This window comes from Humibacter sp. RRB41 (genome assembly GCF_022761015.1).
In the GTDB taxonomy this organism is placed as follows: domain Bacteria; phylum Actinomycetota; class Actinomycetes; order Actinomycetales; family Microbacteriaceae; genus Humibacter.
In genome coordinates this window covers 625,668-741,010 of record NZ_JAKWJQ010000001.1, presented here as the reverse complement: position 1 = coordinate 741,010, position 115,343 = coordinate 625,668, and the positions used below count along the sequence as shown (strand labels likewise).

Here is a 115,343-nt window from a genome sequence, read left to right as displayed (position 1 = left end):
CACGAAGAAATTCCACACCGAGGTGTGGAACGAGAAGGTCAGGACCTACTTCTTCGTCGGAAACTTCGGCGACATCGTCAAAAGGAAGAACTTCTCGGTCTTGGGCGTCTACCGACCGCAGCGCGAATCTGACTATAGGGCCACGCTCTTCTAAGCAGCGACGAGCCGTGACCGCAGCTCCACGAGTACAAGCTCACGATGGCAATGGCTCTCGTCACGTTCGAAGCAGAGCAGCGCGACCGTGCCTGTTTCGGCAAGTTCGAGCACCCGGTCAAGCGCCTGATGCGCGGCCGGTGTGCGCAGGAGTTCGTTGAACTTCTGGCGTGCTTCTTGCGCCTCAACGCCCTCGACCTCGCTGAATCCGCCGCGGTTGTCGCGGGGGTTGCCAAGAGCGGGCAGATGTTCGTACTCGATCCCGTCACCCGCGAGCCGTTCTCTGAGTGCGGTCTTCGACAGACCCCGTTTGCGGGAGATGGGGTTCAAACGGACGTCGACGACGGTTGAGACGCCTCTCAGGCGCAGCCGGGAGACGAGTGCATCTAGATCGAGGCCCTCGTATCCGATGCCGATCACGTTCGCTTCCATGAACACCAAGTCTCGCATCCTGAAACGCGGCGGGGCGGCCCTGAACCGCTCCGCGGACCCGAGTGCGAACGGCGTGCGACGAGGTGCCATCACCCAGAGTCGGTCTGACCAGCCCAAACAGCGGCAACGCGAGCTCCCTGCTTCCCTGATCATGCGAGCGAACCCTTGACTGGGGTCACACGGACACGGCGCGACCAGGCACCCCGCGAATATTCTAAGGATGCGGTGCGGGTCCGTCCGCCTCGCGAGAAGCAAAGTCGACACGTGGATGCCACGGCTCGACAGGAACCGCCGCTCTGTCCGCCGGTATTCGTGCGGCGGGTGAGGTCCACATCGCGGGGTTAACCGCTCGTCCGCTTGGATTTTCCACTCCGGACGGCGCCATTAGCCATCTGTTTACGTGCGTGTAGACCTCGCCGATTCGGCAGAATCTCCGTATGCCGAGTGTGTTGACGGTGGTCACGGAGACGACCCGATCGGTCATTGACCTGTTTGAGGTGTCTTTGGACATCGACGCGCACGTGGGTTCGATGCGTCAAAGCAAGGAACGTGCCGTTGATGGAGTTAGGAGCGGGCAGATCGGGCTCGGTCAGACGGTAACGTGGCGGGCCCGGCATTTCGGGGTGTGGTTCACGATGACTTCGAAGATCACTGAGCTGGAACGACCTGCCCGGTTTGTGGATCAGCAGGTTGTCGGTCCGTTCAAGTCGTTCCGCCACGAGCACGTGTTCGAAGAGGTCGACGGGCTGGCCCGGATGACGGACACGATCACGCTCGCCTCACCAGTGTTTGGCCGGGTCGTCGAGTTGCTCGTCCTGGTCCCCTATCTGCGCAAGCTGATCCAGCAACGGAACCAGCACCTACTGGGACTGCTCGAGTCGACCCCCTGGTAGCGCGCAGCAGGACCAGCTTGCGGGTGGGCTGTACGGCGATGCTCGCGGCCGCTCCGGGCGAGGACGACCGGGCCGGGCAGGTCGGGGTGCTCACGACGAAGTTGACTAATGCCGGCCGCGGGCAGCAGCTCGCCGCGGAAGTAACGCGCTACATCACGGAGGCCGACACCGGGACGGACGCGCTGGACTTCTTACTCGCCTCCCTGAGTCCAGTGCCTGCGGACTAGCGAATCATCGACCCCAAATCGAGGACTGAGGCGCAGAGGGCAATTGCCTCGATCGCGCCGCCAATGATCACCAGGACCAGGCGAGCGTTCTTGTCGGCGACCCAACGCACGCCGCCAAACACGATCGTGACGAGCGCGACGATTGCGATCAGTGATATCCAGAACGGCTGGTGACGTGCGAACGTTGCGATGACCACGCCGAGTCCGAGGAATCCAGCAATAACTGTCCCCAAGATTCTCTTGGATCGTGTTCTGGCCCAGGAAAGGTCAGCGGTAAGCATGTCGATACGATCCGTCGCGTCGGCAGCTCGTTTGTCTGCCGCTTTCGCAGCCGCCGCTTGCTCTTCAGCTCGGGCACGAGCGGCATCAGCTTGTCTCTGGGCTTCCTCTTGCTTGGCGCGCGCCTCGGCCAGTCCTTCAGCCTGGATCAGGGTCGTCCGCTTTGCGCGCGCAGCCAGGACATCGCTGGCAAGCGACACAGCCGTTCGCGCGTTTCCGGCGCTGTCCAGCGAATTGTCGAGGGTTAGTTGCGCGTAACGGATGTCGAGTTCCGAACCGCCTGACTCCGGGCTCAGCTGACGGGCGAGCGACATCGCGACATCACTTGGGAAGCGCGACGGGAGCAGCCACATGGCCTCTTCTACAAGTTGCGTCGCCGCAGCCTCTGCGAGGTTGACAACGTCGGTCGGCGGAACGGTGACGGACAGTAGCGTGCCCCAGCGTGCCATCGAGAGCGTGAGCGGTACCTTGTCGCTTTTGTCAAGCGTTCTGTAGGCGGGAGCGATGTGCCGATCCGACGTGATGATCCAACCACCCGGCCATGTGTTTCCCTTCTGCCGGCGACGACGCCTCCAGATGTTCGCCATAGATTGCGCATCACGCTCTACGGCGAGCGTCGACCTGCCGGTTGAGCTCGTCTCCAGTTCGCGGTTCAACGCGGCGAGCGCTCGCTGAACGTGGGACTCGTCCGCGTCGTTGCCGTGGGGGCGCACGATGACGCCGATGTCGACGAGTTGAGTGGACAGTTCACGTGCCGCCGTCACCATGTCGTCGAGGGACTTATACGTCTTGTCACGGAGTACCTCCACGCAGTACGTGGTCAGCTGATCTTCCACCAGCGAGGCGTACCACTCCTCTTTGACTCCCCGCTCGTGCGCCTCCCTGAAACTCTGCTTCACCTTCGGGATCTCTCGCTCGACGAGGGTGGCGAGCTCATCGAGCGAGTGTTCGCACACGATGACTTCCCACCCTGCCGCGATCGCAGTCGACAGCAGGAAGCGCGCTCGGGCTCTGACTCGTGCAGGCCCGATCAGGTCAACCAGCACAGGTGTGTCAATCAAGGCTCGCTGGCCGGTCGGGTCTCCGAGTCGGCGCATCGTCTCGGCGGCATCGCGACCGGCAACATAGGAGTGCAGCACGCATCCTGTGGTGATCAAGCTGACGATTTCGTTCCCGAATGGATCGAGCGGGTCAAACGCCGCAAGTGCGGCCGTCTTGAGAAAGTCCACCGTGGCCGGATTGACCCGACTGTCCTCAAGCGCGGCGTACACCTTGTGCTGGTCGATGCCGCGAGGGATCAGCCGGTTGCCCACGACTTTCTCGACCTTGCCCATGTACGCGTCCTGCGCTGACTGAATCCCGAGGATAAGTGCGCGCAGTAGGCGCTCAAGCCAGAGATCGGCCGCTTCCTGGTCAATATTCACGCCCAGGCCGTCATGCGCACGTCCGATTAGCTGGTCGCGCGTGCGCGATCGAAGCTCAGCGACCCAGCTTGACTGACCATCTACATCGTCAACTCCGCGAGGAGTCAGCGACCAAAGCTGGCTGCTGTCCAGCCCGGCCTTCTTGACCACCAGCCCGAGTTCGATACCGAGCTGCAATGCGATGACGACGGAGTCTTGCTCAGTGTTGGCGCCGGGCCATATGCGGTTGACGACTGTGACTACCTCGGCGGTCGTCTTGTCACTTTCGCGAATCGCCTGGCAAGCGGCAGCGAGGATCAGGTCCGACTTAGTCGCTGAAGTTCGCGAGCTGACGAGCGAGTGGATTGCGCCGATGAAGGCGTAGTCGCCGTCGACTGACACGTCGTCGCTATCAGTCAGGTTGGAGCTGAGGCTCACGCTGCCAGCGTCGCTCACGTCGCCTCTTTCGGGTCTCGGGCGCGTTTGTTCGTAGATAGCAATGGCTATCACGAGCCACCGACGCGGACTTGACGACACGCGCGTGCCACTGACCTCGCCCGGACGCTCTGAGCGAACGACCTTGAGAGCGATCTAGCTAGCTAAAGATAGCCAGCGGAAGCACCCTCAGCGATTTACCACGCACACGAGAATCAAGCTTGAGGTCGAGAAACTCGTCTGCCTGCATTCCGGCGACCCCCTGCCCCTGAGCGAGCGTCGAACGCATCTCACCGACGAGGTGGTCGAAGGCATCTGCAGAGAAGTTCCGGAGAAGCTTGTTGCGCGCGAATGTCGGAACGTCGTCCTCCACTCCAGAGATCACCTTTCCGAAAACGGTGAAGATGCCATCAAGAAGACGATCAGGATCCGCCGTGATGAAATGCTCCCGCTCGCACACCGTGATCGCAGTTAGCGCCGGATTACCAGCGATCCTCCCGTAATACTCACGAGTCGTCCCCTGCCTGGCATCTGCTTGGACCGCGGTTGCAATCGCGCGCGCGAAGCTGCCCTTAGCCTCGACGTCGACGCGCATCTTCTCGGCATGCGCTCGCACTCCATCGAAGCTGGCACCATCGGGGTAAGAATCCGTCCACTTTTTGCGCGCCATCCACTGGGCGATGGCATCAACAAGCTCGGGCGTAACGACTTCAAGCGCGAGCGTCAACTCAACTGGGTCGAAGGAAGTCGTGTATTCCACGAAGGCGCCGGGTTGGATAGAGGTTGCATCCGCCGCCGAACTGACTTGGCTCAGCTGGCCAACTTCGCTTAGTTGCTTTCTGACCAGATGCAGGTAGTAAGCCTGTGAGTAGACGAACTGCTGCCGAGCGGCAGTGCCCGTGCTCGATGTCCAGCTGCCGGAGGCGCTTAGATCACCCGTCGCCTTCACCTTGAGAGCACCCACGAACGGGAACTTCGCTGCGCCGTCGGCTCCGGCGGAGGCGTCCGCGGCCAGCGACTGCTCGTCGCCAGTGGTCGAGGTGTTGTCACGCGACTCCTCCACAATGAGAGGCTGCCCAAACAGCTGCTGGAGGACACCAGCAACCTGGTCCGAGTTCTGATAGATCGTCGCGACTGGAACACCCGAGCCACTGTTTGGTGCATCGGTCGCAAGCTTCTTTCGAGGGGGCATGGGTGAATGCTCTCGCGCCCCCAGCTCAAAGAACAGGCGGACACTCCGGACCTTGGTTCAACCGCACATCCTCGCTTAGAGGTCGTGTTGAGTGCTGTGCCATGGGAGCGGTTCGCTCATCAGTCGTGCTGGCCTGACTGGAGCAGGATTTGGCGCGTGGTCCTTTGTCGGAAGCTTCTCGAAGAATGGGCGTTCTCGCTGATGACGTGCATGCTCTCGGTGGTTGACTTCACTGGTCTAGCGGACGACGATCCAAGCGTGGCGATGACTATTCCCTGTATGGCAGCGACTATTGAGCGCCGTCTTCTCGTGAACTACCGGGTTGATCCCGATGCAGGGGCAACTTTGCTTCCCGAAGGCTTGCGCCCGCAAGTCGTCGACGGTAGTGCGGTGGCCGGGGTGTGTCTGATCAGGCTCGGCCATTTTCGGCCAGCGTGGATGCCGGCGACGGTAGGTCATCGAAGTGAGAACGCGGCTCACCGTGTTGCTGTGGAGTGGGACGGGCCTGAAGGTCTGCGGACTGGTGTGTATATTCCGCGTCGGCACAGTGCCTCGGTGCTCGCACGGGTCGCTGGTGGCCGCGTGTTCCCCGGTGTGCATGAGCGGGCAACGGTCGAGTCCGTTGAGTCCGCGTCGAACTTGAGCGTCAAGTTCGACGCGGCCGACCTTCACCTTCGCGTCGATGTCGAGGTCGTGGCCCGGGGAATGTTTCGCAGCACGCTCTTCTCCGACCTCACTACGGCGTCGGAGTTTTTCCGGAAGGACGCCGTGGGCTGGTCTCCAACGCGTTCAGGGCGCCTCGAAGCTTTGCGGCTCGACACCAACGCGTGGCGAGTCGAGCCCGGTCACGTCTTGCGGGTGGAGTCGAGCTTCTTCGATGCGCTCCCGGCGGGCACCGCACAGTTCGACCACGTGCTCGTGATGCGGCAGGTTCCCGTCGTGTGGAGCAGCCCGATCGAGAACCCACCGGGAATGTTCTCGAGCACGGCCACCGCTGCCTGAACGGAAGCTACCGACTCACCCTGGGCCAGGGCCGGCCGCAGCAACGATTCCGAATTCGCCCACCCGGAAGAACCACAATCGAAGGCCGCAGGGATGGCGTGTGTCCGTAAGCCGATCCTGTTGCGGGGCGTGTGTCAGCGACTACTCCACAGGCGGCCGACAACTGCTTGTATGCGAAGCTGTCGTTCGTGGAAGTTCGAGAGTACTCGGTCGCTGAGGCCTTCATGGCCGCTCACGCGTTCACGTGGTTCTCGTCGGCACGAGATACGGCTGAACTTGCCTCCGAAGTCAATGACGCGAGCGCCATACAGCGTTGGCATGCTGCTTTGACCTACGTCAAAGCCTTCCGGCCGTCATTTCCAGTGGGTTTCCAAATAACCTCAGCGCCCCCCGAAGACCCGGCCATCCTGACAGTTGAGCAAGGTTATGACGCTCTTGCGGCCTTCATCGATGCGTACAACCGGCTAGGGGTGACCGAGGCGGATCTGTTCGCCAGTTACATCGATGCCGACCCCGCCTCCTGGCCCGAATGGCTCAGCTGCTTGGGCATTTCCGCCTAATCACATTGCCCGCAGCACCATCCCTCACCGTGGTTGTTGTGTGGCAGCGTCATACGCTGGGGTTATGGGCGTCGTTGCTGTGGATTGGCATTTCTTCTCCATCACCGACGCCGAGGATTCCTGGATGTCCCCAGCCGTGCCACCGGATGATGAGGACTGGTTCCTGGGGTCCCGTGAACGCGAGATCCAAGTATTCACAGGTATTGCAGCAGGCAAGCTCGAGGTCCCCGTCCACGTGCTTCAGGAGCCGCCAACACGGGAATCCGAAGGCGACTGGGACGACGTCGCCGAAGCGACGATGCGCGTCCCCAGCGGCAAAGGTCAGAGTCGCGGGACCAGAAGACTTCGGAACCATCCACGAGGTGGCTGCCAGCGGTTGGCTTCGCATCCGCGTGTGTACCGCACTCGCGATAACGACATCTGGGACCTCGTAGAGGACTTCCCACGCGGTGAGAGATACCTCATCGAAGTATGGCCGACGTCCACACCCCCTCGAGTGCGCGACGCTGACCGTGCGCCCGTCACGATGGGCGCGACCGCTACCAGCGGTGGCGTCGCTTCCACCCCAACAGACGACCGAGCCCGAGAAATGAACCTGCAACGCCAATCCAAACGCCAGAAAGACTGAGACCCCAACGCGCAAGCGGATCGTCTTCCGCGCCCGTGGCCGGGGGCGCTCCCGTTACAGATACGGCGTGAGGTTGGTCAATACCACTCGGTAGCCGTCGGGGTTGAGGTGGGCCCCGTCGAAGGTCAGCTCCTTCTTCAGGTTGCCGCGCTCGTCGGCCAGGCCCGCGCTTACGTCGATGAAGTGGAAGCCGAACTCGCCTGAGAGTGCCTCGATCTTGTCCGAGGCGGCCTGGAAAACGGGGTTTGAGCGGGTCGCGAAGAGCGTTTTCTCGTCCTCGTCGTTCTGGAAGTCGACCGTGTTGATCGGGTAGTACCTCAGCGCGTAGGTTTCGCAGCCGGGCAGGCGCTCAGTGATCTGGCGGAAGATCTCACGCTCGTTGGTCAAGAACTCCTCCTCCGGTATCTGGAACCCGATGTCGTTCGTGCCGATGTTGATGAAGATCTTCGACGGCTCTAGATCGAAGACCTGCGTGTCGATGTGCTTCAACAGGAACGCCGTGGTTGTGGCTCGCACGGCGCGGTTGTAGATGTACTTGTCGAAGGCGACTTCGCCCGCCTCCTCCCATTGCTCGATGGGGAAGATCTCCATCAGGCTGGAGCCGACGAAGACGATCTGGCCTCGCTTCGCTGTCTGATTCGCCGCAGCATACTTTGCGATGAGCGACGTCTGAAACTTCTCCAATTGCGGGTTCAGTGTCAGCGAGTTCGTTTCTTTCGACATTGTCTTTCCCTCTCCGGGTCCCATTGCGAACGGAGCGCCGTGAGTGTCGTGGAGATCCGGCCAGTTGACCCCGGTCATGGCCATGGACTCGATCTAAGCCTAGACATCGACGCAGTCCCCCCGTTCGGGACAGCGCTGCCATGGCCAGCTCGACTCGGGCTCACGCTCAGACCTGCTCCCCCATTCCTCGAAAGACGATCCCGTTGCGCGCTGATAGGGATCGCCGATTCGGGCAGAATCCTCGTATGCCGAGCGTGTTGGTCCTGGTCACGGAGACGCCTCGATCGATCGCTGCACTGTTCGAGGTTTCGTTGGACATTGACGCGCACGTGGGTTCGATGCGGCAAAGCGGGGAACGCGCCGTCGATGGAGTCATGAGGGGGCGAATTGGACTGGGACAGACAGTGACCTGGCGGGCACGGCATTTCGGGGTGTGGTTCACGATGACGTCAAAGATCACAGAGCTGGAAGGGCCGGACCGGTTTGTGGATGAGCAGGTGGCGGGCCCGTTCAAGTCGTTCCGCCACGAGCATCTATTCGAAGAGGCGGATGGTCTCACTCGCATGACGGACACGATCACGCTCGCGTCGCCGGTGTTCGGTCGGGTTGCCGAGTCTCTTGTGCTGGTTCCTTATCTGCGCAAGCTGATCCGGAAACGCAACCAGCACTTACTTGCGCTGCTCGAATCAAGCGCCGAGTAGCGCGCGCAGCCGGATCCATCTACGGCGTTACTGTGATGGCAGCTACGGTCGCCTTGTGCTCGACTACACATCAATTCCCGCGCTCGCATACGTCGTGCTCGAAGAGAGCTGGGTGCTCGGAATCTCCGCTCGCCCCGGCGTCGTTGAGTTCGAAATGGATCTCACCTTCGCTAAGGACCACCCCGAGCTGAAACCTCCGAGGGCAGGCGACATGTATTACGGCCGGACCGGGACGATCCAGTTCACGGGCGTCACATCGCTCACGTGGTCTGGTCAGGGCGCCCCTCCAGCTATCGACGCGAACGGCGCGCATGACTATGACGCCATTGACTCGTTCCAATGGCATGGGACGATCTACACCCTCGACGGCAGTTGGGGAGCAATGCGCATTGACGCGGCAGACGTCGAGGTGACCCTCACCGGTCCGGCATAGCCGCACTCATATTGCGCAGCAGGATCCTTGTCCGGGGGGCTAGCTTATGGGCATCGCGTGCCGGGCCTGCTGGGGCTTGTATCCCTGCTTACGCAGCCAGTGCTCGGTGTACACGATGCGATCTGGGGCGATGATCGTCAGCGGATCCGCTAGAGTGCGATGATCGCTGTTTTGGCGTGGTCGAGCCGTGTGGTGAGTCCGTCGGGTGTGTTCGGCGGGAGGTCGTGGAGTGGGAACCAGCGCACGTCTTCGCTTTCGTCGCTGACGGTGATGGTTGCGTGTGGGTCGGCGATTGCAACGAAGCCGACGTCCCAGTGAGTGGCGCAGGAGAAGCCGCTGTTCAGTTCGTGCCGATTCAGGTCCACGATCGATTCGGTCAGAAGTGTGAGGTCGTGGATGCCGGACTCTTCGCGTGCTTCCCGGACCGCGGCATCCGCGACGGTGTCGTCCTCTGGCTCGATGTGACCACCGAACTGCACCCAGAAGTTCCCTTTGCGGTGGAAGCACAGCAGGGTGCTCTCAAGGTCGGGCGAGAACACGAAGCACGATGCGGTGACATGTTCGGGGCCGCCGTCACGTCGAAGGCTCGCGTCGCCTCGGGATGACACGAATTCGATGTACGCGTCTCTTTGGCTCGATGGCGGCAGGACAGCGATCTGATCAAGCACGTCGTCGTGAGTCATCCCGCCATTGTGGCGCCTCACCGAACGAACCGCGGAAGGCCTTCAGGCCCGTCGCAATGCGCCGCTGGGGATCCTTCCGCGCGCATCTACGAATCCAGTTGCGCTGCGGTCAGGTGTCCCCTCATCCCGTGCCAGAAGAGCAAGAAATCGACGGAGTCAGAGTTGAGGTCGAGTCGTGGCCGCCAACGGTGGTTTCGAAGTCCTTCCGTGTCATGGCGGTCGAGTGCCAGGAATGCCTGGTGCCACTCGTGGCCACGTCCTCGTAGGATCGGCACGAGAGAGCCGAGCCGCGGTGACTCTGGCTTGCCGCCGAGCGCAGTCCACGCGTCTGACGCTGGCTCCTCATCGAGTGGGAGCTCGAATGGGACAGTGACATTGAACGATGTTGGTGCATCGCGGTCTCGCTTCCTCCAGCGAATGGAATCGCCTGCACGGGTAAGGACGATGACCCGCAACTCTGCAGCGCTACCGATGGTCAGCCGAACGCGCCACTCTGCATGCCAAACGTATTCGGGTGCGTCGGACGTGAACCGCCGCGCCACCCAATCGGCGCTGAGGGATACCCGTGATGCGTTGAAGTTGCGCACGGGCGCGCTCTCTCTCCCATTAGGCGGACCTTTGACGATAAGCCCAAACGAGCAGACGAGGCGCTCCATTACGGATCGCTCAGCGGACGACGGGAAGGGCGGAGTCTCCGACCGTGCCCGCAGCAACTGTGAGACCCCCGGACCCGGCCCGGCTCGAACGGGCAGCCACCCTCACCAACTGCGGGCTGGACGCACCCTTACCGGGTAGATGCGCCTTGGGCGGGTTCACAAAGGAGAGTCAGCCTAGGCACGCGAGGTCAGCTTCGCAAGCACGGCCGGTTGGCAATCGTTGTCTGATCGATCGTCTAACGGCCGAGGTCGTTGAACTCTCGCCGCAGATACTTCGGAGCCTGGACGCTCCACGCTTCCGACACGAGCTCGGCAAGATGATCTTCGCCGATGCCGGCCATTCGGAAGGCAACCTTCGGCTGACCCCAGGGGGTCGTGGTGCGCAGGAACACGTCGGGCGCCATTTCGATAAGAGCGAGCGCGTCCATTCGGTCAGCGACTTTCACCCCGACGACGAGCTCGGCCGCGACTATCTCGCGCATGTCAGCGGGGACGCTCGGCCAGGGATGGCACTCCCACGCATACAGCTTGCCGCGAACGAACCATGCAGCACCGCCCGTCGTCGCTCGCTCCTCGCTACCGGGCAACGCAGCGGCGCTCCGGCGCAGGTCGTTGAGAGTTGCCACCATTTGACCGTAATTCGCACCACCGACACGAAAGCACAAGGCATCAGTTGGCGACCGGCTATCGGATGTCGGCGCGGAGATCTGGGAGCGGGCTCGCCGTAGGGTCGACACATGACGGATGCAGGAGTGGACGCCAGCGAGCGACCCAAGATCGTGTGTCTTTGCGGTTCGCTGCGTTTTCAACACCTGTTCCAGTCAGAACGGCAACGTCTAACCGCCCAAGGCGTTATCGTGCTTGGCCCCGAAACGATCAGCGAAGAACTCACGCCATCAATACGTGCAGCCCTTGCGGAGTTGCATTTGAGGCGGATCGATCTGGCCGATGAGGTTCGGGTGGTGAGCGAAGGCGGCTACCTCGGATCAGCGACACAGGGTGAAATCGAGTACGCGCGGCGGAAGTGCAAGGCAATCAGTTCGGTCGAACTGAATCTCGACCTTTGAAGACGTGCCGAGCGACCATCAGCGTCCGATGAGAGACCGGCTTCCGGGCTGTCGCGGCCGGTCGCTAGTGTTTGCTCGTGATCAAGTTCTTCAGCGTCGCCGACCGGGAGAACATGCCCTCTGAAGCGGAGGTGCGTGAGCTTTACCGCGCCGCGTCGGTGGAGCCGCCGCTGAGCGAGCCTGAGTCCGTTGCCGACCTCTTCGCTCGTCTCTACGCGTTTGCATTGTCGAGCGAGGATCTGTCAGCGGTGACCGCGATGGAGCACGGACGTTTGGTTGCCTTTGCGTACGGCCATCCGTGGAGCTGGTCAGAGCAGCAAGACGCATGGTCCGCGCAACTGCGGGAGCGCCTCGGAGTGGTGTCCCAGACCCTTGAGGGAACGCACGTGCTCTCACTCCTTGCTCGGCACCCTGACGCCACTGGGACAAGGCTCGGCGCCCGAGTGCTCAATGCTTGGCTGGCGGGCATCGACAACAGTTGTGTGTGGTTGCAGACCAGCGACATGAAAACACCGGCGCTACGCCTCTACGAACAACTTGGATTTGTCGCCATCGGACATGGCCCCGACGCACCCAACGGCATGCCCGGACTCGTCCTATACCGGGAAGCGGCAGCTCGCCGAGCGATCGGTCTGCGTGCATCGATGTGTGACAATCTTGGCCGCGCAGCCGGTGTCACCATTCGAGATCGCGCTCGAGCACCCGGTCGGGCACAAAGAAAGCCCACGCGAGGTTGGATAGTTCGCCCGCCGCGAACGTCACGAAGCGGCCGCTAGACGCGGCCGCGCGAAACACCAAGAGAGTGTGCCGCTGCGAAGGGTAATCGGGATGGGCGATGACGATCCTCCTGTCCGTCGCCATCCAGGAGGAGGTCCACGGATCAAGTCCTCGAACCTGGATGGGATCACCGTCCCAAACCATCGCCACGAGATGCCATCCGGGCGTGATCTCCTCGACCGTGCTCATCGAGTTGGCCGGCCCTTTCTGTTGACCTCGGCGGACGCAGCTATCGGATCAAGCGACCCACCGCTGAGCGTCTGCATGAACTAGACGGTAGCAACGACAGTCCGCGCGACGCGATGTGGCCAGGTACGCCACAAGCGGGTCGGTCAGCGATGCAGGCGCGGCACCGTGCGATCAGTGGGCATCGCCACCGCGGTTGGGCTTCGGCATTTCGTCGATCGGCTGCCCGGCCCGTGACCACGTTGCAGCTATGCTCACGGGATGTTCCTCTCTGCTGCCGGGGAATATCGGCGAACCAGGGCAACTGCAACACTCGAGAATGGAGATGTGCGATGACGAAGTTCTTGGCGATCATCTCCTGGACTCTCGGTGTCCTGGGCGTCGCCATCATGGTCATGACCTATATCGACGCTGCCCGAATCGGGGTCTGGGTGGACAAACACCAATCAGCATCGTTTCCCGATTCCGTGCCCGAGTTCGTGATCGCATTCCTTGGGTTCATGATCGTCGTTCTTGCAGTGATCATCGGCGCAAGGACACTCCGCCTCCGCGAGGACGTACAGCGGCCAACCCGAGAGACAAACAGCGATCAACCGGACAGATAAACAGACGAATAGACCTCTGCGAGCCTGCCCACGCAATGCGCCCATTCGAGATGAACACGAGCGGATCGGCTTACGCGCAGAGGTTCTGGGTGAGTTGCTCAGTCCGGCTCAAAGCCTGGTTTTGAACCGTCTTAGGTTTGGTGCCGCTGTTATGCGGGTTGCGGCTCTCGGTTGAGGGTCGCGCAGTGGTCTGCCTCGAATTGCTTGGGGCTGAGCATGCCGAGGCTACCGTGGAGTCGGCGGGTGTTGTACCAGTCGACCCAGCCGGCGGTCGCGAACTCGACGTCCGCGGGGTCTTAAACGGGCCTTGATGGAAGACGGTGGTGCGGATGCATTCGGCCTTGTAGACGCCATTGATCGTCTCCATCAGGGCGTTGTCATATGCGTCGCCGACGGTTCCGATCGAGGGTGCGATCTCCTCCAACGCTAGATGGTCTGTGAGTCGGATCGACGTGTATTGGGATCCTGCGTCGGAGTGATGGATCAGCTGCACATTTCGATCATTGCAATGTACGCAACCAGAGGAACAGACCAGAAAGCCATGCGGCTCATGACGTCCGCAAGCGGAACGGACATCGGGAGGGGTTGCCTGGTCGTCTGGCAGCACCATTACCGCCGACCTGGACACATTGTGTAAACGCGATCGTCGAATTAGCCGGCCGATGTCAGGCCGGTTTCCCGTGCATTCGCGACGGCCTCGAGTCGGTTCGAGGCGTTGAGCTTGCGGTAGAGGCTGCGCTGCTGTGTGCGGACGGTGCTGTAGGTAATCTGGAGCGACATCGCGATCTGGCGAATTGATTGCCCTGCGATGATGCGGTCGAGTACTTGCTGCTCGCGAGGGGTGAGGTTGATCAGCGTGATGGAGTCCGGGTAGATCTCGCGGCTGGTTTCGAGCGACGACTCGATCAGTCTGCGCTGGGACGGGGTGAGGTGGGAGGCGAGCGTCAGGAGGTCGTGTTGCGGGACCGTGGTGAACGGGCGCACCATTCCGGTGTGTTGGGCGGTGCTGGCGGCGCGACCGAGGGATGTGGTGGCAAGTGAGTCGTCGCCCATTCGATAGGCGGCGACGGCTTTGATCACGAGCATCTCGAGCCGGTGCCGTCGGCTGGCCTGGTGTTCCCAACTAGTGTTCTTCGCGAGGCGTAGCGCCTCGCTCGGCTCGGCGGCGAGCAGCGCGAGGCGCGCGCGGGTGGTCTGCAGCAATGTATGACCACGGTAGAGGTCGTTTGCGATGCGGTGTGCCTGGTTCCCGTGGCCCAGTGCGAGGTGTGCGTCGGCGGCGATGTGGGCGGTTAGTGACGCGAAGGGCTGGGGGAGGGTAGCCGTACCGAGTGTCGCGTTGGCTCGGTCGATCGACTCCAGGACGCCTGCGGCGTTCCGGGTGCTGACTGCCAGGAGCGATCGGGCGTAGAGCTCGTAGGTCGAGAGTGTGTTGGGAAGGACGTTATCGAGCAGGGCTATTTCCGCGGCGGCGGCCTCGGCGAAGTCGAGCGTGTCCGTGGCAAGAAGCATTCGTGCCGTGTGGCCTGAGGTCTGCATGAACGGCGCGAGCCAGGTCGTCGGTGGTTTGGCGGCGGCGCTCCGCCTGTGGCGGCGAAGCCAAACCGTCGCTTCGGGGAGATTGCCGTGCAGCGCGTGTGTGAGTGCGAGTTTTGCGGCCGCGTCGGCTTCGACGTAGTCGAACGCGCCATCCGTGGAGCGGCGGAAGGCGCGCTCGAAGCGGGCGGCAGCGGTGAGCAGGTCGCCGGCGATGAGCGAGGTCTCGCCGGCGAAGAATTGCACGGATGCGTAGAGGTCGACGACCGTCCGTGGTCGAGCCGCGCGCGCTGCTTCGGCCACGGTCACGATGCGGTTGCTGAGCTCGATGGCCTCCACCCATCGGGCTGAGGTACGTAGAGCCAGGAGGCAGGCCAGCGCAGCGCCGATCGCCGAGGGAGCGCGCTGGCTTGCTCCCAGTTCGGCGAGGTCGGTGGCGAGGGCGGGAAGGATGTCGGCGCTTATGGTCGACTCGTCCTGCTGGAGGAAGATGCTACGGATGGCCCGGGACGGGGTTGCCTCGGGCGTCGCGAAGAACTCCTCTTTAGGGGTCGCGAGAATAGCGGTGTTGAGGTTATCGCGGTGATTGAGTATGAGGGTTCGCCAGTGTCGGTCGATGATGCTGACCACGAGGTGCCAGTCCTCGGCGGCGATCGCGTGTTGGAGCGCCGCCGCCGGCCGTCCCTGCTCTGCGTACCAGCGACCAAGTTGTGCGCTCAATGTCCGGAGGCGTCCGGGGTCGCGTCGCTCGAGTTCATCGCGTAGCACCTTGCGGGCTGTTGGTGCCCACCGATACTCAGACTCGGAGCCGGACGCGTCGGGGGTCAGTAGGCCGGTAGCGATGAGCCTTTCCAGGTATGCGCCGGACGACTCGTTGGCTGATACGAGTCCGGCCAAGTCTGGGGTGACGCTCTCGGGGACGGAGGATGTCAGTGCGAAATCAATGAGCGCGGTGCTTGGAATCCGCGGCAGGAGTTCGCGGAGCCACCCGGAGGCAACCCGCTCCATCAGTGCGGGAACGTCGTCGACCGTACCGTATGTCATCGCCTCGACGAGCGCGTGCACCATGGCCGGCCATCCGCCGATCCCCTCGTGGACGGTCGCAGCGAGATCACCGGCGGCTTCGAGCCCTGCCAGGTGGAACAGCTCTGTGATCTCTTCCTGCGTGAAGAGCAAGTCGCGCGCCGTGACCGTGACAGTCGGGATCCCTCGGACGGTGTGCGGAGCGAAGCTCTGGAAACTCCGCATGCCGACAATGAGTCGGAAGCCGGGGACATGAGTAGCCAGATCGATGAGTCCCTCAGCGGCTCCCTCGACCGTGACGTTTTCGAAGTTGTCAATCCATACCGTCAGCGGGTGGCCTGCGGTGGAGATCATTCTGGCCGCGAGTGATTGTGTGCTTCGACTGTTTGCCATCGCAGGCAGGGGGATGCCGGCATCGGTCAGCGCGTCGACCAATGAAATCCAGAATCCGTTTTGATCGCCCTCTCCTGAGCGCACCCGGAGCGTGGCGACGTCTCGCCCCTCACCGGCGGCGTCCGTCAACCACTGCCGCACAAGAACGCTCTTCCCGAAGCCGGTCGGAGCACGGAGCAGACACAACGGCACCTCGCGGTCGAGGCTTGCCAGGATTCGGGGCCGGGACAGGATTACGCCATTGGGCGAGTGGATCACTGTTTGGCCGCGCTTGAAGTGCTCCGAAGATTACTCATCCCCATGGAACGTTGGCCTCCCAAAATCTCGCCCTCGGAGTGGGGGTGCTGAACTTCTCCATCCCACTGGAATATGTATAGCCCACTCGTTGCGGTTACAGCCGTCGAACAGTCTCCCGCCGCCGGGCGGGAACACGATGAAGCCCCGATGAAGCATTCGCCGTGTTAAGCCGCCCGCTCCGCCTCGGGCCGGATACGCCCTCATTTACCCCGATGAAAGCCCGATGAAGTTTGCGGCCCGGTCCGTTCCAGAGACCCGCGCTCTAACAAACTGAAGTTCGGCCGGTGGCTCGAATACCAGATGGTGTGGGTGTGGGATCGCCGGTGCGCAGGATGCTCCACGGGGGACGTCCATTTCGGGGAATGGTGAGGGGGGTCCGATGGGCCTGGACAGTCGTGGATTCTTGTCCTCTGCGTGGTGGCACGGGCGGTGGCACCTGCTGGTTGCTTGTATCAGTGTGGTCACGGTCGCGATGGTGATCGTCCTGCTCGCGCAGCCCTCACCTGCGCTTGCGGCGACGACTGCGAAGCACGAAATCACGGCCGACTGGGCGGGGTCGCCGACGCCGACCAATGCGCCGTACGGCACAACGGTCACGGCAGAGTTTCACGTGAACACGAACGACGCCACCAACCCCGCGGCCAACGATCCCGTCAACAACGTGCGCGCGACGCTGACGGTCGCCAACGGCGTGTTCGTCAGCATCCCGCCGGTCTGTGCGACGACGGGAGTCACGCCGCCTTCGGCGATCACCGCGAACGGCACGCAACTGCTGTGCAACCTCGGCACGATCAAAGAGGGCACTGCGACGGTCATCCGGGCCCGGGTGAAGTCCACCGGCGCCGTCGGTTCGCGGCTGTCGGTGTCCGGCACCGCCACCTCGGATTCGGCGACCGCTCCGGCCGGGCCAGCTGTGACACCGCAGTTGTCGATCACCGGGTCGCACGGCATGGACCTCGTGATCAGCGCGCCGAACCAGAACTATCAGCAATCCACCGCCCCGAGCCGCAGCGGCGGCAACCGTCAGACGGTGATCGTCGACTACGGGCTGAGCATGTCTGCAGGCAGCATCCCCGGACCTTCGACGTACACCTTCACCCTCAACGTCTCTCCGACTGTCGCGGGGCAGCTCACCGGGCTGCAGTGGGAGGGCTGCGCACCAGTCGACGACAGTGCGCAGGCCACCGGCATCCCGTACTCCGACACGACGCACCCGAACCGAACCAACGACCCGAGCTGCACCATCAGCGGCAGCGGCACCACGTATACGGTGACGTTGACCGGGCTTGACTACTCGCTTCAGCACGTGCCCACGGCCGACAGTCTGGGCACCGCGATCCCGTCCGCCACGAACTTCGTCGCGTCCGGGAAGCTGATCTTCAGCTACCCGACGCCGATCACGGCGAGCACGGGTGTCGACTTCACCGCTACGCCGAGTACGTTCACCTTCACCGACGGCGTTACACAGCCCGAGACGAGCGCCGCCAACGACGCGTCGGACACCACGCTGGTTCTGCCCGGTGCGTTCGCCGACCAATGGGCGCCGACTGGACCCGGCGCAGGCCGCACCGCGTGGGATGCAGCGTACTTCGCGGCGCCGGGCGCCAGCGAGGGCGACACCTTCCCGATACCGGGCGCAGGTAGCTCCACCAGCCCCGGAACTCCGGTGCCGAACAACGAGCTCCCGGTGCTGAGCAACGCCGACAGCACGGCCTGGACCACGTACACCGGCCCGGGCGGCGCCGACCTCGCCGGCGAGTGCACGATGTTCGCGAACACCGCCGACTTCACCGCCACCAACGTCGACTTCTACGGAGTCGACGGTGCGGCGCTGTCGAACATCACCTCGGCCCACATCTGGTATCGCACAGATGCCATCGACACGAAGACCGAGACCTGTGGCGAGCCCGTCGGAGTCGCGGGGAGCCCGTGGACTGAGGCAACCATCTCGCCCGTCTGCGCAACGCGCACCAACTACATCTCGCCGGTGTACTCGGATGACAACTGCCTCGTGACGCTTCCTGCAGGCGTCACAGCCGTGAAGATGACCTGGAACCCTGCGGTCGACAAGCAAGCGCACCACACCCTGCGCGCATGGGGTTACGTGCCCACGACGGCAACCGTCGGATCCGACTCGTGGACCGTCGGCGCCTTCAACGCTTCCTATGACACGAGCACCGTCTTCCCCGGGGGTTGGCCTGCGCTGAACAACTACATCAACATCTCCGGGAACAACACCGTGTATGCGACGATCCCCGGCTGCACTTACGCCGCGCCGGCGTGCAACACTAACGGCCAACGCGACGCCATGCGCATCCAGGGCGCCAATGGCGTGATCACCAAAACCACTCCCGACACCTCTGCGCTGCCCGGCGTCCCGGTCACCTACCAGCTGACCGCCGAAGCCGACATCAGCGTCTCGACCCCGCCGGCGCAGACGTTCCCGGTGGTGGACACCTTGCCGACCGGTATGAGCTATGTCGCCGGTTCCGCCACTCCGGCCCCCGTGGTCACGACGAACGGGAGTGGTCAGCAGGTCCTCACCTGGACCTTCACCGGCGTTCCCGCGAACACGGCTCAGCACATCATCTATAAAGCGGAGACGGCACCGAACAGTGCGATCGCGCCGGGAACGGTGCTGACCAATACGGCCGAGATCGACGTGCCAGGTGACAACAGACCGGCCGCCGCGAGGCAGGCCAGCGCAAGCGTGATCGTACCGAACAGCGGTGCCACGACACTGGGCAAATCGGTGGAGGCTAACGTGCTGTCCTTTTACGGCGACTCGTCCGCGTGGGACCTCGTGGTCAACTCGCAAGATCCGGTGACGAACCCGTTCACCGACACGATCGACGTTCTTCCGGCCAAGGGTGACACCGATGGGACCAACATCAACGGCAGCTACACGATCACCGGGGTCGACGCACCATCCGGAGCGACCGTGTACTACACGACAGCCGCCCGGACCTCGCTGAGCGAGGACTCTCGCTCGGCATCGAACGGCGGAACGCCCGGTTCCATCAGCGACAACACGGTCGGATGGTCCACGACCGAACCGGCGCACCCGACGGGGATCCGGATCATCGGACCAGCACTCGCCCCGGGCGCCTCGCAGAACATTCGCATCGCCTTCAGCACCCCAGCCGGCACCGACTGCGCCAACCCGGCGTCGTCGGAAAACAAGCCGGGCCAGAAGATCGTGAACACGGCCGACTCCATCGCGGGGCACACCGGCCTGCCGATGCTCTCCTCGGCCACGACCACGATCGGCGACTGCTACGCACTGGATCTGAAGAAGTACGTGCTCGAAAAGGACGGAGACCCGGCAACCACTCCAGGATCACAGAACTCGGACTGGCAGGATGCCAACTCGCCTGCTGACTATCAGCAATACTCCGCCGGGGACACCATCCACTACGCCATCGTGGTAACCAACGTCGGCACCGGGACCCTGACGAATATTCCAGTGATGGATGACCACTACAGCGCATGCACCTTCACCATCGCGAGCCTGGCACCTGGTGCGACAGCGTCGCACCAGTGCATCGCGACCGCCACCGTCGGCACGACGGTGAACACTGCCTCGGCCTCTGTGACACCGCCCTGCGCGGGCAGCACCTGCCCACCGCAGATCACCGTGAACGACCCTGCGGGCGTGCTCGTCCCGCAGGCTCCACACGTGGTCAAGACCTCCAGCAGCGCCTCCGGCGCAGCGGTGTCGCCCAGACAGAAGATCCAGTACACAATCACCGTGACCGAGCCGGCAGACAGTGTGGCACCATACCTGTCGCCCTCTCTGACGGACTCCCTGGCAGGCGTGACCGATGACGCGACATACAACAACGACGCGGTGGCGACCACCGCGTCGGGCGCCGCCGGAACCGTCTCGGTCGACTCCGCCGCACACGTGCTGACCTGGACCGCGCCTCTGCTCACCCCGGGGCAGGTCGTGACCATCACCTACTCCGTCACCGTGAACTCCCCGCTCACCGGTGATGGCATCCTCACCAACACGGTGACCATGCCGCACACCAACTGTGACCCTGCATCGTCCGACCCGGCAGACTGCATCGTGACGCACGAAGTGCAGTCGTTCATCGTCACCAAGGTCGCCGACAAGACGACGGTGCAGCCCGGTGAGACGATCACGTATACGATCACCGCGCACAACAACGGCCAGGTCGCATACACCAGTGCCGCTCCCGCATCGTTCACCGACGACCTGAGCAAGGTGCTCGACGACGCAACCTACAACAACGATGCGAAGGCCTCCGACGGCAGCACCGTCGACTACAGCACTCCGACGCTGTCCTGGAGAGGGGCTCTCGCCGTCAGCGCCACGACGACGTTCACGTACACCGTCACCGTGAACACGCCGGACACCGGCGACAAGCAACTGCGTAACTCCGTCGTCGGCGGGAGCAATTGCGCCGCGGACTCAACCGACCCCGACTGCACCGTCGCCATCCCCGGGCCGGCACTGCAACTGAAGAAGACGGTCGACCTCAGCTACGCCGACTTCGGCCAGAAGGTCCACTACACGATCGTTGCGACCAACGTCGGAGCAGGCGACTACACGACGGCCGACCCGGCGGCGTTCACCGACGACCTGACCAAAGTCCTCGACGACGCGAGCTATGACCAGGATGCGAAGACGAGCAGCGGCACGCTCTCCTACGGCAAGCCCACCCTGTCGTGGCACGGAGCTCTCGCATCCAGAGCAAGCGTCACGATCACTTACACGGTGACGGTGCACAGCCCAGACGACGGGAACCTGTCGATGGACAATACGGTCACGACACCGACGGGAGTCTCGAGCAACTGCGGTACCGGCTCCACCGATCCTGCGTGCCGGACACACACGCCGATCGCGGCGTACCACGTGGCCAAGAGTGTCGACGCGTCGACGGTGAAGCTCGGCGATGTGCTGCACTACACGATCAAGGTCAGCAATGTCGGCGCTGTCGCGTACACATCGGCGCACCCAGCGTCACTGATCGACAACATGACGAAGGTGCTTGACGACGCCGACTACAACGGCGACGTCAAGGCCACGTCCGGCGCGCTGAATTACGCAGAGCCAGACCTGTCCTGGACGGGTGCGTTGCCCATCGGCACTACGGTGCGGATCACGTACACGATGACCGTACACAAGCACGACACTGGTGACGGCGCCCTGATCAACATCGTGACGACGCCGACCGACCCCGACGGGGCAAGCCAGGCGAACTGCCCGACCGGCTCAACGGATCCGGTCTGCGCCACCCGTACCACGCTCCCGGGCGCCGGACTGGCAAGCACAGGCAGCAACCTCACCCCGCCAATCGCCCTCGGCACACTTCTGCTTGGGCTCGGCGCCCTTCTCATGACCGCCCGTCTGCGCAAGCGCCGTCGGACCACCTGAGAACCAGGGTCGGCAGATCAGCCGCGGCAGGGGCGGAAGCCCCGTCGCGGCTGGTCGCCGCATTCATCCGCCGGCCCGCTTCGACCACAGGTCACAACGTGCTCGCGGGAACAGAGCCGCGCCCTACGAGCTGCCTACCTACACAGGACAACGAGCCCGTGGGCCGGACGATGGCGGCACGGATTTTGCGCCACCGCAGGAGTGGCCTTTAGTGAAGCATCCTGGGTTTGTTCCTATGTTTTCTGAAACGTCCTGCTCGTTCGTAGGATGCCCGGTTATCTCGCGGCATTTGTGATCGTTCTGGGCTGGAGGCGGATGTATCTAAGCCTTCTCCGTTGAGTCGTTTGATCGCCCTTGTGCTGCAGCGGCGCCAGGGGCGGTGGGTCGGAGCGTTACGTGTGCGGTGTCGAGAGTATGCGGTTGCAGTAATGGCCGGTCACCGCGGCTTGCGGAGTCTGAGCAGGTCGAGGTTAAGGGCTGGCATGGACGCGACGACCCCGGCGTAGAGAACTGCGTATGCGGTGCCGATCCAGCGTGGGAGAGGGGGTGGCAGAGGAAGTGCATGGCCTCGCAGACTCGGTCGTCGTATGGAGGATCGCGTTGAAGCCGGCGAGCCGGTTCTGAGGATCGGTCAGCGCGCAACCGAAGCCGGGCCGCTGCCGACACGAGGTTGCGGGCAGTGTTTATGTCGGGGAGGGCGCTAGGTGGAAGTGAACGACGTCCACGATGGAGTCATCGCGGATGCCCGGGTAATGGCCCCGTAGCCCGTTTCTGAGGTCATCGGCGACGTTGCCGTTTTCCAACTGAGCATCCGCATCCGTGATCTCATCGAATCGCTTGGTGTCGATGAGATCGACCACACCGCCCAGTCGCTTGTACTCATCGTCGAACTCGAAGACCAACCACGCCGGCCCCACCGCACACGGGTCGTCGAACCGGGTCGTCGCAGTCTTCCGCCCCGCGACGACGTCGTCGAAGTAGCGCGGGTTGAAGCGGATGAACCGTTCCGGGTTCGCATCCGGGAACCAGTACGTAAACGGCAGCAGGTGCCGGATCGAGACGAGATCCGGACCTTTCGAGGTCGGCACGATCACGTTGCAGCCCGGCTGCTGATCGAGGAGCACCTGACGGCAGCGCCCGCACGGCGCGATCACCCCTCGGCCACCATCGCCGACTGCGACCATCGTGGTCAACGGTGCCGCGCCACCGGACGCCGCAAGCCCGAGGACCACCAGCTCCGCGCACGGGCCACCGGTGAAGTGGTAGTCGTTCACCGCCGTGAAGATCCGACCCGTGAGATCCATCGCGGCAGCAGCAACTGTGTGATTGGGGTCGCCGGTCAGCGATTCAGCTTGGCGTAGCGCGGCGTCGAGCACGCGCTGCTCAGGTGGGTAAAGCACTCAGCCACTCTGCCAGAACCATCACGCGTGCAACTCCCGATCGCCGATCGGTACTCGGTCGTGTGTTGATTGCGGTCTAAAGTGCCGCTGTGGTGATGAAGTGGCTAACTCGCGATTGGGTTTCGGGTGACCTTGAAGACAATGAGTGGGAATCGATGAGTGCTCGCTATTACGAGCATCTCGCCGCGATCGTTCCCTCGCTCACTGGAGGGGCAAGAGTCTTAGCGACAGAGGTGAGCTTGTGTGACGCACAATTCGCAGGTTTCAGTTCGGGGACGATGACTCCCTTCAGGTGCGAGCACTGATCGGCGATCTCCAGGCTGGCTACGAGTTCGCGGATCTGACGTACCGGCACGTGGAGCTCGTGCTCGATTCTGGCGTCACAGTCGACTCACTCAATCTGTTCGCCCCGCGGACTGAGGTCATCTACGACGAACTCGACCTCCTCCCGGACGGCCGAGTCGCCCACCGCGTTCTTCTGTCGCAAGCTGGTGAATATGAGGTTCGATTCACGAGCCTCGCCGCTAGTCGTTCGCCGGCGCAACCGCGCGACCGCCGCAGACAGACCGATGCGCGACATGCCCATAAGTGGGTCCTCGAGCGTGCGTCGTCTAGCGCACGCTCGAGGATGGGTTGGTGTTTAGTCGCTGGTCGATGTTGTGGCGCGACGGCGACCTTCGCGGTAGATGGTGGCGCGGGAGACGCTGAACAGTTCAGCGAGTTCGGCCTGGGTGTACTGGCATCCGTCCATCAGCTCGTACAGATGAGCGCGTTGCGTTCGCGACAGTTTGGGCTGCTTTCCCTTCAGCTTTCCTTTCGCCTTGGCAACAGCCATTCCTTCTCTGGTCCGCATTCGGATCAGGTCGGCTTCGAACTCGGCCACCATGCCGAGGACATTGAAGAGCAACCTGCCTACCGGATCGGTGGAGTCGTACAGGCTCCCGCCCAGACTCAGGACAACCCCCTTGGCCGTCAACTCGTCGGCGATGTCCCGCGCGTCTCGCAACGATCTCGCCAAACGATCCAGCTTGGTGACGACGAATGTGTCGCCCGATCGAACCGATGCCAACGCCTCCCGCAACCCTGGGCGGGCACGATTGGTGCCCGTCAGACCGTGATCGACGAAGATCCGACTCTCATCCACTCCTAGCCGCACGAGCGCATCCCGCTGAGCAGTCAAATCCTGTTCAGCAGTCGACACCCTCGCGTAGCCGACCTGTATCTCATTCATCACCACACCGTCACGCAGAACCGAAACGTCCGCAGCTGGAGCCCGTCAGCGCGCGGGTCAGGCTCCGGTGACGAGGCGTATTCCGGTGCCGAGCTCGTTGAGGAGGTATGGCGGGAGGTGGCCAACGGCGAAGGGCTGCAGGTACTCGCGGCTGAGGGGACCGAGTTGGGTGACCAGGGCGACCGAGTCCTTGTTCAGCCCGGATGCAACGGCGGGGATCAGGACGTTGCCGGGGAAGGCTTCCTGCGCGAGGTTCGAGGTCAGCGGGATCACCAGCACCGTGTTGATCGAGGTCGCCAGCAACCAGTCGTCCTGGAACACGACCGTGGGCCGGATCTTCCCCGGTTCAGAGCCACGCGGGTCACCGAAGTCGGCCCAAACGATGTCGCCTCGGGCGATCACCACTCTGAGCTCGTGGAGATGATCCGTTGCGACTCCGTCAGGAATAGGCCGTCGTCTGATGGCTGACCCGCCTGGCTCAGAACCTCATTGGCGATCGTCGTCAGAGAGCTTGAGCCTTCCAACTCGTCGGCCAGTCTTGCGCCGGCACGACGGTAGAACTCGGAACGACTCATGCCGTTACGCTCCGCGACTCGCTCGAAGCGCTCGAAGTCCTTGTCAGGGACAGAGATCGCCGTTTTCATACACCAAAGTATAACCGGTATGAACATCGATGGCGCGTAACGGGATCGGCTACCGAACGCTGCCCGGCTGGTCTGGCGCCGGGTGAAGCTGCAGAAGAGAGGTCATCTAGCGCCAGCCGTCGAGCTTCCAGGATGTTCGTGGTCGCGTCGTCGTCAAGACCATCGAAGCTCACCCCTGTGAGATCCAAAGCGACGGCAAAGAACGTTTAGTCGAGGTAGTCGACACCGGCGTACGAATAGGGGTGCACGGCCTGGAAAATCGGCCGCACGAGATCGGCCGCTTCTGCGCGGATTTCGGTTTCCTCTGCCAGCTCTCGCGCAGCCGCTTCGTTGTTGGGGGAGGTGCAGCGTCTGGTTGAAGGGTCTTCGTGTCGTACAGGGTGTCTCCGTACGTCGGATCGGGTTCTGTGAGAACGAGCCATCGGCTCCGTGAGCGAGCGCGTCACATCGGCCAGCTGCCGGGAGCCAGGCTGCGAAGTAGGCAGAACTCGTTGCCCTCCGGATCAGCGAGGACCACCCATGACCGCCCGTCTCCCTGTCCGACGTCCACGCGGCGCGCCCCGGCGGCCAGGATGCGTTCCAGCTCTGCGTCCTGGTTCGTGTCCACAGGCGAGAGGTCCAGGTGCAGCCGGTTCTTGACGGACTTTTCCTCCGGCACGCGGAGGAAGCTGATGGTCGGAACGGCAGGAGCCGCCCGCAAGTCGGCGACCCGGTCATCCGCCGCGGGCTCGGGAGGTGGACCAATCTCCACGATCTCGGCGGCGTCCTCGGACTCGGGGTCGTAGACAACATATCCGAGCACCTCACACCAGAACCTCGCCTGTGCTCGGGGATCCGAGCAGTCCACGATGATCTCTTGCAGTCGGCTGGCCATGACTCCGACCATAATCGCTTCGAGGATCAGGCACTCCACCAACCGAACTCAACCTTCGACAAGCAGCCCAATCTCAACGGTCCGCTATGCGAAGCGACCTGCGACGCCAGTGCTCAGCCGCCTTCGACACGCGCACAGTCGGACGGCTCGTCGCCGGTATACCCCGGCGTACGCATGAGGATCGGCTTACTCGCAGAGGTTCTGGGTGAGTTGCTCAGCCCGGCTCACACCCTGGTTTCATCCTCCGCAGGGGTCCGAGGGGCGCAAAGCCTGCGAGTGTGATCCCGCCGACCAGAAGCCCCAACGCAACGATAGTTCCCAGCCAACTGCCGGAGTACGTCGTGATCGTGCCGGCGCCGTCAGCTCGGTCCCATTCGCAGGCGCGACCCAGCGGCCACATCGTGGGGTAGCCGGTTACAACACCGGCACGTTCGGAGACCTCGGCCAGTTCAGAGCTCGGCCCCTCGACCAAGCACTTGAAGGTTGACCCCTTATAGTTGCCAGCCGCCAGCTGGCCGACCGCGAGGAACACACCGAGAACCACCGCGATCAACCCGAACACGATGAATCCGTGCCGTCCACGTCGATGGCGGTCGCCGGCTTGGCTCATCCGGTCAGCCTACGTTCAACGATCGAACGGACCTTGGAGTCCCGCCCGCAACACGATGGGCTTGCGGACAATCCTCGTACCTCGGTTCAGGGATCGAGCGGGCGAAGGAGCTGTTTCAGATTCCGCGGTAGGTGGCCGAGTACTTCGAGCCTTCCCTTGTTCTACGAGCATTCCTAGCCGATCAGAAGGTTGATTGTTCGCCTCGCTCTGGGGTCTGAACGATCAGGGGGGCAGGCAGCATTTTGAGCCGGGACCCGCCCGGGTAGACGACCCGAGTGGCGGCACTCGGCCAGGAGTGAGCCGCTCGAAAGCGAACTGCGTTCAGGGAATGAGCACGATCTTTCCGTGCGGCGCGCGGCCAAGGCTGAGCTCCACAGCGGAGCGCCAGTCGTCGAGAGGGAAAGTGCGGCCGATGGGTAGGCGGAACTCACCCTTGGCCGCCTTCGCCGCGTACTGGACGGTCGGGTCGTAGGCTGGCCAGCCATTGATGCGAAGCATGTCCAGGTTCACTCGTGCGCCGAGTTGTCTCGCGTCGTCGTGGTTGCTGACTGTCACGACGTCGTTGGGGTCGCGCACGGTTTCGATCAGAGTCGGGATGATTCCGGTTACGGGCGGAGCAGCATCCAACACCAAATCCACCGGACCCGTCGCCAGCTCGCGCACCCGGTCGACCATTCCTTCGCCGTAGCGCGTGACGTGCGCGCCGAAACCGGTGAGGTCAGCTTCGAGGGCGGGCCCGGCCGTCGCGATCACATTCGCGCCGCGATCGAGGGCGACCTGCACGGCCGCATAGCCGACCATGGAGCCCGCGCCGTGGACGAGCAGAGTGGTGTCGGAGTCGACGCCCATCGCATCGATGGTCCATACGGCCGTCTGGACGACCATGGGCAGGGTTGCCGCGTTGACAGGGTCGAGACCGTCGGGGATCGGTGTCCAGGAGCGCAGGATCGCGACCTCAGCGGCGCCGGCGCTCGGTTGACCTGCATAGTCCGCGGAGCCGACGACCAGGTCGCCGATCGCGACATCGGTCACATTCTCGCCGACGGCATCCACTCGACCTGCGACATCGCAGCCAACACCGCGTGGCAGTGAGCCGGCCATGAACCCTCGGCAGATCTGCCAGTCAGCGGGGTTGAGGCCCGTCGCCTCGACTCGCACTCGGACCCGGTCGGCGGGCGGGTCTGCGACCTCGGCGACCTCGTACCGCAGAACGTCGAGCGGCTCCCCGTAGTCGTAAAAGCAGAGAACTCGGGAGGTGATGGTGGACATGGCGACTCCTGACTCATTTCGTGACGGCACCGTCCTCGTAGTGACAGTCACTGACAGTATCACGTTTCGACAGTGACTGACTCATCAGCGCTAAGATCCCTTCATGCCTCGAAGCGGCGCCGACGCGCGCAGACGACTGCGCGAAGCCGCGTTGGAGCTCTACCGAGAACGCGGCTTCAACACGACGACGACGGCGCAGATCGCTGCCCGGGCCGGAGTAACCGAGCGCACCTACTTCCGCCACTTCGCGGACAAGCGGGAGGTGCTCTTCGACGGCGAGATGGAGCTCCGCAACACCATCGTCAGTGCGATCGAGACCGCACCCTCAGAGGAGTCTCCGCTGAACGTGCTGACTCGCGCGTTCACCGCAAGCGTCCCCTTGTTCGTCGCCGGCAGAAGTGTCGCAGTATCGCGTCAGGCGATCATCGAGGTCACGCCTGCACTGCAAGAGCGCGCACACGCGAAGACGGCTGCGCTCATCGAGGCGATCGCCGCGGCACTGACCGCGCGAGGCATGCCGACGCCGTCCGCGGCCCTGGCAGCCCGAATCGGAATGGTAGCCTTCCGACGCGCCGTAGCCGACTGGGACGGAACATCCGACGACGAACTCGAGCAACTCATCCGGAACACCGTCGACGAAGTGCGAGCGCTGGACTGACCTGGGCGAGATGCCACGACGACCGAGGACCCGAGGATCACCGCAGACCGGCACGAATACCGCGCCGCCAGGCTGGCAGCGAATCCGATCGCGCCGAACGCCGGCGCCCCACGGGGATCTGCAAGGTGATCCGCCGGTCCTGTCTCTCACTCGGAATTTCGAGCACGAGATGGCAGCCTGGCGAAACTATCAGCGTGCATCGCGCAACGGAATTCCTCAACTTACCTGGCTGAGGCTGAGGCGCACGCTCGAGGATCGACTTGCGGGCGCTGTGGGGGCTGGTATGGTCAGCGAGCTTCGCGTGATTGAGAGGATGGGGTGTGCTCGACCTTCTCAAGCTCCCTGTCTCATTCGACACGGCAACCGCGAAGCTGCATCTGCGGCATGCGCGGCGCGATGACCTCCACGCGATCATGCGACTGCTGTCGGACGACCCGATCAGTTCCGGCCGCGGTGACGTTGCCAGCGACCAGGACGAGCCGGCGTACGACGCCGCACTCGATCGGATCATCCAGGATCCCGGCAACGACGTGCTCGTGGCCGTTGACGATGCCGGTTCGGTCGTGGGGACGTTCCAGCTGACTCTCATCCCTGGTATGGCGCGCCGCGGGAGCACCCGTCTGCTGGTTGAGGCGGTCCGAATCTCGAGCACGGAGCGTTCGTCGGGCATCGGGAGCGCGCTGATGCGGTGGGTTGTGGAGCGTGCGGCCATCGACGTGCGTGCATCGGTTGTGCAGCTCACGTCGGATGCCGCGAGGGTCGACGCACACCGTTTCTACCGGCGCCTCGGCTTCATCGACTCCCACATCGGGTTCAAGTACCACGTCACCGCGGCGAGCCCCACGAGTCAATAATGATCCGCCGGCGGTGCCGGGCGTTATGCGGTTCGAGCGATGGGACTGTATTTTGACGAACTAGGGTGATTCTCTGGCGAGCGGGATCGGTGATGGCACGACCTGAACCTCTTGGTAACAGGATGCGGTCCTACGCCCGCGCATACCTGGCAACGGCGATAGTGACGTGTTGCCTCTTCTTCATCGGACTGACCGGAGAGATCCTCAGCCGTGGCGCGCAACCACTGTTCACGGTCGCCCTGACGATCTCACTTGTACTTTTTGCGGCACTGGGAGCCGTCGCAAGGATCCGGCACGGCATTGCTTACGCTCAAAAACCCCGCAACAAGAGCTAGATCGATCTCGCATCCCGACACCGCTCAACGTCCGCCGGAGGATCGCGCATCGTTCAGTGCGTTCGGCTTCCCTAGCTGCGACGATCTGTCTCAGGCTGGAGCTGGAGAACCTGTGGTCTCGCGCATTGAAGTACAGATCGATCCCGCGTTCTTCGCAGTAGCTGCGGCCCGTGGAGTCGTGATCACGGTATTCGTCCCGGACGACCGCACATCGAGTTGGAATGAGCGCAGGATGTCTTGTAGGTCCTGCTCGGTGGAGTACGGGACGATCTCGTCAACGTATGTGCAGCCGCGCAATTGGATGTACCTCTCCACAACAGTGTGGGTTGGCGCATTCTTTTCGGGACGGTCGATCGTCGGGTCCATCTGCAGCCTGCAGATCAGGTAGTCACATTGTCGCTTCGCCTTGGCGAGCATCATTATGTGCCCCGCATGGAGGAGATCGAAGGTGGAGAACGTAATGCCTACTCAGGGTCCCGGGTTGTAGTCCCGCCGTATCACGCCGCCGCCAGAGGGCTTCACTGCTTCATCACTCATACTCCCCCCGCAACAGGATTGGCTGATGAGACTCGGTGTCGATGGTTAATATCGTCCCTCGTCCGGTGTCGGTGGCTCGACGTATTCGAGGTGTTCAGAGGCGGGACCGCCGGCAGGCGGGCCGGCAGGCGGGCCGGCAAAGGAGTCTTTACGGCGAGAGTGAGTCTTAGGTTGGGGTGATGGAGCTTTCGCATCTGGGTGTGCCGCTTGGACCGTTGACACGCATTCATGGTGGCTTCGCCAATCGGGTCTATCGGCTCGACACCGACCAGGGGTCATTCGCGGTGAAGGAGTTGAACCTCTTCGATCGCCGCTGGCCGTACCGCGTCGAAGATGTGTTCAGATTCGAGCGGGCGGCGTTTACTGCCGGTATCCCGATGCCAGAGCCGGTCTCGGCCAGCGAGGACACGCTTGTGCACCGGTGGGTCGAAGGGCAGAAGGTGCCCGAAGCGCCGGTGTCGGCGGGGTACGCGTTCGAGATCGGTGAGGTCCTCGCGCGCATCCACGCGCTCGATATCGAGTGGCCCCACGAGCCAGTGGAGGATCCGACGCCGCGGGACTGGCCCGAGCTCGCTCAGCGGGCGAGGTCAACAGGGCAACCGTGGGCCGACGAGCTCGCCTCCCAGGTCGACACGTTCCTGGAGATTGCCCAGTTCGTCGACACTTGCGAACGGCCAGGTCCGGTCGTGCTGACGCACAAAGACATTCAGCCGTGGAACCTGCTGGCTAGAAAGGGTCGGCCGGTCGTACTGGACTGGGAGCTCTCGGGGCTGTTGGACGTGTCGGGCGAGCTGGGTTCGACCGCGCTGAGTCTGGCGAAGGGGCCCGGCTTTGACGACATCGAGCCGGCGATCTTCCACTCGGTTCTCGAGGGCTACGTCGCCGGTGGTGGGGTGCTGCCGCCAGCAGGCCCGAGCTGGTTCGCGTTCATGCTCGGCGGCTGGTTGGGGCACACCAGGTGGAACATGCTGCGTTGCCTGGCCGGTGCTGAGGCAAGCACCGGCCCCGACCTCGCACTCTCGCACGAGTCCGTGCACAACGGTGTGACCGGCCTCCCCGAACTGTTCAGCCGAGTCCCAGACCTCGAAGCCCGCCTTCTGTGACACCCGATGCTCCCGTCGGGCGCATGCAGGACGGTTTCTTCGCGATGCGCCCCGTCGTGCCCACTGGCCGATCCGTCACGGTGCGCCCTCATTCGGCCCAGCTGCGGAGCCTCGCGTCTACGGCGACGAGGCACTCCAGATCGGTAGGAAACCGCGCGAGCGCGTATGCAGTCAGCCGAAGATGTCCTTCAAGGCACACCAGATCATCGGAGGTTGGTCCGGCCAAGATCAACGGCGGGAACGTCTCGCCACGCCTTACGGCGTCGGCAAGGCGCACGAACCGTGTGTTCGGGACATCGAACACCGTGACGCGCGCCTCGATGCGCTGGGCCGCGTCAAGCGGAAGGCGGCTGCCGCCCGAGATTTCGTTCCAGTAGGAGTACTCGATGTAGCGCACACGAGCCAACGCGTCCGGGCACAGACGCGCCCACACCCAAGGGACGTCTACGGGGAAGCGCGTGAACATCTCACGGTCCTGCCCCCAGCCGCGCGTGGCCGCAAGCAGTGCACGCCGCTGACGGTTGCCGGCATCGTCGGAGATGTCGGGCGCTGTCACCACCTCATCGCCCAGGCCGCGGTAAGCGAGTTCAGCACGAATCGCGTCGCCGAACCGTTCGCTCGCAATCTCCCCGCCCAGGTAGTAAGCAACCATCTCATCGGCGCCGCTGGACCGAATGACCTCCACCCGTCAAGTATCCCTGCCGCTCACCACCGCCCTGAAGCGGTGGGCGACCGGACGCGATCCGGCCCAAGATAGCCCGCCCAGGAGAGGATCCCATTGGGGCGTTATCGGGGACCGCGGAAGTTTTCATTGAGCGGAGCCGTGGAGGGAGGCACCCACTGGGCCACAACCGACCTGTATCGGATGTGCTCCACGGCGCGTCCCTGATGGTCCCATCGCACGACACCGGCCGAGTGCAGCCGGGTCCAGAGGTCGATCACCGTATCCAGTGACACTGGTACAGCCGTCAGACCACGACCCGGACTCAGGTGCCGGGCGTGATCAACGAGAATCAGTGGCGAACGCGGTAGCGGATGTGGGTGGCCTCTGGAGTGTCGATCACTCGCACGATCTCCAACTCGACCCTCGCGGGCAACATATCGAACAGCCGGCGTCCTTGCCCGAACAGCACCGGAATTTGGTGAATCTGCAACTCATCGAGCACGCCGGCCTCAAGCGCCGTTTGTGCCGTGTACGCACCATGGACCAGCACGTTGCGGTCGCCTGCGGCGGCCCTTGCCTGTGCCATCGCACTGGCAATTCCATCCGTCACATACGTGACTGATGGATACATCGCCACTGACGGTCCAGGCGGCCGGTGACTGGGAACGAAGATGGGGACGCCGTCGTGGTGGTCACCGCCCCAGTGGTCAACCTGTTCCACGGTGTTGCGACCGGCGAGGAGCGCACCGGTCATCCTGCCTTCGTCGAGAAAGTGTTTGCCCGTCTCCGACTCGGATTCGGTCGTCGGCCCGGCTTCCGAAGCGAATCCATACCACTCGTGCAGACGCATGAAGTCGTCGCCACCCGGGTTGCCTGGTCGATCGTTCGGACCAGCGATGTACCCATCAAGCGACATCGACATGTAGAGCACTGACGCTGACACTTCGACCTCCATCTGGTGTCGATCCGCCCTGACTTTATGTTTGCGGGGCGCTTCGCGAAGGACGCTGGGGACCCCACAAAAGGCATTATCCGACTGGCTGCAACGGCCGCGCGGTCGCTGCCGGCGGGCGCTCAGGCAGCCCTGTTGTGGGTGTATGTGAGGATCGCGACGCCGTTCGGCGATATCACCGACCCGGTCAGGGTGAAGTGGGCCGGGTAGCCGTCTTCTCCGAACATGCGCTTGCCGGCGCCGAGCACGACGGGGAAGATCAGGAGTCGGTACTCGTCGACCAGGTCGTTCTCGGCGAGCGCCCGAATCAGGGTTCCGGATCCGAATACAACCAGGTCGCCGTCGCTCTCCTCCTTAAGGCTTCTGACAGCCGGGGCTAGGTCGCCGTCGACCCGGTGAGAGTTCTGCCAGCCAAGACGATCAGTGCCAGAGGTGACGACGTATTTCGGCATTCGGTTCATTGCCGCGACTGCAGGCTGTGCATCATTCGCTTGCGACCAAGCGTCGGTGAAGATGTCGTAGGTCCGGCGACCCATCAGCATGCCAGCGGCACCCACCGTCGCATTTCGCATGAAGTCGTTGACGGTGTCGTCGCTGGATGACGACACCCAACCGCCACCTTCGAAGCCGCCGTCGCGATCCTCCTCCGGCGACAGCGGAGACTGGATCACTCCATCCAAGCTCACAAAGTTCACTACGGCTATCCGACCCATGGTGGTCCTCCCGAGCCCGTTGTCTCGACTCCAGCGTCCCACGTTTACAGCGGTCATGATCTGATCCCATCGTCGTCGGCGTGGGCCGCCCCTCGTGGGCGACCACTCACAACTACTACGAGGACCGTCGCCCTGATCCGACATGCTTCCACGACATTGTTAGACGGATCGGACGGCCCCGCAGGTGTTACGAGTTTCCGTCAAATACAAACTGACGGCTCGACAACGCCGTGGCGCCCAATCTGGCGCCGCGGGGACGGTATTCCGACTTCACCCACTGGCTGCTCATCCGACTCGTCGCCCGCAAGAACCTGCTCTTCACCCACATCAGCTACGGCAACCCGCGCACCACCTCCCGCCTCGAAGGCCTCAACGCGCAGATCCGCGACCTCCTACGCCGACACCGCGGCATGACCGAAGAACACCGCCGCCGCGCCGTCGAATGGTTCCTCACCACACGAGAACTCACCATCGACGAAGCGATCACCACCGCAGGCCCCATCCCGAAAACCACAGCCGACCCGCAGCCAGACGACCAACTCAGCCACATCGTCTACGACACAAGCCTCACCGCAGAAGAAGGCCTCTGGACCCGATCAGGACACATCCACTAAACGAACACGCCCGAAGCCATCCACTCTTTTTGGCCGATAAGCCGCGACTACCAACCCCGCACAAAGCAATAGCCCGAACCCACAAAACGTAGGTTCGGGCTATTCCGATGTCCTGAGACATCACATGGCGGTACCGGTGGGATTTGAACCCACGGTGGAGTCGCCCCCACACATGTTTTCGAGACATGCTCCTTCGGCCGCTCGGACACGGTACCGCCGTCTACTGTACTTGACGGGCTCGCGGCGAGCCAATCGGCGGCGCACTGCGGGCATCCATTATGCGGACCCGACGCAGGACGTACGGTGAGGTAATGCGCGCGCCTCGAGTGATTCTCCTCACCTTGCTCGGCTTCGGCGCGGCGACCGGTGTCTATCTCTGGGGGCGGCGGGTGTTCGCGGAGACGAGGCGGGCATCCGCTGTGCTCAACGAGACGTTGCCTGTGCACTCCGCATGGTGGCGCGCGCGGGCGAAGGAGCAGGGCGATCTGCTCTATGTCGCGCTCGGAGACAGCTCTGCGCAGGGCATCGGGGCGACGGCGCCGGACCACGGCTATGTCGGCATCCTGGCCCGTCGCATCGCCGCCCGCAGCGGGCGCAGCGTGCGCACCGTCAACCTGAGCGTCTCGGGCGCCACGGCTCAGGATGTCGTCGAGTACCAGCTGCCCCGCCTCGCGAAGCTGCGACCAGACGTCGTGACGCTTGCGATCGGTGTCAACGACATCGTCCGGTGGAACGAGCGCGGATTCACCTCGGCCGTGTCGACCATCCTGGACGCGCTGCCCGAGGGCGCGATCGTCGCGGAGCTCCCCTACTTCTACCTGCCACGCAGCGAGCACAGGGTGACCTTCGCTATTCAGGCGATCAGACGACTTGCGGATGCCCGCAAGCTGCGCGTCGCCCCGCTGCACGGCGTGACGAAGCGTGCGGGTGTGCAGGGCATCTTCACCCTCTTCTCCGGCGACCGCTTCCACCCGAACGACAGCGGGTACGAACTGTGGGCGTCCGCTTTCGCTCCACTCGTCGACGAACGTGTGGACGAACTGGCGACCGTGAACTGAACTGCTCCTCCCCAGACGCCGTCGTGCAGTGGTTTCCGACGACTGCGAGACGTCGCCCCTTGGCCGTCGGCGGTGTGCCGTAACGTCAGCGGCGGAGTCGGAGGAACGATGGCGAAAGCGCAGGGCGGGTACCGCTGCACGGTATGCGGGTGGACGACCGCGAAGTGGGTGGGCAAGTGCGGCGACTGTCAAGCCTGGGACACGATGGCAGAAGTGGCGCAGACATCCGGCCGCGTCGTCGCCTCGCGCATCGCCGATGACCGAGCGGCCACGCCCATCACCAAGGTGTCCACGGATTCCGTGTACCACTGGCCGAGTGGCATCGACGAGTTCGACCGCGTGCTCGGCGGCGGCATCGTTCCCGGTGCAGCCATCCTGCTGTCGGGCGAACCGGGCGTCGGCAAGTCGACGCTCCTGTTGGAGGTGGCATCGCGGGCCGCGGCCGCGAAATCGCGGGTGCTCTACGTTTCGGCGGAGGAATCAGCCGGGCAGGTGCGCCTGCGCGCAGAACGCACCGGCGCGCTGCACGAGAACCTGTTCCTCGCCGCCGAAACCGACCTCGCGGCCGTGATCGGTCAGATCGATGCGGTCGACCCCCAGCTCGTGATCGTCGATTCCGTGCAGACGGTGTCGAACGCTGCGCTCGACGGAATCGCCGGCGGACCGAGTCAGGTGCGCGAAGTGGCGACCACGCTCATCCGGGTGGCGAAGGAGCGCAATCTGCCGGTACTGCTGGTCGGGCACGTCACCAAGGACGGCCAGGTCGCCGGACCGCGCGTTCTCGAGCATCTGGTCGACGTGGTCTGCCAGTTCGAGGGCGACCGCCAGACGGCGCTGCGATTCGTTCGCGCGCTGAAGAACCGGTTCGGCCCTGTCGATGAGGTGGGCTGCTTCGAGATGACGGGGGACGGCATCGCGGAAGTCCCCGATCCGAGCGGGCTGTTCCTCAGCCGCAACGCCACGCAGGTCTCCGGCACGTGCGTCACGGTCGCGATGGAGGGCCGCCGGGCTCTGCCGGTCGAGATCCAGGCGCTCGTCATCGCCACGCAGGCTCCGAACCCTCGCCGCGTGACGAGCGGGGTGGATGCCGCACGCCTCGCCATGCTGCTGGCGGTGCTCGAGCGTCGAGCGAACATCCGCGTCTCCGATAAGGATGTCTACGTCTCGACAGTGGGCGGCGTGCGCCTCACCGAACCCGCCGCCGACCTCGCGATCGCGATAGCCGTCGCATCCGCTGTGCGCGACAAGCCGATCGGACAGGACACCGTCGCGTTCGGCGAGATCAGCCTCGCCGGCGAGGTGCGTACGGTAAATGCCGCACGCAACCGCGCGGCGGAGGCGTCACGCCTCGGCTTCCGCACCCACGTCGACGCGTCCTCGATCGGCATCACCCAAGCGCTGCGCGCGGCGTTCTCCTCGGGCCTCAGCCCGCGCGAGAGGGAACTCGACGCGGCGTTCTAGCGTCGCGGTCCGCGTGCAGCTGCGCATGCAGCCGCAGCTGCGCATGAGGGTGCCGCGCGATCCCGTGCCATCGCGATCACACCCTCCGCGAAGGCGTCGACGCGCGTCTCAGTACAGCAGGAACCGTATGCGGGCGATTGCCCACGATTGGCGATGATCGGTTACGTCCTCCGACCAGCCATTAGCCGTTGGGGATGATTGGACGGACTCGACCTCCGCTGGGACTTCTGCCGGCTCTGGGCGGACCGACCCAACTGGCTCAGGCAGCAGTGAGGTTAATACGTGCGAGTATCCCGACAAGCCGAGAACGCCTGAGCGTTGAGCCTCGTATTCCAAATACGCGTGCCCCGGGCTGGGCGAATCTCGTGACTCGAGTGCGGTGAGATCGCGTCAAACCAAGATGCAGTTTCGACCTTCGCTGAACCAAGGGCGATCGCCTCATCGAGGGCCGGCTCCAGATCCGTGTCCTGCGAGCTGAGAACTACCAGGTCAACATCCGGAGCGCCGGACTCGCGCACGAGGGCTAACGCGCAGAGAACATCGATGCCCTTCTCCTGCGGCTTCCCAACCACCATCCAATTGCCCCGCGAATCGGTAACTTTCCGTCCTGCCGCATCGCGTTGGTACTTGTACTTGAGCGGCCGATGCGTCACGGTCACGCGTGGGTCGAGTTCCCACTCTGCCTTCTGTGCAAGATTCCGAGCGTAGGCATCCGCGTCGACATCGACGGAAGGCAGACCTCGATACACGAGGACCTTGGTAAGCATCGCGTTTGAGTACCCTGGCCGCTGGCTTCGATTCCTACAGGCGAGAACTTGGTTGCTGTAATGCAGCGGGTGCACCAAGTGTTCGTGCACGGGCTGATACTGCTCGAACAGCCCCGCTCCCGTTAGATGCACATTTTGGTAGTCGATGACGACAGCGGCACGCAGGTCAGGCATCGGCGCCTCTCAGGACAGAAAAACCCCACCAGTCCCGGAGGACGGTGGGGAGCTAGGTCCCTATAGTCACACAATCATCGAGGAGTATCAATCTCAATGAGCATCGAACGTGGATATTTCGCTCTCGGCTGCATGCAGCGAGTCAACCGATGCGTGGAACGCCCCAAACAGGGACTTACTAGGCCCCTCGCCAGCGGATAAGCAGGACCCGTGAACACCAAGAAGTCAATCGGCATCGCAGCTCTCGCTGGCATCCTCGTGCTCGGCCTGTCCGCTTGCTCGACGACAGAGCACCCCACCGCGAAAGTCACTCACGCCGTTGCCAAGGCAACCCCGACTCCAACACCGACGCCCGACGGGACTTCCGCGCACCCGTACCCTCAAGGAACCGTCACCGTTACTGATCTCGGCAGCCAGTGGGATGTGACACTGACGAACCTCAACACCAACGCAACGGCGACCGTGCAGGCTCAGGACCAGTACGCGACTCTGACGGCCGGGTCTCAGTACTTGATGGGCACGCTGACGGTGCAGGTCAACAAAAATATCCAGACCAAGTACGTCGGTCAGACCACATCCGTCTACTTCTCAGTCGGACCGGTGTACGTCGGTGGCGACGGGAAAGTATATGACTCCTCGAGCGACGTCAACTCGTCTGCGGCACTCACCAGCAATTGGTACAGCCAGCCCGACATTGTCGACAACGTCGGCGTCAAGGTCGCAGGAGACTTCGCATTCGCCGTGCCGACAGCAGCGATCGTGGGCGGTCACTTCGGAGTCGAAAACTTGACGTCGAACAAGATCGTGTACTTCCAGTAGTTGGACCCACGCCGCTACGCGACGTCAACATAGATGACGCCTTTACCGATGTTGTCGATCGTGGAGCGGCTGACGCCGAAGACGGGTGCGAGGGACATGCGCGACTCACCGTTGTCGACGCGCGGGCGGATCTCACGGACCTGGTCTTCGGTGAGGGTGCAACGTGCTCACTGGTCGACGCGGAAGAGTACGGGCATATCTGGCCGGACAGTGATGACTCGTCAAAGCAGGCTGTTGCGGCTGCGTTCGCGGGCCGTCCGAGCGATTCTGCGGACCGAATACGGACTCAGGCCTGAACTTCCGCGGGATTCCGCGAGTTATCTCAGTACAACAGGAACTGCTTGGTCGTCTTCGACGTGACGCCGTCCACCTGCACCTTGAGGTGGTACGACGCGCCACCGGACGGCACGGCCGGACGGTTCTGGTCCTTGCACGTCGACGGGTCTGAGCGTGCACGGTCCCAGGCGATCGGAGTCGACGTCAGGGTCTTGCCCGGCTCGAGGAGCACGACGGTACTGACCGGATTCGTCTGACAGTCCGTCGACTTCCAGTACACCTCGGTACCGCTCGTGATCGTGAACACCTGCTTGGCGGTGCCCACGTCGAACGTGCACGACTTCGATCCCGTGTTCGTGATCGAGAACGACAGCTTCGGCTGGCCGGTCCCGCTGTAGCTGTTCGCGTCGGTGATCGCTTCGACGTCGACGGCGGACATGTGACACGCCTTGCCCGCCGCCGTTGCCTTGGTCGTCGGAACGGTGGTCGGATTCGTCGTCGGCTTCGTCGTGGTCGCCGCGACAGGGGTGTTCGACGAGACGGGTGCCGTTGCATCCGACTCGCCTCTCGGCGCGAACACGATGAGCAGCACGACCACGATGATCGCCAAGAGCGCCAGGCCCACTACGAGGCGTCGGCGCCGGTACACCCTGCCCGGCTGCGGGCCGACTGGATGCTTCAGGCTCGACATGCTGACAGGTTAAGCGGCAGCAGTGCAGCACCTGTGGCAACTCGCCGGGCGCGTGCAGCATCGATCTCCGGCCAGCATGGTAACGACCGGCTGCCATAGCGAACGAGGCATGAGCGCGGAAGACGGTTCAGCCCGGCGCGCGAGCAGCCGTCTCGAGTACGTGACACGCCCGCAGGTTCGACGGCTTCGCCGGTGAATCATCCCAGCCGCCCGCTCGGCCGACCGCGGCGCGCCAGGCAGGGACGGGCGCGCAAGAAAACTCAGAGCAGCTTGATCATGCGGGTGTTGCCGAGCGTGTTCGGCTTCACCCTCGCCAGGTCGAGAAACTCGGCAACGCCCTCGTCCTTACTGCGCACCAGCTCGTTGTAGACATCCGGATCGACTGTCGCGTCGCCCATATCGACGAACCCGTGCTGCGAGAAGAACCGCACCTCGAACGTGAGGCAGAACAGCCGGCTGAGGCCGAGGCCGGCAGCGTCGTGCTCGAGGCGTTCGAGCATCGCGTGGCCGACACCGCGACTTCGCCAGTCGTCGGCGACGGCGAGAGTGCGCACCTCGCCGAGGTCCTCCCAGAGCACGTGCAGGGCTCCGCAGCCGATCAGGTTGCCGTCCGGATCCACCGCGACCCGGAACTCCTGCAGCGCTTCGTACAGGGCCACACGCTCCTTGCCGAGCAGGATGCGGCTCTCCACCAGCGGCTGCACCAACTGCTGGATGCCCGGCACATCGCCGGTGCGCGCTCGTCGCACCCTGAACCCCTGCGACGAGATCGTCGAGATGGGCTCGGTGAGAAGGTCTGCCACGCTCTCAGTCTATGGATGGCCCGCGCATCCTCCGCGCGGGCCTCTCGCTGCGCTGGTGGCGGTGGTGGATCGGGACGCGACGGCGACGGACGCGGCCGCACGGGACGGCGAAAGGGGCCGACCCGACGGGTCAGCCCCTTTCGTGGAGCGGATGCCTACAGTCCGGCTGCGAGGTCCGGCGTCACCGAGCCGGTGCCGATCGGTCCCGCTGCGAGCGCGCCCACCGGGTCCTTGCGTGCCGCGGTCGTGAAGACGAGCTCGCCGTTCACGAAGTCGACGGTCACGTGGTCGCCGGCGTTGAGCTCGCCGTGCAGGATCTTCTCGCTGAGCTGATCCTCCACTTCGTGCTGCACTGCCCGACGAAGCGGTCGAGCACCGAGCGCGGGGTCGAAGCCGACCTCGATCAGGTGCTCCTTGGCGGGCGTCGTGAGCTCGATCGTCAGGTCGCGGTCGAGCATCCGGTCGCCGAGGCGCTTGATGAACAGGTCGACGATCTGCAGCAGCTCCTGCTTGTCGAGTTGCGGGAACACGATGACCTCGTCGACGCGGTTGAGGAACTCCGGCTTGAAGTTCTTCTTCAGCTCGTCCTTGACCTTGCCGCTCATGCGGTCGTAGCCGGTCTGAGAGTCGCCTTCGATGAGGAAGCCCACCGGGCCGCCCGTGATGTCCTTCGTGCCGAGGTTGGTCGTCATGATGATGACCGTGTTCTTGAAGTCGACGACGCGGCCCTGGCCATCCGTCAGACGTCCCTCCTCCAGAATCTGGAGCAGCGAGTTGAAGATGTCGGGGTGCGCCTTCTCGATCTCGTCGAACAGCACGACGCTGAACGGCTTGCGGCGTACCTTCTCGGTGAGCTGGCCGCCCTCTTCGAAGCCGACGAACCCGGGAGGGGCACCGAACAGACGGGAGACCGTGTGCTTCTCGCCGTACTCCGACATGTCGAGAGAGATCATCGCCGACTCGTCGTCGAACAGGAACTCTGCGAGCGCCTTGGCCAACTCGGTCTTTCCGACACCGGTCGGGCCGGCGAAGATGAACGAGCCACTCGGGCGGTGCGGGTCCTTCAGGCCTGCGCGCTGACGGCGGATCGTGCGGGAGAGCGCCGAGATGGCCTCTTCCTGACCGATGACGCGCTGGTGCAACGCCTTCTCCATGAAGACGAGTCGGCTGGACTCCTCCTCGGTGAGCTTGAACACCGGGATGCCCGTCGCCTGGGCCAGCACCTCGGCGATGAGTCCCTCATCGACCTCGGCAGTGGTCTTGACGTCGCCGCTCCTCCACTGCTTCTCGAGGCGCAGTCGCTCGCCGAGGAGGTTCTTCTCCTCGTCGCGCAGGCTCGCGGCCTTCTCGAAGTCCTGCTCCTCGATCGCCCCTTCCTTGCGCTCGCGCACCTTGGCGATCTTGTCGTCGAACTCGCGCAGCTCCGGCGGCGCCGACAGGATCGACAGACGCAGGCGAGCGCCGGCCTCGTCGATCAGGTCGATGGCCTTGTCCGGAAGGAAACGGTCACTGATGTAGCGGTCGGAGAGGTTCGCGGCCGCGACGATCGCGCCATCCGTGATCGACACCTTGTGGTGCGCCTCATACCGATCGCGCAGCCCCTTGAGGATGTTGATCGTGTGGGGCAACGACGGCTCCGCGACCTGGATGGGCTGGAAGCGGCGCTCGAGCGCGGCATCCTTCTCGAAGTGCTTGCGGTACTCGTCGAGCGTGGTCGCACCGATGGTCTGCAGTTCGCCGCGCGCCAGCAGCGGCTTCAGGATGCTCGCCGCGTCGATCGCGCCTTCTGCCGCGCCTGCACCGACGAGGGTGTGGATCTCGTCGATGAACGTGATGATGTCGCCGCGGGTGCGAATCTCCTTGGTCACCTTCTTGAGGCGCTCCTCGAAGTCACCGCGGTAGCGGGAACCGGCGATCAGCGAGCCGAGGTCGAGCGTGTAGAGCTGCTTGTCCTTCAGCGTCTCCGGCACGTCGCCGCGCACGATCGCCTGAGCAAGCCCCTCGACGACGGCGGTCTTGCCCACGCCGGGCTCACCGATCAGCACCGGGTTGTTCTTGGACCTGCGCGACAGGATCTGCATGACGCGCTCGATCTCTTTCTCGCGCCCGATCACCGGGTCGAGCTTGTTCTCGCGCGCGGCCTGCGTGAGGTTGCGGCCGAACTGGTCGAGAATCTGGCTGCCGCCCTGGGCACCTTGCTGCTCGTTCGCTCCCACCTGAACCTGCTCCTTGCCCTGGTAACCGGAGAGCAATTGGATGACCTGCTGGCGCACCCTGTTGAGATCCGCGCCGAGCTTGACGAGCACCTGAGCCGCCACGCCCTCGCCCTCGCGGATGAGACCGAGCAGAATGTGCTCGGTGCCGATGTAGTTGTGGCCGAGCTGCAGTGCCTCGCGCAGAGACAGTTCGAGCACCTTCTTGGCGCGCGGCGTGAACGGGATGTGCCCGGTCGGCTGCTGCTGGCCCTGCCCGATGATGTCTTGCACCTGCTCGCGCACGGCATCCAGCGAGATCCCCAGCGACTCCAGGGCCTTCGCCGCGACGCCCTCACCCTCATGGATCAGCCCGAGCAGAATGTGCTCGGTGCCGATGTAGTTGTGGTTGAGCATCTTGGCCTCTTCTTGGGCCAGGACGACGACACGACGGGCTCGGTCGGTGAATCTCTCAAACATGTGGTCACTCCTTGCGGCGCCGCTGGCGGAGTGCCGGCGGGAGGTCCCCGCGCTCAATCGCGGGACATCCGGATGCCTGCACGTCGGCTCCGATACTTCGAGGGTAATCAGCGGGAGCGCGTCGATGGGCCCTGTTCGCCGTCGGCGTGACGGTGGCGAGACGGGCGACCTCTACTTCGACGTCAGTGCGTTCAGCACCCAGGTCATGCTCTGGCCGGTGATCGAGACATCCGATTTGCGGTCGATCGTGTTCGGCGTCGAGAAGACGGTGGTGTGCGGCACGTAGTCCATGGTGCAGATCTTGCCCTTCGCGGCGGGGTCGGGCACCGTGAGCTCCATCTTGTTGTGCCCGGTGAGCGCGAAGCGCGTCACTCGCGGCGGGCAGGTCGAACTGCCGTAGAGCGTGACCGAGAACTGGTCGCCGCCCTTCAGCCAGACCGAGAACGGTGCCCCGCCGGCGCTGTTCGCCGGAGCGTCGACGCCCTTCGGCTCGCCCTTGTAATCGGTGATCGGCTTGGTCGAATTCTGCGCGCATCCCGCAAGGGCGACCACCGCGAGAACGGCGACGGCTGAGGCCATGACGGTGTGGGCGAAACGGCGGCGCGGCATGCCTACATCGTAGAGGGAGCAGGATGTCTCGATCCGCTCGAAACGGGCTGTCTGCTTCGTCCGTTGTGCTGAAAGGGCGGGCGATCGGAGCGCTCCGGTGCGGCCCCACCTAGGATGCCGCACATGAGCAACCTGGAGAGGCATCCCGCCGAACTCGTCGCCGAGTGCGAAGCGGCGGATGCCGGCGGCATCACGCTTCTCGAACCGCGCGATGTTCCGCTCGGCGGACCGCGCGCGATGCCCGTGCATCGCACGCTCCCCCAGCGCAAGAAATCGACCATCGGCGGCTGGTGCTTTCTCGACCACTACGGCCCGGACGACGTGTCGATCACCGGAGGGATGCGCGTGCCGCCGCATCCGCACACCGGACTCCAGACCGTGAGCTGGCTGTTCCAGGGCGAGATCGAGCACCGCGACAGCGTCGGGTCGCACGCGATGGTGCGCCCAGGCGAACTGAACCTGATGACGGCCGGACACGGGATCAGTCATTCCGAGGATTCGACCCCGGAGACGACAGTGCTGCATGGCGCGCAGCTCTGGCTCGCTCTTCCTGATGCCTGGCGCGACCAGCAGCCGTTCTTCGAGCGCACGGTGCCGACGCCCTCACGCATCGGGGATGCAGTCGCGCGCGTGTTCATCGGGGAGCTGGGCGGCGCATCCGGCCAGGCGACGGTGTTCAGCCCGCTGCTCGGCGCCCAGCTGGATCTGGATGCCGGCGGCTCCGTGGTGCTGGACGTGCGGTCGGGCTTCGAGCACGGCATCCTGCTCGACCTCGGCGACATCACGGTCGACGGTGTCGAGGTGCCGCATCGCCATCTCGCCTACGTGCCGCCGGGGCGCACGGACTTGCACCTGGCGTCCGTCGGCGGAGCCCGCGTGCTGCTGCTGGGTGGTGAGCCGCTCGGCGAGCAGATCGTGATGTGGTGGAACTTCATCGGCCGCACGCACGAGGACGTTGCGGAATCCCGCGAGCAGTGGCAGCACGAGGTGATCGACGGCACGGATGCCTCCGGGCGTTTCGGCACGGTCGCCGAGTATCCCGGGCGTCCGCTGCCGGCACCGGTGATGCCGACCGTGCGGCTCAAGCCGCGTGAGTGACGCCGCAGCGCGAGCACATGTGACGGTTCAGGGGGTCAGCTGTACAGCGGCCTGCCGTCGGGGCCCGCGGGCACGGGCGTGCCATCAGCGAAGTTCGGCCAGGCCAGCGCGTAGCCGGCGACAGCGGCGAAGTCCGGCTTTGCGTCGTTCCCGGCCGGAACGGGGCGGCCGTCGGACAGCCGTGGCCAGGCCAGCGGCGGGTGCGACGCGTGCGCGGTCGCAGCAACAGGACCGGGAGTCGGCTCGGGCGGTGTTGCGTCGACAGCGGCGGAAGTCTCCGGCGCGTCGGGAGCCAGTGGCGCCGATGCAGCGGCATCCGGAACTGCAGGGGCCGAGACGGTGTGCACCGGCGGAGCGGGCACCTGTGCAACGGGCGGGACGCTCGGTGCGGGTACCGGGGCCGGAGCGGATGCCGCCGGCTGCGCCTGTTGCGGATAGCCAGGCTGCGGGTAGGCCGGTCGCGGGTACCCGGGCTGCGCGTAGCCGGGCTGCGAATAGCCGGGGGCCGGCGCCTGCGGATACCCGCCGTACGGCGCACCGTACGCAGGGTACGCCGCCGTGGAAGTGCGCCGGACGCCGTGCGTGCGGTTGATCAGCAGACCCCAGAGCGGAATCAGCACGAGCGAGACGCCGCCGATCACGGCGAGCGAGGCCACGATGCGGCCGTAGATGTCGTAGTCCCAGAGTCCGTTGAACGGATACGGTGCCGGGATCGTGACGAGCACTGCCATGGCTCCGAACGCGGCTCCCGCGATGTAGGAGAGCACCCTGGTGACCGACGTGAACCAGATGCGGACCAGGAGCCTCACGAGGTCGACCAGCGCGAGCATGCCCCTGATGAAGATCAGACAGAGGAAACCGTGCCAGATCGCGGTCGGCAGGTTGAGCACGCCGTCGTTCGGGTCAGTCCAGATGACGAGGATCCAGAGCAACAGGATGTAGGCATCCGTCGCAAGCGATGAGAACTCGAACCACTCCGGCCGGTAGGTGCCGATCGTCGTGTCGAGCCAGACGAGCAGGGCGAAGAGGATGAGCGCCACGTCGGTGCTGATCACCCGGCTGAGCGTGCCTCCACCCGCGCCGAAGAGGATGAACACGACCGAGATGATCGCGCACACCCCCACGACGATGAGCACGATGCGTGCGCCCCACACTCCGAGCACGCTCGTGCGTTTGCTCGATGGCTTGCTCTGCGTACCGTAGATCGCCACAGCGGTCTCCTTGTCGTCGAGTCGCCAGGGTATCGGAGTCCGCGCCGAGGGTCGACGGTCATCCACAGGTGGGCGCGTCGGCATCCGCTCGCCGCCGGTTGTGATGGCGGAGTGTCTCAGCTCTTACTGCCCCTACTGCAGCGCCGACGTCAGCCGCGCCAGGTTGTCGAGCACGGTCGAACGCAAGGGCTGCTTCAGCCAGTCCTCGAGCAGCAGCTGCCTGCTGGCGTCGCGGTACCCCTGCTCCACCCGCCGCATGTCGGCGACGAACGACCTACCCCGCACCATGAGCGAGATCTCGGCGTTCAACTGGAACGACCGCATGTCCATATTGCTCGAGCCGATCACCGCGACCTCGTCGTCGATCGTGAAGTGCTTGGCGTGCAGGATGTACGGGGCCTTGTACATCCAGATCGTCACGCCCGCACGCAACAGCTGCTCGTAGTACGACCGCTGAGCGTGATAGACGAGACCCTGGTCACCGATCTCCGAAACGAAGAGCTCGACGTGGATGCCACGCTGCACCGCGGTGGTCAACGCGGTCAGCATGGCTTCGTCCGGCACGAAATACGGGGACGTGATGATGATGCGGTCCGTTGCGTAATAAAGCAGTGCGAGGAACAGCTTCAGGTTGTTCTCGCCCTCGAATCCAGGACCACTGGGCACGAGCTGGCAGTCGATCTCGTCGTCGGACCTCACAGGCTCGACCGGGTCTCGCTCGCGATCCAGCAGATCGTCTGTCTCGAGATACCAGTCGGTGATGAAGATCGCGTTGAGCCCGGCGACGATCGGCCCCTCGAGGCGAGTGACCAGTTCCTTCCACTTCAGGCCGCGCCTGAGGTTGGACTTCTTGTTGTAGCTGCGGTCGATGACGTTCTGGGAGCCCATGAAGCCGACGTGCCCGTCGACAACGAGCAGCTTGCGGTGGTTGCGCAGGTCGGGTCGCTGGTACTTGCCCTTGAACGGTTGCACCGGCAGCATCAACTGCCACTGCGCGCCCATGCTCGTGAGCCGCTTGATGGTGCGCTTGTAATCCCGTGTTCGCAGCGAGGCGATGTGATCGAGCAGAACGCGCACAACGACGCCGCGCTTCACCGCGGCCTCGAGTGCGTCGAAGAACGGCCCCGTCGTCTGGTCCCAGCTGAGGATGTAGAACTCGACGTGCACGTAGCGTGTCGCCTCGTTCACGGCGTCGGTCATGGCATCCAACGAGCCCTGATAGTCGCCGATGAGCAGCGACGTGTTGCCGCCGACAAGAGGCATCGCGCCGAGATTGCGGTTGAGCGTGACGACGGACCCCAGCCAGGGCGGCCACGGGGTGTCGCGTCGCACGCGCTCGATTCCCTCTGTGGACTCCAGGATGAACTCGTTGACCTGCTGCTGGCGAAGGCGGCGCTGTTTCGGCAGCTTGAAACTGCCGATCAAGAGGAAGAACAGCCATCCGATGTAGGGGATGAAGTAGATGGCGAGCAACCACGCGGTTGCCGACGTCGGTCGTCGGTTGCGCGGAATCACGATGATGGCGACGATGCGCAGTGCGAAGTCCACGACGAGCGCCAGCACGATGATGATCCACGTCAAGGTGCCACTGTCCATGCCACTCCCTCATGCAGCAACGGTCGCGTCGCACACCGCACGCGACGACGGATGCTCGGCCTGATGCACCACACGCATCCGCTGTCGCTTCCCCTGCGACGCTGCGGCTGACGCTAGCACTCAGCAGAGCGGGCGAGTGAACGCCGATCGGCAGATCACCCGTAGCGGCGGAGGATGCCAGCGCCTACGACTTGCCCGGCAGGCCGCGACGGGCCCGCTCCTGGGCTTCGACCTTGGCGTACGCCTTGCGCTCGCTGCGATCGGCGCGCACCACCGAGCTCATCACAACCCAGAACACGAGGCCCACCAGCACGGTTGGCGCGAGCGCCCAGATGATGCCTGCCCATACGCCGTTCATGATGACGTCAAGGATACGCGGTCGTGCTGGGGGTGATCTGCGCCCCGTCTGCCGGTGATGCAGGCGGCGCAGCGGTCGATCCCCGTGCGATGAACTCGGCCAGTGGCGCCGTCACGTCCTGCGCCTCCCCGCCGCCGATCACCGTCAGCAGTGCCGTCGCCGCGAGGGATCCGAGTTCCCGCACGTCGTGGCTCATCGCCGACAGGGGCGGCGACGCCAGACGGCACAGCGTCGAGTCGTCCCACGCGAGCACGGAGAGGTCGGACGGGACCGAGAGGCCTGCGCGCTGGGCGGCATCCAGTCCGGCGACCGCCATCATGTCGTTGTCGAAGAGAACGGCCGTCGGCGGTTCCTGTCGGGCGAGCAGGTCATGGATGCCCGCCACGCCGCTGACCGCCGAGTAGTCCCCGACCGTCGTGTGGCCGGCCGCCCCTGCACTGGCGATCGCGTCGGCGAAGGCGACGGACCTGGTCTGGGTGTGAAGGAGTTGCTCCGGCCCGGACACCCGACCGATCACGCGATGCCCGAGCGCAGCGAGCTGCTGCACCGCGCGCACCATCGTCGTGTAGTTGTCAACGCGCACCACAGAGCCGCCCGCGGCATCCTCCGGCTCGCCGAGTGTCACGTGGAGAACGCCAAGGGACGTGAGCAGCGCGGCTCTCGGGTCGTCGACCGTCAGGTCGCTGATCACGATGCCCGCAACGGCGCTCGTCTCCGCCCACCGCCGATAGACGACGGCCTCGTCGGCCACCGTCGGCACGGTCTGCATGAGCACGCGCATGCCGCGCGGGTGCAGCACGTCCTCCATACCGGCGATGACCTCGCTGTAGAACGGATCCACGCCGCCCGGCGAACGCACGAACGCCATCCCGATGGCGGCGGGCTCATGTCGAGGATCATTCATGAGACAAGTATCTCTTCGTCGGTTCGAGGAACAGCCGCGTGCAGGTCGTTCGCCGATCGCAGCACCAGCGCGGTGGTGAACGACTCGGGATCCACCGCCGCGTCGGAGCGCACCTCGAACGTCGCGGACTCGCCGGCCAGCAGAGTCACCAGACCCGCGTCGACGGTGGCACGAGGGTCCACCCTGTCTACAGCGACGAAGACGTCGCGCACGTAGCTGCGCGCCGTGACGACGACACGGTAGCCGCCGTCGACATGAGCGGCGGATGCCTCGAGCGCGTCCTGCCGCAGCTGCTGGTCGCGCACCTCGGCTCCGTCGAACAGCGCTCGGCCGAACCCGTCGACCGTGACCACGATCACCTCGGCCGACGCGTCGCCGAACGTCGCGACGTCTTCGGGAAGCGGGATCGTCGTCACGCCGCGGGCGCCCACGTTCGCCTCGATGCCCACCTCGGCGAGCACGGAACCGCCGAAGGCCACCCGACGCACGAGGGCAGTGCCGGTGAAGGCATCCGCCGCGTCGTTCACCAGCACGAGGGACAGCCCACCGTCTCGAGGCTGAATCGTCGCCAGGCGGGGTGCATAGGCATCGCGCATCGCGTGCCACAACGGTTTGCGGTGCTCGTCGAAGTCGACGGCCGCCCACGACACGACCGGCCAGTCGTCGTTGAGCTGCCAGAGGATCGTTCCCGTGTTGTGCGGGGTGAGCGAGCGGAAGTGCTCGACGCCGAAGCGGATGGCCTGCGCCTGGTTCAGCTGGGTCGCCCAGTGCCAGTCCTCGATCGTGCGCGGGGTCGGAAGGTGAGCAGCCATGCCCAGCTCGAGCTTCAGGTTGCCGCTCTCGGCCTTCTGGTGAACCAGCATCTGGGGACCGTACGGATCAAGCGGCTGGTCGTGCACGACCCGGGTCAGCGTCGACCATGCTGGCGGGCCCTGGAAACCGAACTCGCTGACGAACCTCGGCGCGTGGTCGCGGTACGCGGTGTAGTCGCGCTGGTTCCAGACATCCCAGATGTGCATGGTGCCGTTGCGCTCGTCGTTCGGGTGCGCGTAGTCGACGAAGGAGAACGGGCTGGCGGGCGAGTACGGCCGGGTCGGGTCGAGCTCGGCGAGCAGATCGGGCAGAAGCCGCCGGTAGTAGTTGTCGCCCCAGCCGCGGTCACCGAGACTCTGTCGCCATCCCCACTCCACATATGCCCAGATGTTCTCGTTGTTGCCGTTCCAGATCGCGAGCGACGGATGCGACGACAAGCGAGTGATCTGCTCGCGCGCCTCCGCCTCGACCTCGGCCGCCAGCCACTCCTCTTCGGAGTATGCGGCGCACGCGAACAGGAAGTCCTGCCAGACCAGCAGACCGGCCTCGTCCGCCAGCTCGTAGAAATCGTCGGACTCGTAGATTCCGCCGCCCCAGACCCTGATCAAGTTGACGTTGGCCTCGGTCGCATCCGCGAGACGGCGCGCGTACCGTGCACGATCCTGCTCCCCGCTGAAGGCGTGGTCGGGGATCCAGTTCACGCCGCGCACGAGCACGTCTTCGCCGTTCACACGCACGACGAACCGGTTGCCTGCCGCGTCGGGCGACGTGTCGACCTCGACAGTGCGGAACCCGACACGTCCGTTCCAGGCAGCGTGAGTTCCGCGCAACCCGACGGCGACGTCGTAAAGCGGCTGATCGCCATGACCGACAGGCCACCACAACCGGGCGGAAGGAACACGCACCACGACGGATGCCAGCACCTGGTCGGCGTCGACAGTCGCCTCAGCACTCCGCTCGCCGACCCGGGCCGTGACGGTGATCGGCCCGTCGTACCGCACCCCATCGCGCTCCAGTTCGACGTGGACGGTGGCGATGCCGTCTGCGCCCTCCACATCGACGAGCGGCCGCACCGAGGCGATGCGAGCACCCGTCCAGGAGTCGATCCCGATCGGCTGCCAGATGCCGCTGGTGGCGACGTCGATGCCCCAGTCCCATCCGAAGTTGGACGCCTGCTTGCGCAGCTGGTTGAACGGGTGATGGTTCACGTGCGGCCACGAGCCGTGCACGGCATCCCGGCGCTCGGCTTCGGCGACCGGTGCCGCGAACGTGACGCTGAGTTCGTTGCGGCCGACCAGCAGGTGCTCACGCACATCGAACCGGTACGACCGGTGCTGGTTCTGGGTGCGCGCCACCTCGACACCGTTGAGCTCGATCGTCGCGACCGTGTCGAGCCCGTACGCGACGAGGTCGTGCCGCGTGTTCCCGTCGTCCGTCCATTCGAACGCCGCGTCGTAGCGCCACACGGTGTCGCCGATCCACTGCTGGTGCGACTCGTTGTCGCCGTCGAACGGGTCGACGATCAGGCCGGCGCGCAGCAGGTCGGTGTGCACGCAGCCCGGCACGACGGCGGGGACGGCAGCGGCGTCGAATCCCGCCGGCAGCGGGCCGTCGAGGGCGGTCACCGTCCAGCCGGCGCTGATCGGGGTGAAGGTGGCGGAAACGAAGGGCATGGCGTTCTTTCTGTGTTCGTGATCTCTGGCGACGGGCGCGGTGGACCGCCGCACGTGGCCGGTGGTGGCGAGGATCGTGTGCTGGCGATTCTCGTGCGTGCGGCTGGCACCGCCGATGGGTCAGGCCCCGGAGAGCTGCTTGAGCCTCAACTCCGGATTCGGCGCCGCCGCGGCGAGCAGCTTGGTGTACTCGTGCTGCGGGTCGAGGATGACGTCGTCCGCCGGCCCTCGCTCGACGATCTGCCCCCGGTACATCACGAGGATCTCGTCGGAGAAGTGCCGTGCGGTCGCCAGGTCATGGGTGATGTAGAGAACGCCGAGGTTCTCCTCGCGCTGCAGGTCTGCCAGCAGGTTGAGCACTCCGAGCCGGATGGAGACATCCAACATCGAGACCGGCTCGTCCGCGATCAGCATGGTCGGCGCCGGCGCAAGAGCCCTGGCGATCGCGACGCGCTGGCGCTGGCCGCCGGAGAGTTCGTGCGGATGCTTCTGCGCGAACTCGTCCGTCGGAGTCAATCGCACGCGCTCGAGCAGCCGTGCGACGCCGGCTTCCAGCTCGGTCCTCGTGCTCGCACGCCCGTGCAGCTTCAGCGGACGAGCCAGGTGATGAGCAACCGAGTGGTACGGGTTGAGCGAGGCGAAGGGGTCCTGGAACACCATCTGCACCCGGTGTCTATAGTCGCGCAGGGCGTTCCCGTGCCTGCCGACCGGCTTGCCGTCGAGCAGGATCTGGCCGCTGGTCGGCCGTTCCAGCTGGAGCAGAAGCTTCGCGATGGTCGACTTGCCGCTGCCGGACTGACCGACCAGCGCGACAGTCTTGCCCGACTCGAGCGCGAAGCTCACGTCGTTGACCGCCAGCAGGTCGTGTGCACCCTTGCCGCGCACGCGGTAGCGCTTGAAGACGTTGCGGAATTCGAGAGTGCTCATCCGATCGCTCCTTCGTTCGTGGTTGCGGCAGGTTCGAGACGCTCGTCACGTACGCCCGTTCTGATGAAGTCGCCGCGCTCGCCCGTCAAGCTCGGGAAGGACGCCAGCAACTGCTTCGTGTACGGATGCTTCGGGTTCGTGTACAGGTCGTACGCGTCGTCGAGCTCGACGATCTCCCCCGCCTTCATGACGGCGATTCGATCGCTGATCTCCAGAAGGAGCGGCAGGTCGTGGGTGATGAAGATGACGGCGAATCCGAGCTCGGAACGCAACCGGGTGATCTCGTCGAGGATCTCGCGCTGCACCACGACATCGAGCGCCGTGGTCGGCTCGTCCATGATCATCACCTGCGGGTCGAGCGCCATCGCCATCGCGATCATCACGCGCTGCCGCATGCCACCGGAGAGCTCGTGTGCGAACGACTTCAGGCGGTCGCGATCGACGCCGACGCGCTCGAGCAGATCTCCGGCGGCTCGAATGCGCTCGGCCCTCTTCATCTCGGGTCGATGCGCCGTGAAGATGTCCTCGAGCTGCGCCTGAACGGAGATGACCGGGTTGAGCGAGTTCATCGCCCCCTGGAACACCATCGAGACCTTGTCCCAGCGAAACGCGCGAAGGTCGGCGCCTCCAAGGGTCGCGAGGTCGACGGTGAAGCCCTCGCGGGAATGGAACGTGGCCGATCCCGACGTGATGAGAGCCGGCGGCTTCAGCAGGCGCGTCACCCCGTAGGCGAGCGTCGACTTGCCGCATCCCGATTCGCCTGCGAGGCCGAGCACCTCGCCGCGACCCAGTGTGAGCGACACGTTCTTCACCGCGTGGGTGGTGTGCGCGCCGAGGTAGTCGACGCTGAAGTCCTCGATCGTCAGGACCGGGTCCACCTCTCGGCGAGCGGGCCGGATGCTCGTGGCCTCGCTCATTTGATGTCCTCCTTCTCGAGGCGCTTGATCTGATCGGCCGTGAGACCCCACGCCTTGCGTGCCGCACGGGTCTGGTTGCGCAGCTTGGGGTTGATGATCTCGTCGATCGAGAAGTTGATCAGCGACAACGCGCATCCGAACAGCGCGATCACCAGACCGGGCGGAACGAACCACCACCAGGCGCCCTGGGTGAGGGCGAGGTCGTTGTACGCCTGATACAGGATCGTGCCGAGCGTGAACGAGTTGTTCGCGCCGAGACCGAGGAACGACAGTCCGGCCTCGCCGAGGATGGCGAAGATGATGGCGAACACGAACTGCGACGCCATGACCGGAATGAGGTTGGGCAGGATCTCCACGCCGAGCACTCGCCACGTCTTCTCACCGGAGACCTTCGATGCTGCGACGTAGTCCCTGTTGCGGAGGGAGAGGGTGACTGACCTGAGCACGCGTGCCGATCCCGCCCAGCTCGTGATCGCCAACACGACCGCGATCAGGAACAGACCACGTTGGTTCTGCGGAACATAGTTGCCGATCACGATGACGAGCGGCAGGCCGGGAATGACGAGGATCACGTTCGTGAAGAGCGCGAAGCCCTCGTCGACGGCCCCGCCGATGTAGGCGCCGAGAATACCGAAGAACGCCGACAGCACGGTCGCGAGCACCCCGACGACGAAGCCGATCACGAGCGAGCCGCGGGTGCCGTATGCGATCTGCGTCCAGACATCCTGACCGGTCTGCGTCGTGCCGAGCCAATGCTCCGGCCCCGGTGGCGCGAACGCGTCGGTACTGATGGCGTTCGGGTCGCCGACGAGCAATGGTCCGACGATGCCCCAGAGGATGATGACGCCGGCGATGATCAGGCCGACGATGAGCTTCGGCGACCTCGAGGGCAGCAGCCGGGCGAAGCTGCGATTGCTGCTGGCGGCCGCCGGAGCAGCCGCGTCGTTGACGGTGAGAGTGGATGCCATGACAACGCCCTCCTAGGACCGCGCGCGGGTGCGTGGGTCGATGAGTCCGTACAGCACGTCGACGACGAGGTTCGCCGCGAGCACCGAGAGTGAGATCACGAGGAAGACACCCTGCATCAGGGCGTAGTCGTCGTTGGAGACGGCGGTGAAGAGCAGCTGTCCGATGCCCGGATAGCTGAAGACCTGCTCGGTCACGATCGACCCGGCCACCACGAAGCCGAGCGAGATGGCGAATCCGGAGAGCGACGGCAGCACGGCATTGCGCGCGGCGTACGTCATTCGGACCCGTCGGGGATTGATGCCCTTCGCCTCAGCGGTCACGATGTAGTCCTCGGAAAGCGTCGAGACCATCATGTTGCGCATGCCGAGCATCCAACCGCCGATCGACGAGACGACGATCGTGAGGGCGGGAAGGAAGCCGTAGTAGATGGCGCTGCCGATGAAATCGAGACTGAGCCCCGGTGTCGTCGTGGCCACGTTGTAGCCGCCGGCGTAAGGGAACAACGGAACGACGCGAGTGAGCACGAGCACCAGGATGAGCGCCAGCCAGAAGTACGGCACCGCCTGGAACATCGTGGTGACGGGAATGAGATTGTCGAGCCACGATCCGCGCTTCCAGCCGGCCAACATGCCGAGCCCGATGCCGAGGATGAACGAGATGATCGTTGCGAGGCCGACGAGCGCGATCGTCCAGGGCAGCGCCTGGCCGATAACGGTGGTGACCTTCTCGGGGAAGTTGGTGAGCGAGATCCCGAGGTTGCCGTGCAGGAGGTTGACGATGTAGTCGCCGTACTGCTGCAGGAGGCTCCCGCTGGACCCGCCGAGTTCGACCTCGAGGGCGTGCCGCGTGCCTGCCGTGACGGGCTGTCCGGCCGCTCCCATCTTGGCGATCATGATGTCGACGGGATTGCCGGGCATCAGCCTCGGGATCAAGAAGTTGAGTGTGACCGCCGCCCACAGGGCGACGACGTAGAACACGATTTTCTGCAGGTAGAACCGCATCGCTGTCTGCTTTCTGCGCGACCGGAGCCGAGCGGATGCTGGTGGGCATCCGCCCGGCTCCGATCCCTATCGCGTTGTGGTTACTTCACCGGGCGGATCGTCTTGAGCACGATTCCGACGCCCCAGTTGCCACCCCACGGAAGCGGGAAGGCGTACTGGTTGTCCTGGCTCGGCCAGCCGGTCGCGCGGGAGTTGTTGTACTCCGCCAGAGCCGAGTTCACGTAGATCGGCACGTACGGCATGTCCTTGACGATCTGGTCCTGGATCGTCTTGTACGCCGCCTGCTTCACCGAGTTGTCGTTCGTGGTGGCGAGCTGCTTCACGGCGGCATCGACACTGGTGTTCGAGTAACGCGACGTGTTCGTCGACGGCGCGGGGGTGCCGACCTTGGCAGTGGCCGCCGTCGAGAGGTACAGGCTGTACTGGTAGTACGGGTCGGATGAGACGCCCATGTTGATCGAGTTCATCGAGATCTCGAACTTGCCGGTCGACTCCGCCTGGCTCCAGGCGTTCTGCGCCATCTGATTGACAGCGAGTTTGATGCCCGCCGCCTTGAACTGGCCCTGCAGCAACTGGCAGATGGTGTCGTAGTCGGTCCAGCCGGAGACGACGTTGACCGACAGATCGAGCTCCTTGCCGTCCTTCGCGTAGTAGCCGTTCGAGCCGAGCTTCCAGCCGTCGGCCTCCAGGATGCTCTTCGCCTTGGAGATGTTCGCGGTCTGCGGCACCTCGAGGTACTTGGAGTTCGTGATCTGCGACTTGTTCACGGTGTTCAGCAGCAGCGACGAGGATGCCGGTGCGCTGAAGCCTGCGGCCGCCTGCTTGTCGAGCTGGGTACGGTCCATCGCGTAATACAGCGCCTGCCGGACCGCGGCATCCGTCTGCGGACCGGTGCAGCCCAGTGAGGCGTTCTCACAGGTGAACAACGCGGTGGTCGCCTGCGGGGAGTTGGAGTAGCTGAGGTTCTTGTGCTTGCTGATGATGCTCTTCAGCGTCGGCAGGAAGGAGCCCATGTAGTCGGTCTGGCCGGCCTCGAGCGCGGAGGTCGCGGCATCCGCGTTGGCCAGCGAGACGTACCGCACCTGGTCGACCTTCGGGGCGGCGTCGCCGGTGCCCCAGTAGTTCGGGTTCTTCACGAGCACGAAGCTCTGCGGCGTGAAGCTCTTCAGCATGTACGGGCCGGTGCCGACGGGCTTGGTGTTGGTCACCTTCGTCGGGTCGGAGATGCTCTTCCAGATGCTCTGGGGAACGATCGGCTCGTTGCCGAGAATCTGCGGCTCGAGCGTGAACGAGGTCGCCGGGAAGGTGATGACGACCGTGTCATCGGCCGTCTTTTTCGCCACCCACTTGGTGCCGGTGGTGTTCAGACCGGGGTTGTTGGAGATGAGGTTCAACGAGTACACGACGTCGTCGGTGGTCTCCGGCTTGCCGTTGGACCATTTGACGCCCTGACGTACTTTCACGGTCAACTGCGTGCCGTCGCTGTTCCAGCTGTACGACGTTCCGAGCACCGGAACGGGCTTCCCGGCTCGCGCCTTGTTGTAGTAGAAGAGCGCCTCGTAGAGCACGCCGTTGGTGGGCTGCAGGTAGGCGCCCGTGTTGTTGAGCGGATTGAAGTTCTCGGTGAAGTTGCCGACCTGCCCGCTGAAGAGCGTGACAGAGGTGGTGCCCGACGAGCTGCCGGAGCCGCCGTCGGAGGAACATCCGGAGAGTGCCAGCGTCGCTGCTGCTGCAGCCGCGACGATCGCGACGCCGAGGCGCCACTTGCTGCGTGGAGACATCCTTGTCCTTTCATTGACCGTGGAATTCGCGGTGCAAAGTGTTGACCGCTGCCGCATCGACGGTTTCGCGTCATTGCGATGGGTTCTTTCTTAGGCCACTTTATAAAGCGTGTCAAGTTAGTAGGCTGTGCGAGGATTCACCATGACTCGTGGTCCGGACCGCAGAAGGGAGCGCCGATGACGAAGCAACGCGTCTCCCTCTCCAGCGGCACGAGCAAAGGCGTCGTGTTCGACCTGATCAGGGCGCAGGGACCGATCAGCCGGGTCGCACTCGCCGAGACGACCGGCCTCACGCAGGCCACCATGTCGACGGTGGTCCGTCAGCTGATGACCGACGGTCTCGTGGTCGAGACGGGCCGAGGAGAGTCGACGGGCGGCAAACCACCCGTGATGCTCGACGTCAACCCAAGCTCGCGCTACGCGGTCGGCGTGCAGCTCGGGAGGGAGTCGATCACCTTCGTCGTGATCAACCTCTCCGGGGCGATCGTCGGGCGCACACGCACCCCGGGCACCGGCACAGCCGAACCCTCCGAGATGGTCGTGCGGCTGGCCGGCGAGATCGACAGAACGCTCGACGGGCTCGGCATCGAGAAGTCCTCCGTGGTCGGCGTGGGCGTCGTCGCGCCCGGTCCCTTGGACATCGCGCGCGGGGCCATCCTGCATTCGCCCCATCTCGGAGCGTGGCGCGACGTGCCCCTTCGGGAGATGTTGTCGGAGGCGGTGCACCTGCCGGTCATCCTCGACAACGACGCGACCGCAGCTGCCATCGGCGACTTCTGGAGCGGCAAGCTCGACGACGCGGTCGCGCACGCCACGGTCTACATGGGCACGGGTATCGGCGCAGGAGTGCTGATCGACGGCATCGTCTTCCGGGGCGCGAGCTCGAATGCCTGCGAACTCGGACAGATTGTCGTGACGGGCAGGGACGGCTCGCCGGCCTTTCTGGAGGAGATCGCCGATCCCGGCTCGGTCGTGCGCCGCGCCCGTGAACTCGGTGAAGAGGACCGCCTCGGCCTGCGCGGCGAGGACGAGTTCGAGGACTTCCGCGCCATCGCCATGGCAGCGGCACGCGGCGACGAGCAGGCCAGCGCGCTGGTCGAGGAATCCGCCGAACACCTCGCCTCCGGGGTGCTGACGATGGCGAACCTCTTCGACCTCGACTCCGTCTCGCTTGCGGGTCCGGCCTTCGCCGTGGCGGGCCCGACCTACGTGCGGGCAGTGTCACGCCGACTCGACGCCGACCTGTTCGTGCGCAACCAGCACTCGGTGCGCGTGCGCCTGTCCACCGACGTGACCGACGCCGCCGCCGTCGGCGGTGCTGCGCTCGTCATGCAGACCGAGCTCGCGCCTCGCACGATGGGGCTGAAGGCGGCCGTGTCGGCATGAGTGGAGCGGATGGCTCCGACTGGCGCCCACAGGCATCCGTACTGCGCGCGCTCCGACTGGCGCCCACAGGCATCCGGCGGATAATGACGTGACCGCCCTGCACTCGTTCCGGAGCCTGCCACGCCTGACGTACTGACCTTTCTCACAACGTTCTCGTTCAACCCGTTCGCGTTCGCCGCGATCGTCATCGCCGCCGCCGTGTACGGGGCAGGCCTGTATCTGGCGAAGCGCAACGGCGTGGAATGGAAGGCGTGGCCGACGATCGCGTTCTACGTGCTCGGGCTCGGCTCGTACGCGTGGATCGAGTTCGGGTTCCTCGGCACCTGGAGCGTCGATCTGCGCTGGGCGTTCACGACGCGGATCGCGTTCCTGCTGTTCGTCGTGCCTGGCCTTATCTCTCTCGGACGGCCGGTGAGCCTTGCTCGCGCCGCGCTGTCCGGAGCTCCCGGACGTGTGCTGGATCGCGTGCTGAAATCGTGGCCGGTACGCCTGATGGGCAACGCCATGTTCGCGCCGATCGTCGCCCTGATCGGGTTCTGCCTGTTTCTCACGCCGTTCGCCGCGGCGCTGCGGCTCGACCCGGGATGGGAGGCGGCGATCACGCTCGGCGTTCCACTCGTCGGCACCCTGATGGTGCTGCCGATCACCGACAGCGGACTGCTGCGCACGAGCCTCTTCATCACCGCGGAGTTCATGCTCGCGTTCATGGAGCTGGTGCTGGATGCCATTCCGGGCATCCTGCTGCGCCTCAACGAGTCGGTGCTCGACCACGCCCACGCGATCGTGGGCACGCTGCCCGCGTGGTTCCCCTCACAGCTGCACGACCAGCATCTGTCCGGCGATTTTCTGTGGTTCATCGCCGAGGTCGCGGACATTCCGGTGCTGATCATCCTGTTCGTGCGGTGGATGCACACCGACAAGCGCGAGGCCAAGAAGATGGACGAGCTCACCGACGAGCAGATGGATGCCCTCACAGAGGAGCACCTGCGGCGGTACCAGGAGCACTAGCGCTACCCCGAGCCCTCCCCGCATTCCGCTCAGCCAGCCCGCCCCCGCCCCCGCCCCCGCCTCGCCCGCCCTCGCCCCCGCCGCCCATCGCGAGAACAGGCAGGAAAGCGCATACCTCGCGGGGACAGGCACGATCTGCCTGTCCCCACTCGATTTGCCTGTGGTCGACCGGCGTCAGGAGCGACCAGGACGGCCAGCGGCCAGGATGTCCGCCACAACCTCGATGCATCCGTCGAGATCGTTCATGATCTGCTCGTACCCGAACCGATGGGATTTCATGCCCTTGCGAACGGCTGCCGCATCCCGAGAGCGATCCTTCGCTCGCTGCTGCCTGGACGAATGGAACTCGTCACCGTCGGTCTCAACGATCAGCCAGCCGTTGATGAGGTGATCGACCAGGCCGATGCCCGGAATGTCGACCTGCACCTGCACGTGCCAGCCCACCGCGATGGCTGCGAGCCGGAATATGGTCTCGATTCCGGATGCGCTGAGGGGCTCGACGAGCGCTCGCGCGAACCGCAGGCGCGCGGGCAGCCGTGCGAAGAGTTCGTCGAGTTGGCGGGCGGAAAGCACGCCCTTGTGCAGCGCGCTGTCGATCGAAGCGACGAGGTGCTGATAGCTCACTCTGCCGGCGAGCACCACGAGGGCATCCACAACACCCATTCGCCAGCGGATGCCTTCGGGCCAGACGAACGTGTGCGGATGCACCCGATACTCGCCAACCCGAAGCGGAGGGAGCCTGCTCGCAGTCCTGGGTGCAGCGACGCAGAGACCGGTGTTCTGCGAGACCCACACGCCCATGCTGCGGAGTGCGCTTTCACCGCCGAGAATGCCGCCCAGTTCTACAGCACGGACCGCCTCACGTCGGGCAGTGGGCGCCGCGAGCCAGGAGCGTCGCACCGTCTTGGCGAATCCTGCCGCGACATAATCACGGATCTCGTGGTCGGTGCATCCGTTCTGCCTCAGCTGGGCTCGCGTTGCGAGCCCTTGTAGGCGGACGAGTGTACTGGCGACGCGGGCCATGTGCTCATCGTGTCCGGGTGCGCGTGGCAGGCATCCTGATCAGTGCCAGATGGTGGAGGACTCTGTGCGATGCAGGCTGTGGACGCGGAGACACCACGACCGCGATGCAGGCAGTTCACGCGGAAACAGGCGGATCGTGCCTGTTCCCGCGTGGTATGCGCTTTCCTGCCTGTTTTCCGCCACGGTCCCACCTTGGGCCGGGCGGGACCGGGTGAGACCGGCGGGCGGTGGCGGGGCGGTGGCGGGGGCTGCGGGCTGGCTACTTCACCAGGGGGAAGAGGATCGTCTCGCGGATGCCGAGGCCCGTGAGCGCCATCAGCAGGCGGTCGATGCCCATGCCCATTCCGCCGGTGGGCGGCATGCCGAACTCGAGGGCGCGGAGGAACTCCTCGTCGAGCTGCATCGCCTCGTCATCACCCTGCGCGGCCAGCCTGGCCTGCTCGACGAAGCGCTCGCGCTGAACGACGGGGTCGACGAGTTCGGAGTATCCGGTCGCGAGTTCGAAGCCGCGGATGTACAGGTCCCACTTCTCCACGACGCCCGGCTTCGAGCGGTGCGCGCGCACCAGCGGCGAGGTGTCGAGCGGAAAGTCGCGCACGAACGTCGGACGCACGAGGGCGCCCTTGACGAAGTGCTCCCACAGCTCCTCGACGTACTTGCCGGCGATCGGGTGCGCGACCTCGATGTCGAGCAGCTCGGCGAGAGAGGCGAGTTCCTCGACGGGTGTCTCGGGAGTGATGTCGGTGCCGCCGGTCCACGGGACGGAGCCGGATGCGACGGCGCGCGTGAGGGCATCCGTCAGGCTCTCGTACATCGAGACGTGGTCCCACTCGCCGCCGAGGTCGTACTCGGTGCCGTCGGCCCACGTCACGACGTGGCCGCCGGTGGTGGCCCACGCGGCATCCTGAATGAGCGTCTGGGTCAGCTCGGCCATCGTGTTGTAGTCGCCGTAGGCCTGGTACGCCTCGAGCATGGCGAACTCCGGCGAGTGCGTGGAGTCAGCACCCTCGTTGCGGAAGTTGCGGTTGATCTCGAACACCCGGTCGATGCCGCCGACCACGGCGCGCTTGAGAAAAAGCTCCGGCGCGATGCGCAGGAACAGCTCGGTGTCGAACGCGTTCGAGTGCGTGACGAAGGGGCGAGCGGATGCCCCGCCGTGCATGGTCTGCAGCATCGGCGTCTCCACCTCGATGAAGCCGCGTGACGCGAAGGTGGCGCGCAGCGACGCGACCGCCTTGGAGCGGTTCACGACGTTCGTCCTCGCCTGCTCGCGCGCGATGAGGTCGAGGTACCTGCTGCGCATCCGCACCTCTTCGGAGAGCTCGTTGTGCAGGTTCGGCAGCGGCAGGATCGCCTTGGACGCGATCGCCCAGTCGTCCGCCATCACCGAGAGCTCGCCGCGACGTGACGAGATGACCTCGCCGTGCACGAACACGTGGTCGCCGAGGTCGACGAGCTCCTTCCAACGCAGGAGCGACTCCTCGCCCACCGACGCCAGCGACACCATGGCCTGGATGCGCGAGCCGTCGCCGGACTGCAGCACCGCGAAGCACAGCTTGCCGGTGTTGCGCAGGTGCACGATGCGTCCCGCGATGCCGACGAAGACGCCGGTGGACTCGTCGGCCTCCAGCGACCCGAAGCGCTCGCGCAGCTCGGGAATCGTGTCGGTGACGGGGAGGCCGACCGGGTAGGCGCCGCCTGCGGCATCCGACTCGGCGATCAGGCGCTCGCGCTTGGCGAGGCGCACGGCCTTCTGCTCACTGATCTCGTCAGCGCTCAGTTCGGTCTCGGGCGTCTCGTCGCTCGCCATGGTTCCTCTTCGTCATCCTGTTCGGGGCGGTTTCAAGACGCACGCCTGCGCGTGCTCCTCAACCTGCGGTGGTGCGGTTCTGCGGTATTGCGATCGTGCGGCCGCCTCACCCGATCACGACGCTCGCGTTGTCGATGAGTCGCGTCTCGCCCACCCGGGCCGCGATCAGCGCGATGGCGGGTCCGCGATACGCCTCTGCGACGGAACGGAAGGTCTGCGGGTCGACGATGGCCAGGTAATCAAGCTTAACGGTCGCCCCGGAGGCTCCAGACACGGCGTCGACGCGCTCCAGACCGGCGGCGAGTGCTGCCGAGGCGCCGTCGTGAGCCGCTGCTGCGGCATCCGCCAGCGCGACCGAGAGCACGACGGCCGCTTTGCGCGCCTGGCCGTCCAGGAACCCGTTGCGGCTCGACAGCGCCAGTCCGTCTCCCTCTCGTACGGTCTCAACCGCCTCGATCGACACCGGCAGGTTCAGGTCGGTGACCATCTGCCGCACCAGGAAGACCTGTTGGGCATCCTTCTGTCCGAACATCGCGAAGTGCGGCTGCACGATGTTCAGCAGCTTGGCCACCACCGTGAGCATGCCGTCGAAGTGCCCTGGCCGCGACGCACCGTCGAGGAGCTCTGCGACCTCGCCGCCGGTGACCCGGGTCTGCGTCGGCCCGCTCGGGTACATCTCGGCGGCAGACGGCGCGAACACGAGGTCCGCGAGGTCGTCCAGCGCCGTCAGATCGGCGTCGAGCGTGCGGGGATAACGTTCGAAGTCCTCGTTCGGCCCGAACTGCAGCGGGTTCACGAAGATGGAGACGACCACGACGTCGGCGAGTTCGCGCGCGCGGCGCACGAGCGCCAGGTGCCCGGCGTGCAAAGCGCCCATCGTCGGCACGAGGGCGACGCGCGCGCCACGGGCACGGGCATGCTGCACCTCGTCTCGTATGCCGGCGATCGTGTGCACCACACGCGGCTCGGTCATCTCTCCTCCGGTTCTTCGGGGTCGTCGGTATCGAAACGGTCCACGTCGAGATCGAGGCCGCGGATGTCTCCACCCGCGTCGAGCGAGCCCGTCCCGTCGCCCGGCCCGGTTCCGTCGAGCGGCCCGACCCCGCCGAGCAGCCCTGGCACGTCGAGCACGTCGAGCTCCGTCGGCGCCCCGGCCCTGCGCAGCGCCTCGTCGACGGATGAACGCACCAGCGAGGACAGGTATGCCCCGGGATTCTCGATTCCGAGTCCCGCGAGGATTCCGGATGCCTGCTCCACGATCGAGCGCGAGAACGTGGTCGCCGTCGAGACCGCCTCCGCGTACGCCGCGCGAGCTCTCTCGTCGACGATCACAGGTTCGCCGCCCATCTCGACGACGAGCGCCTGTCCGATCGGCAGCACGGGAGCGGGCGCTGTGACGGCGAAGTAGCTCTCGGCGAGCCTGGCGAGGTCGAGACTCGTGCCGCTGAACACCATCGCAGGATGCAGCGCGAGCGGAATGGCGCCCCGCTGCAGTGCCGGCGTGAGCACACCGACCCCGAACTCGGGCGCGGTGTGCACAACGAGCTGTCCGGGTTGCCACGCACCCGTGAGCGCGAGCCCGTTCACGAGGGTGGGCAGCTCAGAGCCCGGCACGGCCAGAAGCACCAACTCGGCGCGTTCGATCACGTCGGGCACCGACAGAACGGGAACACCGGGCAGCAGAGCCTCGGCACGCTCGCGGTTCTGCTGGCTCGACGTCGCGATGCCGACAAGGGCGTGCCCCGCTCCGGCGAGCGCCGCGCCGAGCACGGCGCCGACGCGGCCCGCGCCCACGATGCCGACCCCGAGGCGTCCCGATCTGGCGGCCATCAGGCATCCCTCCCTGTGTTCGACGGTGCGGGAGGCGTGCCGTGCTCTGCCTCGCTCTCGGCGAACGCGATCGCTCCTGCGCCCGCGAGCGCGAAGAGTTCTTCGGCGGACCGCACATCGACTACCGGCAGCCTCGCGTGGACCGGTCCGTCGATGAGGTGCACGTCGGCGGATGCCAGGTCGAGGATGCGCCGCACCGGCCCCTGCTCCACCTCGACACTCTGCATGCGCGCGAGCGGCACGAACACGACGCGTCGCCAGATCGCGCCGTGCCGCACGACGATCACGCCGTCCGCGATCGTGTAGCCGGTCTTGCGCCACGAGAACGGTCGCAGCCATGCGGCCCTCCCCGGTGCAGACGAGAATGCGGACTGGTCGGCGCGAGCCGTCATGCCCGCGTGCGCGATGGCATCCCGCACAACGTCGTCCATACCGGGGAGCAGCAGGGGAAGCACGCGCTGCACGTCGCGGCGGTTGCCGACCGGCAGCGTCGTGGTGCGGGACTCGCCCGCCGAGTTGCGTCCGCGGGTGTGCCCTGCAGTGTTCATGCGCACCTGCCACCATCCGAACGGACGCCAGGCGAGCGGCTGCAGTAGTTCGACCGCGTGGATGCGCCGGGGCGGCACGGTCTCGCTGCTGGTGGTGAGCAGTCCGAAGCCGATACGCACGCCCTGGTCGCTGCCCGCGATGTTGTAACGGACGGCCTTGCTGAAGCGGCGGATGTAGAGCCCGCCAAGGCTCAGCACCATCGGGAAGATCAGGATGATCAGCCACAAACGTCCGGTCGCCGCGCCCACGATGATCGCGATCACGATGAGCAGCATCACGATGCTTGGTCCACTCAACAGCAGCGAGCCGGCAAGCCGGCCGGGATGCATGCGCACCACGGATGCCGGTGGCGCGGCATCCGGATCGAGATCGGCCGGGCTGATGAACTCGTCGACGCGGTCGGCGACGACGTCGCGGGCCGACCCGCGCAAGGACGACGATGCCGAGCCGCCGCCCTCTGCGGGAGCCGCAGGCGAGTCGAAGGGCGCCCCCGCGGCGTCGCGTTGCACGTTTTCCTCGGCCCGCACACCCGACGCCAGGCGCAGGATCTCACGCCGGAGGGTCTCGGTCACCTTCGACGGCAGATAGGCGAGGTCGAGGTTGGCGTCGTGGCCGGCGACCACGATCTCGAGCTTCGCTGCGCCGAACACCCTGGCGAAGATGGGCCGCTGAACATTGATGCCCTGGATGCGATCGAGCCTGGCCTTGCGCTCTTGTCGCCTCAGGATGCCGCTGCGCAGTTCGACGGCTTCGTTCGTCACGCGGAACGTCTGCACTCGCCACGACAACGTGAAGACGCCGACGCAGGCTGCGATCACCACCACCGCGATGCCGATCGCCGGCCATTCGAAGTTGTGCTTGATGATCGCGTCGACCGGATCGCCTGACGGATAGTCGGGCGTTCCGAGAAAGAGGTTGACGATGCGTTCGCGCAGATTCGCGATGATCACGCCGGCGACGGCGACGATGGCGATCCCGCCGCGCAGGAACGGGGTCGCCTTGTGCATCCGATGCCACTCGCCGTCGGCGAGCCCCGTCGCCGCCGAATAGGTCTCGGTCACGAGAACGTCAGAGCCCCGTCCTGCGCGCCTCGGCAAGCTCGACGAGGCGATCGCGCAGCCACGCGGCATCCGTGTCGACGAGCCCGGGGATCGAGACCCTGCTCGACGCCGCCGCCGTCACGAACTTGAGCTCGGCCAGGCCGAGCACACGGTCGATCGGACCGCGCTCGATGTCGAGCAGTTGCATGCGGCCGTACGGAACGGCGACGAAGCGCTGGAACATGATGCCGCGGCGGATCAACAGATCGTCGTCGCGCAGCTGATACCCGATCGCCCTGGCACGACGCGGAGCGATGATGAGCTGCACGAGCGCGATCACGACGATGACGATGAGGGCGATCCACGCCCAGCCCCAGCCGAGAACCAGCCAGGCGAACACGGCGATCGCAGCGGCGATCACGCCCCCGATCAGGGAACTCACCAGCACGACGACGACGTACTTCGGCGACACACGACGCCACTGCGCGGCCACGTCAAGTCGTTGCGACACTGTGCTCCTCGCCTCTGCCGATGGGTGCACACCATCGTACTGATGGCGCCTGCGCCTACGCGGTGGACGTCGGCTCCCTGAGCGAGCGCCGTCCTGAGCGAGCGCAGCGAGTCGAAGGGTCGAAGGGTGCTTCGCACTCACGGGGCGGGGTCGACGCACGTCGCCCGCTCCGCGACCGGCACAGCAAGCAGGGCCGCCGAGCCGCCGCGGACCGAGCGAACAGATACGCGAGATCGCGTCGGCAGAAGCCCGATCAGGAACGACACCAGCGCCAGCCCGACGCAGATGACGCCCGCCACCGGCGTGAGCAGCGGACCGCCGAGACCGATCACGAAGTTGCCGAGCGGCGGGGAGAGCGCGATTCCGACGTACATCGCTGTGGAGTTCCACGACAGTGTGACGGCTGCGGCATCAGGGTCGATGACCACAAGCCTGTGCTGAACGGGCACGCTCGTGCCCGCCGCCACGAAGCCCCAGACGGCGAACACCATCAGGCAGAGCGGGAACGACCACACGGTCAGTGGGAGCACGCCGAGAAGGATGCCGACAGCGACCAACGCGATCACCGCGATCACCCTGCTGCCGTAGCGGTCGGTGACCGGACCGGCGATCAGATTGCCGACGACGCCGGCGAGTCCATAGCCCATCAACAGCACAGCGAGGAGTGTGCCCTCGCCGCCCGTCGCCCCTGACGTCAGGCTCGCACTGAAGATGAACACGACGTTGAAGGCGACGACCATGAAGAGAGTCGTCAGCACCGCGGCGATCACTCGCCTGTCGGCCAGGGGTGCCAGGCGGCGTCGGATCGGCACAGGTGCCGCGGTCGGAATCTTTCGGAACAGCAGTGCGATGCCGATGCCGACGATGATCCCGATGCTCGCCAGGCACCACATCGGCAGCCGCCAGCTCGCAATGCTGCCGAGGGCGGTGCCGAGCGGGGTGCCGATTGCGCCCGACAGGGTGAAGCCTGCGCTCACCATGGCGAGCGCCCTGCCACGACGTTCCGGCGGCACGAGGGATGTCGCCACGGCGCTGGCCGTCGGCACCAGCGCAGCCCCGCCAAGGGCCGCGATGCCGCGACCGCCGATGAACCCTTCGACGTTGACGCTGGTCGCGGCGACGATGGTGCCGATCGAGAAGAAGGCCGCACCACACGCCATCAGCACGGCACGCGATGCACGCGCCAGAAAAATGGATGCCAGCGGCGCGGCGATCGCCACGATGACCGCGTAGACCGTGATCGAGTAGCTCACCGTCGCCTGGGTCGTACCGAGCTGGTTCGCGATCTGGGGCAAGAGCCCGGCGATCACCGATGCGTTGGTTCCCACCATGAACATCGCTCCGGCGAGCAGAAGAAGCCTCGCCGTGGAACCACGGTACGCGGAGGTCACCGGCCGACTCTGCCGAACAGCGATGCGATCGGCGCGACGATGACGGGACGCGCCGCAATCCAGCCGCCGGCCATCACCAGAACGGAGACGACGAAGATCCAGAATCCCACCCAGTTCACCTGATCGCTCCCGCCGTACATGTGGTTGAGATTGCGGAGGGCCCCCGTCGAGAACACCAGCGCGACGTGCACCACGATGAAGGCGACGAAGTAGACCATGACGGGAAAGTGGATGGCTCTCGCTAGCTCGACCGGATACACCCGGCTCAAGCGTTCGGCTTTCTTCGGCCAGAGGCCCGACATCCGTACGCCGGTCACCGCCGCGAGCGGCGCCGCGACGAAGACCGTCGCGAAGTACGTGAGCTGCTGCAGGCTGTTGTAGTTGGCCCAGCCATCGTCGGTCGGCCAGTTCAGCGACGCGTAGTGCAGCGCGGCGGAGACCGCATTCGGGAACACCGACCAGCTGGTCGGGATCACGCGCATCCACTGCCCTGTGCAGAACAGCAGCACGACGAAGAGGAGGCCGTTCACGATCCAGAGCAGGTCGAGCGACTGGTGCAGCCACAGCGTGAGGCTGATCTTGCGATTGGCGTTCCAGCGCGGTGTCCAGCTCGCCTTCGGTCTACTCTCACGCCTCACCTGGATACCGGAACGGATGATCAGCACTACCAGGAACGCGTTGCAGAAGTGCTGCCAACCAACCCACGCAGGGAATCCGACCGGCGCGCTCGCGGGCAGTGCGTAGTCGCCCGGATACGTGTGCACGAAGTCCTGCACGAATCGGAACGTGAGCAGGCCGCGAGCAGCGAGCACCAGGATGCCCGCTGCCGCGATGATCGCGACCGCGGCCCCGATCGACCGCCACACCCACTGGGTGGCGCTGCGTCCCCGGTAGAGCCTCGTTGCGCCGGGTGCGGGACCTCGCTCCGACGCGGATGGAGCGGCTTCCGGCGGTGCGGTGTCGACCGGCTCGGTGCGCACCGGCTCCTCGGGAGAAGCGGGCACGGTCTCGATCGGCGCGAGGGGCGCGGGCACGGCGAGCGGCTCCGACTCCGACGCTGGCGCCGGAGCTGGCGCTGGCGCTGGCGCTGGCGGCCACGGTTCTCCGTCGTGCGTTCTCGGCAACCCTCGGCGCACCCGGTCCGGCCGGGCGGGGAGCGTTGGAGCGATCGCCTGGCGGATCGGCGGCGGCACGACCGTCGTGTCGCCGGCCACGACCGTCGTGCGTTCACCGGCGAGCGGCTCGGACACGACGTGCTCAGCCGCCTCGCCCGCCGCCGGTGCCACGCCCACCGGAACCTGCGTGGCCTCCGGCCACGCCGCTCCTCCGTGCACGCGCGGCAGCCCGCGACGGATCGGCCTGGGGCTCGTCTCCTCTGTCATTCCAGTTCAGGCCCGCTTCGACTCGATCGCGGAGATCAGCTGCGGTACGACCTCGAACACGTCGCCGACGATGCCGAAGTCGGCGATCTCGAAGATCGGTGCCGAGGCATCCTTGTTGACCGCCACGATGGTCTTGGCCGTCTGCATTCCTGCCAGGTGCTGGATCGCACCGGAGATGCCCAGTGCGACGTAGAGCTGCGGCGACACAGAGACGCCGGTCTGACCGACCTGGTGCGCGTAGGGGATGTATCCGGCGTCGACCGCGGCCCTCGACGCACCGACTGCGGCACCGAGCACGTCGGCCAGCCTGTCGACGAGCTCGAACTGCTCCTTCGAGCCGAGCCCCCGACCACCGGCGACGACTCGCGCTGCGCCACGAAGCTCAGGACGCTCGGATGCCGGCTCCCCATCATCCCTCGACACGACCGCGACGACCGGCGTCGACGCCTCCGCGTTCAGCCGGCGCACCGTGGGCGTGACCGGCGAGGGTGTGGGCCCGGCAGCTCCGGCGCGAAGCGTGATCACGGCCGCGCCGAAGGTCACCGCGGAGTCGACGTCGTACGCCCCGCCGTAGACGGAATGGTGGGCGACGATCCCCTCGTTGTCGCGGGACACACCGACGGCGTCCACGGCGAGCGCGTTCCCCGAACGCACGGCGAACCGTGCCGCCGCGTCGCGGGAGTCGATCGTGTTCGACACCAGCACCGCCTCCGGCGCGACGAGCGTGGCCGCCGCGGCGAGGGCATCCGTGTAGGCGGCGCCGACGACGGATGCCTCGTCCGTTCGCTCCGCCACCAGCACGTGTCCGACGCCGAGTCGTCCCAACGCTTCGACGGCCCCTTCATCGGGCCCCGCCGCCGTCACCACCAACGCCACCGGAGTGCCCACCGCAGCCGCAACGGAGACGAGCTGGGCGACGGTCTTCGCAGGTCTGCCGTCCGCCGACGTCTCGACCAGCACCAGGACTGCATCCTGCGGATATACGGCGGCTCCGTCATGCTGCGCCACGGTCACACCAGCCCCTTCCGGGCGAGGAACTCGGCGAGCTGGTGACCGGCGTCGCCGGAGTCGACGACCTTCACGCCGGCCTCACGCGGCGGGTGCTCGGCGACGGCGATCATGATGGAACGGGGCACCAGAGCATCGGCGTCGACCCCGAGAGAGGCGAGCGAAAGCGTGTCGTAGGGCTTCTTCTTCGCCGCCATGATGCCCTTGAGGCTCGCGAATCGCGGGTCGGGCAGTTGCTCCGTGATCGACGCGACGACGGGCAGGGATGCCTCGACCTTGCTGCGACCGCCGTCCGCGGCCCTCTCCCCGCGCAGCACGCCCTCGGCAAGCTCGACGCTGTCGAGCGCCGTCACATTGGCGAGGCCGAGCCTCTCGGCGATCATGGCGGGGATCACCCCGCCCGAGCCGTCCGTCGAGACGTTGCCGGCGAGAATCAGATCCGCAGACAGGTCGGCGAGTGCGGCAGCCAGCACCTGCGAGGTCAGTGTCAGGTCAGCGCCGGCGAGAGCGTCGTCGGCTACATGCACGGCGCGATCTGCACCCATGGCGAGCGCCTTGCGCACCGAGTTCGCCGCCGACTCCGGGCCGGCGGTGAGGGCGACGACCTCGGTGCCCGGCGCCGACTCGGCATACGAGATCGCAACCTCGAGCGCGCGTTCGCCCACTTCGTCGAGCACCTTGTCGCCGGCATCCCGCAGCGCCAGCCCGGTCTCGAGATCGAGCTTGCGCGCGCCATAGGTGTCGGGCACCTCCTTGACGAGAACGACGATTCTCATGCGCCTCTTCTCCCGCGTCTCACTCCACCGACCATTTCGAACCGCAGCGGCTTCACGCCGCCCGCAGCGTGAACGTGCCGCGATCGAGCACGACCTCGTCGCAATCGTTCGCCACCCGGAACAGGTGTTCGAGACCGCCCTCGTCGGCAGTCCAGACCTGCACGCTCAGCCGCTCGCCGGGGAAGACCGGCTTGCTGAACCGGCCACTCATGCCTGCGAACCGCTCGATGTCGCCGTCGGCGAGCGCGTTCAGCAGCACCCTGCCGACCACTCCATAGGTGGCCATGCCGTGCAGGATCGGTTTCGGGAACCCGGCACGCGCCGCGTACGCCGGGTCGGTGTGCAGGGGGTTGTGATCGCCGGAGAGCCGGTAGAGCAGCGCCTGATCGGGCCGAGTGGATGCCTCGAGCACGATCTCCGCGTCGCGCTCGGGCGCGGCCCAGGCATCCTTCGGTCCTCGCACGCCGAATCCGCCCTCGCCCCTGATGAAGAGCGAGGAGCGTGTGACGACCAACGGAACGACCCCGCCGGGAGGTGTGCCCGTCGCCTCGCTGACGACCAGCGCCCCGCTGCCCTTGTCGTAAATGCCGGTGACCGTCGAGACGACCTCGAGTGCGCCGGATGCCGGCAGCGCGCCCGACAGCTCGACGCTCTGCTCGGCATGCACCAGCATGGCCGGGTCGAACGTTCCGATGTCGAGGCGACGCGTGCCGCGGAACTGGTTGAGGACGACTCCGAACGTCGGCAGCACACGCTGCTCGACACCGTGCGTGTTCTCGGTGGTGAACGCCAGCTCTTTCAACGGATCATCCTGGCCCGCCCCGACTCCGAGCGCATAGATCAAGGCTTCCTCCGCCGTCCATTCGACGATGGACGGGGCGCTCGTGGTGCCGACGGCATCCAGGTTGAGCGGCATCCTCTACCTCCAGGTGATCAGCGCGTCGAGCGCTTCGATGTCGGATCCGCGCACGAGCAGCGGGTTCACCTCGAGCGACTCGAGACGGTCGCCAAGCCGCTCGACGACGTTCGCGATGCGCACGACCACGTCGGCAACGGCATCCAGATCTGCCGCCTCGGTGCCACGTGCACCAGCGAGCAGCTTTGCGCCGCGCAGGGAACCGAGGCCGGCCTTGACCTGCTCGCGGTTCACAGGCAGCAGATGCAGGGTCGAGTCCTTCAGCACTTCCACCCACACACCCCCGAGCCCGACGGCCAGCACCATGCCCCATTTGGGGTCGCGCACCGCCCCGACGATCAGCTCGACGCCTCCGGAGCGCTGCGGCTGAACGAGGGCAGCAGGGTCGGCTGCTTCCGCGCCCCGGCCGGCGGCGATGACGGCGTCGAACGCGCGACGCACGGCGTCCGCGTCATGGAGATCGAGCTTGACGCCACCGATGTCGCTCTTGTGCTCGATCTCGTCCGCCGACAGCTTCACCACGACCGGGTAGCCGACGCGATCGGCCGCCTCGGCCGCTTCGTCGGCGCTGTGCACGAGCTCGTTCTTCACCATCGGGATGCCGTGCTCTGCCAGCAGCGCTGTCGCCCTTCGCTCGGCGAACGTCTCGCCGGGCGCCGCGTCGACGATGATCGGGCTGTCGTCTGCAACGGCCTCCTCTCGCCTGCCGATCGCCGCCCGATACCGCTCCGACCATGCGATCGCCCGGCCGAGTGCTGTCAGTCCGTGATGGATACCGCCGACCACGCCGGGGAATCCGCTCGCGTCGGCGACCCGGCGGCCGATCGGCGTGATATCGGTGATCGTGTTCGAGACGACGATGACCGGCTTCGACGTCTGCGAGAGCGCCGCGGCCTGCGCCGTGTACCTGGCGATCGCCACGTCGACGTCGGCAGGGGTGTCGTGCGGCAGGTCGGAGACGTAGACGATCTGATCGATGTTCGGGTCATCCTGAACAGCGCTCAACGCCTTGATGGCCAGTTGATCGTCGATCAAAATGTAACCGGTCACGTCGATCGGATTGTGCACGCTCGCGAAGTCGGGCAGCACCCGGCGCAGCTTTTCCTCCGTCGCTGCTGAGAACTCCGGAATCTCGATCCCCTCGTCTTCTGCACGGTCGGAGATGACCTCGCAGGCGCCGCCGGACGGCGTCACGAAGCCGACCCTCCTGCCGGGCAGTGGGCCGGTGTGCGAGAGCAGATCTGAGGTCACGATGAGGTCCTCGAGCGAGTCCACCCTGATCACGGCGCTCTGCCTGAAGACCGCGTCGATCACACCGTCGTCGCCGACCAGCGAACCCGTGTGCGCCTTGGCGACCCGCGCTCCGCCTGCGCTGCGGCCCACCTTGAGCGCGACGATGGGCTTGCCGGCGGCGAGCGCCCGCTTGGCGACGTCGATGAAGTCCTCAGGATGCCTGATCGACTCGATGAAGAGCGTGATCACCTTGGTCGCCTCGTCCTCGACCAGGTAGCGCATCACATCGGTCATCGAGATCATCGACTCGTTTCCCATCGACACCAACAGGCTGAGGCCCGCGTTGCGCGTCTGAGCGAGCTGGATGACCGCGCTCGCCAGGGCGCCGCTCTGCAGCACGACCCCGATCGACCCCTTGCGCAGCGGCTCGGTGATCGGCAGCCCGTACGGTGTGATGCCGGATGCCACGTTGACGTATCCGTTGCCGTTGGGGCCGAGCACCGTGATGCCGCGATCGGAGGCGAGGTCGGTCAGCCGCCGTTCCAGCTGCGCGCCCTCCTCACCCACCTCGCCGAAGCCCGAGGTGAGCACGACCGCGGTCGGGATGCCGGCATCCGCGATCTTCTCCATCACCTCGAGCACGGCAGTGGTCGGCACCATCACGAAGGCCATGTCGACGGTCTCCGGCAGGTCGGCGATGTTCGCGTACGACTGCTGTCCGTGCACGACGACGCCGCGCGGGTTGACCAGATACACGGAACCCTGGAATCCACCGTCCAGCAGGTTCTTGTAGATCGACATCGACCAGTGCGATTTGTCGGTGGCGCCGATCAGTGCGATCGACTTCGGGTTGAAGAGCTGGGTCACGTCGTCGACTGTGACACCTGGGAGCAGGGCTTCGGTGGCCGTCATGAATCCTCCTTGATCGGTTCAGGCCGCGAACGTGTGGGGTGGGGTGGTTCAGCCGCCGATGTCGCTCACCTTCGCGTAGCCCTTGATGAGGTTCCGGGCGATGGTGCGCTTCTGAATCTCGTCGGTGCCCTCGAAGATGCGCAGCAGTCGCAGCTCGCGGTACCAGCGCTCGATCGGCAACTCCTTCGTGTAACCCATGCCGCCGTGGATCTGCAGCACCCTGTCGACGACCTTGTTCGCCATCACCGACCCGGTGAGCTTGGCGATGGATGCCGCATGCCGGTTGTCCTTGTTGTTCTCCAGCAACCATGCCGCGTACAGGGTCAGCCACTTGGCCTGCTCGATCTCGATGTGCGAGTCGGCGATGTGCCACTGGATCGCCTGGTAGTCGGCGATCACGTGACCCATCGACTGACGGTTCTTGGCGTGCTCGATCGCCATCTCCAGCAGTCGCTCTGCTGCGCCGATCGCGCCGGACGGGATCAGATAGCGTCCGTTGCCGATCCACTGCATCGCCAGTTTGAAGCCCCAGCCGACCTCGCCGAGCACGTTCTTGCCCGGCACCCGAACGTTGTCGAAGTTGAGCGCTGCTGGGCCCCACTCGCCCATCGTCGCGATCGGCTGCGACGTCCAGCCCATCTCACGGTCGACCAGGAAGCACGTGATGCCGCCTTCGGCGCCCTTCTCCGGATCGGTGACGGCGAACACCATGACGAAGTCGGCCTCGTTGCCGTTCGTGATGAAGATCTTCTCGCCGGTGATGATCCAGTCGTCGCCGTCGTGCACGGCGCGCGTGCGGATGTTCGCGGCATCCGACCCGGCGCCCGGCTCTGTGATCGCGAAACAACTGCGGCGCTCGCCGTTGATCGTCGGGATCAGGTACTCCTTCTTCTGCTCCTCGTTGCCGCCGTACAGGATGTTGTCGGCCGTGCCCCCGAAGCGGAACGGCACGAAGGTGCGCCCGCCCTCCATGGCGACGATCGAGGTCATGACGGCTCCGAGATCGGTGCCGCCGTACTCCTCCGGTGTTCCGATGCCCCAGAAGCCGGCAGCCTTCGCCTTGTTCTGCAGGTCTTTCAGCTGACCGGGTTCGAGTGCTGGCAGGCCCTGTCGCTCGTTGCGCAGCACCTGCGGTTCGAACGGCATGACCTCCTTTTCGATGAAGTCGCGCACGGTGTCGCGCACCATCCGCTGTTCGTCCGAGAGTGAGAAGTCGATCATTGCAATGTCTCCACGTGAGTTGTGTTGGGATGTGGTGAGTTCAGGTGTGGGCTTGGCCGCTGGATGCCGGCGTCAGCCGACGGGGCCGCCCGCCACGTAGATGACCTGGCCGGAGACGTACGAGGCGTCCTCGCTCACCAGGAACGAGATGACACCGGCGATGTCCTCCGGCCGGCCGACGCGGCGCACCGGGATGCGCTCCGATGCGGCCTTCTGCATCTGCTCGAAGTCGACGCCGGTGCGTTCGGCTGTCGATCGGGTCATGTCGGTGGCGATGAATCCGGGCGCGACGGCATTGACGTTGATGCCGAACGGGCCGAGTTCGATGGCCAGCGCCTTGGTGAAGCCCTGCATGCCGGCCTTCGCCGCCGAATAGTTGGCCTGGCCGCGATTACCGGTGGCTGAGGTGCTCGACAGGTTCACGATCTTGCCCCAGCGGCCCGGCACCATCTGCGCTTGCGCCGCGCGCGACCAGAGGAACGCTCCGCGCAGGTGGACCCCGAGCACGGTGTCCCAGTCGCTGGCGCTCATCTTGAACACGAGATTGTCGCGCAGCACGCCCGCGTTGTTCACCAGCACGCCGATGTCTCCGAGTTCCGACTGCACACGCGCTGCCGCAGCGAGCACCGATTCCTCGTCCCGAACGTCGCAGGCCACGCCGATCGCTCGCCCGCCGGCCGCCTCGATCTCGGCGACCGTCGCGACCGTCGCCTCGTCGCTGATGTCGACGACGGCGACCGCCGCTCCATCGGATGCCAGCCGCACCGCGGTCCGACCCCCGATTCCGCGTCCCGCGCCGGTGACGACGGCGACCTTTCCATCCAGCTGTGACACGAGCCCTCCATTGGGTGAGTGATCCGATCGGATGTCCGAACGAGCGCTGCGCCTGCCGCCGCCGCCGGACACTGCCGACATGAGGACCGACCTTCGTCGGAACCATCGACGTCCGTGTACGTCCGCAGAACTGAATCTCGTTCTAGAACCTGGTTCACACCATATGAGCGCGCTCGTGTCTCGTCAAGCTCCGATCCGAGCTTCGAACCGAGCACCGCCCCGGCGCCCGCACCGAAGGGGGACGATGGGTCGCCGAGCAGCGAGATGCTGCGCGCCCGAGCTGCAACCGGCCGGCCGGGCCGACGGCATCCATGGCTTCGGTCAGAGGCTCGCGATGCTGCGCACGATCGAGATCGCCTCGTCGATGAGTGTGTCGATCTCCGACGGGCTCTCCACCGAGGCGATGGCGCGTTCGCCCTCCACCACCGTCGAGATGAGGATGCGCACCTTCAGCCGGCTCACCGGGGTGTCCTCCAGGCCGAGCAGCGTGGTGTTGTTCTTCATCCACTCGGCTCCGACCCTGCGCCCCAGCGTGTCGTACCCGGGAGGGCCGTCACCGCCGCGGAACAGCAGCGTGAGGCGCGATGCCCCGCGCGCCACCTCGAGATACGCGCGCGTTCCGGCGATGAACAGCTCGATCGGATCACTGACGCCGGAGTGCCGTGCGTCGGCCACCGCCGTGGTCGCCGCCTCGGTGTACACGGTCTCGAACTCGTCCCAGAGCGCGAGGAAGAGATCCGCCTTGCCGTTGAAGTGGTGGTAGACGCTGCCGACGCTCAGGCCGGAGCGTTCGACGATGTGCGCGATGTTGGCATCGGCGTAGCCCTCTTCGATGAAGACGTCTCGTGCGGCGTCCAGGATCACCCTGCGGGTCTGCTGGGTTCGACCCCACTGACGCGCCGGCTTGTCCGTTGCAGCGTTCGCCGCTGCGATGGATTCGGTCACGTCGCCCCCTTCCGAACGTTCTGCTTTCGGGCCGAGCTTGCCACACCTCGGGCACGGACTCGTGAATGCTGCGTCTTGCGACCGAGGTGATGGCCGTGTTAGAACTTCATTCTAGAATCTGGTTTGGATCTCCGACGATCACCACACGAGGGTGCGAGGCGGGATCGCAGGCAGGCGGTAGCAGTCAGGCGGTAGCGCTCAGGCGGGCTCTACGGATCGTCAGCAGGTATTCGGCACAGAGAGGTCAACGATGACGATCGATTCGACGGTGGAATGGCCGCCGGCGCCCAGCGTCGGTCGCCTCGTCACGCCGAATGTCACGCACCTGCTGGCACCGAACGCGAGCTCCTGGACCTACGAGGGCACGAACTCGTGGATCATCGCCGCAGGCGACGAGAGCATCATCGTCGACCCCGGAATCGAGAACGCCGCGCACCTCGAAGCACTGCGCAGACAGGGAACGCTCGACGGCCGGACCGTCTCCGCCGTGCTGCTCACCCACGACCATCCCGACCACAGCGACGGTGCGCGCACGCTCGCAGACTCGCTCGGCACCCGCGTGATCGGCATGTCACCTCGATTCGCCGACGATCTCCTGAAGGAGGGCGACGTGCTCACGGTCGGTGGTCTGCCGGTCTCGGTGCTGCACACGCCAGGTCACAGCGACGACTCGATTTGCCTCTGGGTGCCATCGGACACCGGGTGCGGGCGCGGCGCCCTGCTCACGGGCGACACCGTGCTCGGAGGGCGCTCATCCGGCGTGATGGGCAAGCTCGGCGATCTGCTCGCCTCACTCCAGCGACTGCGCGAGTTCGCGGGCGATCACGAGACGACCGGGCTACCGGGCCACGGACCGATAGTGACCGATCTGGTCGGGGAGACATCCGTCGTGATCGATGTTCGATCCAGGCGCATCGACCAGGTACGTGAGTTCATCGCCGACGGAGACACAACGGTGCTCGAACTCATTCAACGGTTGTATCCGCAGTTGCGCGGCTCGCGTTCGATGTTCGCCGCATCAACCGTGATCTCGACCATCGACTATCTCATCGGACTCGACGGCGAAAAGGGAATAGCGGATGCCGCACAGCGCGCCGATATCACCGCAGACGTCGACAAATACAAGCAGGCGATGGCCGCTCGAACGCGCGAAACACGAACGCGATAGCGCCATCGGCGCGGACTCGAACTGATACCCACGAAAAGGAGCGAATGTGTCGCAAGGGCCAGTACCGGTACCCACTCCGGAAACCCTTCAGTTCTGGGAAGGCACGGCGGTCGGAGAGCTTCGCATTCAGCGGTGCAATTCCTGCGAGAAGTTCTACTTCTACCCCCGCCCTTATTGCCCGAAATGCAATTCCGACAATGTCGAATGGCGTGTCGTCTCCGGTAAAGGCTCGCTCGCGTCGTACAACATCAATTACCGCCCGTTCCCGATGTTCGGCACGGAAGAACCGCAGGTGATCGCCTTGGTCGAACTCGACGAAGGCGTGCGCCTCATGACGAACGTCGTCGGCATCGAGCCGGTGCCCGAGAATCTGCCACTCGGCCTTCGCGTGCAGGTCGCGTTCGAGCCGAGAGGCGACCAGTTCCTGCCCGTCTTCACGCCCGACACCGCGGCCACGATCGCAGCCGCGGCATCCGCCCTCGAGACGAGGGCCTGAGCATGACGACGCCCAGCATGCACGGTGGCAACATCGCCATCGTCGGCGCAGCCGAAACCGATCGCATCGGCAAGGTGCCGGATGTATCGATGATCCACCTGCACACCAATGCGGCGCGTCGCGCGATCGCCGACGCCGGAATCGACATCTCGGAGATCGACGGAGTCGCCACCGCGGGACCGACGGCCATCGAGCTCGCCGACATGCTCGGCCTCCGTCCGCGCTGGGCCGATGGCACGATGCTCGGCGGCTGCAGCTTCATGGCACTCGTTCGACACGCATCGGCAGCGATCGCATCCGGCGCCGCGAACGTCGTGCTCGTCACGCACGGGGAGTCCGGCCGCTCCCGCACCGGAGTGCCGCACTACGCGCCATCTCCGTCGTCGATGGGCGGACAATTCGAGCAGCCGTACGGCGCGCTTGCGCCATACTCGTCGTTCACCACGCCGGTGCTCGCGTTCATGGCCTCCCGCGGTTTCACACGCGAGGACCTGGCAGAGGTCGTGGTCTCGCAGCGGTTGTGGGCCATTCCGAACGAACGAGCGCAACGTCGCGACCCGATCGACGTGGCGGGTGTACTCGCCGCGCCACCCGTCGCCTACCCGTTCACGCGTGACATGTGCTGTGTGGTGACGGATGCCGGTGGAGCCCTCGTGCTGATGAGCGCGGAACGCGCGCGCGATCTCCCTTCGGCCGACCGCGCCGTCTACGTACTCGGTTCCGGCGAGGGAACGGAGAGCGTGATCGTCTCGCAGATGGACGATCTGGAGAGCTTCGGGCCGTTCCGCCGTGGCGCGAAGGAGGCCTTCGAGACAGCCGGCGTGACGCACGACGACATCGACCACCTGATGTTCTACGACGCGTTCGCGCACCTGCCGTTGTACATGCTCGAAGACACCGGGTTCGTCGGCAAGGGCGAATCGGCGGAGTTCTTCCGCGAGGGCCACACCAGGCCGGGCGGAGACCTTCCGATGAACACTCAGGGCGGCGGCCTCTCCTACACGCACAGCGGCATGTACGGAATGTTCGCCATCCAGGAGGCCGTGCGTCAGTTGCGCGGCGAAGCCGTCGTGCAGGTGCCCGACGTGCACACCAGTTTCGTGCAAGGCGTCGGCATGATGTTCGGCGCGGGAGGGAGCCTCGTTCTGTCCAACGAGCGACCGTGACAGTCACGGCCGAATGGAACCCGTTCACCGGTCGCTCTCGATCTCGGACGAATTGAAAATGCAATTCATTCGCCCTTATCGATGACGTGCATTCATAGTGGAATCACGCCGTGCGAAGACGCCGGCGCAATCAGTCGTGCGCGTCTTTCGAATGAATTCATTTCTTTTCACGAATCCCACGAAATATGTATACAAAGCGCATCGTCGCCTGTACGGTTCTAATAACTCGAGCCCCGATGCCGAATTAAAGACGCTGAGCGGATGAAGACATGGTCGTCTGAATCCCAGGGTTCATCCGATCACGATCGCGCAGGGCGACGAGGCCCCTTGGTCGAACCTGTCCTCAGCGCGCTCTCTTATAACAGGGCAGGAAATGAACAGCACATCTGTAGCGCAATTATCGGCCGGCAGAATTGAGCTGCGACTTGCGAGGCTTCACATTCGCCCGGTCACAGCAGTGGCCGTCGTCGCAGCCTTGATCGTCCTCGTCGGGGACAGCCAAGCACTGGCGCTCATCCCCCTTTTGGGCGTGATGAGCGAGGAGTTCCACCTCACGGCATCGCAGGCGACAGTGGTTCTGGCGATCCTCGGCATCGTGGGAGCCGGCGCTCTCCCGGTGCTCACGCGATTGGCCGAGAGAGTGAGCCTGAGACGGTTTCTCCTCCTCGGCGTCGCAATGACCACCCTCGGCAACGTGCTGTGCGCTCTGGCGCCCGGCTTCACCCTTCTGCTGATCGGTCGCATCGTCCTCGGGCTCAGCGCCGCGATCCCGATCTCGCTCGCTCTCGTGCGGGAGAAGTCGACGGATGCCCATGGCACCAACCGTGGTCTCGGGCTCGTCACGGCCGCGGTCGGCGTTGGCGTCGCCTTCTCGTTCCTCCTCGGGGGAACGGTGCTTCAGCTTCAGGGCAGCGTGCACACGGTGTTCTGGGTGATGGCCGTCCTCGCCGCACTCACCTTCGTGGTCGGCTGGATCCTGGTTCCCGACTACAGGGTCCAGTCGCGGACGCGCATCGATTACCTGGGCGCCGCGCTCCTCATCGTGGGACTCACGTTGATCGCCGTCGCCATCAGCTACGCCAGCGAGTGGGGCAGCGGTGCGGTGCTGGCGCTTGTGATCGGATTCGTCGCCATGGGCGGCTGGGTCTGGTGGGAACTCTCCGTGAGCTCACCGATGATCGATCTGCGTCGAACCTTCCGTCGCTCGGCCGTTCCCGCGTACTTCGCCGCCGGCCTCTTCGCCGCCGTCGCGATCATCTCGAACCTCGCCGTCACCAGCTACGCGGAGTTCACACCGGTGCCGGGTGTGCCCGAACTCGACTACGGATACGGCTACATCGTGCTGATGGCTTCGCTGTTCCTGATGCCGACGGCGTTCTTCATTCTCTTCGGCGGCTTCTTCGTCGGTCGCGTGATCACCCGTATCGGCATCAAGACGTCGTTCTTCATCGCCGGCGCTCTCACGGTGGTCGGCTTCACGTTCATGGCCCTCGGCCACTCGGAGATCTGGCAGAACGCGGTGGGCATGGGCATCTGGGGCATCGCCTACGCTCTCGGCAGCACCACAGCGAACGCGGCCTTCCTGCACGCGGCGAAAGACAGCGAGGCTTCGCTGTTCTCGGCGGCGGCGACGACCGTGACCGGCACCATCGGATCTCTGGCGGCGCCGGTCTTCACTGCCGTGCTCTACGCCACGGCCGTGGTCGTGCCGGTGAACGGGGCGAAGGTGTCGGTTCCGACGGCGCAGTCGTACACCAACCTGTGGTGGGTCCTTGCCGCCGCCGGTGTGGTCATGCTGCTGATGGCAGTGCTGCACAAGACGGTGCAATACCAGGGCGGAACCGAGCCGCAGACCGTCATCGCGCCCGACGCCACGACAGGTGCGCCGACTGCTGAGGTCCTTCCCGAGGAACGCTGAACGGGCAAAGCACAGATCTGGCATCGTTCGCCAAGGGCGGTGGTCGCATCACGAGAGCGGCCGCCGCCCTTGGTGTATTCCGCCAAACAATGCACCGATCGAATGTCACCGCTGCACAGCAAGCCCGTCTGAGGTCCCGGTCTAGTGTGAGATCGACGTTGCGCACCGAGCAGCTCGGTGTTCACCGGAACCCACGCTTCGATCGCAACACCACCACCCTCTGGACCACGCCCACCGAACGGAGACCACCGTGTCGACAGCAGCATCCGCCCCCACACAGCGCCTCGTGCCGACCCTGGCCGATCGCGTCGTGCCTCGTAACGCGATCACGAACGCCATTCTGATCCTGGCCGGCACCGCGCTCATCGCGGTCTCCGCGCAGATCTCCGTGCCGCTCTGGCCGGTGCCGGTCACCGGGCAGACGCTCGCCGTGCTGCTGGTCGGCGCGAGCCTCGGCGCCTGGCGCGGAATCGTGTCGACAACGCTCTACATGCTGCTCGGGCTCGCCGGCCTGCCGATCTTCGCCGACTTCACCGGTGGACCGGCCTCGGTGCTCACACCGAGCTTCGGGTTCGTGATCGGGTTCATCTTCTCGGCCGCGCTGATCGGATGGCTGTCGGAGCGCGCCTGGGACAGGCATCCGCTGCTCGCGTCTGCCGGCTTCCTCGCCGCCAGCATCGTGCCGTTCCTGTTCGGTCTGCCGTATCTCGCGATCGTGCTGGGCAACCTCGGCCTGCCGAACGACTTCGCGGCCGTGATGGCCGCCGGATTCACGCCGTTCATCCTCGGCGGCATCATCAAGTGGGCGATCGCCGCAGCACTGCTGCCGATCGCATGGACGCTGGTGCGTCGCGCCGACCGCAAGCCCCGCGGCTGAGCACGCCCGGCCCGCTCCGCCCACCGACGAACCGCGGCCTGTCCTCCAGGCGTGGCGCCCTAGGCCTGGGCGATGCGCACCATGTTGCCTGCAGGGTCACGCACTGCGAAGTCGCGCACACCCCAGAACTGCTCGGTCGGCTCCTGCACGACCTCGGCCCCGAACGCCGCTGACACCTTCTCGAACGTCGCGTCGAGGTCGTCCGAGCGGAACTGCACCATCTGCAACTCGCCCTTGGCGAGCAGGGCCGCGACGGCATCGCCGTTCTCCTCCGAGCGTCCAGCGTGCGGCTGCTCGAGAACGATCTCGACCTCGGGCTGGCTGTCGGTGACGAGGGTGATCCAGCGGAAGCCGCCATTGGCGACCTCGCTGCGCACGGTCAGACCGAGCGTGTCGCGGTAGAACACGAGGGCGGCATCCGGATCGTCGACCACGATGTGCACGCCGCTGAGTGAAGTTGTCATGACTGCAACGCTAGGCGCGGGATGCCGCCGGCGCTTCTCCGAAACTGCTCACTTGGGTGCCGGACTCGTTGCGCGTGATGCGGGGCCTGGTCAGCACCATGACCTGGCACGGCGAGAACATCTTCAACGCGTCGTGATTGCGCGCCCGGTAGTCCGTCGGACTCTCGCCGACGAGCTCAGTGAACTTGCTGGAGAACGAGCCGAGGCTGGTGCATCCGACGGCGAAACAGACATCCGTCACGCTGAGCTCGGTCGATCGCAACATGGCCTTCGCGCGTTCGATGCGCCGTGTCATCAGGTAGGAGTACGGCGTCTCGGAGTACGTCTCCTTGAACCTGCGGCTGAAGTGCGCCTGCGACATCAGCGCCGTGCTCGCGAGCGCCTCGACGTCGAGCGGCTCGGCGTATTCGCGGTCCATCCGATCGCGGGCACGACGGAGTCGGCGGAGTTCCCCGAGATCGACCGGCATGCCATCCAGTTTGCACCGAGGACGCCGACGGTCGCGCACTTCTGCAGGAGATACGAGGCGAGGCGGCCATGGTGTGGACGTCGCGCGGTATGTCCTGAAGAGCGGCCTGGGCGAACCGGAAACGCGGCGACACCACGCAGCGACACCACGCGGCCGCACCAGCGCGCACCGTTTTCACAGGCTGCGCGGGCGGTCCGGGCACGAAGCACGGCAGAGGGGGACAGTGCTGATGAACGTTAGAGGTGAGCGAGCGTCAGCGCGGCGCACCGCTTCAGCGGGCCGGGGCGTGATCGGGCGACTGCTCCTTCTCGTCGTCCGAGGGCGGCAGCGCGCAGAACGACTCCGCGATGAGCCCGCCGACGAGCAGGATGACCGCACTCACCGCCGCGATCACGCTCAGCCAGGTCGAACTGGGCGACGTCACCGGGCGCGTCAGCACGTAGACCACGATGCCGATGCCGGTACCGGTGAGCAGCCCGCCGACGAAGCTGCACGCCTTGGCGAGCACGGCGATGCGCATCGCACGGAACGGATCGACGTGCACCCTCACCTTGCTGCGCACGGCGCGTCTGATCGGAATGGCTAGCAGCACCACGATGACCCCGATCGCGATCAACGTGACCGACAGCGAGATGGGCGGGATGAGCATCGACGTACCGGCGGCGACCAACGCGATCTCGAGCAGGTATCCGATCGCGATGCCGATGACACCGAGCACGATGAGGGCGGTGGGTCCTGTGCGTCTCACGAGGCACCTCCCGCCGGCGTGGCATCGGATGCCCGCAGCCGCGCCAGCAGCGCATCGACGCGTCCCAGCTCCGGCAGCTCGGCATCCGGGTCGACCTCGAGCCACGGGGCGAGCACGAACTCCCGCTCGGATACCCGCGGATGCGGCAGCTGCAACTCGTCGTCGTGCACCTGTCTGCCACCCATCGCGATGAGGTCGAGGTCGAGCGTGCGGTCGCCCCAGCGTTCGACGCGCACGCGGCCATGGGCATCCTCGATGCGGTGCAGCTCGGCGAGCAACCCGTGCGGATCGAGCGCCGTCGAGATGAGCGCGACGCCGTTCAGGTAACGCGGCGCATCCTCGTCGACGCCGTCGAGGCGCACGGCGGCGGTCTCGATGAAGGGCGAGACGGCATCCAGTCGCACCCCGGGCGTCGCGGCGAGGTCGTCGAGCGCCGCCTTCACGGTCGCCTCGCGGTCGCCGAGGTTGCTGCCGAACGCGACGACGGCCGGCTCCAGCGGACGCAGTCGTTGCTGCCGGGGCTTCACGGCGATCACGGGGTCACCACGCTCTCGTACCAGGTGCGGTCGCGCACCACCGTGACCGCGACGTCGCCGAAGGGCACGGAGATCGGGGCATCCGGCTTGTGCACGGTCACCTCGGTGCGCTCGGCGGGGAACGACAGTACGACGCGTGCCACGCGCTCCGCGACGGTCTCGATCAGGTCGACCGGATCGGATGTCACGGCATCCGTCACCGCTTCGGCCAGCTCGCCGTAGTGCACGGTCGCTGCGAGCTCGTCGCCGCGCGCCGCCGGGCCGAGGTCGAGCCACGCGGTCACGTCGATCACGAAGTCCTGCCCCTGCTCGCGCTCGAACTCGAAGACACCGTGATGTGCGCGCACGCGCAGGCCGGTCAGGGTGATCCGGTCGCCGCTCATCGATCCATCTTCTCGTGTCGAGCCTCTTCGGCGGTGCCCTTCTCCCAGGAGCGAACGACATCGAGCGCGATGCGCGTCGACACGACGTCGTGCACGCGCACGCCCCACGCGCCGTCGCGGGCGGCCAGCGCCGTGATGACGGCCGTCGGCAGATCGCGGTCCTGAATGGATGCTCCCTGCGGCATCAACTCTCCGAGGAACCTCTTGCGCGACGCAGCGACCAGCACGGGCAGCCCCACCGCCTCGAACTCGCGCAGGTGGTGCAGCACGTCCCAGTTGTGGTCGGCGTTCTTCGCGAATCCGAGCCCGGGGTCGATGATGATCCGCTCGGCCCCGACACCCTGCGCTTCGAGTGCGTCGACGCGGCGCAGCAGCTCGTCGCGAACGTCGTGGGCGGCATCCTCGTACGTGGCGAGATCGTTCATGTGGTCGCTGTGCCCGCGCCAGTGCATCACCACGTAGTGCACCCCGCGCTCGGCGATGAGTGGCGCCATGGCCGGATCGGCCAGCCCGCCCGACACGTCGTTCACGATCTGCGCTCCGGCGTCGACGGCGGCCTTGGCGGTCTCGCTGTTCATGGTGTCGATGCTGACGCGGATGCCCCGCGCAGCCAGCTCGCTGACCACCGGCAGCACGCGCCCCAGCTCTGCAGGTACGGGAACACGTTCGGCGCCGGGTCTTGTCGACTCCCCTCCGACGTCCACGATGTCTGCGCCCTGCCTGGCGAGCTCGACGCCGTGGGCGATGGCGGCATCCGTCGACGCCCAGCGTCCACCGTCGCTGAACGAGTCGGGCGTCACATTGAGGACGCCCATGATCTGCGTCACTTCACGCCCCGGCCGATCAGGGCGATGAGTTCGGCGCGCACGACCGGGTCGCTGAGCTGTCCGCGGCTGGCGATCGTGACGGTGGTGGCATCGCTCTGGCGGGCGCCGCGCGTGGTCACGCAGGCGTGGCGTGCGTCGAGCACCACGAGCACACCGCGCGGGTCGAGGCCTTGCACGATCGTGTCGGCGATCTCTTCGGTGAGGCGCTCCTGCAGTTGCGGCCGCGCGGCGAGGATCTCCACCACTTTCGGCAGCCTGCCGAGGCCGACGACCCGCTCACCGGGAAGGTAGGCCAGGTGGGCGACACCTTCGAACGGCAGCAGGTGGTGCTCGCACATCGAGCGGAAACGGATGTCGCGCAGCAGCACCGTCTCCGGATCGTTGTCGCCGAGCGGCACCGTGTCACGAAGCGGCTCGACTGCGTCGAGGCCCAGTCCGCCGAAGAACTCGTCGTATGACTCGGCGACGCGAGCCGGGGTCTTCTCGAGCCCCGGCCGCGTCACGTCTTCGCCGATGGCGGCGAGCAGTTCGGCTACGGCCGATTCGATGCGTGCGCGGTCGACGGCCACGTGGTCCTCGTGCTTACGCGGTGGCCGGGCGTGGCTTGACCTGACGCGAACGCTTCGGCTTCGACGGAGTGGGATCGGAATCGACTCCACCGTCGACGATGCCACCGTCGATCGGCGCCGTTTCGGGCTCCGGGTACGCGATCGGCGGAATTCCGGGCGAGACGCGGTTGTCGGCCGAGACCCACTCAGGGCGTTCCGGCAGCTTCTTGATGTTCGAGAAGATGTCGGCGATCTGGTGGTGGTCGAGAGTCTCCTTTTCGAGCAGCTCGCGAGCCAGGGCATCCAATATGTCGCGGTTGTCGTTGATGACCTGCCACGCCTCGTCGTGCGCTTTCTCGATCAGGGCGCGAACCTCCGCGTCGACTCGCTCGGCGATGCGCTCCGAGTAGTCGCGCTGATGACCCATGTCGCGGCCGAGGAACATCTCACCGGAGGACTGGCCGAGCTTGACCGAACCGATGTCGGCGCTCATGCCGTACTCGGTGACCATCTTGCGGGCGATGCCGGTGGCCTTCTCGATGTCGTTCGAAGCACCCGTCGTGGGGTCCTTGAAGACGACCTCTTCGGCGACGCGTCCACCCATCGCATAGGCGAGCTGGTCGAGCAGTTCGTTGCGAGTCACGGAGTACTTGTCTTCGAGCGGCATCACCATCGTGTAACCGAGGGCGCGGCCGCGCGGCAGGATCGTGATCTTCGTCACCGGATCGGTGTGGCGCATCGCCGCCGCCGCGAGCGCGTGTCCGCCCTCGTGGTACGCCGTGATCAGCTTCTCCTGGTCCTTCATCACGCGGGTGCGCTTCTGCGGGCCTGCGATCACACGGTCGACGGCCTCATCAAGGGCGCGGTTGTCGATGAGCTGTGCGTTCGAACGGGCCGTCAACAGAGCGGCCTCGTTGAGCACGTTCGCCAGGTCCGCTCCGGTGAACCCCGGGGTCTTGCGTGCAAGCACCTCGAGATCGACGCCCGCGGCCAGCGGCTTGCCACGTCCGTGCACCTCGAGGATCTTCTTGCGGCCGAGCATGTCAGGCGCGTCGACGCCGATCTGACGATCGAAGCGGCCGGGACGAAGCAGGGCGGGGTCGAGGATGTCGGGACGGTTCGTCGCCGCGATCAGGATGACGTTCGTCTTGACGTCGAAGCCATCCATCTCCACCAGCAACTGATTCAGGGTCTGCTCGCGCTCGTCGTGCCCGCCGCCCATACCCGCACCACGGTGCCGACCGACGGCGTCGATCTCGTCGACGAAGATGATGGCCGGCGCGTTCTGCTTGGCCTGGTCGAAGAGGTCGCGAACACGGCTCGCGCCGACGCCGACGAACATCTCGACGAAGTCGGAACCCGAGATGGAGTAGAACGGCACGCCCGCCTCACCCGCGACAGCGCGAGCGAGCAGCGTCTTGCCGGTTCCTGGAGGGCCGTACAGCAGAACACCCTTGGGGATCCGCGCTCCCACCGCCTGGAACTTCGCAGGCTCCTTCAGGAAGTCCTTGATCTCCTCGAGCTCTTCGATGGCCTCGTCGGAGCCGGCCACGTCGTCGAAGGTGACCTTCGGGCTCTCCTTCGAGACGAGCTTCGCCCGCGACTTGCCGAACTGCATGACCTTGTTGCCGCCGCCCTGCATACCGGAGAGCATCAGCCAGAAGAACGCGCCGATCAGGATGACGGGGAGCAGAATGCTCAACGCCGACAACCACCAGCTGGGCTGGGGAACCTGATCGTTGTAGCCCTTCGAGAGGTCGGCGCCCGAGACGGCCTTCACGATCTCGGTCCCACGCGGCGCCACGTAGTAGAACTGCACCTCTGTGCCGTTGTTGCCGTCGGCCTTCGTCAGGGTCATGTCGACGCGCTGATCGGTATCGACGATCGTCGCGGACGCGACCTTGCCCTCCTTGAGGAGCTCGAGGCCCTTTTCGGTGGTGATCCCCTTGTAGCCCGACATCGTGATGAGGCTCGAGCCGATCCACACGATGACGACCGCAAGCACGATCCACAGGATGGGGCCACGGAAGATCTTTTTCAGGTTCATGGTGCTGTCAGGGTATCGCTACCGTCCTTGAGGAAATCTGCGTGTTCGCCGACGGCGTGCTAACCCTTTGTCAGCAATCGACTGTGTGCTGGCGGCGGCGGGCTCAGCTTGCTGAGCGAGCTATTCGTAGACGTGCGGCGCGAGCACGCCCACCGAGCGCAGGTTGCGGTAGCGCTCGGCGAAGTCGAGGCCGTATCCCACGACGAAGTCGTTCGGAATCTCGAAACCGACGTATTTGACGTCGACCTCGACCTTGGCGGCATCCGGCTTGCGAAGCAGCGCGCAGATCTCGACGGATGCCGGCCCGCGCGACAGCAGGTTCTCGCGCAGCCACGACAGGGTGACGCCGGAGTCGATGATGTCCTCGACGATCAGCACATGACGGTCGGCGAGTTCCGAGTCGAGGTCCTTCAGAATGCGCACGACACCGCTCGACTTCGTGCTGGCACCGTACGAGCTCACGGCCATCCAGTCCATGTTGATCGGGATGCTCAGCGCCCGCGCCAGGTCGGCCATCACCATGACGGCGCCCTTGAGCACTCCGACGAGCAGCACGTCTTTGCCCGCGTACTCGGTGTCGATCTGGGCTGCGAGCTCCACGAGCCGCTGCTTGATCTGGTCTTCGGTGACGAGCACCTGCGTGAGGTCGCCTTCGATGTCTTCGGGCAGCATGTGGTCCATCCTCGCATGCGCCCGAGGCTGCTGGATCAGTGCTCGTGCGGCAGAACCTCGGTCGATCCCGTGGTGGAGAACACGATGTGGCTTCCCGAGCGCGCGGCCTGTATTCCACCGGGCAGATCCAGAGACTTCTGACCGTGCCAGTCGGTCACCAGCCGCGAGACCGCGAGAACATGCACCCGCTCGAGCGCGACCCCGAACTCGCTGAACACCACGAAACGGATGATCCTGTTGCGCAGTGCCGGCGGGTTCGCCTCGAGCGCGCCCACCGACACGGCGATTCCGGCTTCGGCCGGCTCGCAGAGGTCCTCGATGAGCTCCTCGATCATCTCGTCGAAAGCCTCGGCATCCTCTCGCAACTGCTCGGCCGTGCGGGCGAGCGCCTCGGCGACACCCGGACCGAGCTCGCGCTCGAGCACCGGAAGCACCTCGCGCCTCGCGCGCACGCGCGCATAAGAAGGGTCGACGTTGTGCGGGTCGTCCCACGGCGTGAGGCCAGCGTCGAGGCACGCCTGCCGAGTCGTTGCCCGACGGATGCCCAGCAACGGCCTCAGCACCGTTCCGGCCGCCTCTGCCATGCCCTGCAGGCTCGCCGCTCCCGACCCCCGCGCGAGTCCGAGCAGCACCGTCTCAGCCTGGTCGTCCAGGGTGTGCGCGAGGAGCACGTGCGTGGCGCCGGTCTCGATCATCGCCTCCGTGAACGCGGTGCGACGCGCATCCCTTGCGGCATTCTCGGGACCACCGCCGGCCGTCGCGGATGCGACGTCGACGCGCTTGACGACCACCGGATCGAGGCCGAGGGCGACCGCCTGCTCGCGCACGCGGTCCGCGGTCGCGGCTGAGGCATCCTGCAGCCCGTGGTCGACGATGATGGCTCCGGCACGGATGCCCGCCCGCGGCCCCTCGAACGCCGTCGCCGCGGCCAGCGCGAGCGAGTCCGCCCCGCCGCTGAGGCCCACCAGAACGAGATCGCCCTGAACGACTCCGGCGGCCGCGAGTGCGTCCCGTACCGCGCGGCGCACGTCCGCGATGGGAGGGGTGAGCCGCGGACGGCGGTCGGCTTCGGTCACGGCTCCACGCTAGGCCACACTGCATCGGGCGGCCATGCGCCGTTCGACGCACGTCCAGCAGGCGCTGGCGCGAGGCCGATCGGAACGTCTTCGGCCGACGGTAGATTGGTAGCGCGTGTCTGCGGCGGTGGCGCGTGCAGCCCTGCCGCGGTGGGCATCCGTCAGCATCACCCCACGAATGGAGCACCGGCAGCATGGCCGACTACGACGCAATCATCGAGATCCCGCGGGGCAGCCGCAACAAGTACGAGGTCGACCACGAGACCGGTCGCGTGTACCTCGACCGCGTGCTGTACACCAACTTCAGCTACCCCACCGATTACGGATTCTTCGAGAACACCCTCGGAGAAGACGGCGACCCGCTCGACGTGCTCGTGCTGCTCGACTACCCGCTGTTCCCGGGTGTCGGCGTGAAGGTGCGCCCGGTCGGCGTGCTGCACATGAGCGACGAGGCCGGTGGCGACGACAAGATCATCGCCGTGCAGTACAAGGACCCGCGGTGGACGTGGATTCAGGATGTCGAAGACATTCCGGAGTACACGCGCAAGGAGATCCAGCACTTCTTCGAGCACTACAAGGACCTCGAGCCCGGCAAGTGGGTCAAGGTGGATGCCTGGGGCAACGCCGCCGACGCCGACCGCATCGTGCAGGAAGCCATCACGCGGCTCGCTGAGCAGCACTGAGCTGTCCGGCCATCGGCTCGCGTCCGCCACCAGACCTTCGCACCGGCGCTGTGTCAGGCGGAAGGCCGCGCTACGTAGGGGTAGGGGCTTCCCCAGAGGGATTGCACCGCGAGCGGCTCGCCGTAATCGCGTGCGGCGATGATCTGGCCGCCGCCCAGGTAGATGGCGTCGTGGTAGAAGCCGCCGTCGTACCAGAAGATGATGTCGCCGCGCTGACGCTGGCTCAGCGGAACCAGCTGGCCGCGCGCTTGTGCCGTGTAGAACTGGGACGTGACGCTGTGGTCCCCGGTGCCGATGCCGGCCGCGAGGTACGCCATCATCACCAATCCCGAGCAGTCATAGTAGACCGGGCCCTGGCCGCCGATGTCATACGGCGCCCCGATGTGGGCGTAGGCGTAGGCAATCGCCGTCTCCACCGCGCTGCTGTTCGGTGCGCCCGCCGATCCGCCACCTCCAGACGGTGCCGATCCGCCGCCTCCGGAAGGTGCCGTGCCCCCGGCGCCCGACGAGCCGCCCGAGCCGCCAGCGCCACCAGAGCCGCCCGCTGACCCGCCGTTAGACGCCGGCGGGGCTGGCGGCGCCTTGACTACAGCAGCCTTGGCGGCCGCTGCCTCGTCGGCCTTCTTCTTGCCGACTAGGTACTGCGCAGCCTGCTGCTCCGACGTGTTCTTCAGCGACGCGAGCTGTGAGACGAGCTCACTCTGCTTGGACTGCTGCTGCGAGAGCGCGGCCTGCGCATCCGTGGCCGCAGCCTTCGCCTTGTCGAGCGCGGCACTGGCATCCGCCGTCAGCGACTTTCGCGTCTTCTCGGCCGACGCCGCCTGGGCAGCGAGGGAGTCCGCCGTGTTCTTGTCGGTGACCGCCTGCCGGTAGACGGTCGTCGACTGCTCGGTGAGCTGGCTCATCGTGCCCAGCTGGTAGAGCAGCTGGTTGGACTCGTCGACCTTGCCGCCTGAGAGCAGCAGGTTGATCGACGAGTCGCCGCCGGCCTTCGCCAGATGCGAGGCCAGCAGGCCCGCTCGCATTGCGGATGTCTTCGCCGTCTTGGCCGCAGCCTTCGACTTCGAGGTCAGGTCGCTCGCGGTCTTGGTTGCGGCATCCAGCTTGATCTTGGTGTTGAGGTAGGCCTCGGCGGCCACGTCTGCCGTCTTGTTGGCGGCATCCACAGTGGATTGCAGGTCGGCCACCAGGCCGGTGATCTTGTCGACCAGCGCCTGCTGGGCCTCGACGTTCTGCTTGGCGTGCTGAACGTCGTTCCAGCTCGGGTAGTCGTCCGCATACGCTGGCGGCGCGATGATGCCGATCGACGCGGTGATCACCCCGACCGCCGCCGCACCCATGGCGATCGGACGCATCACGATCGGGCCGGTTTTTCCGGACTGGGCCGCTGAATGCGACCGGATGCCGGTATGCGGCTTGCGCTCGAACGCGCGTTTGTTGTCAGCCAAGTGGTGCCCCCCGCTGTGACATGAACGGGATCGGGTCGATCGCGCTCCCGTTGATCCGCACCTCGAAGTGCAGATGGCACCCTGTCGAATTTCCGGTCGAACCGACCTTCGCGATCGGCTCCCCAGCCCCCACGCTCTGGCCCATTCCGACCAGGATGCCTCCGTCCACGATATGTCCGTATGCCGTAGAAGTGCCACCCCCGTTGTCGAGCAGGATGAAATTGCCGTAGCCGGCGTTCGGCCCCGTGTACGACACGACGCCCGAGTAGGCGGCGTAGATCGTGGAGTAGCACGCGGCGCCGATGTCGGCTCCCTCGTGGTACGACGAGCAGCCCGCACAGGGCGACACCCGAGCGCCGAAGCCGTCCGTGATCGGCCCGTACGCCGGCACCGCCCAGCCCTGCGGACCGACGAAACCGCCCGGCAGCCCGGCGCTGCTGTTCGCCTTCTTGGCAGCGGCAGCGCGAGCAGCGACGCCCTTCTGATAGCCGGCGACAGTCGCAGTCGTCTTGTCCTTCAGCGCCGCGACCTGGGCCTTCAGCACGACGGATTGCGCCTGCTGCGTCGTCAACGCACCCTGGGCAGCCTTCGCAGCGGCGACCGCCTTCTTGAGGGCGGCATCCGCGTCGGTGCGCAGCGTCTCGCGCTCCGTCCGGGCAGTGTTCGCCTGATCGCTCATCGCCTTCGCGGTGTTGCGTGCCTGCTCGGCCTGCTCGTAGATGCCGCTGGTGTTCTCGACCAGCTTCGATGCTGAGCCGAGGTGGTCGAGCAACTTGTCGGCATCCGCTGAGCTCTTGGATCCGCTCAGGAACAGGTTCGCCGTGAGGTCGCCGCCGCCGGAGCGGTAGAGCTCGGCGGCGAGGCGTCCCGCCTGCGTTGTGGCGTCATCCGCCTTCTTCTTCAGGCCGGATGCCTGCGACTGCAGCTCCCGCGCCTTCACGTCGGCGAGGTCGAACTTCTGCTGAGCGACGTTGAACTCTTCGCCCGCTTTGACCGAAGCGGCCTTGGTCTGCTCCACCTGGGACTGGAGGTTGGCGATCAGCCCCTGGATCTTCGTCACCTCCGCCTGAGCCGCCGACTGATTCGCCTTGGCGTTCTGCACGTCCTGCCAGCTGGGGTACGCGTCGGCGTACGCGGGCTGCGCGATGCCGCCGCAGAGCGCCGCGATCAGGATGCCCGTGAGCACGGCTCCGAGGCGCACGCGCCGTCGCTTTCGGGGGTCTCGCGTCATGGTTCGCTTCCTCGGATGGCCGCGCGGCTGCCGGTCGACGTGCTCGGAACTCGTGCCACCGTAACGCCCGCCCGTCCGGGATTCCGGGCCATTCGGGGCTCGTCGCGGGATTCGGCGCGGAGAGGGGGCGCCACGAATCAGGACATACGCGCGGCCATCCCCATAGCCCGCTCGAGACGTCGCCTGTCCTGAATCGTGGCGCGAGACCGCGACGTACCGACCCGGTTTGGCAATCGGCGAGGGTTCCTTTAGGCTTTACCCTCGGTAGTCAGGCGCCGTGAGCGTGGACGGCCCCATCGTTTAGTGGCCTAGGACGCCGCCCTTTCACGGCGGTAGCACGGGTTCGAATCCCGTTGGGGTCACAGCCGGAGCCGCGAGCATGACTACACTTATAACTGAAAATATCAAGGCCCTGTAGCGCAGTTGGTTAGCGTGCCGCCCTGTCACGGCGGAGGTCGCGGGTTCAAGTCCCGTCAGGGTCGCGGTGGAGAAGCCCTTCTATATGGAGGGCTTCTTTTCCAGTAGGCATCCATCAGGATGCCTCGGCTCTGTAGCTCAGTTGGTAGAGCGTTCGACTGAAAATCGAAAGGTCACCGGATCGATGCCGGTCGGAGCCACCACCGAAACCCCCGGTCATCCGGGGGTTTTCTCGTTTTCCAAGGAGGCTCCCGAACCTGGGAATGACTACTCTTGCCCGCACTTTGCCCACATCTGCAGCAGCCGCTCCGGCATCGAGTGCGGTAGCCACTGATTCAAGGTCGTCATCGAAAAGGTCAGCGTAGACATTCAAAGTCATCGATGTGTGAGGTCACCACTGCTCGTTGATGGCCTTGGTACGGGCCCGGATGCTGGTTAGCTGGCCGTGGACTGCATACGACAGGCCCGTGATCATGACGAGCCAGGGGCCGAGGTATCCGAGGATGCTGCTCACCGGATTCCAGAGAACGAAGAGGGACGGGATCGACAGCAGGTAGCAGCATCCGACAGCGAAGAGCGTCCATCGTGCGACCCCGTGGAGTGCTCCCGCTTGGATCGCGAAGATTCCGGCTGCAAGCGTCGCCAAGGCGAAGGCAATGACGAGGACCGCATTGATCACAACCACAACGGGCATGACGGTCCCGGTCGCATTGAAAGCCGCCAACGAGATCCAACCGAACACCGCCAGGACGAGATTGCGAGCCCCGAACAGGATCACAGCGGTAACACCCCATCCAGAACGGCCGGCGATTCCGGGTTCGTGGTGCGAACCCATCCCGAGGATCACCGCCGCCGCACAGATCAGGATGTTCGCGGTCGCCTGCCACACACCGGCCGCAACGACGTGCGGAAACGGGACACCAGCGAGTATCCACAGAATCCCACCCAACGCGAGACCAGCACCGCCCCACAGCGTCGCCGTCCGACTCGTATTCGCGCTCCACGAGGCCACGACCGCACACTCCTCACACGTCCACGCTGACATCTGACGATATCGCCGCCAACGATCCGCACGCCAGGGGATCGGCTTATGCACGCTTCATCGAGGGTCTGCACGAGTTTCCCTTCTCCGATATCGTGTGCTCACGTTGCCCGCCATCAGCACCGCATTCCGGAGGCGAAGATGCCCGACTACTCCCTGGCCCAGCCTCCGTCAGTGCCGCCGCTCGGAACCCGGCCTACCGGGGCGCCGCCGCTGGATCAGCCGTACTACGGGGCACCTTTCGGTGCAGCGTTCAAGCGGTTCTGGCAGAAGTACGCCATATTCACCGGTCGCGCCAGCCGTGCCGAGTTCTGGTGGTGGGCGCTGACCTACTTCGGCATCAACGTTCTCGCGAGCATCGTCATGGCCAGCGCCGGTGCACTAGCTGGTGGCGGCGCTCCGCTGGTGATCGTCGTCTGCCAGACGGTCTGGACCGCAGCGACAATCCTTCCCTTCGCAGCCCTGACCTGGAGACGCCTGCACGACTCAAACCACCACGGCTGGTGGGCGCTGCCCTTCCTCGTACTTGCCGGACTTCAGTCAGCGTTGAATGCCTTCGGCGTCCAGTCCGTGGTGAGCACCGCTACATCTGGCGGCGATCCCGCAGCGATCACCGTTTCGGTTACTACCGGCATCCTCGGCCTCGCCTTCGGAGTGCTGATCCTCGTCCTGACCCTGAGGCCACCGAACGCAGCAGGACACCGATTCGATAAGTAACACGACGAACCGCTGCGGACTCGATGACCTTCGAGGCTGGCCTGTCGGTGCGAGTGATCGATGGCACGGAACTATGAGTCATTCCAGGTCGGTGACGGCAACCGCGAGATCATCGTTTAGTTCGCTCACTCGCACTTGTCACCTGAGCGACGCTCACAAGCGGATCCGCCGGCGACCGTTTGCCAACCTGGGACGCTTGCGCTGCGATGTCGGTCCTGTTTGCATTCAGGGACTCGAATCGGCGGAGGTTGAATGAGGTGTCGCCACCCTGCGTCCGTGCTTACTGCGGCCGTTGCGACGGAATGCCGGTGCCGCAGCGCAGTCAGTACGTGGGAACGTTCCAGTCGGGGGGAGGCTGCGGGTCGTCGACGCCGAGAAATGAGACGATCAACGGATTGACGAGGTCTGGACGGGCGATTGGGAGAGTGTGGTCGCCGGGGAGCACCGCGAGGCGCGCATGCGAAAGTGCCGAGACTACGGCGAGGGAGTGCTCGACACTGACCTCGTCTCTGTCGCCCTGTACCACGAGAGTCGGGCTAGTGATCCCGTGCAGAGTGTGCAGTTGAATCTCGGGCTCCGAGCCAAACATGCGCAGCATCTTGGCGTGCACTACCGCGAAGTGTTCAGGGCCATCCGGAGAGACGGAATCGTATCCCTGGCGCAGGAACGCGATCACTTCTGATGTGCCGAGGAGCGCGACGATATCTCCTCCGGCAACCTTTCCGGAGGAGTTGTAGTACTGACCGATCAGGACCATCCGGGCCACGAGGTCAGGGCGACGCTGGGCCACAAGCAGCGCCACCACCGCCCCGTCGCTCCATCCAACGAGGTGCGCCGGAGTGCCGACCTCCTGCTCGAGGTAAGCAACCGTATCGTCGGCCATCGCCGAGTACGTGATCGGGCCCTCGACATCCGGTGTGTGGGCGTGCCCGCGTCGCTCGGGGACATGGACTCTATATCCGGCCTCGACCAATGCTGGAACCTGCCGTGAATACGACGATGCACCCACGAATCCGCCGTGCAGTAAGACGACGGGGTCGCCCACCCCGGAGACCTCATGCCAGACCCGCCGACCCGCCACCTCGACATATCCCCTCACGCCGAAATGGTAGTTCCCTCCGAGGGAGATTCGACGCACGCAGAAGGATCCCGCTACGTGTTCCTTGGGACACCTACGACAATCCGTACGCTGGCTGATTTCCGAAGATGCCGCGATCAACGGCGCAGCCCCACCGCGCACAGTCTCGCGTCGACTGGTGTTTCAGGACATGGATGCCGTGACCGTCGATTGCATCGTTCGAACACTCGAGCCAGGATGACTCTGTGGTCGATCAGCAGCAGGTCTGGGATACCGAAGCAGCGCAGAGCTACGACACCCCTGGTACCGGCATGTTCAGCCCGGACATCCTCGGCCCGACGGTCCAGGTGCTGAAGGGACTGGCCGGCGGTGGGCGCGCCGTCGAGTTCGCGATCGGAACCGGGCGGGTGGCCATTCCGCTGACCGAATCCGGCGTCGGGGTGAGCGGAATCGAGTTGTCCCGTGCCATGCTCTCGCGACTTCGCGAGAAGGTCGGCGACGACCGGATCCCCGTCGTCCTCGGCGACATGGCGTCCGCCAACGCCGGAACAGACTTCGCGTTGGCGTACCTCGTGTTCAACACCATCTCCAACCTGCTGACGCAAGACGAGCAGGTCGAGTGCTTCGTCAACGCCGCCCGCCATTTACGGCCTGGCGGATGCTTCGTGATCGAGCTCTGGGTGCCGCAATTGCGCGCGCTGCCGCCGGGACACGGGGGCACGGTCGAAGTCAGCGAGCCGGGCTACATCCTCGTGGACACTGTGGACACTCTCCATCAACAGGTGGTCTCGCACCACTTCCGCTTCCAAGCCGACATCGAAGGTGGGCGTCGGGCAGAGGTCTTCCGCTCACCCCACCGCTACATCTGGCCGAGCGAACTCGACCTCATGGGGCGCATTGCCGGCTTCCACCTCGAGTCCCGTTGGGCGGACTGGAACCGGACTCCTTTCACAGCCGAGTCCAGCAGCCACGTCTCGGTCTACCGCCTCGGTGGGCAATAGGCGTCCGCCTACGGAGCAATCCCGATCGAGGCGTCACGTCCAGAGGGTGAGCTTGTCGGGATTGAGGACCATGCGCACATTCGCGATCCGGCCCGCGATCACCTCGAGCGTGACGACGCCCATGATGCGCCCTTCGTCCCACAGGGCGAAGCCGAGCCCGTCCGGGGTACCCTGCTCGATCACATCCGCCTGGGGATTCTTCGCGAGGACTCCCATCAGGAAGCGGATGACCTTCTCGGCCCCGTAGATCGGGTTGCGTGCCGCCGTGACGATGCCGCCGCCGTCGGAGCGCAGCACGACATCCGGATCGAGGACGGCGACCAGGCCCGCGAGGTCGCCGTCCCTTGCCGCGGCGGCGAAGGCCTGCACGACCCGATCGTGTTCGGCTCGCGGGACCTGGCGGGCCCTGGCCTGCTGCACACGACGCCGCGCCGCAGACGCGAGCTGCCGGCAGGCCGCAGGGGTTCGTCCGACGACTTCCGCGATCTCGTCGAATGGCAGGGCGAACACGTCATGCAGGACGAAGGCGACTCGTTCGGCCGGGGTCATGGATTCGAGCACCACGAGAAGCGCGGTGCTGATCGACTCGTCGAGTGTGACCCGATCCAGGGGGTCGTCTGGGCCGGAGCCCGCCTCTGCGAACGCCGAGATGGGGACGGGCTCGGGGAGCCACTGGCCGACGTAGCGTTCGCGCCGCATCCGAGCGGAATCGAGGACGGTCAAGCAGACACGGCTGGCAGCTCGGGTCAACCATGCCCTGGGGACATGGATCGCGTCCCGCTCGGCCTGGCTCATCCGGTACCAGCGGATGTAGGTCTCCTGCACCGCGTCCTCCGCTTCGGCGACGGTGCCGAGCATCCGGTAGGCGAGCGCGAGCAGATGCCGGCGCTCGCCCAGCACTTCGGCATCGAGATCGTGATCGTGATCGGTCATCATGGCCTCCTCTGATCAGGACGGGACGGTGAATGGAAACGTCAGGCATTCGCCTCACAAATGCATCGACCATCGGGTCCTGAGAGATATGAACACACCTCTGCGGCGCATCCTTCTCGCGCTCACCTTGATTCTGGCGCTCTACACCGGCGTCTGGGCCGAGTTCCTCCCCCGGCCGTTCTACAACTTCTTTCCCGGCTTCGGGCTCAACTTCGTCAGCGTCGACGGTCCATACAACGAGCATCTCGTCCGGGATGTCGGCAGCTTCTATCTCGGTCTCGCAGCCATCACGCTCGTCGGGCTGCTGGCTCGCACCGCGCTTCCCGGCCGGATCGCAGGAGTCGGCTGGGGTGTCTTCGGAGTCCTGCACTTCGGGTACCACGTCCTGCATCCCGAGGGGACGACGGCGGATTACGTCACCGAGATCATCGCTCTCGTCATCAGCGCCGCGCTCGGCATCATCCTCGCACTGCCCAGCCGACCGCGCGTCACAGCGTCTGAGGTGGCACCATGAGGATCGCGGTCGCTGGGGGCGACGCACAACGTTTTTCACCAGGATGGAGCTGAACGCCTCACATCCCAGAGACCTGCTCGGTCTTGGCTGACGAGGGGACCGAATGCGTCCCGAGAAAGCAGCGAACAGATGCGCATCTTCCTGGCCGGCGGGTCCGGCGTGATAGGCAGCCGGCTCATTCCGGAGTTGACGGCTCGCGGCCACGACGTGGTCGCGACGACGCGACGGGAGGAGAACCTGCCGCGTCTGGCCGAGTTCGGCGCTCGAGGCGTCATCGTCGACGTGTACGACGCGAACGCGCTCGCAGAGGTCGTGGCCGACTCAGCCCCGGATCTCGTCCTGCACGAACTGACCGACCTGAGCATGGCCGACACCGAGGCCAACGCTCGTCTGCGCCGCGACGGAACGGCGAACCTGGTCGCGGCCGCCACCGCGGCGGGGGTCGAACGGATGATCGTGCAGAGCATCGCCTGGATCTTCCCCGACGGCGAGGCGCCGGCCACCGAAGACGACCCGATCATCCCCGGCTCGGCCGTCGAAGGAATGGAGCAGGCCGTTCTCGGTCTGCCGCACGCCACTGTGCTGCGATACGGGATGCTCTACGGCCCCGGCACCTGGTACGCGCCCGGCGCGCGCATCGCAGCCGCCGTGACCGCGGGCTTGGTACCGGCGACACCGGCGATCACGTCGTTCGCGCACATCGATGACGTGGTCGCCGCAACCGTGCAGTCGATCGACTGGCCTGACGGGATCTACCACATCGTCGACGACGAACCGGCGGCGGGGACGACCTGGCTGCCGATCTACGCAGCGGGGCTGGGTGCTCCGGCACCTCAGCAGGCACCACTCCCCGAGGGAGCGCCGACGGGCCGTGCCATCTCGAACGCGAAAGCCAAAGCGGCAGGGATGTCGCTCATCCACCCGACGTGGCGCCAGGGCTTCCCGAAGGTGTAACGGGCGGGCGTCAGAGGCTGTCGGGGTCCAGATTGAGCGTCGTGCCCTCGTAGAGGTACTGCTGGTCGCCGAAGACCTGCAGGTTCGCGTTCAGCCAGATGAGGTCTTCGACGGAGATGCCGAAACGTTCGGCGACCACGGCCGTCAGATCGCCTGGGGCGATCAGGTAGCTCTTCGGCGCACCGCTTGGCGTGGTCGCCGTGACCTTGCCGGCGGCATACGTTCGCGCACCATGGTCGACCGGGTGCACGTTCGACTGACGAACAGGGATGGACCAGTTCACCGAGTTCACGGCGAGCACCTTGTTCGGTCCGAGCTCGACTGGGACACCATTGTCGGAGGCCACTGACGAATAGGTCACCAGGGCGCTCAGGTAGGAGGGCTGATCCTCTGACCCGAGTGACGCGGTCGACGACGTCGGCGTTGTCGTCGGACCGCCGAGCACATGGTCACCCACTCCGTGATAGGTCAGCCCGTCGCCGACGGCGGGCGGGATGTCCAGCAGCGTCACCGAGACCGGCACAGGCACCGTCGAGGTGAAATTCGAGTACTGGGCGGAGTAGCTGTTGTCACCGTTGGCGACCACCCGATAGTTGAAGTGGATACTCCCCTTCGGCGAGGCGACGCTGCCCTGCGCAACGACGGTTCCCGCCGGCACCGGGGTCAGCGTCGGGCTCGGCACCGGGCTGCTCACCGGGCCCGCGGTCGCGGCGTGCGACAACGCCGGGTCGGGAGCGGCGGATGCCGTCGGCCGTTTGGCAGGCGCCGTGGTGTGAGGAGCGTGACTGTGTGCCGCATGGGCGCTGGCGTTCTCGGCCGAAACGCATCCGGCGAGCGCGGCCGTCACGGTCACTGCGATGGCGAGTGCTGCGAGTGTGCGCCGACGCGACGGCCGGATCTTCGCTGCGGTTCCACCGCGAGTCTCTCGGCGCCGCGGAACCCTGATCTGCATGCGCATCCTTCCAAGCTGATCAGACCCTAGCGGTCTACCCGTCGGCGCGGAATACACCGAAGGGAACAGAGCCCATCAGCCGCCGAATGCGATCACGCCTGAGGCGGTGCCGAGGAACAGCATCCCGCCGGCGAAGGACGGCGTCGCGAAGTTGGGCAGCGCCCCCGTGTCCAGTTGCTGAACCGGCGAGCCCCGTTGGTGGAGAACTCGCTGAGGCCGCCGCCAGGGTACGAGGACGCCCAGACCGTGCCGCCGACGACGATGGGAGCGCCGTTCGCGCCGGCGAGTACGGGACCGAGCGTGCGGGCGCCGACGTCGATGATCTGGATCCCACCGCCCCGGCACGGCACGAACAGATGCTGCGTCGCCGGGTCGTAGGCCGGCCCGCCGTCGGGGTCGCTGCCGCACACGCCGCTGATCTCGGCGACGCGTGAGAGATCGGATGCTTGCAGCAGGTATCCGTTGTCGGTCTTGCCGACCGCGAAGACGAGACCACCGGGCAGGAGCACCGGATTGCCGGTCGCGAGGTCCTCGTCGCCGCCCGCCGCCGGGTCCTTGTACGAGGCGAGCACCTGAAGGGTGGGCGACAGCTTCACGACGCTCTCGGTCTGCTCGAGCGGGTCCAGGCCGGGCGGGAACGGGTTCGCGTTGCCGGTCGTGACGTAGACGCTGCCGTCAGGTCCGATCGCGGGTGCACCGCCGGAGAGCCAGATCGCGCCGCCCTGGCCGTCGCGTGCCACCTCGAAGCTCACGAGGCTGCCGGCCTGGGTCTCGGACGCACCGACGAGCCAGCCGTGGTACTCGCCGCAGTCCCCGTAGTTGCCGCCGTAGCCGATGTAGACACGCCCGTTGGCCACCGCGAGGCCGGGGCGTTGCAACAGGTTGATGGTCTGCTCACCGGCGGGCAACGGTGGATCGACGCTCTCACTGAGCAGGGGATGCCCTGTGGCGATGGCCAACCCGACGAGGTTGTGATGCACGGCGCCATCGCTGCCGACCACCTCGCCGACGGCGAAGACCTCCGCGCGAGCCGCGTCGATCGCGAGCGTCGAAGTGATGCCGAGCGGATCGATGTTGCCGCATCCGGCACGCTGAGCGACGTTCGTGAGGGGTGTTCCGAGGTGATAGGCCCACAGGCGGCGACCGGTGGTCCGATCGAGCGCGACCACGTCATCCGACTCGGTGCCGACGATCACGGTGTCACCGAACACGACGGGCTCGCCGTAGACGGCAGAGCTGAGATCGGCCCGCCACGCTTGCTTGGCCGAGGCCGGCGCGGTGCCCGAGACGGATGCCGTGCGTGCCTGGTCGGAGTGGTACGACGACCAGAGCGTGGCAGGGATCGTCGGCGTGGGTGCCGGCGTGGCCGTCGCGGTGCGGGTCGCCGGCGCCCGCGGCGATGACGATGTGACCTCTGGCACGGCCGTGGTGCACGCCGCGAGCAGGAGCACAGCACCGCAAAGAACGCCGGCGCGAAGCATCCACTGTGCACGCATGGCTTCAGTCTCCGCTTTTGAGAGCCTCCCGTCATGATCTGGTGCCATCGACGTCTCTTTCAGTGGAGACACCCCGAGTCTCCCCTCTCCCCGTCGAGGGGTGGTGCCCTGCCCCAGTGAGGGACGTGGGTGGGGCACCAAGGCGGTCCGGTAGAGTTCTCGCTTCACGCACATGTCGGGCCTGGGGCGAAGGCGCACTCCACGTCTTGCGACGGCCCCCGGAATCGAGGTCATCTTGGTCGACGCCACGTCGCGCCGCGCCAAAACGGTGCGATTGTCGGTAGCGGGCCTCTTGATTCTCGGGTTTCTCGTTCTGTATGCGATCTCGAATCTGACGGCCATCGGGCAATGGGCAGAGAATTCGTTGCTCGGCGGATACGAGACGCAAACGCTGGTGTGGTTTCCCTACGACTACCTGCAGTTCCCTCCGTTCGAGCACGGCGGCGAGACGGTCGTGGCCGGCCTTGCCATCGCCGTGTTGATCGCAGCGGTGCAACGGCGGTGGCGGGATCTCGCGATCGTCGCTATCGCGACTCCGGTCGCCGTGCTGGCGACCCAGGCCTTCAAGGACGTCGCGGGGCGGCCGCGGCTGGTCGTCTCCCCCGATGTCGATCCGAGCTATCCGAGCGGACATTTCGCCGTCGCCGCCGCCGTGACGCTCGCCCTTCTGATCGTCGTGCCACGCACCTGGCTCCGCTGGTGCGCCCCGCTGCTCCTCGCCTGGACAGTGATGATCGGGGCGGGAGTGCTATCGATGGGCTGGCACAGGTCGAGCGATGTCATGGGTGGCGCCCTGCTCGTATCAGCGGTGTTCCTGATCGTCGGCGCACTGCTCGCGAGCGGGCGAGGACGCATCCGACCGCGTCGGCTCTGGTCCATTCCGGCAGCGATCGCCATCGCGTCTGTGCTCGTCGTGGTCGCCGTCGCGAGCGCCTGGAAGCCGATGCTCTGGACCGTCCCCATTTTTGCGATCGTGTCATTGCTGTCGACAGCGCTGGTGGGCCGGACGGCGTTTCAGCTGTGCGGTAAGACCCCTACCGACGATGTCTCCGATGCCGAGGGAAGCGACACGACCGCATCCGACCGCTCAGAACAGCGGCCAGGGCATCGCGGGCATGTCGCCGCTCGGGCCGGGGAATCGGCCGCGAGCGAGCATCCGATCGCAGCGTGCGGCAAAGGCGTCCAGCTCGTCTGAGCTCAGTAACGCGGCGAGCGCGGCGCCGAGGTCGCCGGCGATGCCCGACCGAACCCGGCGGATGCCGTCGAGCTCGTCGGCCTCGAGACCGTCGCCCTCCCAGCCCCAGAGCACCGTGCGCAGCTTGTGCTCGACGTGGAACGTGAGCCCGTGGTCGACGCCGAAGCGATGGCCATCCGGCATGGCGAGGATGTGCCCGGCCTTGCGATCGGCATTGTTCACGATGACGTCGAAGACCGCCATGCGGCGCAGCACGGCCGAGTCCTCGTGAATGAGCGCCACCGGCCGCTCACGTTCGTCGATTCCCTCGAACACGAGGCGCCACCCGCCGTGTGGAATGGCATCCGCGGGAACGACGTCGACGGCATCCTGTTCGGCGTCGACGTCGTGCCAGACCTGCACCATGCCGGGACCGAGCGGCCCGTCGCGCAGCCAGGTGCGCGGCACGATGTTCCAGCCCAGCGCCTGCGACACGAGGTACGCGGCGACCTCCCGGTTCGCAAGGTCGCCGTCCGGAAAGTCCCAGAGCGGCCGCTCCCCTTCCGAGGGCTTGTAGACGACGCGGATGCCGTCGATGCTCGCGAGGAACGTCTCGTTCGACGCGACCTCGATGCGTCCGATCAGTTCGAGGTCGCCGTGTTCGAGGTCCGCGCTCGGCGTCGTCACAGCTCGTCGGAGGTGGTGCACACGTGGCCGTCCGGGTCCAGTGGCTGACCACAGAGCGGGCATGTCGGACGCCCCGCACCCACCACCGCGCGCGTGGCCTGCACGAAGGCGCGGGCAGTGCCGACGGGCATCCGCACCTGCAGCGCTTCTTCTGGTTCGAGCTCGTCGACGTCGATCGAGTCCGGGTCGACGTCGTCGTCGATCTCGGGGAACGAATACGCCTGGATGACGATCTGCGCCGTCGACGGATCCCAGCCGAGCCCCAACGTTCCCGTGCGGAACTGCTCCTCGACGGGCTCGAGCGGATCGGTGTCGACCAGCTCAGGGGGCGCGTCGACGGGAATGCGCAGCGCGTTGCGATCTTCGGTCATCAGCTGGTTGAGGATCTGCTCGATCTTGTCCGCGAGCGCCGCCGACTGCTCTATCTCGACACGCACACTGATCAGCCGGGACCCTTCGCGCGTCTGCAGGTAGAACGTGCGCGATCCCGGGCGGCCGATCGTGCCGACGACGACGCGATCCGGCCAATCGAATCCGTGGACGACCGTGGGCATGGGCTTCATCTTAAGAGCCCGGCCCCGAACCTTCAGTGAGTGTCTGCGCCGCCGCCGACCGGGGCATCCGTCTGCGGGGTGCTTCGTCCCAACCACGAGAGGTCGCCGGCGTCCGTGTTGGTGACGAGCACTTCGGGGTGGCCCGTGCCGTATCGCACGATCGAGACGGATGCCGGCCCGACGTAGATGCGCTGGAACAGGTCGAGGTGCATGCCGAGCGCATCGGCCAGGATCGACTTGATCAGGTCGCCGTGGCTCACCGCCGCCCATACCGCGCCCGGTCCATGTTGGGCTGTCAGCGCCTCATCGTGCCGTCGGATGGCCGCGACGGCCCGCGCCTGCATGCCCGCCATGGACTCGCCGCCCGGAAAAACGACGGATGCCGGATTCCGCTGCACCTGCGCCCACAACGACTCGCGCGCGAGCTCGCTCAGCGGGCGCCCTTGCCAGTCGCCGTAGTCGCACTCGGTGATGCCGCGCTCGATGGAGAGGCCGGGCGCGTCCTGCTGCCTGGCGAGGATGGCACGGGATGTCTCGCGACAGCGCTCGAGCGGGCTCGAGACAACGCGCACGAGTGGCACGGCGGCGAGGCGCTCGGCCATCCGCTCCGTCTGCGCCCGGCCCGTCGCTTCGAGTGCGACGCCCGGGGAACGACCTGCCAGGATGCCGCGTGCGTTGGCAGCGGTGCGCCCGTGCCGTACGAGGATCACCGTGCCCATGATGGCAAGCGTAGGCATCCGCGCCCCCTCGTGCGGCGCAGGGTTACCTGCATCAGCCGCCGAATGCGCTGACCCGGTCGGCGTCGATGGTCAGGATGACGCGCACCTGGTCGCGACCGCCGTACCAGGCGTACGGCCGCCCGCTGTACTTCATCGACAACGCGTCGATGTGCTCCGCGGCTCCCTCGTAGCCCAGCGAGGCACGACCACGAATCTGGTAGTAGCGACGCGGATTCTCGGGATCACTCACGGTCACCGCCACACGGGGATCCCGGCGGATGTTGCGCACCTTCAGGTGCGTGTCGACGCTGTTGATCACCACGTGCTCACCATCGGTGTCGACCCAGACCTGGGTCAGCTGCGGCGACCCGTCTTTCATCAGCGTCGCGATGTAGCAGGTGCTGGCCGATTGCAGCAGGCGGAGAAGGTCGTCAGGAAGGTTCACGGGCTCACCCTAATGACGTCGCCCGCCCTGCACCGTCACGATGTGGCAAGCTCGCTTCGGCGCGCGGCTGAACGTGCGCCCCCGTCCGAAGCCCGTGCATCCGTCAGGAGCGTTGAATGTCATCCACGAAGGTCCTGTTCATCGGTGACAGCGTCACCGACTGCGGTCGACGGGACGATCCGGATCGACAGCTCGGCCACGGGTACGTTCGCGAGGTCTCGGACAAACTGGCGCTCGTACGCCAGGGGGAGACGGTCGTCAATCGCGGCATCTCCGGCAATCGTGTCGTCGATCTGCTCGATCGCTGGACGATGGACTGCCTCGACGAGCATCCGGACACCCTCAGCATTCTGATCGGCATCAACGACACCTGGCGTCGCTACGACAGCGACGACCCGACGTCCGTCGAGAAGTACGAGCGCGGGTACCGGTCGCTTCTCGAACAGGCGGTCGGTGCCGGAATCGGCCGGATCATCCTCGTCGATCCGTTCTTGCTCCCTCTGACGCCCGAGCAGGCGACGTGGCGGGAGGACCTCGATCCGAAGATCGCCGTTGTGCAGGCTCTGGCCGCCGAATTCGGTACTCGTCACCTTGCACTCGACGATTTCCTGCAGGCCCAGCTCGGGGAGTTCTCGCCTGCCGATCTCGCGGCCGACGGGGTGCACCCGACCGAACTCGGCCACCGCATTATCGCGAATGCGTGGCTGTCGGCCTACCTCTCGCAGTAGGACGGCGCGGGTCGACTGCAGGGCGTCACGGCCGGGCGTCCACCAGCGCCTTGGCGCACGCTTCGGGTACTCCGAGGACGAGCAGGCTCGTTATCGTTGCCGCGCCGCAGCGTCAACAGCACTCGGTACCGGTGCGCCAAGGGCCAGAGACGGGCGACGAATTCGACCCAGACCGTTTCGGCAGCTCCGTCGGAAGCGTTCACCCCGTCGAGTACGGCCGCAAACCTCATCCGCTGCCTGTTGTGCGAGAGTGTGCACGCGCGCACCGTGATTCAGCTCAGGAAAGCAAGGTCATGACCTCTTCGACGCCGGCATCCTCATCCCTCGTCCGCCCGTTCACCGTCGCGATCCCGGATTCCGAGATCGCGGATCTGAAGCAGCGACTGGCGAGAACGCGATGGCCGAATCAGGAAACTGTCCCCGACTGGTCGCAAGGTGTCCGCTTGGAGAACACCACATCGCTGATCGACTACTGGCAGCGAGAGTATGACTGGCGCCGATTCGAGCGAGAACTCAATCGATTCCCCCAGTTCTTGACGGAGATCGATGGGCTGGACATTCACTTCATCCATGTCAGGTCCAAGAATCCGAATGCGATGCCCCTGATCTTGACGCACGGATGGCCTGGCTCGATCGTCGAGTTCCTGAAACTCATCGAACCACTCACCGACCCGGTGGCGTTCGGGGGAAACGTCGAAGACTCCTTTGACGTCGTCATTCCGTCGCTGCCCGGATTCGGGTTCTCTGGGAAGCCGACCGACACGGGGTGGAACGTTACGCGCATCGCAACCGCGTGGGCGGAACTGATGAAGCGCCTTGGCTACGAGAACTGGGCCGCTCAAGGCGGCGACTGGGGTTCAGTCGTAACGTCCGCACTCGGGGTTATGCGACCTGCGGGTCTGCTCGGAATTCACTTGAACAGCCCGTACGCCTTCCCCTCAGAGGTCCCCGACACGCTCTCGCCCGAAGAGCGCTACGCCATGGACACCCTCGCCCTTTACAACGGCGATATGGGTGGAGCAAATCACCTTCAAGGCACGAAACCAGAGACCATCGGAATCGCTCTGGCGGACTCTCCTGCCGGTCAAGCGGCCTGGATCTACGACAAATTCCAATCCAAGACCGACAATCACGGGCTCGCCGAAGACGCACTCAGCATCGATGAGATCCTCGACGCGATCTCGATCTACTGGTTCACGAACAGCGCAGCATCGTCCGCCCGCATCTACTGGGAGAACAAGGGCGGCAGTATGGCCGGCCCGAAGCTCACACTCCCGGTCGCGGTGACCGTGTTCCCACGCGATATCCCACGCCTGCCGCGAAGCTGGATCGAAGACACCTACACCGACTTGATCCACTACGGCGAGGCCGACAAGGGCGGACACTTCGCAGCATTCGAACAACCCGACATCCTAATCAACGAGATCCGCACCGGGCTCAGGAGCCTGCGCACGTAGCACGACCCTCTAGCTCGGCTGCGGCCGCGAGGGCGTTGGACATCGCGGAACCGTGGCTGCCTGGGCTCGGGCAGGCGAACCGGCAGGCTCGCCGACGCTCGCCAGGGCATCCGTTCGCTAGGCTCGCGGGATGCCGTGGTTGCGCGCGGCCGACATCGTCGACGTGTTCGCATACGCGGTGGTCCTCGGCCTCTTCGTGGAGTTCTTTCCGCAGGTCATCGCGGAGACCTACCTGCTCACGCTGCTCACCGCGGTGCTGCTCAAACTCGTTCTGGAGCTCGTCGTCTGGGTCAAGACCACGCTCCTCAAGCGCGTGAAGTCGGCCTCGTCGACGCCGCGTCGGGTGATCAGCATCGTGACGCTGCTGCTGATCATGCCCGGCAGCAAGTTCATCGTGCTCGAGCTCACGGCACTCGTCTTTCAGGGGCAGGTCTATCTCGGCGGGTTCTTCCAGGTGACCGCGCTGATCATCGTGCTCATGCTCGCGCGCGGAGGCATCCGCCGACTCCTGCGGCCCGTCGCGAGCTGAGGACGGCGCGTGTCGTTTGCTCCGCTTAGGCTGGTCGCGAGCCGACACGCACCGCATCCGCGACGAACGGCTGGGCGCAGAGCGAGGAGGCATGCGTGTTCGGGTTCGCCGACTGGCTGATCGGCCTCGCCGCTCAGCAGCCGTGGCAGTACCGGCGGCTCACGCGCATCCGCTCACGCATCTATACGCCGATCCGGCAGCTCGATGCCGAGATCATCGCGTCGCCCGAGCCGATCCCGTTCGCCGAGCTCGATCGCCACAGTTTCGCGCCCGTGAGAGCCGGAGCCGTCTGGGGCCGCACCGGCGACTGCGCGTGGCTGCACGTGCAGGGTGCCGTTCCGGACGGCGTGACGGATGCCGTCATCCTGCTCGGCATCGCGGGCGAGGGCCTCGTGTACTCGGCATCGGGCGACATCGTCGACTCCGTCAGCACCGTGTTCCAGCAGGGCGACCTTCCGCACAGCGGCGGCAGGTTCCGGCCCGTACGCGGCCTCGACACCAGCGGCGGAACCGTCGACTTCTACGCCGACCTCGGCTACAACGGATGGCTGCTCTACCCGATCGGGCGAGGCCGGTTCCACGGCGCGACGCTGGCCAGGCGCGACGAGGACGCCTACGCGCTGTACTACGACTACCTGACCCTGGCGGTGCTGGCCGACGCCACGGAGGACGCCGCGCTGGCGACGGAGCTGCGCGCCGGGCTCGACCGGGCGTGGTCCCGCTTCGCGAGGGGCGACATCCGTTCGGCTCGCGCCGAGTTGGTGCCGCTGCTCGCCGCGGAGTCGACCAGCGAGTTCGTGTACAGCGCCATCGGCCACGGGCACCTCGACATGGCGTGGCTGTGGCCGTGGCGCGAGACCCGGCGCAAGGCCGCCCGCACCTACGCCAGGGCTCTGACCAACTTCGACGAACGCCCGGGTTACGTCTACGGCACGAGCCAACCGCAGCAGTTGCAGTGGATGAAGCAGGAGCATCCTGCTCTCTTCGAACGCCTGAAGCACGCAGTCACCGCCGGACGCCTCGAGCTGCAGGGCTCGTTCTGGGTCGAGACCGACACGAACCTGCCGGGCGGCGAGTCTCTGGTACGCCAGGCGCTCGTCGGCCGGCGCTTTCTGAGCAAGGAATTCGGGCGGGCGCCCGACGATCTGCGACTGTGCTGGCTGCCCGACACCTTCGGCTACAGCGGCAACCTGCCGCAGATTCTGAAGAAGAGCGGCATGGACTGGTTCATGACCATCAAGCTCGCGTGGAACAAGGTCACGGTCTTTCCTCACCGCACGTTCACCTGGCAGGGCATCGACGGGTCGAGCGTGCTGGTGCACATGCCGCCGGAGGGCGACTACAACAGCCGGGCGGCCGCCGACAACCTGCTCACCGGGCTGCGGCAGTATCCGGAGAAGAAGCTCGAGACGGCCCTGCTCGTCTACGGCTCGGGCGACGGCGGAGGTGGCCCCGGCGAGATCCACCTCGAGGTCACCGAGCGGGAGCACAGCCTGCGCGGGCTCCCCAAGGTGGAGTACTCGACCGCCACCGACTTCTTCCGCCGCCTCGAGCGGATGCCCGTCGAGCACACCCACTCCGGCGAGCTCTACCTCGAGACGCACCAGGGCACCTACACGGTGCAGGCGCAGATCAAACGCCGTAACCGGCTCGTCGAACGCAAGCTGCACGATGCAGAGGCGCTTGCCGCCATCGTCGGGGACGACAGCACGCAGACCCTCGAGCCGCTCTGGCGCGACGTGCTGCTCACGCACTTCCACGACGTGCTCCCCGGGTCGTCGATCGCCAGGGTGAACCGCGAAGCGATCGAGACGTACGAGCGCGTCGAGGCCGTGCTGGATGCCCACATCGCCTCCCTCATCGCGCGGATGCCTGTGCCGGCCGAATCCGTGTCGGCCGAATCCGTATCGGCCGAGCCCGCGTCGGCCGGGCCGGTGGCGACCAAGGCCGCGGCATCGGTGCTCAACCTCACTTCGTTCCACCGCCGCGAGCACGTGCGCGTCGACGGCCGCTGGTACGAAGCGGATGCCGCGCCCTACGCGTCCGCGACGCTCGCTCCCGCGGCCCACGAGCATCCTGAGCTGCTGCATGACGGCGACACGCTCGCGAACGGCCTGCTGACGCTGCGCTTCGGGCCCAGCGGCGAGATCGTCTCATGCGTCGACGCGCAGGGTCTCGAGCACGCGGGCGGCGGACTGAACCGGCTCGTGCTGCACCGCGACCCGTACCAGTTTCCGTTCGACGCCTGGGACATCGGAATCAAGTACGTCAAGCGCACGCCACGAACGTTGCGGGCAACCGACATCCGCGTCGAGGTCGACGGACCGACCATCGTGCGCAGCCAGACATTCCGCACCCGTCGCTCCACGATCGAGCAGCGCATCGTGCTCGAGGCCGGCAGCGACCTCGTGCGCATCGAGACGACCGTGGACTGGCACGAGCGGCACAGGATGCTCCGAGCCGAGTTCCGCCCGACCCACTTCGGGCCGACAGCGCTATCGGAGATCCAGTTCGGGCACATCGCCCGCCCGACAACAGAGAACGATCCCGCCGAACGCGCACAATTCGAGACCTGTGCTCACAAATGGATCGCCACGCAGGATGCCGGCGGCGGCTTCGCCCTGCTCAACGACTCGAAGTACGGGCACCGCGCCAAGAACGGACTGCTCAGCATCAACCTGCTGCGGTCGCCGACGTTCCCCGACAAGACCGCTGACAGGGGCATGCATCGCTTCACGTACGCGTTCCGCGCCTTCGCGGGCGGGGACCTGAGGCCCGTCATCCGTGACGGCTACCGACTCAACAACCCGCTGATCCCGGTCGGCGAGCACGTTCTCGAGAGCGCGGCGAGCTCCTCGGACCCAGGCATTGTGATCGAGACGATCAAGCCGGAGCAGAACGGCCGCGGCGTCGTGCTGCGGCTCTACGAGAGCCTCGGACGACGGGCGACTACTGCGGTGGACACGCGATTCGCACACGAGACCGTGACCGAGACGAACCTGATGGAGGAGCCCATCGCACCCGCCGACCTCGGGCGCCTTGCGTTCGACCCGTTCGAGATCAAGACGATTCTGCTGGAGAGGACACGATGACGGGCGACACGGTGACGACCGGCGACACGACGGAAAGTCGGGTTCCCTCCGCACGAGTGCAACGGGTGTCTGTGGTGGTGGCCGGGTTCGGGCAGAACATCATCCTCACCACGGTGACGACGTTCATCCTCGTGTACCTGCTGCAGTTCGCCCACATCAGCACGGCCGGCATCGCGATCGCCACGGGCATCATCACGATCGCGAAGGTGTTCGACGCGATCAGCGATCCGGTGATGGGCAGCATCATCGACATGACGCACACGCGGTGGGGCAAGCTGCGTCCTTACATCCTGTTCTCGGCGGCGCCCGTCGCCCTGCTGACCACTCTGCTTTTCACTGTCCCTGATGCCGCCGAAAACGTCCAACTCATCTACTTCGGCATCGTGTATCTGCTCTGGGGCATCGCCTACACGGCGTGCGACGTGCCGTTCTGGGGGCTGATCGGGTCCGCGTTCGCCGACCCGGCCATCCGCACCCGCGTCGTCTCGAACGTGCGCGCGTTCGGCGCCATCTCGCTCGGGCTCGCAACGCTCGGGATGCCGTGGCTCGCCAGCGCGCTCAGCTTCGGCCCGAAGACGACCGGGTCGGGCTGGTCGCTCGCCGTCGGCGTGGTCGCGGTGCTCGGCATGGCGCTCTACGTGCTGCCGTTCTTCTTCGCACGCGAACGCAAATCCCAGGCTGCGCAGACGCGCTTGAGCTTTCGCCAGCTGTTCCTGACTCTCGCCCGCAACACTCCCTTGCTCATGGTGCTGCTGGGCTCGGTGCTCGGCTTCGGCCGCTACATCGTGCAGGCTGGGGGCGCGGTCTTCGTCGTCATCGCCTACAACAACGAGGGCCTGTTCACGCTGATCGGCGCCGCGATCATCGGCGGCATGGTGATCGCATCCTTCGCGACACCGTTGCTGCTGCGCTGGATGTCCGGACGCGCGCTCGCCATCTCGAGCTCGTTCGCCGGCACCGTGCTGTACGTGGCGATGTACTTCGTCGGCTTCGACAGCATCGTCGCGATCGTGGTGTTCATCTTCCTCACCGGGCTCACGCTCGGGGCGTTCCTCGTGGTGCAGGCTACGATGATCGCGGATGCCGTCGACGACGTCGAGAGGCGCACCGGCGTGCGCAACGACGGCATCTCGTTCGCCACGCTGACGTTCGTCTCCAAGATCATGACCGCGCTGTCGGTGCTCGCCTTCGGCCTCGTGATCGTGGCCGCCGGCTACCAGGACGGCGTCACCGTGACCGCATCGATGCAGAACACGGTGTTCGTCGGCATCACACTCGTGCCTGCGGTGAGCTGTCTGCTGTCTGCGGTGCCGTTCTTCTTCTACCGACTCGGCGGGCCGCTAGGCGGTGCCCGAATGTCGACGGACTGAGCGCTACCTGCCGGCGAGCATCCTGTCCATGGTGCGGAAGGCGTTCGCGATCACGGTGAGCACCGGGTTCACGCCGCCGTTGGTCACGTGCACCGAGGCATCCGTGATGCGCACGTTGTCGTGGCCCCAGACGCGGCCGACGGGGTCGACAACGCTTCGTGCCGGGTCGTCGCCCATGCGGCAGGTACCCGCCTGGTGCTGGCCGGAGCTCGGCGCCCAGCGGCTGCGGTCCCGAGTGAGAGGAACGACGGAGCGGGCTCCGGACGCCTGCAGCCACTCTGCGGCACGGTCGGTGAGGAAGTCGCGGCCACGGTAGTCCTCGTCGTGGTTGCTTCCACTCAGCCGGGCGACCGGCATCCCGAATCTGTCCGTCACCCCGGGCGCGACGCTGACTCGCGACTCGTGGGACGTGACCTCTTGGATTGGCCCCATGATGCGCATCATCCGGTTCGCCAGCCGGCGCATGCCGGCCTTCGACTCGGCACCGTACGACGGGATCAAGCCGGCTGCCACCAGGTAGCGGTAGGTGTTCGACGGGGTCGGGACGAACTCGTTCGCGATCATCCCGCCGCCGACGATGCCCGGGTTGCCGTGCTGGTACAGCGTCGTCGCGATCGACGGCCCCGGGCCAAGCAGGTCGACGACGTCGTCGTCGAAGATGGCGGTCGCGCCGCCGTAGAGGTGAGCCTGCAGGTGGCGTCCGACCTGATCGGCGTTGTTGCCGATGCCGTTCGGTTCGCGCTCGCTCGTGCTGTTCAGCAAGAGGCGCGCGGTCTCCGTCGCACCCGCCGCGAGAACGATGTCATCGGCGTACACGTCGGCTGTCCAGACGGAGCCGTCACTCATGCCGGCGACGCGCGCGCCGATCACCTGGCCGACGGCATCCGTCAGCAGTCGCAGCACCGACGTCTCGACGATGATCGAGCAGTTGCCGGTGTCGAACGCGGCGGCGAGCGTTGTGTTCTGGCTGCCGTTCTTCGCGTCGACCGGGCACGCGAAGCCGACGCACATCGCGCACTGCGCACACGCGGCCCTGCCGAGGTACGGCTTCGAGTTGATGAGCAGCGGCGGCGGCAGCGTCGGGATGCCCAGGGCCGCTGCACCCCGGCCGAGCACGGTGTCGGCGACCCCGCCCGGTAGCGGAGGCATGGGGTACGGCCGCGAGCGGTGGCCGGCGTGCGGGGTCGCCTCGCCGAGGCCGCTCACACCCATCTCCCACTCCGCCCGCTGGTAATAGGGCTCGAGCTCGTCGTAGCCGAAGGGCCAGTCGGCGAGCGCGCTGCCCTCCGGAGTTCCGTACGTGGTCGCCATGTGGAAGTCGATCGGCGAGAAACGCCACGCTTGGGCGCCGTACACCCGCGTGCCTCCGCCGACCGTGAAGGCGTTGTTGCCCCAACCCGCGTCGGACGGAGCGATCAGGTGATCGCCCGAGTCGTTGCTCAGCACCCGCGGATGCGTGCTGTCGTCCGGTCCGCTCCACACCGGCAGGCCCCAGTCCGAACGCGGATTCCGAAGGTGGTCCGAGTCGAGCCGGTCCGTCGTCGGCCAGGATCCGGCCTCGACCACCAGCACGCGGCGCCCGCTCTTCGCCAGCTCGGCGGCGGGAACGCCGCCGCCTGCTCCGGATCCGACGACGATGGCGTCGTAGAGAACGCCCAGCGTCGCCGGCGTGATGAGCACGCCGGCACGATCAGGCTCGGATGCCAGAGCCGGCCACCCGCCGACCGGCTCGGGCCGCCACTGCACCATGCGCCACGAGCGGGCATCCGCGTTGCCGCCGTTGGCTTCATCCGCGTAGAAGCCACCGCTGACCAGCTCGGCGAACCACTCCCACTCGGCGTGCTCGGTCGGGCGATCCGCGTCGAGGAGCTCCCGCATGCGACCCGCCCACTCGGGGCGGTCGTGGAGCGCCCGGGCGAGGAAGGTCAGCGCACCCGACTGCGACGCCGACGGCCAGTCATCGGCCGGCACCACCAGATCGACGAGCGCAACAAGCTCCGGGCGCCCGAGCACGGCATCCGCTTCTGATTCGGATTCGGATTCGATGTCCACGATCTACTTGATGACTTTCTCGAGCGACATCTGCAGGTTCTGCAGAATCTGCTTGGACGACTGCTCCCCCTGTACGATGCGTTGCACGAACGTGGCGCTGGCAGTGCCGCCGTCCACGGTGTTCAGTGCGGCGAAGGCGTGATCGGTGCGAGCACCGATGGTCTTGCCGATCGGCT

110 protein-coding genes, 4 tRNA genes and 1 pseudogene (2 of these 115 cut by a window edge) are annotated in these 115,343 nt (G+C 65.7%); 41 read left to right on the top strand and 74 right to left on the bottom strand.

Annotation, left to right across the window (positions count from 1 at the left end):
* On the top strand, positions 1–154 hold the 3' portion of the coding sequence (locus MJ603_RS03605) for a hypothetical protein (protein ID WP_243062284.1). It extends 680 nt beyond the left edge of the window; the window shows 154 of its 834 coding nt (coding positions 681–834); the start codon falls outside the window, past its left edge; the stop codon is at positions 152–154.
* Here the strand turns inward: MJ603_RS03605 and MJ603_RS03600 are convergent.
* A complete protein-coding gene (locus MJ603_RS03600; RefSeq protein ID WP_243062719.1) occupies positions 151–585 on the bottom strand; it encodes a DUF488 family protein in 435 nt (144 codons plus the stop codon). The genes MJ603_RS03605 and MJ603_RS03600 overlap by 4 nt on opposite strands.
* Before the next feature lie 437 nt (positions 586–1,022).
* Between MJ603_RS03600 and MJ603_RS03595 the strand changes: the two genes are divergently transcribed.
* Both MJ603_RS03595 and MJ603_RS03590 read left to right on the top strand, forming a co-directional pair.
* Positions 1,023–1,478, top strand: coding sequence for an SRPBCC family protein (locus tag MJ603_RS03595; protein ID WP_243062283.1), 456 nt, complete (start codon positions 1,023–1,025; stop codon positions 1,476–1,478).
* A 38-nt stretch (positions 1,479–1,516) separates the two neighbouring features.
* Positions 1,517–1,705, top strand: a complete 189-nt coding sequence (locus MJ603_RS03590) for a hypothetical protein (RefSeq protein ID WP_243062282.1) — start codon at positions 1,517–1,519, stop codon at positions 1,703–1,705.
* Here the strand turns inward: MJ603_RS03590 and MJ603_RS03585 are convergent.
* Positions 1,702–3,843, bottom strand: a complete 2,142-nt coding sequence (locus MJ603_RS03585; RefSeq protein WP_243062281.1) for a hypothetical protein — start codon at positions 3,841–3,843, stop codon at positions 1,702–1,704. The genes MJ603_RS03590 and MJ603_RS03585 overlap by 4 nt on opposite strands.
* A 139-nt stretch (positions 3,844–3,982) precedes the next feature.
* A complete protein-coding gene (locus MJ603_RS03580) occupies positions 3,983–5,014 on the bottom strand; it encodes a hypothetical protein (protein ID WP_243062280.1) in 1,032 nt (343 codons plus the stop codon).
* A gap of 264 nt (positions 5,015–5,278) precedes the next feature.
* Here MJ603_RS03580 and MJ603_RS03575 point away from each other — a divergent pair, with 264 nt between their 5' ends.
* The 3 genes from MJ603_RS03575 (at position 5,279) to MJ603_RS03565 (ending at position 7,204) form a co-directional block, all read left to right on the top strand.
* A complete protein-coding gene (locus MJ603_RS03575) occupies positions 5,279–6,016 on the top strand; it encodes a DUF2071 domain-containing protein (protein WP_243062718.1) in 738 nt (245 codons plus the stop codon).
* 188 nt (positions 6,017–6,204) lie between these two features.
* Entirely contained in the window at positions 6,205–6,576 is a 372-nt protein-coding gene (locus MJ603_RS03570; RefSeq protein WP_243062279.1) for a hypothetical protein, read from the top strand.
* A gap of 64 nt (positions 6,577–6,640) precedes the next feature.
* Positions 6,641–7,204, top strand: a complete 564-nt coding sequence (locus tag MJ603_RS03565) for a hypothetical protein (RefSeq protein WP_243062278.1) — start codon at positions 6,641–6,643, stop codon at positions 7,202–7,204.
* Between the two features lie 54 nt (positions 7,205–7,258).
* On the opposite strand, the gene MJ603_RS03560 is transcribed toward MJ603_RS03565, so the two are convergent.
* Positions 7,259–7,927: an SGNH/GDSL hydrolase family protein gene (locus MJ603_RS03560; RefSeq protein WP_243062277.1), complete on the bottom strand. Its 669-nt coding sequence runs from the start codon at positions 7,925–7,927 to the stop codon at positions 7,259–7,261.
* A gap of 245 nt (positions 7,928–8,172) precedes the next feature.
* Between MJ603_RS03560 and MJ603_RS03555 the strand changes: the two genes are divergently transcribed.
* Both MJ603_RS03555 and MJ603_RS03550 read left to right on the top strand, forming a co-directional pair.
* A complete protein-coding gene (locus MJ603_RS03555; protein ID WP_243062276.1) occupies positions 8,173–8,628 on the top strand; it encodes an SRPBCC family protein in 456 nt (151 codons plus the stop codon).
* Positions 8,629–8,683: 55 nt separating this feature from the next.
* Positions 8,684–9,061 carry a hypothetical protein gene (locus tag MJ603_RS03550; RefSeq protein ID WP_243062275.1) on the top strand — a complete coding sequence of 126 codons (378 nt, stop codon included), beginning with the start codon at positions 8,684–8,686 and terminating at the stop codon, positions 9,059–9,061.
* A gap of 149 nt (positions 9,062–9,210) precedes the next feature.
* Here the strand turns inward: MJ603_RS03550 and MJ603_RS03545 are convergent, their stop codons facing one another.
* Positions 9,211–9,744 carry an NUDIX hydrolase gene (locus MJ603_RS03545; RefSeq protein ID WP_243062274.1) on the bottom strand — a complete coding sequence of 178 codons (534 nt, stop codon included), beginning with the start codon at positions 9,742–9,744 and terminating at the stop codon, positions 9,211–9,213.
* A gap of 892 nt (positions 9,745–10,636) precedes the next feature.
* Positions 10,637–11,029, bottom strand: coding sequence for a hypothetical protein (locus tag MJ603_RS03540; protein WP_243062273.1), 393 nt, complete (start codon positions 11,027–11,029; stop codon positions 10,637–10,639).
* 108 nt (positions 11,030–11,137) lie between these two features.
* Between MJ603_RS03540 and MJ603_RS03535 the strand changes: the two genes are divergently transcribed.
* The gene (locus MJ603_RS03535; RefSeq protein ID WP_243062272.1) at positions 11,138–11,467 is read left to right on the top strand and encodes a hypothetical protein; all 330 of its coding nucleotides are present in this window, start codon (positions 11,138–11,140) and stop codon (positions 11,465–11,467) included.
* A gap of 113 nt (positions 11,468–11,580) precedes the next feature.
* The gene (locus MJ603_RS18855) at positions 11,581–12,243 is read left to right on the top strand and encodes a GNAT family N-acetyltransferase (protein WP_374230838.1); all 663 of its coding nucleotides are present in this window, start codon (positions 11,581–11,583) and stop codon (positions 12,241–12,243) included.
* Here the strand turns inward: MJ603_RS18855 and MJ603_RS03530 are convergent.
* Positions 12,143–12,433: a hypothetical protein gene (locus tag MJ603_RS03530; protein WP_243062271.1), complete on the bottom strand. Its 291-nt coding sequence runs from the start codon at positions 12,431–12,433 to the stop codon at positions 12,143–12,145. The genes MJ603_RS18855 and MJ603_RS03530 overlap by 101 nt on opposite strands.
* Before the next feature lie 329 nt (positions 12,434–12,762).
* Here MJ603_RS03530 and MJ603_RS03525 point away from each other — a divergent pair, with 329 nt between their 5' ends.
* Complete coding sequence (locus MJ603_RS03525) at positions 12,763–13,035, top strand: hypothetical protein (RefSeq protein ID WP_243062270.1); 273 nt, start codon at positions 12,763–12,765, stop codon at positions 13,033–13,035.
* Between the two features lie 149 nt (positions 13,036–13,184).
* Here MJ603_RS03525 and MJ603_RS03520 read toward each other — a convergent pair.
* Together MJ603_RS03520 and MJ603_RS18850 are read right to left on the bottom strand one after the other, a co-directional pair.
* A pseudogene (locus MJ603_RS03520) lies at positions 13,185–13,525 on the bottom strand (transposase); the annotation flags it as partial.
* A gap of 161 nt (positions 13,526–13,686) precedes the next feature.
* Entirely contained in the window at positions 13,687–14,022 is a 336-nt protein-coding gene (locus tag MJ603_RS18850; protein ID WP_374230837.1) for a response regulator transcription factor, read from the bottom strand.
* Positions 14,023–16,663: 2,641 nt separating this feature from the next.
* On the opposite strand from MJ603_RS18850, the gene MJ603_RS03510 reads away from it, so the two are divergent.
* Positions 16,664–21,688, top strand: coding sequence for an isopeptide-forming domain-containing fimbrial protein (locus MJ603_RS03510; protein WP_243062268.1), 5,025 nt, complete (start codon positions 16,664–16,666; stop codon positions 21,686–21,688).
* Positions 21,689–22,371: 683 nt separating this feature from the next.
* On the opposite strand, the gene MJ603_RS18710 is transcribed toward MJ603_RS03510, so the two are convergent.
* The 7 genes from MJ603_RS18710 to MJ603_RS03475 all read right to left on the bottom strand — a co-directional run bounded on the left by MJ603_RS18710 (position 22,372) and on the right by MJ603_RS03475 (position 27,716).
* Positions 22,372–23,088 carry an ASCH domain-containing protein gene (locus MJ603_RS18710; RefSeq protein WP_243062267.1) on the bottom strand — a complete coding sequence of 239 codons (717 nt, stop codon included), beginning with the start codon at positions 23,086–23,088 and terminating at the stop codon, positions 22,372–22,374.
* A 640-nt stretch (positions 23,089–23,728) separates the two neighbouring features.
* Complete coding sequence (locus MJ603_RS03500) at positions 23,729–24,319, bottom strand: recombinase family protein (protein WP_243062266.1); 591 nt, start codon at positions 24,317–24,319, stop codon at positions 23,729–23,731.
* A gap of 57 nt (positions 24,320–24,376) precedes the next feature.
* On the bottom strand, positions 24,377–24,724 hold the full coding sequence (locus MJ603_RS03495; protein ID WP_243062265.1) for a type II toxin-antitoxin system PemK/MazF family toxin: 348 nt from the start codon (positions 24,722–24,724) through the stop codon (positions 24,377–24,379).
* Positions 24,718–24,963 (bottom strand): ribbon-helix-helix domain-containing protein, encoded by a 246-nt coding sequence (locus tag MJ603_RS03490; RefSeq protein ID WP_243062264.1) that lies wholly within the window; start codon positions 24,961–24,963, stop codon positions 24,718–24,720. The genes MJ603_RS03495 and MJ603_RS03490 overlap by 7 nt, the downstream gene beginning before the upstream one ends.
* Positions 24,964–25,405: 442 nt before the next feature.
* Entirely contained in the window at positions 25,406–25,837 is a 432-nt protein-coding gene (locus MJ603_RS03485) for a VOC family protein (protein WP_243062263.1), read from the bottom strand.
* A gap of 214 nt (positions 25,838–26,051) precedes the next feature.
* A complete protein-coding gene (locus MJ603_RS03480) occupies positions 26,052–26,447 on the bottom strand; it encodes a hypothetical protein (RefSeq protein ID WP_243062262.1) in 396 nt (131 codons plus the stop codon).
* Between the two features lie 321 nt (positions 26,448–26,768).
* Entirely contained in the window at positions 26,769–27,716 is a 948-nt protein-coding gene (locus tag MJ603_RS03475) for an NADP-dependent oxidoreductase (RefSeq protein WP_243062261.1), read from the bottom strand.
* Positions 27,717–27,819: 103 nt separating this feature from the next.
* Between MJ603_RS03475 and MJ603_RS03470 the strand changes: the two genes are divergently transcribed.
* Together MJ603_RS03470 and MJ603_RS03465 are read left to right on the top strand one after the other, a co-directional pair.
* Complete coding sequence (locus tag MJ603_RS03470) at positions 27,820–28,374, top strand: TetR/AcrR family transcriptional regulator (RefSeq protein ID WP_243062260.1); 555 nt, start codon at positions 27,820–27,822, stop codon at positions 28,372–28,374.
* 320 nt (positions 28,375–28,694) lie between these two features.
* Positions 28,695–29,228, top strand: a complete 534-nt coding sequence (locus MJ603_RS03465) for a GNAT family N-acetyltransferase (RefSeq protein ID WP_243062259.1) — start codon at positions 28,695–28,697, stop codon at positions 29,226–29,228.
* Between the two features lie 425 nt (positions 29,229–29,653).
* On the opposite strand, the gene MJ603_RS18845 is transcribed toward MJ603_RS03465, so the two are convergent.
* A complete protein-coding gene (locus MJ603_RS18845) occupies positions 29,654–30,025 on the bottom strand; it encodes an adenylyltransferase/cytidyltransferase family protein (RefSeq protein WP_374230836.1) in 372 nt (123 codons plus the stop codon).
* A 254-nt stretch (positions 30,026–30,279) separates the two neighbouring features.
* Here MJ603_RS18845 and MJ603_RS03460 point away from each other — a divergent pair, with 254 nt between their 5' ends.
* Entirely contained in the window at positions 30,280–31,203 is a 924-nt protein-coding gene (locus MJ603_RS03460; RefSeq protein WP_243062258.1) for a phosphotransferase family protein, read from the top strand.
* Between the two features lie 88 nt (positions 31,204–31,291).
* On the opposite strand, the gene MJ603_RS03455 is transcribed toward MJ603_RS03460, so the two are convergent.
* From MJ603_RS03455 to MJ603_RS03445, 3 genes are all read right to left on the bottom strand, one after another.
* Positions 31,292–31,888 carry a hypothetical protein gene (locus MJ603_RS03455; RefSeq protein ID WP_243062257.1) on the bottom strand — a complete coding sequence of 199 codons (597 nt, stop codon included), beginning with the start codon at positions 31,886–31,888 and terminating at the stop codon, positions 31,292–31,294.
* Positions 31,889–32,216: 328 nt separating this feature from the next.
* The gene (locus tag MJ603_RS03450) at positions 32,217–32,822 is read right to left on the bottom strand and encodes a dihydrofolate reductase family protein (protein ID WP_243062256.1); all 606 of its coding nucleotides are present in this window, start codon (positions 32,820–32,822) and stop codon (positions 32,217–32,219) included.
* A 119-nt stretch (positions 32,823–32,941) separates the two neighbouring features.
* Entirely contained in the window at positions 32,942–33,589 is a 648-nt protein-coding gene (locus tag MJ603_RS03445; RefSeq protein WP_243062255.1) for a dihydrofolate reductase family protein, read from the bottom strand.
* A gap of 173 nt (positions 33,590–33,762) precedes the next feature.
* Between MJ603_RS03445 and MJ603_RS03440 the strand changes: the two genes are divergently transcribed.
* Positions 33,763–34,146: a hypothetical protein gene (locus MJ603_RS03440; protein WP_243062745.1), complete on the top strand. Its 384-nt coding sequence runs from the start codon at positions 33,763–33,765 to the stop codon at positions 34,144–34,146.
* Positions 34,147–34,271: 125 nt separating this feature from the next.
* Here the strand turns inward: MJ603_RS03440 and MJ603_RS03435 are convergent.
* Positions 34,272–34,361: transfer RNA gene (locus MJ603_RS03435), tRNA-Ser, on the bottom strand.
* 96 nt (positions 34,362–34,457) lie between these two features.
* Between MJ603_RS03435 and MJ603_RS03430 the strand changes: the two genes are divergently transcribed.
* Entirely contained in the window at positions 34,458–35,204 is a 747-nt protein-coding gene (locus MJ603_RS03430) for an SGNH/GDSL hydrolase family protein (protein WP_243062254.1), read from the top strand.
* A 108-nt stretch (positions 35,205–35,312) separates the two neighbouring features.
* Positions 35,313–36,665 (top strand): DNA repair protein RadA, encoded by a 1,353-nt coding sequence (radA, locus tag MJ603_RS03425; protein WP_243062253.1) that lies wholly within the window; start codon positions 35,313–35,315, stop codon positions 36,663–36,665.
* Between the two features lie 275 nt (positions 36,666–36,940).
* Here the strand turns inward: radA and MJ603_RS03420 are convergent, their stop codons facing one another.
* Complete coding sequence (locus MJ603_RS03420) at positions 36,941–37,606, bottom strand: hypothetical protein (protein WP_243062252.1); 666 nt, start codon at positions 37,604–37,606, stop codon at positions 36,941–36,943.
* Positions 37,607–37,816: 210 nt separating this feature from the next.
* Between MJ603_RS03420 and MJ603_RS03415 the strand changes: the two genes are divergently transcribed.
* Complete coding sequence (locus MJ603_RS03415) at positions 37,817–38,425, top strand: hypothetical protein (protein ID WP_243062251.1); 609 nt, start codon at positions 37,817–37,819, stop codon at positions 38,423–38,425.
* 322 nt (positions 38,426–38,747) lie between these two features.
* Here the strand turns inward: MJ603_RS03415 and MJ603_RS03410 are convergent, their stop codons facing one another.
* The 4 genes from MJ603_RS03410 to MJ603_RS03395 form a co-directional block, all read right to left on the bottom strand.
* A complete protein-coding gene (locus MJ603_RS03410; protein ID WP_243062250.1) occupies positions 38,748–39,392 on the bottom strand; it encodes a hypothetical protein in 645 nt (214 codons plus the stop codon).
* Positions 39,393–39,652: 260 nt separating this feature from the next.
* Complete coding sequence (locus MJ603_RS03405) at positions 39,653–40,195, bottom strand: amino-acid N-acetyltransferase (protein WP_243062249.1); 543 nt, start codon at positions 40,193–40,195, stop codon at positions 39,653–39,655.
* A 155-nt stretch (positions 40,196–40,350) separates the two neighbouring features.
* A complete protein-coding gene (locus tag MJ603_RS03400; RefSeq protein WP_243062248.1) occupies positions 40,351–42,867 on the bottom strand; it encodes an ATP-dependent Clp protease ATP-binding subunit in 2,517 nt (838 codons plus the stop codon).
* A gap of 171 nt (positions 42,868–43,038) precedes the next feature.
* Positions 43,039–43,476 (bottom strand): hypothetical protein, encoded by a 438-nt coding sequence (locus MJ603_RS03395; RefSeq protein WP_243062247.1) that lies wholly within the window; start codon positions 43,474–43,476, stop codon positions 43,039–43,041.
* A 123-nt stretch (positions 43,477–43,599) separates the two neighbouring features.
* Between MJ603_RS03395 and MJ603_RS03390 the strand changes: the two genes are divergently transcribed.
* Positions 43,600–44,574, top strand: coding sequence for a pirin family protein (locus MJ603_RS03390; protein ID WP_243062246.1), 975 nt, complete (start codon positions 43,600–43,602; stop codon positions 44,572–44,574).
* 35 nt (positions 44,575–44,609) lie between these two features.
* Here MJ603_RS03390 and MJ603_RS03385 read toward each other — a convergent pair whose 3' ends face one another.
* The 10 genes from MJ603_RS03385 to MJ603_RS03340 all read right to left on the bottom strand — a co-directional run bounded on the left by MJ603_RS03385 (position 44,610) and on the right by MJ603_RS03340 (position 56,724).
* Positions 44,610–45,785, bottom strand: coding sequence for a hypothetical protein (locus MJ603_RS03385; RefSeq protein WP_243062245.1), 1,176 nt, complete (start codon positions 45,783–45,785; stop codon positions 44,610–44,612).
* Between the two features lie 132 nt (positions 45,786–45,917).
* Positions 45,918–47,381, bottom strand: coding sequence for a cardiolipin synthase (gene cls / locus MJ603_RS03380; protein ID WP_243062244.1), 1,464 nt, complete (start codon positions 47,379–47,381; stop codon positions 45,918–45,920).
* 184 nt (positions 47,382–47,565) lie between these two features.
* Positions 47,566–47,739 carry a hypothetical protein gene (locus MJ603_RS03375; RefSeq protein ID WP_243062243.1) on the bottom strand — a complete coding sequence of 58 codons (174 nt, stop codon included), beginning with the start codon at positions 47,737–47,739 and terminating at the stop codon, positions 47,566–47,568.
* A gap of 7 nt (positions 47,740–47,746) precedes the next feature.
* Positions 47,747–48,643 carry a LacI family DNA-binding transcriptional regulator gene (locus tag MJ603_RS03370; RefSeq protein WP_243062242.1) on the bottom strand — a complete coding sequence of 299 codons (897 nt, stop codon included), beginning with the start codon at positions 48,641–48,643 and terminating at the stop codon, positions 47,747–47,749.
* Positions 48,640–51,129 (bottom strand): glycoside hydrolase family 2 protein, encoded by a 2,490-nt coding sequence (locus tag MJ603_RS03365; protein ID WP_243062241.1) that lies wholly within the window; start codon positions 51,127–51,129, stop codon positions 48,640–48,642. Before MJ603_RS03365 ends, MJ603_RS03370 begins: the two co-directional genes overlap by 4 nt.
* A 120-nt stretch (positions 51,130–51,249) precedes the next feature.
* Positions 51,250–52,056 carry an ABC transporter ATP-binding protein gene (locus MJ603_RS03360; protein ID WP_243062240.1) on the bottom strand — a complete coding sequence of 269 codons (807 nt, stop codon included), beginning with the start codon at positions 52,054–52,056 and terminating at the stop codon, positions 51,250–51,252.
* Positions 52,053–52,973, bottom strand: coding sequence for an ABC transporter ATP-binding protein (locus MJ603_RS03355; protein WP_243062239.1), 921 nt, complete (start codon positions 52,971–52,973; stop codon positions 52,053–52,055). Before MJ603_RS03355 ends, MJ603_RS03360 begins: the two co-directional genes overlap by 4 nt.
* Positions 52,970–53,941, bottom strand: a complete 972-nt coding sequence (locus tag MJ603_RS03350) for an ABC transporter permease (protein WP_243062238.1) — start codon at positions 53,939–53,941, stop codon at positions 52,970–52,972. Before MJ603_RS03350 ends, MJ603_RS03355 begins: the two co-directional genes overlap by 4 nt.
* A 12-nt stretch (positions 53,942–53,953) precedes the next feature.
* Complete coding sequence (locus MJ603_RS03345) at positions 53,954–54,943, bottom strand: ABC transporter permease (protein ID WP_243062237.1); 990 nt, start codon at positions 54,941–54,943, stop codon at positions 53,954–53,956.
* Positions 54,944–55,023: 80 nt separating this feature from the next.
* Positions 55,024–56,724, bottom strand: coding sequence for an ABC transporter substrate-binding protein (locus MJ603_RS03340; protein WP_243062236.1), 1,701 nt, complete (start codon positions 56,722–56,724; stop codon positions 55,024–55,026).
* A gap of 177 nt (positions 56,725–56,901) precedes the next feature.
* Between MJ603_RS03340 and MJ603_RS03335 the strand changes: the two genes are divergently transcribed.
* Positions 56,902–58,110: an ROK family protein gene (locus MJ603_RS03335; protein WP_243062235.1), complete on the top strand. Its 1,209-nt coding sequence runs from the start codon at positions 56,902–56,904 to the stop codon at positions 58,108–58,110.
* Positions 58,111–58,308: 198 nt separating this feature from the next.
* The gene (locus MJ603_RS03330) at positions 58,309–59,118 is read left to right on the top strand and encodes a cytochrome c oxidase assembly protein (protein WP_243062234.1); all 810 of its coding nucleotides are present in this window, start codon (positions 58,309–58,311) and stop codon (positions 59,116–59,118) included.
* 174 nt (positions 59,119–59,292) lie between these two features.
* Here MJ603_RS03330 and MJ603_RS03325 read toward each other — a convergent pair whose 3' ends face one another.
* The 15 genes from MJ603_RS03325 to MJ603_RS03255 form a co-directional block, all read right to left on the bottom strand.
* Entirely contained in the window at positions 59,293–60,141 is an 849-nt protein-coding gene (locus MJ603_RS03325) for an endonuclease domain-containing protein (RefSeq protein ID WP_243062233.1), read from the bottom strand.
* 259 nt (positions 60,142–60,400) lie between these two features.
* On the bottom strand, positions 60,401–61,951 hold the full coding sequence (gene lysS / locus MJ603_RS03320; protein WP_243062232.1) for a lysine--tRNA ligase: 1,551 nt from the start codon (positions 61,949–61,951) through the stop codon (positions 60,401–60,403).
* 106 nt (positions 61,952–62,057) lie between these two features.
* Entirely contained in the window at positions 62,058–62,924 is an 867-nt protein-coding gene (gene panC, locus MJ603_RS03315) for a pantoate--beta-alanine ligase (RefSeq protein WP_243062231.1), read from the bottom strand.
* Positions 62,921–63,781 (bottom strand): DUF2520 domain-containing protein, encoded by an 861-nt coding sequence (locus tag MJ603_RS03310; protein ID WP_243062230.1) that lies wholly within the window; start codon positions 63,779–63,781, stop codon positions 62,921–62,923. Before MJ603_RS03310 ends, panC begins: the two co-directional genes overlap by 4 nt.
* On the bottom strand, positions 63,781–65,391 hold the full coding sequence (locus tag MJ603_RS03305; RefSeq protein WP_243062229.1) for a PH domain-containing protein: 1,611 nt from the start codon (positions 65,389–65,391) through the stop codon (positions 63,781–63,783). Before MJ603_RS03305 ends, MJ603_RS03310 begins: the two co-directional genes overlap by 1 nt.
* Positions 65,392–65,398: 7 nt before the next feature.
* The gene (locus tag MJ603_RS03300) at positions 65,399–65,881 is read right to left on the bottom strand and encodes a PH domain-containing protein (protein WP_243062228.1); all 483 of its coding nucleotides are present in this window, start codon (positions 65,879–65,881) and stop codon (positions 65,399–65,401) included.
* A 137-nt stretch (positions 65,882–66,018) separates the two neighbouring features.
* Positions 66,019–67,272 (bottom strand): MFS transporter, encoded by a 1,254-nt coding sequence (locus MJ603_RS03295; RefSeq protein WP_243062227.1) that lies wholly within the window; start codon positions 67,270–67,272, stop codon positions 66,019–66,021.
* Positions 67,269–68,654, bottom strand: coding sequence for a cytochrome b/b6 domain-containing protein (locus tag MJ603_RS03290; RefSeq protein WP_243062226.1), 1,386 nt, complete (start codon positions 68,652–68,654; stop codon positions 67,269–67,271). Before MJ603_RS03290 ends, MJ603_RS03295 begins: the two co-directional genes overlap by 4 nt.
* Before the next feature lie 6 nt (positions 68,655–68,660).
* A complete protein-coding gene (locus MJ603_RS03285) occupies positions 68,661–69,668 on the bottom strand; it encodes an electron transfer flavoprotein subunit alpha/FixB family protein (protein WP_243062225.1) in 1,008 nt (335 codons plus the stop codon).
* Complete coding sequence (locus tag MJ603_RS03280; RefSeq protein WP_243062224.1) at positions 69,665–70,438, bottom strand: electron transfer flavoprotein subunit beta/FixA family protein; 774 nt, start codon at positions 70,436–70,438, stop codon at positions 69,665–69,667. The genes MJ603_RS03285 and MJ603_RS03280 overlap by 4 nt, the downstream gene beginning before the upstream one ends.
* A gap of 52 nt (positions 70,439–70,490) precedes the next feature.
* The gene (locus tag MJ603_RS03275; protein WP_243062223.1) at positions 70,491–71,354 is read right to left on the bottom strand and encodes a MaoC/PaaZ C-terminal domain-containing protein; all 864 of its coding nucleotides are present in this window, start codon (positions 71,352–71,354) and stop codon (positions 70,491–70,493) included.
* Between the two features lie 3 nt (positions 71,355–71,357).
* Complete coding sequence (locus MJ603_RS03270) at positions 71,358–73,499, bottom strand: acetate--CoA ligase family protein (protein ID WP_243062222.1); 2,142 nt, start codon at positions 73,497–73,499, stop codon at positions 71,358–71,360.
* Positions 73,500–73,547: 48 nt separating this feature from the next.
* Positions 73,548–74,720 (bottom strand): acyl-CoA dehydrogenase family protein, encoded by a 1,173-nt coding sequence (locus MJ603_RS03265; RefSeq protein ID WP_243062221.1) that lies wholly within the window; start codon positions 74,718–74,720, stop codon positions 73,548–73,550.
* Between the two features lie 72 nt (positions 74,721–74,792).
* Complete coding sequence (locus MJ603_RS03260) at positions 74,793–75,554, bottom strand: SDR family NAD(P)-dependent oxidoreductase (RefSeq protein ID WP_374230801.1); 762 nt, start codon at positions 75,552–75,554, stop codon at positions 74,793–74,795.
* A gap of 321 nt (positions 75,555–75,875) precedes the next feature.
* Entirely contained in the window at positions 75,876–76,499 is a 624-nt protein-coding gene (locus MJ603_RS03255) for a TetR/AcrR family transcriptional regulator (protein WP_243062220.1), read from the bottom strand.
* Positions 76,500–76,749: 250 nt separating this feature from the next.
* Here MJ603_RS03255 and MJ603_RS03250 point away from each other — a divergent pair, with 250 nt between their 5' ends.
* From MJ603_RS03250 to MJ603_RS03230, 5 genes are all read left to right on the top strand, one after another.
* Positions 76,750–77,667 (top strand): MBL fold metallo-hydrolase, encoded by a 918-nt coding sequence (locus MJ603_RS03250; RefSeq protein ID WP_243062219.1) that lies wholly within the window; start codon positions 76,750–76,752, stop codon positions 77,665–77,667.
* Between the two features lie 46 nt (positions 77,668–77,713).
* Complete coding sequence (locus MJ603_RS03245) at positions 77,714–78,163, top strand: Zn-ribbon domain-containing OB-fold protein (RefSeq protein WP_243062218.1); 450 nt, start codon at positions 77,714–77,716, stop codon at positions 78,161–78,163.
* Positions 78,164–78,165: 2 nt separating this feature from the next.
* Positions 78,166–79,329, top strand: coding sequence for a hypothetical protein (locus tag MJ603_RS03240; protein WP_243062217.1), 1,164 nt, complete (start codon positions 78,166–78,168; stop codon positions 79,327–79,329).
* Positions 79,330–79,786: 457 nt separating this feature from the next.
* Complete coding sequence (locus MJ603_RS03235; protein ID WP_243062216.1) at positions 79,787–81,247, top strand: MFS transporter; 1,461 nt, start codon at positions 79,787–79,789, stop codon at positions 81,245–81,247.
* A 250-nt stretch (positions 81,248–81,497) separates the two neighbouring features.
* Entirely contained in the window at positions 81,498–82,124 is a 627-nt protein-coding gene (locus MJ603_RS03230; RefSeq protein WP_243062215.1) for a biotin transporter BioY, read from the top strand.
* 59 nt (positions 82,125–82,183) lie between these two features.
* Here the strand turns inward: MJ603_RS03230 and MJ603_RS03225 are convergent, their stop codons facing one another.
* The 10 genes from MJ603_RS03225 to tilS form a co-directional block, all read right to left on the bottom strand.
* A complete protein-coding gene (locus MJ603_RS03225) occupies positions 82,184–82,588 on the bottom strand; it encodes a VOC family protein (RefSeq protein ID WP_243062214.1) in 405 nt (134 codons plus the stop codon).
* Between the two features lie 10 nt (positions 82,589–82,598).
* Complete coding sequence (locus MJ603_RS03220) at positions 82,599–83,057, bottom strand: helix-turn-helix transcriptional regulator (protein ID WP_243062213.1); 459 nt, start codon at positions 83,055–83,057, stop codon at positions 82,599–82,601.
* 271 nt (positions 83,058–83,328) lie between these two features.
* On the bottom strand, positions 83,329–83,805 hold the full coding sequence (locus MJ603_RS03215; protein WP_243062212.1) for a DUF3180 domain-containing protein: 477 nt from the start codon (positions 83,803–83,805) through the stop codon (positions 83,329–83,331).
* Positions 83,802–84,341: a 2-amino-4-hydroxy-6-hydroxymethyldihydropteridine diphosphokinase gene (gene folK, locus MJ603_RS03210; protein WP_243062211.1), complete on the bottom strand. Its 540-nt coding sequence runs from the start codon at positions 84,339–84,341 to the stop codon at positions 83,802–83,804. Before folK ends, MJ603_RS03215 begins: the two co-directional genes overlap by 4 nt.
* On the bottom strand, positions 84,338–84,724 hold the full coding sequence (gene folB / locus MJ603_RS03205; protein WP_243062210.1) for a dihydroneopterin aldolase: 387 nt from the start codon (positions 84,722–84,724) through the stop codon (positions 84,338–84,340). Before folB ends, folK begins: the two co-directional genes overlap by 4 nt.
* The gene (gene folP / locus MJ603_RS03200; protein ID WP_243062209.1) at positions 84,721–85,539 is read right to left on the bottom strand and encodes a dihydropteroate synthase; all 819 of its coding nucleotides are present in this window, start codon (positions 85,537–85,539) and stop codon (positions 84,721–84,723) included. Before folP ends, folB begins: the two co-directional genes overlap by 4 nt.
* Positions 85,540–85,547: 8 nt before the next feature.
* Positions 85,548–86,120 carry a GTP cyclohydrolase I gene (folE, locus tag MJ603_RS03195; RefSeq protein ID WP_243062208.1) on the bottom strand — a complete coding sequence of 191 codons (573 nt, stop codon included), beginning with the start codon at positions 86,118–86,120 and terminating at the stop codon, positions 85,548–85,550.
* Between the two features lie 13 nt (positions 86,121–86,133).
* Complete coding sequence (gene ftsH / locus MJ603_RS03190; protein WP_243062207.1) at positions 86,134–88,146, bottom strand: ATP-dependent zinc metalloprotease FtsH; 2,013 nt, start codon at positions 88,144–88,146, stop codon at positions 86,134–86,136.
* A gap of 120 nt (positions 88,147–88,266) precedes the next feature.
* Entirely contained in the window at positions 88,267–88,818 is a 552-nt protein-coding gene (hpt, locus tag MJ603_RS03185) for a hypoxanthine phosphoribosyltransferase (RefSeq protein WP_243062206.1), read from the bottom strand.
* Positions 88,819–88,853: 35 nt separating this feature from the next.
* Positions 88,854–89,894, bottom strand: coding sequence for a tRNA lysidine(34) synthetase TilS (gene tilS, locus MJ603_RS03180; RefSeq protein WP_243062205.1), 1,041 nt, complete (start codon positions 89,892–89,894; stop codon positions 88,854–88,856).
* A gap of 194 nt (positions 89,895–90,088) precedes the next feature.
* Here tilS and MJ603_RS03175 point away from each other — a divergent pair, with 194 nt between their 5' ends.
* The gene (locus MJ603_RS03175; RefSeq protein WP_243062204.1) at positions 90,089–90,577 is read left to right on the top strand and encodes an inorganic diphosphatase; all 489 of its coding nucleotides are present in this window, start codon (positions 90,089–90,091) and stop codon (positions 90,575–90,577) included.
* Between the two features lie 53 nt (positions 90,578–90,630).
* On the opposite strand, the gene MJ603_RS03170 is transcribed toward MJ603_RS03175, so the two are convergent.
* Complete coding sequence (locus tag MJ603_RS03170; RefSeq protein ID WP_243062203.1) at positions 90,631–92,025, bottom strand: C40 family peptidase; 1,395 nt, start codon at positions 92,023–92,025, stop codon at positions 90,631–90,633.
* On the bottom strand, positions 92,018–93,256 hold the full coding sequence (locus MJ603_RS03165) for a M23 family metallopeptidase (protein WP_243062202.1): 1,239 nt from the start codon (positions 93,254–93,256) through the stop codon (positions 92,018–92,020). The genes MJ603_RS03170 and MJ603_RS03165 overlap by 8 nt, the downstream gene beginning before the upstream one ends.
* A 289-nt stretch (positions 93,257–93,545) precedes the next feature.
* On the opposite strand from MJ603_RS03165, the gene MJ603_RS03160 reads away from it, so the two are divergent.
* The 3 genes from MJ603_RS03160 to MJ603_RS03150 all read left to right on the top strand — a co-directional run bounded on the left by MJ603_RS03160 (position 93,546) and on the right by MJ603_RS03150 (position 93,876).
* Positions 93,546–93,618, top strand: a tRNA-Glu gene (locus MJ603_RS03160).
* 46 nt (positions 93,619–93,664) lie between these two features.
* A tRNA-Asp gene (locus MJ603_RS03155) sits at positions 93,665–93,738 on the top strand.
* A gap of 62 nt (positions 93,739–93,800) precedes the next feature.
* Positions 93,801–93,876 (top strand) — tRNA-Phe (locus MJ603_RS03150).
* Positions 93,877–94,064: 188 nt separating this feature from the next.
* Here MJ603_RS03150 and MJ603_RS03145 read toward each other — a convergent pair.
* Positions 94,065–94,685, bottom strand: a complete 621-nt coding sequence (locus tag MJ603_RS03145; RefSeq protein ID WP_243062201.1) for a hypothetical protein — start codon at positions 94,683–94,685, stop codon at positions 94,065–94,067.
* 171 nt (positions 94,686–94,856) lie between these two features.
* On the opposite strand from MJ603_RS03145, the gene MJ603_RS03140 reads away from it, so the two are divergent.
* Positions 94,857–95,432, top strand: a complete 576-nt coding sequence (locus tag MJ603_RS03140; protein WP_243062200.1) for a DUF805 domain-containing protein — start codon at positions 94,857–94,859, stop codon at positions 95,430–95,432.
* 322 nt (positions 95,433–95,754) lie between these two features.
* Here the strand turns inward: MJ603_RS03140 and MJ603_RS03135 are convergent, their stop codons facing one another.
* Complete coding sequence (locus MJ603_RS03135; protein ID WP_243062199.1) at positions 95,755–96,531, bottom strand: alpha/beta fold hydrolase; 777 nt, start codon at positions 96,529–96,531, stop codon at positions 95,755–95,757.
* Between the two features lie 224 nt (positions 96,532–96,755).
* Between MJ603_RS03135 and MJ603_RS03130 the strand changes: the two genes are divergently transcribed.
* Positions 96,756–97,511, top strand: a complete 756-nt coding sequence (locus MJ603_RS03130) for a class I SAM-dependent methyltransferase (protein ID WP_243062198.1) — start codon at positions 96,756–96,758, stop codon at positions 97,509–97,511.
* Between the two features lie 33 nt (positions 97,512–97,544).
* On the opposite strand, the gene sigJ is transcribed toward MJ603_RS03130, so the two are convergent.
* Positions 97,545–98,444, bottom strand: coding sequence for an RNA polymerase sigma factor SigJ (sigJ, locus tag MJ603_RS03125; RefSeq protein WP_308220559.1), 900 nt, complete (start codon positions 98,442–98,444; stop codon positions 97,545–97,547).
* Between the two features lie 88 nt (positions 98,445–98,532).
* Between sigJ and MJ603_RS03120 the strand changes: the two genes are divergently transcribed.
* Both MJ603_RS03120 and MJ603_RS03115 read left to right on the top strand, forming a co-directional pair.
* Positions 98,533–98,958, top strand: a complete 426-nt coding sequence (locus MJ603_RS03120; protein ID WP_243062196.1) for a hypothetical protein — start codon at positions 98,533–98,535, stop codon at positions 98,956–98,958.
* Positions 98,959–99,087: 129 nt separating this feature from the next.
* Entirely contained in the window at positions 99,088–99,912 is an 825-nt protein-coding gene (locus MJ603_RS03115) for an NAD(P)-dependent oxidoreductase (RefSeq protein ID WP_243062195.1), read from the top strand.
* 10 nt (positions 99,913–99,922) lie between these two features.
* Here MJ603_RS03115 and MJ603_RS03110 read toward each other — a convergent pair whose 3' ends face one another.
* Together MJ603_RS03110 and MJ603_RS03105 are read right to left on the bottom strand one after the other, a co-directional pair.
* Entirely contained in the window at positions 99,923–100,864 is a 942-nt protein-coding gene (locus MJ603_RS03110; protein ID WP_243062194.1) for a LysM domain-containing protein, read from the bottom strand.
* Between the two features lie 92 nt (positions 100,865–100,956).
* Entirely contained in the window at positions 100,957–102,360 is a 1,404-nt protein-coding gene (locus tag MJ603_RS03105) for a PQQ-binding-like beta-propeller repeat protein (RefSeq protein ID WP_243062193.1), read from the bottom strand.
* A gap of 172 nt (positions 102,361–102,532) precedes the next feature.
* On the opposite strand from MJ603_RS03105, the gene MJ603_RS03100 reads away from it, so the two are divergent.
* A complete protein-coding gene (locus MJ603_RS03100; RefSeq protein ID WP_243062192.1) occupies positions 102,533–103,555 on the top strand; it encodes a phosphatase PAP2 family protein in 1,023 nt (340 codons plus the stop codon).
* Here the strand turns inward: MJ603_RS03100 and MJ603_RS03095 are convergent.
* From MJ603_RS03095 to MJ603_RS03080, 4 genes are read right to left on the bottom strand one after another with little or no spacing between them, the layout of a single operon-like run.
* The gene (locus MJ603_RS03095; RefSeq protein ID WP_243062191.1) at positions 103,448–104,221 is read right to left on the bottom strand and encodes an SCO1664 family protein; all 774 of its coding nucleotides are present in this window, start codon (positions 104,219–104,221) and stop codon (positions 103,448–103,450) included. The genes MJ603_RS03100 and MJ603_RS03095 overlap by 108 nt on opposite strands.
* Positions 104,218–104,775: a DUF3090 domain-containing protein gene (locus MJ603_RS03090; RefSeq protein WP_243062190.1), complete on the bottom strand. Its 558-nt coding sequence runs from the start codon at positions 104,773–104,775 to the stop codon at positions 104,218–104,220. Before MJ603_RS03090 ends, MJ603_RS03095 begins: the two co-directional genes overlap by 4 nt.
* A gap of 32 nt (positions 104,776–104,807) precedes the next feature.
* Positions 104,808–105,494: an MSMEG_4193 family putative phosphomutase gene (locus tag MJ603_RS03085; RefSeq protein ID WP_243062716.1), complete on the bottom strand. Its 687-nt coding sequence runs from the start codon at positions 105,492–105,494 to the stop codon at positions 104,808–104,810.
* Positions 105,495–105,546: 52 nt separating this feature from the next.
* Positions 105,547–105,939 (bottom strand): PPOX class F420-dependent oxidoreductase, encoded by a 393-nt coding sequence (locus MJ603_RS03080; RefSeq protein WP_243062189.1) that lies wholly within the window; start codon positions 105,937–105,939, stop codon positions 105,547–105,549.
* A gap of 116 nt (positions 105,940–106,055) precedes the next feature.
* Here MJ603_RS03080 and MJ603_RS03075 point away from each other — a divergent pair, with 116 nt between their 5' ends.
* The 5 genes from MJ603_RS03075 (at position 106,056) to MJ603_RS03055 (ending at position 113,115) form a co-directional block, all read left to right on the top strand.
* Positions 106,056–106,667 carry an SGNH/GDSL hydrolase family protein gene (locus tag MJ603_RS03075; protein ID WP_243062188.1) on the top strand — a complete coding sequence of 204 codons (612 nt, stop codon included), beginning with the start codon at positions 106,056–106,058 and terminating at the stop codon, positions 106,665–106,667.
* A gap of 293 nt (positions 106,668–106,960) precedes the next feature.
* Positions 106,961–108,124: an epoxide hydrolase family protein gene (locus tag MJ603_RS03070; protein ID WP_243062187.1), complete on the top strand. Its 1,164-nt coding sequence runs from the start codon at positions 106,961–106,963 to the stop codon at positions 108,122–108,124.
* 130 nt (positions 108,125–108,254) lie between these two features.
* Positions 108,255–108,653 carry a hypothetical protein gene (locus MJ603_RS03065; RefSeq protein ID WP_243062186.1) on the top strand — a complete coding sequence of 133 codons (399 nt, stop codon included), beginning with the start codon at positions 108,255–108,257 and terminating at the stop codon, positions 108,651–108,653.
* Positions 108,654–108,748: 95 nt separating this feature from the next.
* Positions 108,749–111,745 carry a glycoside hydrolase family 38 C-terminal domain-containing protein gene (locus MJ603_RS03060; protein ID WP_243062185.1) on the top strand — a complete coding sequence of 999 codons (2,997 nt, stop codon included), beginning with the start codon at positions 108,749–108,751 and terminating at the stop codon, positions 111,743–111,745.
* The gene (locus tag MJ603_RS03055; protein WP_243062184.1) at positions 111,742–113,115 is read left to right on the top strand and encodes an MFS transporter; all 1,374 of its coding nucleotides are present in this window, start codon (positions 111,742–111,744) and stop codon (positions 113,113–113,115) included. The genes MJ603_RS03060 and MJ603_RS03055 overlap by 4 nt, the downstream gene beginning before the upstream one ends.
* Before the next feature lie 3 nt (positions 113,116–113,118).
* Here MJ603_RS03055 and MJ603_RS03050 read toward each other — a convergent pair whose 3' ends face one another.
* Both MJ603_RS03050 and MJ603_RS03045 read right to left on the bottom strand, forming a co-directional pair.
* Entirely contained in the window at positions 113,119–115,167 is a 2,049-nt protein-coding gene (locus MJ603_RS03050; protein ID WP_243062183.1) for a GMC oxidoreductase, read from the bottom strand.
* A gap of 3 nt (positions 115,168–115,170) precedes the next feature.
* Positions 115,171–115,343, bottom strand: partial view of an ABC transporter substrate-binding protein gene (locus MJ603_RS03045; protein ID WP_243062182.1) — the end only. The gene runs 1,141 nt beyond the window's last position; 173 of the gene's 1,314 nt are visible here — the last part of the coding sequence; its start codon lies beyond the right edge, outside the window; it ends in the stop codon at positions 115,171–115,173.

Coding starts and splice junctions, on each gene's coding strand:
- MJ603_RS18855 (WP_374230838.1), top strand. CDS start 11,581: ATGCCCTCTGAAGCGGAGGTGCGTGAGCTTTACCGCGCCGCGTCGGTG.
- MJ603_RS03105 (WP_243062193.1), bottom strand. CDS start 102,360: ATGCGTGCACAGTGGATGCTTCGCGCCGGCGTTCTTTGCGGTGCTGTG.
- MJ603_RS03575 (WP_243062718.1), top strand. CDS start 5,279: ATGACTATTCCCTGTATGGCAGCGACTATTGAGCGCCGTCTTCTCGTG.
- MJ603_RS03355 (WP_243062239.1), bottom strand. CDS start 52,973: ATGAGCGAGGCCACGAGCATCCGGCCCGCTCGCCGAGAGGTGGACCCG.
- MJ603_RS03275 (WP_243062223.1), bottom strand. CDS start 71,354: ATGCCGCTCAACCTGGATGCCGTCGGCACCACGAGCGCCCCGTCCATC.
- MJ603_RS03475 (WP_243062261.1), bottom strand. CDS start 27,716: ATGTCCACCATCACCTCCCGAGTTCTCTGCTTTTACGACTACGGGGAG.
- MJ603_RS03565 (WP_243062278.1), top strand. CDS start 6,641: ATGGGCGTCGTTGCTGTGGATTGGCATTTCTTCTCCATCACCGACGCC.
- MJ603_RS03600 (WP_243062719.1), bottom strand. CDS start 585: ATGGAAGCGAACGTGATCGGCATCGGATACGAGGGCCTCGATCTAGAT.
- cls (WP_243062244.1), bottom strand. CDS start 47,381: ATGGACAGTGGCACCTTGACGTGGATCATCATCGTGCTGGCGCTCGTC.
- MJ603_RS03485 (WP_243062263.1), bottom strand. CDS start 25,837: ATGGCCAGCCGACTGCAAGAGATCATCGTGGACTGCTCGGATCCCCGA.
- MJ603_RS03225 (WP_243062214.1), bottom strand. CDS start 82,588: ATGACAACTTCACTCAGCGGCGTGCACATCGTGGTCGACGATCCGGAT.
- panC (WP_243062231.1), bottom strand. CDS start 62,924: ATGACCGAGCCGCGTGTGGTGCACACGATCGCCGGCATACGAGACGAG.
- MJ603_RS03590 (WP_243062282.1), top strand. CDS start 1,517: ATGCTCGCGGCCGCTCCGGGCGAGGACGACCGGGCCGGGCAGGTCGGG.
- MJ603_RS03240 (WP_243062217.1), top strand. CDS start 78,166: ATGACGACGCCCAGCATGCACGGTGGCAACATCGCCATCGTCGGCGCA.
- MJ603_RS03115 (WP_243062195.1), top strand. CDS start 99,088: ATGCGCATCTTCCTGGCCGGCGGGTCCGGCGTGATAGGCAGCCGGCTC.
- hpt (WP_243062206.1), bottom strand. CDS start 88,818: ATGCTGCCCGAAGACATCGAAGGCGACCTCACGCAGGTGCTCGTCACC.
- MJ603_RS03345 (WP_243062237.1), bottom strand. CDS start 54,943: ATGCGGTTCTACCTGCAGAAAATCGTGTTCTACGTCGTCGCCCTGTGG.
- MJ603_RS03545 (WP_243062274.1), bottom strand. CDS start 9,744: ATGACTCACGACGACGTGCTTGATCAGATCGCTGTCCTGCCGCCATCG.
- MJ603_RS03375 (WP_243062243.1), bottom strand. CDS start 47,739: ATGAACGGCGTATGGGCAGGCATCATCTGGGCGCTCGCGCCAACCGTG.
- MJ603_RS03165 (WP_243062202.1), bottom strand. CDS start 93,256: ATGACGCGAGACCCCCGAAAGCGACGGCGCGTGCGCCTCGGAGCCGTG.
- MJ603_RS03270 (WP_243062222.1), bottom strand. CDS start 73,499: ATGACGGCCACCGAAGCCCTGCTCCCAGGTGTCACAGTCGACGACGTG.
- MJ603_RS03470 (WP_243062260.1), top strand. CDS start 27,820: ATGCCTCGAAGCGGCGCCGACGCGCGCAGACGACTGCGCGAAGCCGCG.
- MJ603_RS03490 (WP_243062264.1), bottom strand. CDS start 24,963: ATGAAAACGGCGATCTCTGTCCCTGACAAGGACTTCGAGCGCTTCGAG.
- MJ603_RS03120 (WP_243062196.1), top strand. CDS start 98,533: ATGAACACACCTCTGCGGCGCATCCTTCTCGCGCTCACCTTGATTCTG.
- folP (WP_243062209.1), bottom strand. CDS start 85,539: ATGGGCGTCCTCAATGTGACGCCCGACTCGTTCAGCGACGGTGGACGC.
- MJ603_RS03430 (WP_243062254.1), top strand. CDS start 34,458: ATGCGCGCGCCTCGAGTGATTCTCCTCACCTTGCTCGGCTTCGGCGCG.
- MJ603_RS03220 (WP_243062213.1), bottom strand. CDS start 83,057: ATGCCGGTCGATCTCGGGGAACTCCGCCGACTCCGTCGTGCCCGCGAT.
- MJ603_RS03370 (WP_243062242.1), bottom strand. CDS start 48,643: ATGAATGATCCTCGACATGAGCCCGCCGCCATCGGGATGGCGTTCGTG.
- MJ603_RS03175 (WP_243062204.1), top strand. CDS start 90,089: ATGGCCGACTACGACGCAATCATCGAGATCCCGCGGGGCAGCCGCAAC.
- MJ603_RS03110 (WP_243062194.1), bottom strand. CDS start 100,864: ATGCAGATCAGGGTTCCGCGGCGCCGAGAGACTCGCGGTGGAACCGCA.
- MJ603_RS03390 (WP_243062246.1), top strand. CDS start 43,600: ATGAGCAACCTGGAGAGGCATCCCGCCGAACTCGTCGCCGAGTGCGAA.
- MJ603_RS03500 (WP_243062266.1), bottom strand. CDS start 24,319: ATGAATGAGATACAGGTCGGCTACGCGAGGGTGTCGACTGCTGAACAG.
- MJ603_RS03075 (WP_243062188.1), top strand. CDS start 106,056: ATGTCATCCACGAAGGTCCTGTTCATCGGTGACAGCGTCACCGACTGC.
- sigJ (WP_308220559.1), bottom strand. CDS start 98,444: ATGACCGATCACGATCACGATCTCGATGCCGAAGTGCTGGGCGAGCGC.
- MJ603_RS03055 (WP_243062184.1), top strand. CDS start 111,742: ATGACGGGCGACACGGTGACGACCGGCGACACGACGGAAAGTCGGGTT.
- MJ603_RS03580 (WP_243062280.1), bottom strand. CDS start 5,014: ATGCCCCCTCGAAAGAAGCTTGCGACCGATGCACCAAACAGTGGCTCG.
- MJ603_RS03310 (WP_243062230.1), bottom strand. CDS start 63,781: ATGGCCGCCAGATCGGGACGCCTCGGGGTCGGCATCGTGGGCGCGGGC.
- MJ603_RS03350 (WP_243062238.1), bottom strand. CDS start 53,941: ATGGCATCCACTCTCACCGTCAACGACGCGGCTGCTCCGGCGGCCGCC.
- MJ603_RS03325 (WP_243062233.1), bottom strand. CDS start 60,141: ATGGCCCGCGTCGCCAGTACACTCGTCCGCCTACAAGGGCTCGCAACG.
- MJ603_RS03410 (WP_243062250.1), bottom strand. CDS start 39,392: ATGTCGAGCCTGAAGCATCCAGTCGGCCCGCAGCCGGGCAGGGTGTAC.
- MJ603_RS03340 (WP_243062236.1), bottom strand. CDS start 56,724: ATGTCTCCACGCAGCAAGTGGCGCCTCGGCGTCGCGATCGTCGCGGCT.
- MJ603_RS18850 (WP_374230837.1), bottom strand. CDS start 14,022: ATGGTGCGCCCGTTCACCACGGTCCCGCAACACGACCTCCTGACGCTC.
- MJ603_RS03460 (WP_243062258.1), top strand. CDS start 30,280: ATGGAGCTTTCGCATCTGGGTGTGCCGCTTGGACCGTTGACACGCATT.
- MJ603_RS03290 (WP_243062226.1), bottom strand. CDS start 68,654: ATGACAGAGGAGACGAGCCCCAGGCCGATCCGTCGCGGGCTGCCGCGC.
- MJ603_RS03265 (WP_243062221.1), bottom strand. CDS start 74,720: ATGATCGACTTCTCACTCTCGGACGAACAGCGGATGGTGCGCGACACC.
- MJ603_RS03535 (WP_243062272.1), top strand. CDS start 11,138: ATGACGGATGCAGGAGTGGACGCCAGCGAGCGACCCAAGATCGTGTGT.
- MJ603_RS03510 (WP_243062268.1), top strand. CDS start 16,664: ATGGGCCTGGACAGTCGTGGATTCTTGTCCTCTGCGTGGTGGCACGGG.
- ftsH (WP_243062207.1), bottom strand. CDS start 88,146: ATGAACCTGAAAAAGATCTTCCGTGGCCCCATCCTGTGGATCGTGCTT.
- MJ603_RS03140 (WP_243062200.1), top strand. CDS start 94,857: ATGCCCGACTACTCCCTGGCCCAGCCTCCGTCAGTGCCGCCGCTCGGA.
- MJ603_RS03400 (WP_243062248.1), bottom strand. CDS start 42,867: ATGTTTGAGAGATTCACCGACCGAGCCCGTCGTGTCGTCGTCCTGGCC.
- lysS (WP_243062232.1), bottom strand. CDS start 61,951: ATGGCGAGCGACGAGACGCCCGAGACCGAACTGAGCGCTGACGAGATC.
- MJ603_RS03560 (WP_243062277.1), bottom strand. CDS start 7,927: ATGTCGAAAGAAACGAACTCGCTGACACTGAACCCGCAATTGGAGAAG.
- MJ603_RS03280 (WP_243062224.1), bottom strand. CDS start 70,438: ATGAGAATCGTCGTTCTCGTCAAGGAGGTGCCCGACACCTATGGCGCG.
- MJ603_RS03065 (WP_243062186.1), top strand. CDS start 108,255: ATGCCGTGGTTGCGCGCGGCCGACATCGTCGACGTGTTCGCATACGCG.
- MJ603_RS03555 (WP_243062276.1), top strand. CDS start 8,173: ATGCCGAGCGTGTTGGTCCTGGTCACGGAGACGCCTCGATCGATCGCT.
- MJ603_RS03395 (WP_243062247.1), bottom strand. CDS start 43,476: ATGCCGCGCCGCCGTTTCGCCCACACCGTCATGGCCTCAGCCGTCGCC.
- MJ603_RS03525 (WP_243062270.1), top strand. CDS start 12,763: ATGACGAAGTTCTTGGCGATCATCTCCTGGACTCTCGGTGTCCTGGGC.
- MJ603_RS03335 (WP_243062235.1), top strand. CDS start 56,902: ATGACGAAGCAACGCGTCTCCCTCTCCAGCGGCACGAGCAAAGGCGTC.
- MJ603_RS03540 (WP_243062273.1), bottom strand. CDS start 11,029: ATGGTGGCAACTCTCAACGACCTGCGCCGGAGCGCCGCTGCGTTGCCC.
- MJ603_RS03085 (WP_243062716.1), bottom strand. CDS start 105,494: ATGGGCACGGTGATCCTCGTACGGCACGGGCGCACCGCTGCCAACGCA.
- MJ603_RS03360 (WP_243062240.1), bottom strand. CDS start 52,056: ATGAGCACTCTCGAATTCCGCAACGTCTTCAAGCGCTACCGCGTGCGC.
- MJ603_RS03090 (WP_243062190.1), bottom strand. CDS start 104,775: ATGCCCACGGTCGTCCACGGATTCGATTGGCCGGATCGCGTCGTCGTC.
- MJ603_RS03450 (WP_243062256.1), bottom strand. CDS start 32,822: ATGGAGGTCGAAGTGTCAGCGTCAGTGCTCTACATGTCGATGTCGCTT.
- MJ603_RS03445 (WP_243062255.1), bottom strand. CDS start 33,589: ATGACCGCTGTAAACGTGGGACGCTGGAGTCGAGACAACGGGCTCGGG.
- MJ603_RS03595 (WP_243062283.1), top strand. CDS start 1,023: ATGCCGAGTGTGTTGACGGTGGTCACGGAGACGACCCGATCGGTCATT.
- radA (WP_243062253.1), top strand. CDS start 35,313: ATGGCGAAAGCGCAGGGCGGGTACCGCTGCACGGTATGCGGGTGGACG.
- MJ603_RS03365 (WP_243062241.1), bottom strand. CDS start 51,129: ATGCCCTTCGTTTCCGCCACCTTCACCCCGATCAGCGCCGGCTGGACG.
- MJ603_RS03480 (WP_243062262.1), bottom strand. CDS start 26,447: ATGAGCCAAGCCGGCGACCGCCATCGACGTGGACGGCACGGATTCATC.
- MJ603_RS03100 (WP_243062192.1), top strand. CDS start 102,533: ATGTCGGGCCTGGGGCGAAGGCGCACTCCACGTCTTGCGACGGCCCCC.
- MJ603_RS03530 (WP_243062271.1), bottom strand. CDS start 12,433: ATGAGCACGGTCGAGGAGATCACGCCCGGATGGCATCTCGTGGCGATG.
- MJ603_RS03420 (WP_243062252.1), bottom strand. CDS start 37,606: ATGCCTGACCTGCGTGCCGCTGTCGTCATCGACTACCAAAATGTGCAT.
- folB (WP_243062210.1), bottom strand. CDS start 84,724: ATGAGCGGCGACCGGATCACCCTGACCGGCCTGCGCGTGCGCGCACAT.
- MJ603_RS03250 (WP_243062219.1), top strand. CDS start 76,750: ATGACGATCGATTCGACGGTGGAATGGCCGCCGGCGCCCAGCGTCGGT.
- MJ603_RS03070 (WP_243062187.1), top strand. CDS start 106,961: ATGACCTCTTCGACGCCGGCATCCTCATCCCTCGTCCGCCCGTTCACC.